Source organism: Actibacterium sp. XHP0104, assembly GCF_025751515.1.
In the GTDB taxonomy this organism is placed as follows: domain Bacteria; phylum Pseudomonadota; class Alphaproteobacteria; order Rhodobacterales; family Rhodobacteraceae; genus Actibacterium_D.
The window spans coordinates 55,130-168,979 of sequence record NZ_JAOWLE010000006.1; the positions used below are offsets into that span (position 1 = coordinate 55,130).

The 113,850-nt window shown below is 64.4% G+C and carries 106 protein-coding genes, 2 tRNA genes, 1 pseudogene and 1 riboswitch (1 of these 110 running past the window's edge); of the genes and pseudogenes, 57 read left to right on the plus strand and 52 right to left on the minus strand.

Features of this window, described 5'->3' with window-relative positions; all coding sequences use genetic code 11:
• The first annotated feature begins 353 nt into the window (after positions 1–353).
• The 8 genes from OE856_RS10780 to OE856_RS10815 all read left to right on the plus strand — a co-directional run bounded on the left by OE856_RS10780 (position 354) and on the right by OE856_RS10815 (position 11,667).
• Positions 354–809 carry a DUF2924 domain-containing protein gene (locus OE856_RS10780; protein WP_263716122.1) on the plus strand — a complete coding sequence of 152 codons (456 nt, stop codon included), beginning with the start codon at positions 354–356 and terminating at the stop codon, positions 807–809.
• Complete coding sequence (locus OE856_RS10785; RefSeq protein ID WP_263716123.1) at positions 806–2,131, plus strand: recombinase family protein; 1,326 nt, start codon at positions 806–808, stop codon at positions 2,129–2,131. Before OE856_RS10780 ends, OE856_RS10785 begins: the two co-directional genes overlap by 4 nt.
• The gene (locus OE856_RS10790; RefSeq protein ID WP_022699188.1) at positions 2,128–2,568 is read left to right on the plus strand and encodes a hypothetical protein; all 441 of its coding nucleotides are present in this window, start codon (positions 2,128–2,130) and stop codon (positions 2,566–2,568) included. The genes OE856_RS10785 and OE856_RS10790 overlap by 4 nt, the downstream gene beginning before the upstream one ends.
• 30 nt (positions 2,569–2,598) lie before the next feature.
• Positions 2,599–5,328 (plus strand): N-6 DNA methylase, encoded by a 2,730-nt coding sequence (locus tag OE856_RS10795; protein ID WP_263716124.1) that lies wholly within the window; start codon positions 2,599–2,601, stop codon positions 5,326–5,328.
• Positions 5,321–6,562, plus strand: a complete 1,242-nt coding sequence (locus OE856_RS10800; RefSeq protein ID WP_263716125.1) for a restriction endonuclease subunit S — start codon at positions 5,321–5,323, stop codon at positions 6,560–6,562. Before OE856_RS10795 ends, OE856_RS10800 begins: the two co-directional genes overlap by 8 nt.
• Positions 6,559–9,942: a type I restriction endonuclease subunit R gene (locus OE856_RS10805; RefSeq protein WP_263716126.1), complete on the plus strand. Its 3,384-nt coding sequence runs from the start codon at positions 6,559–6,561 to the stop codon at positions 9,940–9,942. Before OE856_RS10800 ends, OE856_RS10805 begins: the two co-directional genes overlap by 4 nt.
• A complete protein-coding gene (locus OE856_RS10810) occupies positions 9,939–10,652 on the plus strand; it encodes a M48 family metallopeptidase (RefSeq protein ID WP_263716127.1) in 714 nt (237 codons plus the stop codon). Before OE856_RS10805 ends, OE856_RS10810 begins: the two co-directional genes overlap by 4 nt.
• 76 nt (positions 10,653–10,728) lie before the next feature.
• Positions 10,729–11,667 (plus strand): GIY-YIG nuclease family protein, encoded by a 939-nt coding sequence (locus OE856_RS10815; RefSeq protein WP_263716128.1) that lies wholly within the window; start codon positions 10,729–10,731, stop codon positions 11,665–11,667.
• Positions 11,668–11,740: 73 nt separating this feature from the next.
• On the opposite strand, the gene OE856_RS10820 is transcribed toward OE856_RS10815, so the two are convergent.
• Both OE856_RS10820 and OE856_RS10825 read right to left on the minus strand, forming a co-directional pair.
• A protein-coding gene (locus tag OE856_RS10820; RefSeq protein WP_263716129.1) for an IS3 family transposase occupies positions 11,741–12,930 on the minus strand; the annotation gives its coding sequence in 2 pieces (ribosomal slippage) (positions 11,741–12,678 and positions 12,678–12,930; 1,191 coding nt in all).
• 297 nt (positions 12,931–13,227) lie between these two features.
• Positions 13,228–13,317 (minus strand) — tRNA-Ser (locus OE856_RS10825).
• 229 nt (positions 13,318–13,546) lie between these two features.
• On the opposite strand from OE856_RS10825, the gene OE856_RS10830 reads away from it, so the two are divergent.
• Genes OE856_RS10830 through OE856_RS10860 form a run of 7 tightly spaced genes read left to right on the plus strand, consistent with a single transcriptional unit; the run spans position 13,547 to position 20,081 of the window.
• A complete protein-coding gene (locus OE856_RS10830) occupies positions 13,547–14,584 on the plus strand; it encodes an SPOR domain-containing protein (RefSeq protein ID WP_263716130.1) in 1,038 nt (345 codons plus the stop codon).
• A 7-nt stretch (positions 14,585–14,591) separates the two neighbouring features.
• Positions 14,592–15,779 carry a D-alanyl-D-alanine carboxypeptidase family protein gene (locus tag OE856_RS10835; protein WP_263716131.1) on the plus strand — a complete coding sequence of 396 codons (1,188 nt, stop codon included), beginning with the start codon at positions 14,592–14,594 and terminating at the stop codon, positions 15,777–15,779.
• Positions 15,780–15,782: 3 nt separating this feature from the next.
• The gene (gene tmk, locus OE856_RS10840) at positions 15,783–16,409 is read left to right on the plus strand and encodes a dTMP kinase (protein WP_263716132.1); all 627 of its coding nucleotides are present in this window, start codon (positions 15,783–15,785) and stop codon (positions 16,407–16,409) included.
• Positions 16,406–17,548 (plus strand): DNA polymerase III subunit delta', encoded by a 1,143-nt coding sequence (locus OE856_RS10845; protein WP_263716133.1) that lies wholly within the window; start codon positions 16,406–16,408, stop codon positions 17,546–17,548. Before tmk ends, OE856_RS10845 begins: the two co-directional genes overlap by 4 nt.
• Complete coding sequence (locus tag OE856_RS10850) at positions 17,545–18,351, plus strand: TatD family hydrolase (protein ID WP_263716134.1); 807 nt, start codon at positions 17,545–17,547, stop codon at positions 18,349–18,351. The genes OE856_RS10845 and OE856_RS10850 overlap by 4 nt, the downstream gene beginning before the upstream one ends.
• Complete coding sequence (locus tag OE856_RS10855) at positions 18,351–19,148, plus strand: MBL fold metallo-hydrolase (RefSeq protein ID WP_263716135.1); 798 nt, start codon at positions 18,351–18,353, stop codon at positions 19,146–19,148. Before OE856_RS10850 ends, OE856_RS10855 begins: the two co-directional genes overlap by 1 nt.
• Before the next feature lie 3 nt (positions 19,149–19,151).
• On the plus strand, positions 19,152–20,081 hold the full coding sequence (locus OE856_RS10860) for an AEC family transporter (protein ID WP_263716137.1): 930 nt from the start codon (positions 19,152–19,154) through the stop codon (positions 20,079–20,081).
• A gap of 99 nt (positions 20,082–20,180) precedes the next feature.
• On the opposite strand, the pseudogene OE856_RS10865 reads toward OE856_RS10860, so the two are convergent.
• From OE856_RS10865 to OE856_RS10880, 4 genes and pseudogenes are all read right to left on the minus strand, one after another.
• Positions 20,181–21,032 (minus strand): annotated as a pseudogene (locus tag OE856_RS10865) (ABC transporter permease); the annotation flags it as partial.
• Positions 21,033–21,044: 12 nt separating this feature from the next.
• Positions 21,045–22,316 carry an ABC transporter permease gene (locus OE856_RS10870; protein WP_263716139.1) on the minus strand — a complete coding sequence of 424 codons (1,272 nt, stop codon included), beginning with the start codon at positions 22,314–22,316 and terminating at the stop codon, positions 21,045–21,047.
• Between the two features lie 66 nt (positions 22,317–22,382).
• On the minus strand, positions 22,383–23,504 hold the full coding sequence (locus OE856_RS10875) for an extracellular solute-binding protein (RefSeq protein ID WP_263716140.1): 1,122 nt from the start codon (positions 23,502–23,504) through the stop codon (positions 22,383–22,385).
• A gap of 87 nt (positions 23,505–23,591) precedes the next feature.
• A complete protein-coding gene (locus OE856_RS10880) occupies positions 23,592–24,689 on the minus strand; it encodes an ABC transporter ATP-binding protein (protein ID WP_263716141.1) in 1,098 nt (365 codons plus the stop codon).
• 271 nt (positions 24,690–24,960) lie between these two features.
• On the opposite strand from OE856_RS10880, the gene OE856_RS10885 reads away from it, so the two are divergent.
• The 5 genes from OE856_RS10885 to OE856_RS10905 are packed head-to-tail and all read left to right on the plus strand — an operon-like array spanning position 24,961 to position 28,507.
• Positions 24,961–25,554, plus strand: a complete 594-nt coding sequence (locus tag OE856_RS10885; protein WP_263716142.1) for a TetR/AcrR family transcriptional regulator — start codon at positions 24,961–24,963, stop codon at positions 25,552–25,554.
• A complete protein-coding gene (locus tag OE856_RS10890; protein ID WP_263716143.1) occupies positions 25,551–26,327 on the plus strand; it encodes an enoyl-CoA hydratase/isomerase family protein in 777 nt (258 codons plus the stop codon). Before OE856_RS10885 ends, OE856_RS10890 begins: the two co-directional genes overlap by 4 nt.
• On the plus strand, positions 26,320–27,801 hold the full coding sequence (locus OE856_RS10895; RefSeq protein WP_263716144.1) for a class I adenylate-forming enzyme family protein: 1,482 nt from the start codon (positions 26,320–26,322) through the stop codon (positions 27,799–27,801). Before OE856_RS10890 ends, OE856_RS10895 begins: the two co-directional genes overlap by 8 nt.
• Positions 27,801–28,151, plus strand: a complete 351-nt coding sequence (locus OE856_RS10900) for a MaoC family dehydratase (RefSeq protein WP_263716145.1) — start codon at positions 27,801–27,803, stop codon at positions 28,149–28,151. Before OE856_RS10895 ends, OE856_RS10900 begins: the two co-directional genes overlap by 1 nt.
• Complete coding sequence (locus OE856_RS10905) at positions 28,148–28,507, plus strand: phosphate acetyltransferase (RefSeq protein WP_263716146.1); 360 nt, start codon at positions 28,148–28,150, stop codon at positions 28,505–28,507. The genes OE856_RS10900 and OE856_RS10905 overlap by 4 nt, the downstream gene beginning before the upstream one ends.
• Here the strand turns inward: OE856_RS10905 and OE856_RS10910 are convergent.
• The 8 genes from OE856_RS10910 to OE856_RS10945 all read right to left on the minus strand — a co-directional run bounded on the left by OE856_RS10910 (position 28,504) and on the right by OE856_RS10945 (position 35,719).
• Complete coding sequence (locus OE856_RS10910) at positions 28,504–29,259, minus strand: alpha/beta fold hydrolase (protein ID WP_263716147.1); 756 nt, start codon at positions 29,257–29,259, stop codon at positions 28,504–28,506. The genes OE856_RS10905 and OE856_RS10910 overlap by 4 nt on opposite strands.
• On the minus strand, positions 29,256–30,314 hold the full coding sequence (locus tag OE856_RS10915; RefSeq protein WP_263716148.1) for a branched-chain amino acid ABC transporter permease: 1,059 nt from the start codon (positions 30,312–30,314) through the stop codon (positions 29,256–29,258). The genes OE856_RS10910 and OE856_RS10915 overlap by 4 nt, the downstream gene beginning before the upstream one ends.
• 1 nt (position 30,315) lies before the next feature.
• Positions 30,316–31,347, minus strand: coding sequence for a branched-chain amino acid ABC transporter permease (locus OE856_RS10920; protein WP_263716149.1), 1,032 nt, complete (start codon positions 31,345–31,347; stop codon positions 30,316–30,318).
• Positions 31,347–32,069 carry an ABC transporter ATP-binding protein gene (locus OE856_RS10925; RefSeq protein ID WP_263716150.1) on the minus strand — a complete coding sequence of 241 codons (723 nt, stop codon included), beginning with the start codon at positions 32,067–32,069 and terminating at the stop codon, positions 31,347–31,349. Before OE856_RS10925 ends, OE856_RS10920 begins: the two co-directional genes overlap by 1 nt.
• Positions 32,062–32,826, minus strand: coding sequence for an ABC transporter ATP-binding protein (locus OE856_RS10930; RefSeq protein WP_263716151.1), 765 nt, complete (start codon positions 32,824–32,826; stop codon positions 32,062–32,064). Before OE856_RS10930 ends, OE856_RS10925 begins: the two co-directional genes overlap by 8 nt.
• 64 nt (positions 32,827–32,890) lie before the next feature.
• Positions 32,891–34,066: a substrate-binding domain-containing protein gene (locus OE856_RS10935; protein ID WP_263716152.1), complete on the minus strand. Its 1,176-nt coding sequence runs from the start codon at positions 34,064–34,066 to the stop codon at positions 32,891–32,893.
• A 169-nt stretch (positions 34,067–34,235) separates the two neighbouring features.
• A tRNA-Leu gene (locus OE856_RS10940) sits at positions 34,236–34,322 on the minus strand.
• Between the two features lie 119 nt (positions 34,323–34,441).
• On the minus strand, positions 34,442–35,719 hold the full coding sequence (locus tag OE856_RS10945; RefSeq protein ID WP_263716153.1) for a peptidoglycan-binding protein: 1,278 nt from the start codon (positions 35,717–35,719) through the stop codon (positions 34,442–34,444).
• Between the two features lie 156 nt (positions 35,720–35,875).
• Between OE856_RS10945 and lipB the strand changes: the two genes are divergently transcribed.
• The 3 genes from lipB to OE856_RS10960 all read left to right on the plus strand — a co-directional run bounded on the left by lipB (position 35,876) and on the right by OE856_RS10960 (position 38,986).
• Positions 35,876–36,538, plus strand: a complete 663-nt coding sequence (gene lipB, locus OE856_RS10950) for a lipoyl(octanoyl) transferase LipB (protein WP_263716154.1) — start codon at positions 35,876–35,878, stop codon at positions 36,536–36,538.
• A gap of 228 nt (positions 36,539–36,766) precedes the next feature.
• Positions 36,767–38,440 (plus strand): cytochrome c oxidase subunit 1, encoded by a 1,674-nt coding sequence (locus tag OE856_RS10955; RefSeq protein ID WP_263716155.1) that lies wholly within the window; start codon positions 36,767–36,769, stop codon positions 38,438–38,440.
• A complete protein-coding gene (locus tag OE856_RS10960; protein ID WP_412174882.1) occupies positions 38,441–38,986 on the plus strand; it encodes a DUF2244 domain-containing protein in 546 nt (181 codons plus the stop codon).
• A 48-nt stretch (positions 38,987–39,034) separates the two neighbouring features.
• On the opposite strand, the gene OE856_RS10965 is transcribed toward OE856_RS10960, so the two are convergent.
• Entirely contained in the window at positions 39,035–39,493 is a 459-nt protein-coding gene (locus tag OE856_RS10965) for a GatB/YqeY domain-containing protein (protein WP_263716157.1), read from the minus strand.
• Positions 39,494–39,674: 181 nt separating this feature from the next.
• On the opposite strand from OE856_RS10965, the gene carA reads away from it, so the two are divergent.
• Both carA and OE856_RS10975 read left to right on the plus strand, forming a co-directional pair.
• The gene (gene carA, locus OE856_RS10970) at positions 39,675–40,835 is read left to right on the plus strand and encodes a glutamine-hydrolyzing carbamoyl-phosphate synthase small subunit (protein WP_263716158.1); all 1,161 of its coding nucleotides are present in this window, start codon (positions 39,675–39,677) and stop codon (positions 40,833–40,835) included.
• Positions 40,836–40,934: 99 nt separating this feature from the next.
• Positions 40,935–42,797, plus strand: coding sequence for a glycosyltransferase (locus OE856_RS10975; protein WP_263716159.1), 1,863 nt, complete (start codon positions 40,935–40,937; stop codon positions 42,795–42,797).
• Here OE856_RS10975 and OE856_RS10980 read toward each other — a convergent pair.
• On the minus strand, positions 42,794–43,447 hold the full coding sequence (locus OE856_RS10980; protein ID WP_263716160.1) for a GntR family transcriptional regulator: 654 nt from the start codon (positions 43,445–43,447) through the stop codon (positions 42,794–42,796). The genes OE856_RS10975 and OE856_RS10980 overlap by 4 nt on opposite strands.
• Positions 43,448–43,536: 89 nt before the next feature.
• On the opposite strand from OE856_RS10980, the gene OE856_RS10985 reads away from it, so the two are divergent.
• The 3 genes from OE856_RS10985 (at position 43,537) to OE856_RS10995 (ending at position 45,745) form a co-directional block, all read left to right on the plus strand.
• On the plus strand, positions 43,537–44,193 hold the full coding sequence (locus tag OE856_RS10985) for a pyrimidine 5'-nucleotidase (protein WP_263716161.1): 657 nt from the start codon (positions 43,537–43,539) through the stop codon (positions 44,191–44,193).
• An 87-nt stretch (positions 44,194–44,280) separates the two neighbouring features.
• Positions 44,281–44,484 carry a hypothetical protein gene (locus OE856_RS10990; protein ID WP_263716162.1) on the plus strand — a complete coding sequence of 68 codons (204 nt, stop codon included), beginning with the start codon at positions 44,281–44,283 and terminating at the stop codon, positions 44,482–44,484.
• Positions 44,485–44,545: 61 nt separating this feature from the next.
• Entirely contained in the window at positions 44,546–45,745 is a 1,200-nt protein-coding gene (locus tag OE856_RS10995) for a UbiH/UbiF family hydroxylase (protein ID WP_263716163.1), read from the plus strand.
• Here the strand turns inward: OE856_RS10995 and OE856_RS11000 are convergent.
• The 4 genes from OE856_RS11000 to OE856_RS11015 form a co-directional block, all read right to left on the minus strand.
• The gene (locus OE856_RS11000; protein WP_263716164.1) at positions 45,742–46,860 is read right to left on the minus strand and encodes an aminotransferase class V-fold PLP-dependent enzyme; all 1,119 of its coding nucleotides are present in this window, start codon (positions 46,858–46,860) and stop codon (positions 45,742–45,744) included. The genes OE856_RS10995 and OE856_RS11000 overlap by 4 nt on opposite strands.
• Before the next feature lie 77 nt (positions 46,861–46,937).
• Positions 46,938–47,696, minus strand: a complete 759-nt coding sequence (locus tag OE856_RS11005; RefSeq protein WP_263716166.1) for a hypothetical protein — start codon at positions 47,694–47,696, stop codon at positions 46,938–46,940.
• A gap of 25 nt (positions 47,697–47,721) precedes the next feature.
• Positions 47,722–48,180: an Lrp/AsnC family transcriptional regulator gene (locus tag OE856_RS11010; RefSeq protein ID WP_263716167.1), complete on the minus strand. Its 459-nt coding sequence runs from the start codon at positions 48,178–48,180 to the stop codon at positions 47,722–47,724.
• A complete protein-coding gene (locus OE856_RS11015; protein ID WP_263716168.1) occupies positions 48,177–48,632 on the minus strand; it encodes an Lrp/AsnC family transcriptional regulator in 456 nt (151 codons plus the stop codon). Before OE856_RS11015 ends, OE856_RS11010 begins: the two co-directional genes overlap by 4 nt.
• Before the next feature lie 130 nt (positions 48,633–48,762).
• On the opposite strand from OE856_RS11015, the gene ilvC reads away from it, so the two are divergent.
• Both ilvC and OE856_RS11025 read left to right on the plus strand, forming a co-directional pair.
• Entirely contained in the window at positions 48,763–49,785 is a 1,023-nt protein-coding gene (gene ilvC, locus OE856_RS11020; RefSeq protein ID WP_263716169.1) for a ketol-acid reductoisomerase, read from the plus strand.
• Between the two features lie 262 nt (positions 49,786–50,047).
• Complete coding sequence (locus OE856_RS11025; protein WP_263716170.1) at positions 50,048–50,695, plus strand: VPLPA-CTERM sorting domain-containing protein; 648 nt, start codon at positions 50,048–50,050, stop codon at positions 50,693–50,695.
• A 48-nt stretch (positions 50,696–50,743) separates the two neighbouring features.
• Here the strand turns inward: OE856_RS11025 and glmM are convergent, their stop codons facing one another.
• The 8 genes from glmM to OE856_RS11065 all read right to left on the minus strand — a co-directional run bounded on the left by glmM (position 50,744) and on the right by OE856_RS11065 (position 61,368).
• Positions 50,744–52,087 (minus strand): phosphoglucosamine mutase, encoded by a 1,344-nt coding sequence (gene glmM, locus OE856_RS11030; RefSeq protein WP_263716171.1) that lies wholly within the window; start codon positions 52,085–52,087, stop codon positions 50,744–50,746.
• A complete protein-coding gene (folP, locus tag OE856_RS11035; RefSeq protein ID WP_412174883.1) occupies positions 52,084–53,112 on the minus strand; it encodes a dihydropteroate synthase in 1,029 nt (342 codons plus the stop codon). The genes glmM and folP overlap by 4 nt, the downstream gene beginning before the upstream one ends.
• Positions 53,113–53,132: 20 nt before the next feature.
• On the minus strand, positions 53,133–54,062 hold the full coding sequence (locus OE856_RS11040; protein WP_263716172.1) for a dihydroneopterin aldolase: 930 nt from the start codon (positions 54,060–54,062) through the stop codon (positions 53,133–53,135).
• A gap of 65 nt (positions 54,063–54,127) precedes the next feature.
• The gene (locus tag OE856_RS11045; RefSeq protein ID WP_263716173.1) at positions 54,128–54,817 is read right to left on the minus strand and encodes a cell wall hydrolase; all 690 of its coding nucleotides are present in this window, start codon (positions 54,815–54,817) and stop codon (positions 54,128–54,130) included.
• Between the two features lie 187 nt (positions 54,818–55,004).
• Positions 55,005–57,560, minus strand: a complete 2,556-nt coding sequence (locus OE856_RS11050; RefSeq protein ID WP_263716174.1) for a pyruvate, phosphate dikinase — start codon at positions 57,558–57,560, stop codon at positions 55,005–55,007.
• Positions 57,561–57,665: 105 nt separating this feature from the next.
• A complete protein-coding gene (gene glyS / locus OE856_RS11055) occupies positions 57,666–59,921 on the minus strand; it encodes a glycine--tRNA ligase subunit beta (RefSeq protein WP_263716175.1) in 2,256 nt (751 codons plus the stop codon).
• Positions 59,921–60,451, minus strand: coding sequence for a DUF6446 family protein (locus tag OE856_RS11060; RefSeq protein WP_263716176.1), 531 nt, complete (start codon positions 60,449–60,451; stop codon positions 59,921–59,923). The genes glyS and OE856_RS11060 overlap by 1 nt, the downstream gene beginning before the upstream one ends.
• Positions 60,448–61,368: a glycine--tRNA ligase subunit alpha gene (locus OE856_RS11065; protein ID WP_263716177.1), complete on the minus strand. Its 921-nt coding sequence runs from the start codon at positions 61,366–61,368 to the stop codon at positions 60,448–60,450. Before OE856_RS11065 ends, OE856_RS11060 begins: the two co-directional genes overlap by 4 nt.
• A 157-nt stretch (positions 61,369–61,525) precedes the next feature.
• Between OE856_RS11065 and OE856_RS11070 the strand changes: the two genes are divergently transcribed.
• Positions 61,526–63,253: a serine protease gene (locus tag OE856_RS11070; protein WP_263716179.1), complete on the plus strand. Its 1,728-nt coding sequence runs from the start codon at positions 61,526–61,528 to the stop codon at positions 63,251–63,253.
• Positions 63,254–63,284: 31 nt separating this feature from the next.
• Here the strand turns inward: OE856_RS11070 and OE856_RS11075 are convergent, their stop codons facing one another.
• The 3 genes from OE856_RS11075 to metZ form a co-directional block, all read right to left on the minus strand.
• Positions 63,285–64,733 (minus strand): TrkH family potassium uptake protein, encoded by a 1,449-nt coding sequence (locus OE856_RS11075; protein ID WP_263716180.1) that lies wholly within the window; start codon positions 64,731–64,733, stop codon positions 63,285–63,287.
• Between the two features lie 40 nt (positions 64,734–64,773).
• Positions 64,774–65,862 (minus strand): GTP cyclohydrolase FolE2, encoded by a 1,089-nt coding sequence (folE2, locus tag OE856_RS11080; RefSeq protein WP_263716181.1) that lies wholly within the window; start codon positions 65,860–65,862, stop codon positions 64,774–64,776.
• Positions 65,863–65,953: 91 nt separating this feature from the next.
• The gene (gene metZ, locus OE856_RS11085) at positions 65,954–67,132 is read right to left on the minus strand and encodes an O-succinylhomoserine sulfhydrylase (protein WP_263716182.1); all 1,179 of its coding nucleotides are present in this window, start codon (positions 67,130–67,132) and stop codon (positions 65,954–65,956) included.
• 48 nt (positions 67,133–67,180) lie between these two features.
• Positions 67,181–67,258, minus strand: a riboswitch (SAM riboswitch).
• 116 nt (positions 67,259–67,374) lie between these two features.
• Here metZ and OE856_RS11090 point away from each other — a divergent pair.
• Complete coding sequence (locus OE856_RS11090) at positions 67,375–68,085, plus strand: glutathione S-transferase family protein (protein ID WP_263716183.1); 711 nt, start codon at positions 67,375–67,377, stop codon at positions 68,083–68,085.
• Here the strand turns inward: OE856_RS11090 and OE856_RS11095 are convergent.
• The 3 genes from OE856_RS11095 to ftsY are packed head-to-tail and all read right to left on the minus strand — an operon-like array spanning position 68,076 to position 70,896.
• Positions 68,076–68,681, minus strand: coding sequence for an inner membrane-spanning protein YciB (locus OE856_RS11095; protein ID WP_263716184.1), 606 nt, complete (start codon positions 68,679–68,681; stop codon positions 68,076–68,078). The genes OE856_RS11090 and OE856_RS11095 overlap by 10 nt on opposite strands.
• A gap of 11 nt (positions 68,682–68,692) precedes the next feature.
• On the minus strand, positions 68,693–69,595 hold the full coding sequence (locus tag OE856_RS11100; protein ID WP_263716185.1) for a DMT family transporter: 903 nt from the start codon (positions 69,593–69,595) through the stop codon (positions 68,693–68,695).
• Positions 69,592–70,896 carry a signal recognition particle-docking protein FtsY gene (gene ftsY, locus OE856_RS11105; protein ID WP_263716186.1) on the minus strand — a complete coding sequence of 435 codons (1,305 nt, stop codon included), beginning with the start codon at positions 70,894–70,896 and terminating at the stop codon, positions 69,592–69,594. The genes OE856_RS11100 and ftsY overlap by 4 nt, the downstream gene beginning before the upstream one ends.
• Before the next feature lie 130 nt (positions 70,897–71,026).
• On the opposite strand from ftsY, the gene OE856_RS11110 reads away from it, so the two are divergent.
• Both OE856_RS11110 and OE856_RS11115 read left to right on the plus strand, forming a co-directional pair.
• Positions 71,027–72,052 carry an alkane 1-monooxygenase gene (locus OE856_RS11110; RefSeq protein ID WP_263716187.1) on the plus strand — a complete coding sequence of 342 codons (1,026 nt, stop codon included), beginning with the start codon at positions 71,027–71,029 and terminating at the stop codon, positions 72,050–72,052.
• A complete protein-coding gene (locus OE856_RS11115; RefSeq protein WP_263716188.1) occupies positions 71,998–72,492 on the plus strand; it encodes a hypothetical protein in 495 nt (164 codons plus the stop codon). The genes OE856_RS11110 and OE856_RS11115 overlap by 55 nt, the downstream gene beginning before the upstream one ends.
• A gap of 3 nt (positions 72,493–72,495) precedes the next feature.
• Here the strand turns inward: OE856_RS11115 and xseA are convergent, their stop codons facing one another.
• Positions 72,496–73,974 carry an exodeoxyribonuclease VII large subunit gene (xseA, locus tag OE856_RS11120; RefSeq protein WP_263716189.1) on the minus strand — a complete coding sequence of 493 codons (1,479 nt, stop codon included), beginning with the start codon at positions 73,972–73,974 and terminating at the stop codon, positions 72,496–72,498.
• Between the two features lie 71 nt (positions 73,975–74,045).
• On the opposite strand from xseA, the gene purD reads away from it, so the two are divergent.
• Positions 74,046–75,308 carry a phosphoribosylamine--glycine ligase gene (gene purD, locus OE856_RS11125; RefSeq protein WP_263716190.1) on the plus strand — a complete coding sequence of 421 codons (1,263 nt, stop codon included), beginning with the start codon at positions 74,046–74,048 and terminating at the stop codon, positions 75,306–75,308.
• Positions 75,309–75,466: 158 nt separating this feature from the next.
• Here purD and OE856_RS11130 read toward each other — a convergent pair whose 3' ends face one another.
• Both OE856_RS11130 and OE856_RS11135 read right to left on the minus strand, forming a co-directional pair.
• Entirely contained in the window at positions 75,467–76,156 is a 690-nt protein-coding gene (locus tag OE856_RS11130; RefSeq protein ID WP_263716191.1) for an FG-GAP repeat domain-containing protein, read from the minus strand.
• On the minus strand, positions 76,156–76,479 hold the full coding sequence (locus OE856_RS11135) for a (2Fe-2S)-binding protein (protein ID WP_263716192.1): 324 nt from the start codon (positions 76,477–76,479) through the stop codon (positions 76,156–76,158). Before OE856_RS11135 ends, OE856_RS11130 begins: the two co-directional genes overlap by 1 nt.
• Before the next feature lie 156 nt (positions 76,480–76,635).
• On the opposite strand from OE856_RS11135, the gene OE856_RS11140 reads away from it, so the two are divergent.
• Positions 76,636–77,142 carry a peptidoglycan-binding domain-containing protein gene (locus OE856_RS11140; protein ID WP_263716194.1) on the plus strand — a complete coding sequence of 169 codons (507 nt, stop codon included), beginning with the start codon at positions 76,636–76,638 and terminating at the stop codon, positions 77,140–77,142.
• A gap of 48 nt (positions 77,143–77,190) precedes the next feature.
• Here OE856_RS11140 and OE856_RS11145 read toward each other — a convergent pair whose 3' ends face one another.
• From OE856_RS11145 to OE856_RS11175, 7 genes are all read right to left on the minus strand, one after another.
• Positions 77,191–78,693 carry a Do family serine endopeptidase gene (locus OE856_RS11145; protein WP_412174884.1) on the minus strand — a complete coding sequence of 501 codons (1,503 nt, stop codon included), beginning with the start codon at positions 78,691–78,693 and terminating at the stop codon, positions 77,191–77,193.
• Positions 78,694–78,820: 127 nt separating this feature from the next.
• On the minus strand, positions 78,821–79,015 hold the full coding sequence (locus OE856_RS11150) for a DUF2065 domain-containing protein (RefSeq protein WP_263716195.1): 195 nt from the start codon (positions 79,013–79,015) through the stop codon (positions 78,821–78,823).
• Positions 79,015–79,884, minus strand: a complete 870-nt coding sequence (hflC, locus tag OE856_RS11155) for a protease modulator HflC (protein ID WP_263716196.1) — start codon at positions 79,882–79,884, stop codon at positions 79,015–79,017. The genes OE856_RS11150 and hflC overlap by 1 nt, the downstream gene beginning before the upstream one ends.
• A 3-nt stretch (positions 79,885–79,887) precedes the next feature.
• Positions 79,888–81,024, minus strand: coding sequence for an FtsH protease activity modulator HflK (hflK, locus tag OE856_RS11160; RefSeq protein WP_263716197.1), 1,137 nt, complete (start codon positions 81,022–81,024; stop codon positions 79,888–79,890).
• A 65-nt stretch (positions 81,025–81,089) separates the two neighbouring features.
• A complete protein-coding gene (gene gor, locus OE856_RS11165; protein WP_263716198.1) occupies positions 81,090–82,448 on the minus strand; it encodes a glutathione-disulfide reductase in 1,359 nt (452 codons plus the stop codon).
• A gap of 17 nt (positions 82,449–82,465) precedes the next feature.
• Positions 82,466–83,248 carry a ribose-5-phosphate isomerase RpiA gene (gene rpiA, locus OE856_RS11170; RefSeq protein ID WP_263716199.1) on the minus strand — a complete coding sequence of 261 codons (783 nt, stop codon included), beginning with the start codon at positions 83,246–83,248 and terminating at the stop codon, positions 82,466–82,468.
• A gap of 81 nt (positions 83,249–83,329) precedes the next feature.
• The gene (locus OE856_RS11175) at positions 83,330–84,025 is read right to left on the minus strand and encodes a thiamine diphosphokinase (protein WP_412174885.1); all 696 of its coding nucleotides are present in this window, start codon (positions 84,023–84,025) and stop codon (positions 83,330–83,332) included.
• Positions 84,026–84,129: 104 nt separating this feature from the next.
• On the opposite strand from OE856_RS11175, the gene OE856_RS11180 reads away from it, so the two are divergent.
• On the plus strand, positions 84,130–86,274 hold the full coding sequence (locus OE856_RS11180; protein WP_263716200.1) for a hypothetical protein: 2,145 nt from the start codon (positions 84,130–84,132) through the stop codon (positions 86,272–86,274).
• Between the two features lie 55 nt (positions 86,275–86,329).
• Here OE856_RS11180 and OE856_RS11185 read toward each other — a convergent pair whose 3' ends face one another.
• On the minus strand, positions 86,330–86,566 hold the full coding sequence (locus OE856_RS11185) for a DUF2842 domain-containing protein (RefSeq protein WP_263716201.1): 237 nt from the start codon (positions 86,564–86,566) through the stop codon (positions 86,330–86,332).
• Positions 86,566–87,861: an adenylosuccinate synthase gene (locus OE856_RS11190; protein WP_263716202.1), complete on the minus strand. Its 1,296-nt coding sequence runs from the start codon at positions 87,859–87,861 to the stop codon at positions 86,566–86,568. Before OE856_RS11190 ends, OE856_RS11185 begins: the two co-directional genes overlap by 1 nt.
• A 138-nt stretch (positions 87,862–87,999) precedes the next feature.
• Here OE856_RS11190 and OE856_RS11195 point away from each other — a divergent pair, with 138 nt between their 5' ends.
• Entirely contained in the window at positions 88,000–88,398 is a 399-nt protein-coding gene (locus tag OE856_RS11195; RefSeq protein WP_263716203.1) for a DUF6524 family protein, read from the plus strand.
• 3 nt (positions 88,399–88,401) lie between these two features.
• On the opposite strand, the gene OE856_RS11200 is transcribed toward OE856_RS11195, so the two are convergent.
• Entirely contained in the window at positions 88,402–89,334 is a 933-nt protein-coding gene (locus OE856_RS11200) for a carbon-nitrogen hydrolase family protein (protein WP_263716204.1), read from the minus strand.
• Positions 89,335–89,481: 147 nt separating this feature from the next.
• Here OE856_RS11200 and secG point away from each other — a divergent pair, with 147 nt between their 5' ends.
• The 13 genes from secG to OE856_RS11265 all read left to right on the plus strand — a co-directional run bounded on the left by secG (position 89,482) and on the right by OE856_RS11265 (position 102,517).
• Positions 89,482–89,850 carry a preprotein translocase subunit SecG gene (secG, locus tag OE856_RS11205; protein ID WP_263716205.1) on the plus strand — a complete coding sequence of 123 codons (369 nt, stop codon included), beginning with the start codon at positions 89,482–89,484 and terminating at the stop codon, positions 89,848–89,850.
• Positions 89,851–90,221: 371 nt separating this feature from the next.
• Positions 90,222–91,865: a CTP synthase gene (locus tag OE856_RS11210; RefSeq protein WP_263716206.1), complete on the plus strand. Its 1,644-nt coding sequence runs from the start codon at positions 90,222–90,224 to the stop codon at positions 91,863–91,865.
• A 1-nt stretch (position 91,866) separates the two neighbouring features.
• Positions 91,867–92,568 (plus strand): hypothetical protein, encoded by a 702-nt coding sequence (locus OE856_RS11215; protein ID WP_263716208.1) that lies wholly within the window; start codon positions 91,867–91,869, stop codon positions 92,566–92,568.
• Between the two features lie 53 nt (positions 92,569–92,621).
• Entirely contained in the window at positions 92,622–93,065 is a 444-nt protein-coding gene (locus OE856_RS11220) for a TerB family tellurite resistance protein (RefSeq protein WP_263716240.1), read from the plus strand.
• A 126-nt stretch (positions 93,066–93,191) separates the two neighbouring features.
• The gene (locus OE856_RS11225; RefSeq protein WP_263716209.1) at positions 93,192–93,971 is read left to right on the plus strand and encodes an ABC transporter ATP-binding protein; all 780 of its coding nucleotides are present in this window, start codon (positions 93,192–93,194) and stop codon (positions 93,969–93,971) included.
• Positions 93,972–93,995: 24 nt separating this feature from the next.
• Positions 93,996–94,721: a transporter substrate-binding domain-containing protein gene (locus OE856_RS11230; protein WP_263716210.1), complete on the plus strand. Its 726-nt coding sequence runs from the start codon at positions 93,996–93,998 to the stop codon at positions 94,719–94,721.
• 44 nt (positions 94,722–94,765) lie between these two features.
• On the plus strand, positions 94,766–95,647 hold the full coding sequence (locus OE856_RS11235) for an ABC transporter permease (protein WP_263716211.1): 882 nt from the start codon (positions 94,766–94,768) through the stop codon (positions 95,645–95,647).
• Positions 95,644–96,483, plus strand: coding sequence for an ABC transporter permease (locus tag OE856_RS11240; protein ID WP_263716212.1), 840 nt, complete (start codon positions 95,644–95,646; stop codon positions 96,481–96,483). Before OE856_RS11235 ends, OE856_RS11240 begins: the two co-directional genes overlap by 4 nt.
• Positions 96,480–97,814, plus strand: a complete 1,335-nt coding sequence (locus OE856_RS11245; protein WP_263716213.1) for a glutamine synthetase family protein — start codon at positions 96,480–96,482, stop codon at positions 97,812–97,814. Before OE856_RS11240 ends, OE856_RS11245 begins: the two co-directional genes overlap by 4 nt.
• A 69-nt stretch (positions 97,815–97,883) precedes the next feature.
• Complete coding sequence (locus tag OE856_RS11250) at positions 97,884–98,576, plus strand: type 1 glutamine amidotransferase (RefSeq protein WP_263716214.1); 693 nt, start codon at positions 97,884–97,886, stop codon at positions 98,574–98,576.
• Positions 98,569–99,924 carry a glutamine synthetase family protein gene (locus OE856_RS11255; protein ID WP_263716215.1) on the plus strand — a complete coding sequence of 452 codons (1,356 nt, stop codon included), beginning with the start codon at positions 98,569–98,571 and terminating at the stop codon, positions 99,922–99,924. Before OE856_RS11250 ends, OE856_RS11255 begins: the two co-directional genes overlap by 8 nt.
• Entirely contained in the window at positions 99,921–101,222 is a 1,302-nt protein-coding gene (locus OE856_RS11260; protein WP_263716216.1) for an NAD(P)/FAD-dependent oxidoreductase, read from the plus strand. The genes OE856_RS11255 and OE856_RS11260 overlap by 4 nt, the downstream gene beginning before the upstream one ends.
• Positions 101,223–101,317: 95 nt before the next feature.
• On the plus strand, positions 101,318–102,517 hold the full coding sequence (locus OE856_RS11265; RefSeq protein WP_263716217.1) for a DegT/DnrJ/EryC1/StrS family aminotransferase: 1,200 nt from the start codon (positions 101,318–101,320) through the stop codon (positions 102,515–102,517).
• Here the strand turns inward: OE856_RS11265 and OE856_RS11270 are convergent.
• Positions 102,514–103,479: a LysR family transcriptional regulator gene (locus OE856_RS11270; RefSeq protein ID WP_263716241.1), complete on the minus strand. Its 966-nt coding sequence runs from the start codon at positions 103,477–103,479 to the stop codon at positions 102,514–102,516. The two genes, OE856_RS11265 and OE856_RS11270, sit on opposite strands and share 4 nt — an antisense overlap.
• A gap of 158 nt (positions 103,480–103,637) precedes the next feature.
• Here OE856_RS11270 and OE856_RS11275 point away from each other — a divergent pair, with 158 nt between their 5' ends.
• Positions 103,638–105,020: an aminotransferase gene (locus tag OE856_RS11275; protein WP_263716218.1), complete on the plus strand. Its 1,383-nt coding sequence runs from the start codon at positions 103,638–103,640 to the stop codon at positions 105,018–105,020.
• Positions 105,021–105,079: 59 nt separating this feature from the next.
• Here OE856_RS11275 and phaR read toward each other — a convergent pair whose 3' ends face one another.
• The 3 genes from phaR to OE856_RS11290 form a co-directional block, all read right to left on the minus strand.
• Positions 105,080–105,640 carry a polyhydroxyalkanoate synthesis repressor PhaR gene (gene phaR / locus OE856_RS11280; RefSeq protein ID WP_263716219.1) on the minus strand — a complete coding sequence of 187 codons (561 nt, stop codon included), beginning with the start codon at positions 105,638–105,640 and terminating at the stop codon, positions 105,080–105,082.
• Between the two features lie 140 nt (positions 105,641–105,780).
• Positions 105,781–106,230, minus strand: a complete 450-nt coding sequence (locus OE856_RS11285; protein WP_263716220.1) for a phasin family protein — start codon at positions 106,228–106,230, stop codon at positions 105,781–105,783.
• A 136-nt stretch (positions 106,231–106,366) separates the two neighbouring features.
• The gene (locus OE856_RS11290) at positions 106,367–108,154 is read right to left on the minus strand and encodes a PHA/PHB synthase family protein (RefSeq protein ID WP_263716221.1); all 1,788 of its coding nucleotides are present in this window, start codon (positions 108,152–108,154) and stop codon (positions 106,367–106,369) included.
• A 116-nt stretch (positions 108,155–108,270) separates the two neighbouring features.
• On the opposite strand from OE856_RS11290, the gene phaZ reads away from it, so the two are divergent.
• Positions 108,271–109,536 carry a polyhydroxyalkanoate depolymerase gene (gene phaZ, locus OE856_RS11295; RefSeq protein ID WP_263716222.1) on the plus strand — a complete coding sequence of 422 codons (1,266 nt, stop codon included), beginning with the start codon at positions 108,271–108,273 and terminating at the stop codon, positions 109,534–109,536.
• 63 nt (positions 109,537–109,599) lie between these two features.
• Here the strand turns inward: phaZ and OE856_RS11300 are convergent, their stop codons facing one another.
• Positions 109,600–110,349, minus strand: coding sequence for an alpha/beta hydrolase (locus tag OE856_RS11300; RefSeq protein ID WP_263716223.1), 750 nt, complete (start codon positions 110,347–110,349; stop codon positions 109,600–109,602).
• A gap of 94 nt (positions 110,350–110,443) precedes the next feature.
• On the opposite strand from OE856_RS11300, the gene OE856_RS11305 reads away from it, so the two are divergent.
• From OE856_RS11305 to OE856_RS11320, 4 genes are all read left to right on the plus strand, one after another.
• Positions 110,444–111,559, plus strand: coding sequence for a pyridoxal phosphate-dependent aminotransferase (locus OE856_RS11305; RefSeq protein ID WP_263716224.1), 1,116 nt, complete (start codon positions 110,444–110,446; stop codon positions 111,557–111,559).
• Positions 111,560–111,620: 61 nt separating this feature from the next.
• Positions 111,621–111,809 (plus strand): hypothetical protein, encoded by a 189-nt coding sequence (locus OE856_RS11310; protein WP_263716225.1) that lies wholly within the window; start codon positions 111,621–111,623, stop codon positions 111,807–111,809.
• 152 nt (positions 111,810–111,961) lie between these two features.
• Positions 111,962–113,728: an ABC transporter ATP-binding protein gene (locus OE856_RS11315; RefSeq protein ID WP_263716227.1), complete on the plus strand. Its 1,767-nt coding sequence runs from the start codon at positions 111,962–111,964 to the stop codon at positions 113,726–113,728.
• 81 nt (positions 113,729–113,809) lie between these two features.
• Positions 113,810–113,850 carry the 5' end (the start) of a YgfZ/GcvT domain-containing protein gene (locus OE856_RS11320; RefSeq protein ID WP_263716228.1) on the plus strand. 712 nt of this gene lie beyond the right edge of the window, so only the first 41 of its 753 coding nucleotides appear in the window; it begins with the start codon at positions 113,810–113,812; its stop codon lies beyond the right edge, outside the window.

Genomic DNA, 113,850 nt, shown 5'->3' on the forward strand with positions numbered 1-113,850 from the left:
TCAACTCGCGATTGTCGCGGACAAATCGGTGATCGGCAAGTCCCGATGTTCTCCACCTGTTCGCAACCCTGAATCCTGTAGGGAGTGATGTCCCGTCACGGCCAGTGGGGTGGCTTTTGATCGGTAAGTACCACCGATCACGGCTACCGAAACATGAAGCGCCCGAATCCGCTGCCGCCCGACCAGATGACGCCCGCAGAGCGCCGCACTGAGCTGTGCGGCCTGCTGGCGCTCGGGCTGGTTCGGTTGCGGATGCGAAAGACGGACGAAGTATCTGACGATACTGGAGAACGTTGCCTACACTATCCGCCCGACCAATGCCGTCATGCAACTCCAACTCACCGGAGAAATGCATGAACAAGCCCGATCCCATCCCCGCGCGCCTGGCCGCGCTGAAGACCACGCCAACGCCGAACCTGAAGAAACAGTGGCGCGACCTGTTCGACAGCGAGCCGCCCCCGTTCAACCGACGCTACCTCGAATCCCGGCTGGCGTACCGCATCCAGGAACTTGCCTATGGCGGGCTGAAACCGGAGACAATCCGGCGGCTGGAACGGCTGGGCGAGGAACTGGACGGCGGCGACCGATCCAAGCGCAGCATCCGCGCCGATCGCGACCGCCCCATCACAGGCACGCGCCTTCTGCGCGAGTGGCAGGGCGTCGAACAGGTCGTCACCGTCACCGCCGATGGCTTCGAGTGGCAGGGTCGGCCGTACAAGTCGTTGTCCGCCATCGCGCGGGCCATCACCGGCACGCGCTGGAACGGCTGGGTGTTCTTCGGGCTCAAGAACCACAGGGGGCGGAGATGATGAAGCCGCCGGATAAAACGAAGCTCGTCCGCAAGCTGCGCTGCGCGGTCTACACCCGGAAATCCTCCGAGGAAGGGCTGGAGCAGGAGTTCAACAGCCTCCACGCTCAGCGCGAGGCCTGCGAGGCGTTCATCGCCAGCCAGCGGTCCGAGGGCTGGGTGCTGGTCCGCGATCAGTATGACGACGGTGGCATCTCGGGCGGCACCCTGGAACGCCCCGGCCTGAAGCGGCTGCTGGAGGACATCGAGGACGGGCTCGTCGACGTGGTCGTCGTCTACAAGATCGACCGCCTCAGCCGCTCGCTGGCCGACTTCGCCAAGCTGGTCGAGGTGTTCGACCGGAACGGCGTGACGTTCGTCTCGGTGACGCAGTCCTTCAACACGACCACCTCGATGGGCCGGCTGACGCTGAACATCCTGCTCTCGTTCGCACAGTTCGAGCGCGAGGTGACGGCCGAGCGTATCCGCGACAAGGTTGCCGCCAGCCGCAAGAAGGGGATGTGGATGGGCGGCGTCCCGCCCTACGGATATCGCGCCGAGAACCGGAAGCTGGTGGTCGACGAAGAAACCGCTGCGCATGTGCGCTGGATCTTCGCCCGCTTCCTCGAGATCGGGTCCTGCACGGAACTGGCGCGGGAGGTTGGCACGCGCGGAATCCGGACGCCGCGAGGCAACCGAATCGACAAGAAATACATCTACCGGATGCTCGGCAACCGCGCCTACATCGGCGAGGCGGTCCACAAGGGCGACAGCTATCCCGGCGAGCACGACGCGATCATCGACCGCGAAGCGTGGGATCGCGTCCACGCCATCCTGCAGGAAAGCCCCCGCAAGCGCGCCGCCCGGACTCGCGCCGACACGCCCGCGCTGCTGAAGGGACTACTCTTCGGTCCCGATGGCGCCGCGTTCTCGCCGACCCATACTCGCAAGGGCGACAGGCTCTACCGCTACTACGTCAGCCAGACAGTGCTGAAGCACGGTGCCGGGTCATGCCCCGTGGGCCGCGTGCCAGCAGGGGAGATCGAGGCCGCGGTCATCGACCAACTCCGTGCCGTATTCCGCCAGCCGGAGATCGTGGCGGGGACGTGGAAAGCTGCACGCGTCCACGCCGACGACGTCTCCGAAGCCGACGCCCGCGCAGCCCTGCAGCATCTCGATCCGCTGTGGGACGAACTGTTCCCCGCCGAGCAGGCACGCATCGTGACATTGCTGGTTGAGCGCGTCGACATGCGCACAGACGGATTAAACGTCCGGCTGCGCGTCGATGGGCTGAGCGGCCTCGCGCGCGAGATGCTGTCCGGCGGGATCGGAGAAGCCGCATGACACGCGGCATGCCGATCCCCGAGACTGTCACGCTCCACATCCCGTTCCGCGTCGTGAAGCGCGGCGGGCGGAAGGAGATGCAATTGCCGGACAGCGCCGCGCAACCGCGGCGGACTGACAACACACTCGTCAAGGCACTGGCGCGCGCGTTCCGCTGGAAGCGGATGCTCGAGTCGGGTGAGTTCGCCACCATCGCCGAACTGGCTGAGCGCGAGGGGATCGCCTCCTCCTACCTGACGCGTGTCCTGCGCCTGACCCTGCTCGCACCGGACATCGTCGAAGCAACACTAGACGGCAGACACGGGCCAGCGGTGACGTTGGCGCGCGTCCTGGAGCCGTTCCCACTAGCTTGGAACGAGCAGCATGACGCGGTCGGAACGGCATCATCGCGCGACGGCAACAAGCCGGTCCTTTCCCCGCGCCGTTCAATCGGTTAGTAAAATCGGAGGGTTGGGGCCGTCAGCACAGTGCTCGATGCCCTGCACATTCATTTTATGACAGGCGCGACATTGGCAAAGCTTACACTCGAAAAACTTGAACGCCACCTGTTCGCCGCGGCTGACATCCTTCGCGGCAAGATGGATGCGTCGGAGTTCAAGGAGTATATTTTCGGCATACTATTCCTGAAACGATGTTCCGACGTGTTCGAGCAGCAGCGCGAGAGGATACTGAAAGAACAACGGGCGCTTGGTCGGTCAGAAACGGAAGCCCTGCAGCGCGCAGATCATCCGTCTTCCTACACCAAAACCTTCTTCGTTCCTCAAGTCGCCCGCTGGGATCGACTCTTGAATAACGTGCACGCCAACGTCGCCAATGAATTGAACAAGGCTCTCGAGGGTCTCGAGAACGAGAACCACAACGCCTTGAGGGGTGTGCTGGGGCACATCAATTTCGCCCGGAAGGTTGGCGAGTCGGAGATCCCGGACGAGAGGCTTCGCCGTCTCATCAGCCACTTCAACAAGTATCGCCTACTCGACGAGGACTTCGAGTTTCCCGACCTCCTCGGCGCAGCCTACGAATACCTGATCAGCGAGTTCGCGGACTCTGCCGGCAAGAAGGCGGGAGAGTTCTATACGCCGCGGGGTGTGGTGCAGCTGATGGTCCGCATCCTCGATCCGCAGGGCGGCACATCGCTCTACGATCCCACTTGCGGCAGCGGCGGCATGCTGAACCAGGGTTACGAATACGCCCTGCAGCACGACGGTCGGCGCTTGAGCCTCTATGGCCAGGAGGACAACGGCGCGGTCTGGGCCATCTGCCGGATGAACCTGCTACTCCACGGCATCCCTGACGCCGACATCCGGAACGGCGATACACTCGTTGATCCGAAGCACATCGAGGACGGCCGCCTCATGCGGTTCGACCGGGTGATCGCCAATCCGCCTTTCAGCCAGAACTACACCAAGCGCGGGATTCAGTTCGGCGACCGCTTCCGATTTGGCTGGTGTCCCACGACGGGCAAGAAGGCCGACCTGATGTTCGCCCAGCACATGTTGGCCAGCCTCAAGCAGACCGGAAAGATGGCCGTGGTCATGCCGCACGGCGTGCTGTTCCGCGGCGGCGAAGAAAAGAAGATCCGGATCGCGCTGCTCAAGGAGGACTGCATCGAGGCCGTGATCGGCCTGCCGCAGAACCTCTTCTACGGAACCGGCATCCCGGCCTGCATCCTTGTGATCCGCCACCCGGACGGGAAGCCGGACGCGCGCAAGGGCAAGGTGCTCTTCATCAACGCGGACCGCGAGTATCGCGAAGGGCGCGCGCAGAATTTCATCGACCCGGAGCACATCGAGAAGATCGTCAGCGCCTACGACGCGTTCGCTGACGTGCCCGGCTTCGCGGCGGTCATCGACAACACCGCCATCATCACGGACGAAGCCGGCAACCTGAACATCCGGCGCTATGCCGACAGCAGCCCGCCGCCCGAGCCCCACGACGTGCGCGCCCACCTCCATGGCGGCGTGCCGAAGCGGGAGATCGAGACCATCCGCCAGCATGCGCAGGCACAGGGCTTCGACGTCGATACGCCTTTCGTCAAGCGCGATGCGGACTACGCCGAGTTCGCGGATACCGTCGAGAAGCGCGCCGATATCAGGGCACTCGTCGAGTCGGATCCCGGCGTTGCGACCAGGCAGGGAGAGATGATCGCAGCGTTCGATGCCTGGTGGTCCACCGCGCGGACCGGGTTGGCCGACCTTCCCGAAAGCAAGCGCCTGATGCCGCTGCGCCGCGAGATCCTCGACAGCTTCGAGCCCGCCATGCTGCCGGTCGGCTGCCTCGACCGCTATGCGCTGATGGGCTCCATCGCGGGCTGGTGGGACGAAATCCGCTACGAGCTGCGTGTCATCGTCGAGAACGGGTTCGCCGAACTGGTCGACGGCTGGGTCGAGACGCTGCGTTCGGCGCTGGAGGATGAAGACGCTGACGACGACGAGGACAGCGATGCCAAGAAGACCGTGAAGGTCACGCTGGAGGAGCTGCTCGCCCATCCCTTCGTGCGCCATCGCATGGCGGACTACGTCACCGAACTGTCCGCCGCGCAGGCCGAGGTGGAGCGGGTCAAGGCCGAGAAGGAAGCCTGGGAAACTGGCGACGGGGTCGAGGGCGCCGAGGATTGGCTCGACGGGGCCGAGGAAGGCAGCAACCTCGCCAAGGAGCTGGAGAAGCGACGCAAGGAACTGCGCGCCGAAATGAAGGACGACGACAAGCGCCGGAAGGAGTTGGTGAAGACCACGGGCACCGGCAAGCCGTCCAAGGGCTCCATCGACTGGATGCGCGCGCAGGGCATGGATGTGCGGGAGTTCGAGGCCGAACTGGCAGAAATCGAACACCGCCTCGCGCCGCTGGTCGATGAGGCAGCGACCATTGACGCCATGCTCGCCCCCTATGAGGCGATCAAGGAAGAGCTGAAGGAGGCGCGCGCCACACTGCGGCGCCTCAAGGCGGCGTTCGTCGAGCGGCTGACGGCCGCACGGGCCGAACTGGAGGACGACGCTTGCCGCGAACTGGTGCTCGACATCGACCGCGAGCGGCTGCTCGACCGGCTCGAACGCGCCCGCGTCCGCCGCGTCGGCTCTCTGGTGGCTGACGTGGAGCGGCTTTGGGACAAGTATCGTGTCAGCCTCGCACGGATCGGGAGCCGGAGGGCAGACGCTACGACGCGGCTCGACGGCTACCTGCTGGAGCTCGGGTATGCCTAGAACCGTCGTATCCGATCTGGTCGAACCCATCACCGACAAGCAGGTCGCAGACCAAGCGAAACCCGAGGCCTACATTGGCCTTGAGCATATTCCCGAGCGGGCCATCCGCATCGAGAGGACCGGCGACACCGAAGCCATTCGCGGCATGTGTGTCCGTTTCTCCGAAGGCGACATACTATTCGGGAAACTCAGGCCGAACCTTCGCAAGAGCGTCCTGGCCCCAGTGAACGGCTTGGGCTCGACAGAGATTATTGTGCTGAGGCCCAAGCTGGGCGTTGATCCTTCATTCGCCGGTCACGTTCTGCGCTCGGAAGCCGTATTCTTTGAGGCGGAAAGAATGACCGAGGGCACCCGGATGCCCCGGACATCTTGGAAGACACTTTCAGCTATCGAGGTCTTCGCTCCATCGGACCTGCGCGCGCAGAAGCTGATCGCGGACATCCTCGATGCCATCGACGACGCGATCCTCGAAACTGACGCGGTGATCGAGAAGCTCAAGGCGGTCGGCAAAGGCATGGCGGCCGACCTGTTTTGTCTCGGCTTGGACGGCAACGGTGAACTGCGGCAGCCGTATGCGCTTAGACACACGGCGCTCGGTATGCTCCCTCTCGATTGGACCGTTGACCGCCTCGATACGATTTTTGGCGTCTTTGGCGGCAAGAGGCTGCCCTTGGGTCACACCTACGCGATGGAAGCGACGGGGTTTCGTTACCTGCGAGTAACGGACTTCTTTGGCGAAGAAAGTCGACCGCACGAACTGCCGAGCTTGGAAACCAGAACCTTCAAAGCTCTTGAGCGATACGAAATCACTGACGGCGCTCTCGCCGTCTCCATCGCTGGTTCAATCGGTCGGTTTCATCCTTTCAGAAACGACACGGATCTTCGTGTCATCCTGACGGAGAATGCCGCGCGCCTCGAACCAAAGAAGTCGATCAATCCCGACTTCTATGCCCGTTTTCTGAATTCGCTTCCGGTTCAGAAGCAGGTGGAACTTGAGATTGGTACTGGCGGAGGTGTGCCAAAGTTGGCGCTTCACCGAATCCAGGCGCTCAAGATCGTCGATGTTCCGCGGGATGAGCAGGATGAAATTTCGCGACGCCTCAACGCGCTAGAACTCGAAATCCAAGCCTACCGCCGCGAGCGCGCCAAGCTTTCGTCGCTCCGTGAGGGTCTGCGCGATGACCTCCTCACCGGCCGCAAGCCTGTGGTTGCCATTCGCGAGGCTGCGGAATGAGCCAGCAGGACCGTCTGGACGAACTGAACGTCGTCGAACGCCCTCTGCTGCGCCAGCTAGGCGTCATGGGCTGGTCCCATGTCGAGGGCGCCGATGAGGACCCGAGCACCGGCCGCAAGGACTATCACCTGCTCGGTCGCGATACCTTCCAGAAAACGCTGCTGCGCGACCGGCTCGAGGCCGCGCTGCGCCGGCTGAACCGGAACGACGACGGGTCCGAATGGCTGGACGAGCGCCGCATCAGCCAGGCGATCTCGCTGCTCGAGCGGCCGACCTCGCGGGACTTCATCGCGATCAACGAGGAGCTGCACGACAAGATCGTGCGCGGCGTCAACGTTTCGGGCCCTGACGGCGAACACGAGCGTCGCGTGCGCTTCATCGGCTTCGAGCCGGGCGACAAGAACGAGTTCGTCGCGGTCAACCAGTTCCGCGTGGACCCGCCCGGCGCTGTCGGCGACCGGGGGTTCATCGTGCCGGACGTCGTGCTGTTCGTGAACGGCCTCCCGCTGGTGGTGGTCGAGGCCAAGAGCCCGGCCGTCACCGACCCCATCGCCACCGCCATCGACCAGATGCGCCGGTACGCCAACCGCCGCGTGCCCGAAAAGAACGAGGGCGCGGAGCGGCTTTTCTGGACGAACCACCTGCTGGTCGCCACCGACTACTACGACGCCCGCGTCGGCTCGGTCACCGCCCGACCGGACGACTTCCTTCCGTGGCGCTCGGTCAAGCCGGTCGGCATCGAGCAGACGCGCGCCGCCATGGACGAGGTGTGCGGCGAGCTTGGTAAGGCGCCGGGCACGGAACTGGTGCAGCAGGAGGTGATGGCGGCGGGCCTGCTGCGGCCGCAGTACCTGCTCGATGCGCTGCGCTCCTTCACCGTCTACATGACGACGGACGACGGCGTGCGCATCAAGGTGGTGCCGCGCTATCAACAGTTCCGTTCGGTGCACATCGCGCTGCAGCGCCTGCAGGAGGGCAAGACCCGCCGTCAGGATGGCATGAGCGACCGCCGGGGCGGCATCATCTGGCACACCCAGGGCTCGGGAAAGAGCCTGACGATGGTGTTTCTGGTTCGGAAGCTGCGCACCATCGCTGCACTCCGCCGGTTCAAGGTGGTCGTGGTCACCGACCGGACCGACCTGGAGGATCAGCTGTCCAAGACGGCGAAACTGGCCGGCCAGGTCATGCGGGTCGCGCGGAATGCCGATGGCGCGAGGACGCATCTGGGCCGGCAGGAACCGGACCTCGTGTTCGTGATGATCCAGAAGCTGCAGGAGCGGAACGGCGAAGGAGACGAGCAGGAGATCGTGTTCGCGGCCGAGAACGAGGAGCAGCTCGACGCCAAGGGCGAGAACCTCCTGCCAGCCAAGACCGGCGAGCTGCGTTCCGGCAAGTTGGTCGCGAAGATCGGCGAGCGAAAGGCATTCCCCGTTCTGAACGAAAGCGAGGACGTGCTCGTTCTCATCGACGAGGCGCACCGCTCGCACACCAGTGGACTTCACCAGAACCTGCTCGACGCGTTGCCCAACGCCGCGCGCATCGGATTCACCGGGACGCCGATCGAAGAGAAGAACAAGAAGAAGACGCGGGAGATCTTCGGAGCCTACATCGACCGCTATCTCCTTCGGGACGCAGAGGCCGACGGCGCCATCGTGAAAATCCTCTACGAGGGGCGGGAGCTGAAGGCCGACGTCACGGACAAGGGCACGCTGGACGGCTTGTTCGACGCCACCTTTGCCGGAAAGTCGGCCGACGAGCGCGAGGCCATCAAGGACCGCTATGCAACGCGTGCGCGTGTCCTCAACGCGGCTGACCCGCTGAAGGCCAAAGCGATCGATGTGCTCCGGCACTACATCGTCAACATTCTCCCCAACGACCTGAAAGCGCAGCTCGTCGCCGCGAGCAGGGAGCTGGCGGTACAGTACGTCGAAGCCTTGAACGACGCCCGCGACGAGATCGTTGCCGCCATCGAGGGCGCTGCGGACATCCTGAAGGATATCGCTCCGGAGGACGCGCAGGACGCGGGAGGCGACGTGGCGTTCCTCTCCACAGCGCTGCCCTATCTCGACACGATTAAGGCTCTCGAGTTCGCGGCGGTCATATCCGTGGACCACAACGACCTGCCACATCTGAAGGCATGGGGCGGTGTTTCGGAGACGAAGCAGCGGATCGAACGCTTCAAGAAGCCGCTGTCTCAGGACGCGCTCGCAATCCTGGTGGTGAAAAGCAAGCTGCTCACCGGCTTTGACGCCAAGGTCGAACAGGCGATGTATCTCGACCGGGCCATATCGGGCGCCGAGCTGCTGCAGGCCATCGCTCGTACCAACCGGACGGCGGGGGAGGCCAAGCGCTTCGGTATCGTCGTCGACTACTACGGTGTCGGAAAGAACCTCGCGGACGCTTTGGCGATCTACGACGCGGAAGACCAAAGCGATCTGACCGGCGGCATTGGAAAGCCTGAAGACCTCTTGCCGGAGCTGCGGCAAGCGCGTGACGCAGTGGTCAAACACTTCTCCGATGTCGGGATAACCCTCGGGTCCGACCTGCAAGCCTACGTCGACGCATGCGTGGCCAAGCTGAAGGACCAGAAGTTCCGCGCTCAGTTCCTCGTTCTCGTCAAGAAACTCGTTGGCTTGTTCGATGCTCTCATGCCGCGCCCCGAGGCCCGACCATTCACACGTGACGTGAAGATTTTTGCGTTCATCGCCAAGGCTGCGGCGAACCTCTACCGGGATCGTTCGCTCGACGTTCGGGGGGTCGCCCATAAGGTTCAAGCCATGCTCGATGCCTTCATCGAGGCGCACGGTATCGACCCGAAGGTGCCTCCTATCGAGATACTAGACCCGAACTTCGCCGCCGAGGTGGCGCGGAAGCCGAGCGGTCGAGCGAAGGCGGCGGAAATGGAAAACGCCCTTCGCCACCACATTTCGATTTCCTTCGAGAGGGACCCTGCGAAGTACAAGACGCTCAGCGATCGCCTTGAGGGCATTCTCACGAGCCACCACCAAGACTGGGATGAGATTGCCCGGCAACTTCAGGCGCTGATCGACGAAGCTACCGCTCGCTCCGGTGGCGGCTTCACAGTCCACGGTCTTGAACCTCACACGGAAGCTCCGATCTTCGGAATCCTCCGCCTGCGCTATGGCAATGATGATCGAGATGCGGACTTGGCAGAGCTTTCCGCCAGGATCGTCCAGCACTTGCGAGAGGAAAGCGCTGTCTCAGGGTTCTGGGATAATCCGGTAAGCCAAGAGGAGGCCAGGCGCTGGATTTTTCAGCATCTCGATAATAGCAGCATCTTCGATTTCGGTGACTTGGACGCGATTTCGTCCGACTGCATGGGGGTAGCGAGGGCAAACCGAGCGGCATTCACGTCATGAGCGAAACGATCGAGATCGACGAGCTCGTCTTTTCAGTGAAACGAAGCACAAGTCGGAGAACGGTCGGTGTTACGGTCGAACGAGACAAATCTCTCGTTGCTCATCTCCCGCAAGAAGTAACGCTAGAAGAGGCGACAAAGCTTATAGCCTCAAAGCTATTATGGGTTCATCAAAAGCTCGCTGAGCAGGGCGAAAGTGCACGCGAGGACGTTTTTCGGGTCGCGGAGTTTGTGGATGGCGAAGGCTTCCACCTACTTGGGAAGCACTATCGCCTCAAACTCGTCGATATTCCCAAGAATGTGACCGGTGTGCCGAGCGTCAGGTTCGAGGGCGATCGGCTTTTGTTGCGGCGAGAGCAAGCTGCCTCGGGGGGCAAGCGGATTGAAGAATACTATACTAGAGCGGCACATCCCTACCTGAATGAGACCGTTCAGAGGTGGAAGAGAATCGTTGGCGCTGAGCCCGGGCGCTTCGTCCAGGTAATGGATCTTGGATACAGGTGGGGCTCATGCAGCGCAGATGGGACATTGAACTTCCACTGGCGGGTAATGCAGCTACCACCCAGGATCATCGAATATGTCGTCTTGCACGAGCTGGTGCACATCAAGGTTCCAAACCATTCAGAAAAATTCTGGAAAATGCTCGGTTCGGTCATGCCAGACTATGAAAGTCGTAAAGCTTGGCTGAAGCAAAAAGGTGGTGAGCTTTGAACACATTGGCACTAAATCATGTGTTCTTTCACGCCCTTTCTAAATTGGCTGCATAATTCAATCGTTGGTCACCTTCATGAAGCCCCGCTCGATCAACATTTTCCTTCTCGACGGCGATCCGAACGGCATTCGGGTGGCGCAGATCTCGATGTCAACGATCCAGGCCATTGCCTTTCGACGCAATCAGCTACGTCGGGTGCGGGAGGCTTTTCCCGAGATCGAACGGCCAGGCGTCTACATCCTCATCGGTGCCGATGAAGACGCGCAGGACCGGCAACTCGCATACATCGGCGAGTCCGAAGGCGTCGGCGCTCGCCTATCGTATCACAACTCGAATGAAGCCGGTCGTGATGCCAAAGGCTTCTGGACCGACACGGTCGTGCTGATCAGCAAGGACGAGAACCTGACCAAAAGCCACGCGCGTTATGTGGAAGCCTGCCTGATCCGGGGCGTCGTTAGCAATCCCCGCTGGACCCTGCCCAACACTCGCACGCCCTCCGACGACGCGGGAAAGCTACCGCTCCCCGACCGCGCGGCCATGGACGAGTTCGTAGATCAGACGAAAACGTTGGTCGGAGCCCTCGGCTGGGATCTCTTCCGAGAAGTCCGAGGTCGTGCGCCGGAGCAGGTCGCAGGGCGAGAACTGCCAAAGGCTGAAATCCATGAAAGCCCTCGGTTCTTCTTCCGAGGCGACGGCTTCGCGGCAGAGATGGAGATTGGGCCCTCCGGGGATTTCGTCGTCACAGCAGGTTCGAGGGCAAGGGTCCGGACGACGCGAACGATACCGAGGGGGACGGTCACGCTCCGGAACACCCTTGTTGAAAAGGGCGTCCTCCGCGAGGAAGGCGATTTTCTTGTCTTCACAAGCGCCTACAGCTTCACGTCTGCCTCTGCCGCGGCTGCGGCCGTCATTGGTGCGAGCGCTAATGGCCGGATCCTGTGGAAGCTCCCGGACGGGCGCAACTACGCGGACTGGGAAGCCTCTCAGGGCATATCAGACTGCGCCTCGCAGTGAGGCCGCTCAAAGGCGGTAGCAAGTTGGATTTCTGTTCCATCTCGCTGAACGCCACTGACCTGCCACTGAACCTTCATCCAGTCGCGACCGGAGCCCTTTTGGTATTTACGCCAGATGGCGTAGGTTGAGCAATCGCCCGACGCGCGGAGCTTTCCTCTCGCGCAGCGGGGCGGGCGATTGCGGTGATCAGGGTCCGTGCGTAGTCGACCGGGGTCTGATAGCCCAAAGCCGAATGCGGACGCTCGGTGTTGTAGTCGGCCGCCCAAGCCGCGATCACGACGCGCGCGTGAGCCAGGTTGCGGAACATGGTCTCGTTGAGCAGCTCATCGCGCATCCGACCGTTGAAACTCTCCACGAAACCGTTCTGCATGGGCTTTCCCGGCGCGATGTAATGCCATTCGATCCGGTGCTCGGAACACCATCGCAGGATGGCGTTACAGGTCAGTTCCGTGCCATTGTCGCTGACAATCATGCCGGGCTTGCCGCGGCGCTCGATCAGGGTCGTCAGTTCACGCGCGACACGGCGCCCTGAGATCGAGGTGTCCGGGATCGCAGTGAGGCATTCCCGGGTGACGTCGTCGACCACGTTGAGAACGCGGAAGCGCTGGCCGTTGGCAAACTGATCGTGGACGAAATCCAGCGACCAGCGCGCATTGGGACGTGCTTCGACCAGGATCGGAGCTCGTGTCCCGACAGCCTTGCGCCGGGCCTTTCGCTTGCGGACCGTGAGACCTTCCTCGCGGTAGAGCCGATAGATCCGGTTGATCCCCGAAGGCTCGCCCTCGCGGCGCAGCAGGACGAAGAGCCGCCGATAGCCGAACCGCCGGCGCTCATTGGCCAAGTCACGCAACCGACCGCGCAGCACTGTGTCCGGCGCACGCTGAGAGTGGTAGCGGATCATCGTGCGATCCGCGCTCACAATGTGGCAGGCCCGCCGTTCTGACAGGCCATGTTCGGCCCGGAGATACGCGACGGCTTCACGCTTCACGGCGGGCCCTACCACTTTTTTGAAACCAGATCCTTCATTGCAGCCAGATCCAACATCTGCTCAGCCAGAAGCTTCTTCAGCTTGGCATTCTCATCCTCGAGCGCCCTTAGCCGCTTTGCTTCCGACACCGTCATGCCACCAAACTTGGCCTTCCAGTTGTAGAAGGTGCCTTCCGACATGCCGTGCTTGCGGCACAGGTCAGCACACTTCGCGCCTGCCTCATGCTCGGCCAGGATGCCGATGATCTGCTCGTCCGTGAATCTCGTTCGCTTCATTGTCCGTCCTCAAGTTGGGTCGGACTCTAATCGACGGTGGAAGAAAAATCCCGTGGCAGGTCACCACCCACGTCGAACTGCTTAGCGGACGCTCTCAAAAAGTTCTACACTTTCAGTTACTTGCAAGAAATTCACCTTAACGGCGCAGTCATCAGGTCCGGAGAATATCGGCCCTCAGAGACCGCTTCCGGGCCTCCTGGCAGCAGGGGCAGTGCTCAGCCCCACCCGCATAACCCTCGAAAACAACGGAAAAATCCGGCCGTAGCCGGATCGGGAGAACACTTTCGCGAGGACAAGTGGCGGAGGAGGTGGGATTCGAACCCACGGTGGACTTTCACCCACGTCGGTTTTCAAGACCGGTGCATTAAACCACTCTGCCACTCCTCCGGCAGGTCAAGCGCATATCGTGGTGTTGTTGATTCTGAAAGGCGGCGCTGGCCGATTTTTGCCGCCCCAGCCCGGCGCGCACTTTCCATGCAGCAGTGGCGCGGTTATCATGCCGTCGGGCGCGCGAGCAGTAGCGCCGACAGGAAACGCGCCGGGTACTGGCGCCGCACGCGGGGCAAGACCCCTGCGGCAGGAGGGGTGAGGCATGATTAATACGGGTTTTGGGCGCATGGCTACCGCCCTGGGGATGATCCTCATGGTTGCGGGCTGCATGGAACATGGCGTTCTGTCATCAAAGAAAACCGACGGCGCGGTGGCGGAAACGTCGACCCGGCTTGTCGAGCGCGATGTTGAGGCCCCGGACGTGTTCCAGGCGACCGAAAACGGGCTGTGGGACGGGCGCCCCTCACTGGGCGGGGTCTGGGTGGCCTATCCTGGTGTCGCCAGCCCCGAGCGCGTGATCATCCGCAACGAGGAGAACGGCAAGTTCGTCATCGGCGCCCTGTTCAACCGCGAGCGTGACAATCCCGGCCCCCGGCTGATGGTGTCGTCGGACGCGGCCAGCGCGCTGGGGGTTCTGGCCGGTGCGCCGACCCGTCTGAACGTGACCGCGCTGCGCAAAGAGCAGGTACCGGTCGATCCTCCCGCGCCCGAGCCTGAAGAGGCCGCAGAAGAGATCGAAAGCGAAGAGCTGGCGCCTCTGGCCGCCGCCGCCGCCGCGATCGAGGCCGCCGAGAGCAAGGCCTCGGGACAAAAAACCGCGACCAAGCCGCTGGGGGCGATCATGCCCGCCGGCGCCAGCGCGGCCCCGCCCGCGAAACCGGCAACCGCGGCCCCTGCCCCGGTGGCGGTCGCAGCCCCCACCGTCAAGGCCGAGCCCAAGATGGCCCCTGAAAAAGTCACCGCCGAGGCCGCACCGCCGGCAGAGCCGCTGGCCGCGCCGATGGTCAAATCCGACCCCGTGCCGGCCCAGGCCAGCGCGACCGCCCCTGCCCCCGCGACCAACCAGGGCCCGGCCCCCGTGGCCGAAAAGATGGACAAACCCTTCATCCAGATCGGTATTTTCAGTGTCGAGGAAAACGCTTTCAACACCGCCACGTCGATGCGCATGGCGGGCATCCTGCCCACCGTCGACGAGGGCACCTCGCAGGGGAAACCGTTCTGGCGAGTGATTGTCGGCCCGGCTAACACTGCCGATGAACGCGATGCGCTTTTCAAGAAAATCAAAGATCTGGGCTATAACGACGCCTATTTCGTGACCAACTGAGGACGACGTGACCCATTCCCGCTCTCCGCTCCGCCCCGCCCGCCTGACCCTGGCTGCGCTGGCCGCCGTGCTGGCCGTTTCGGCCCCCGCCTTTGGCCAGTCGGGTTTCGATACCCGCGCCCGCGCCGCCTATGTTCTGGACCAGACCACCGACACGGTGCTGTTGTCCAAGAATTCCGATGTGGCGCTGCCGCCGGCGTCGATGTCCAAGCTGATGACGCTGAACATGCTGTTCGAGGCGCTGCGCGACGGGCGGGTTACGCTCGACACGCGGTTCTCGGTCTCGACCAAGGCGATGAACATGGGCGGTTCGACCATGTTTCTCAACGACCGCGACCGCCCGCGGGTCGAAGACCTGATCCAGGGCATCATCGTCCAGTCAGGCAATGACGCCTGCGTGGTGGTGGCCGAGGGCCTTGCCGGCACCGAAGAGGCCTTTGCGGCGCTGATGACCGAACGCGCGCTGGCGCTGGGGATGGAGAACTCCTCGTTCGCCAATGCCTCGGGCTGGCCGCATCCGGGGCAGCGCATGTCGATGCGTGATCTGGCTGTTCTGGCCGATCACCTGATCACCGACTTCCCCGAATATTACCATTACTTTGGCCAGTCCGAGTATGACTTTGACGGCCGCGCCCCGCAGAACCGGTTCAACCGCAACCCGCTGCTGAAGCTGGGCGTGGGCGCCGATGGCCTGAAGACTGGCCATACCGAAGAGGCCGGCTATGGCCTGGTCGGCGCCGCCATGCAGGGCAAGCGCCGGGTGATCGTGGTGATGTCGGGGCTGACCTCGGAAACCGAGCGCGCCGAAGAGGGCGAGCGGCTGATCAACTGGGCGTTTCGCCAGTTCATCCAGAAAACCGTGGTCAAGGGCGGCACCCGCCTGGCCGAGGTCGATATCTGGCTGGGCGATGACCGCCGCGTCGGGCTGGTCGTGCCCGAGGATGTGACGCTGCTGCTGCCGGCGCTGTCGACCAGCGAGGTCCAAGCCGAGCTGCGCTATGACATGCCGGTGCGCGCGCCAATTGCCGAAGGTCAAAAGCTGGGCGAGCTGACCATCGAACGCGCCGGGCTGGACAGCGTGACCGTGCCGCTGGTGGCCGAAAACGCCGTGGGCTATGGTGGCATGAAATCGCGCCTGCGCACCGCCATCGGAGCGCTGCTGGGCAAGATCGCAGCGGGGGCGCAAAGCCTCTGATCAATGGGGGGCAAGGGCCTGTTCATCACGCTTGAAGGGATCGACGGATCGGGCAAATCCACGCAGGCGCGCCTGCTGGCCGACCACCTGCGCGCGCAGGGCTATCAGGTTGTGCAGACACGCGAACCCGGCGGCGCGCCCGGCGCCGAGGATATCCGCGCGCTGGTCCTGCAAGGCGATCCCGACCGCTGGTCGCCCGAGACCGAGCTGTTGCTCTTTACCGCCGCCCGGCGCGATCATCTGGAAAAGACCATTCTGCCCGCGCTGAATGCGGGCAAGATCGTGGTCTGCGACCGGTTTGCCGACTCCACCCGTGTGTATCAGGGCGTCACCCGTGGCGATCTGCGCGACAAGGTGGACGAATTGCACCGCCTGATGATCGGGCGCGAGCCCGACCTGACGCTGATCATCGACATGGACCCCGAAACCGGGCTGGCCCGCGCCAAGGGCCGGGGCGGCGACGAGGAACGGTTCGAGGATTTCGGCCTGGACATGCAGCGCCAGATGCGCGCCGCATTCCTGGATCTGGCGGATGAGTTTCCGCGCCGCTGCCGGGTGATCGACGGCAACCGTCCGCCCGAAGAGGTGGCCGCCGAGGTGAACGCCCATGCCGAGGCCGCGCTGCTATGAGCGCGCTCTCGGACCTGCCCGAACCCGACCGCGTCGAAGGCGCGCCCCACCCGCGTGAAACCGTGCGGTTGGTCGGGCAAGAGGCTGCCGAGGCCGCCTTCCTCGAGGCCTATAATTCTGATCGCCTGCATCACGGCTGGCTGCTGACCGGGCCGCGCGGGGTGGGCAAGGCCACGCTGGCCTGGCGCATCGCGCGGTTCCTGCTGGCAACACCGCCTGCCGATGACGGCGGGCTGTTCGGCGCCCCGCCCCCGCCCAGCAGCCTGGACATCGCCCCCGAACACCCCGTTGCCCATCGTCTGGCCGCCCTGTCCGAGCCGGGCCTCTGCCTGATCCGGCGCGGTCCCAATGACAAGGGCGATGCGATCTCGAACGACATCCGGGTCGATCAGGTGCGCAAGCTGAAATCGTTCTTTGGCCTCTCGGCCAGCGATGGCGGGCGCCGGGTGGTGATCGTTGACGCCGCCGACGAGCTGAACACCAGCGCCGCCAACGCCCTGCTGAAAGAGCTGGAAGAGCCGCCCGCGCGCTGCACCATGCTGTTGATCTCGCATCAGCCCTCGCGGCTGTTGCCGACGATCCGGTCGCGCTGCCGCGAGTTGCGTCTGGGTACGATGACCGCCGACCAGATCGCCCAGGCCATGGCCGCCGCCGGGGCCGAGACGACCGACCCGCAGGCGCTGGCCGCGCTGTCGGGCGGATCGGTGGGCGAGGCGATCCGCCTGACCAACCTTGGCGGGCTGGAGCTTTACGCCGAGCTGATCGGCCTGATGGCCACCCTGCCCCGGCTGGACCGGCCGCGCGCGTTGAAACTGGCCGACAGCACCGTGGGCAAGGCGGCGCGGCCCCGGTTCGATCTGCTGCTGGCGCTGTTCGATCTGTTCCTGGCCCGTCTGGCGCGCACCGGCGTTGCCGGACCGCCCGCGCCACAGGCCGCGCCGGGCGAGGCCGAGCTGATGGCGCGGCTATGCCCCGACGCGCATGCCGCCCGCCTTTGGGCCGAGCGCGCCGCCGAACTGGGCGCCCGCGCGCGCCATGCCCGCGCGGTGAACCTTGACCCGTCCTCGCTTATCCTTGATATGGTTCTGAGAATTGATCAGACGGCGGCACAGCTGGCCGCCCGGCAGGCGCATGTATGACCCAAAAGCCCGAGATTACCGACAGCCACTGTCACCTTGATTTCCCCGATTTCGCCGACGAACTGCCCGCTGTCATCGCGCGCGCGGTCGAAGGCGGCGTGACGCGGATGGTGACGATCTGCACCAAGCTGCGACTGGTGCCGCAGGTGCGCGCCATCGCCGACGCGCATGAGCCCGTGTTCTGGGCCGCCGGCACCCACCCGATGAGCGCCGCCGAAGAGCCCATGGCCACGGTCGATGAGCTGGTCACGCTGGCCGAGCATCACAAATTCGTGGGCATCGGCGAAACCGGGCTTGATTACCACTACACCGCCGACAGCAAGGCCGTGCAGCAGGAAAGCCTGCGTGTTCATATCGAGGCCGCGCGCCGCACCGGTTTGCCGCTGATCATCCATGCCCGCGCCGCCGATGACGACATGGCCCGCATCCTGACCGAGGAATATGACGCCGGCGCCTATTCCTGCGTGATGCATTGCTTTTCGTCCTCGGCCGAGCTGGCGCAGGCGGCGCTGGATCTCGGGTTCTACCTGTCGATGTCGGGCATCGCGGCCTTCCCGAAATCGGGCGAGCTGCGCGATATCTTTGCCTCGGCGCCGGTCAGCCGGATTTTGGTGGAAACCGACGCGCCCTATCTGGCGCCGCCGCCCCATCGCGGCAAGCGGAACGAGCCGGGCTATACCCGCCACACCGCCCATGTGGGCGCGCAGCTCTTTGACATGGAATACCGCGATTTCGCGGCCCAGACGCAGGCCAATTTCGACCGTCTGTTCAAGAAGGCCGCGGCCTGGGACGGGGCGGCCTGATGGCGCGGATGCATTTCACCATACTGGGCTGCGGCTCGTCGGGTGGGGTGCCGCGCCTTGGGGGCCATTGGGGCGATTGCGACCCCGAAGATCCGCGCAATGTCCGCACCCGCTGTTCGCTGCTGGTCGAGCGCGAGGACGAGGACGGCGTGACCCGCATCCTGATCGACACCACGCCCGACATGCGCGCGCAACTGCTGCGCGCGGGGGTGGGCGAGCTGGACGCGGTGGTGTTCACCCATTCGCATGCCGACCATGTGCATGGCATCGACGACCTGCGCCAGATCGTGTTCAACATGCGCGCGCGCCTGCCGGTCTGGGCCGATGGCGCCACGCAGGACGCGCTCTATTCGCGGTTCGGCTATGCGTTCACACAGCCCGAGGGATCACCCTATCCGCCGATCCTGGACATGCACACGATCAAGGGCGATGTGGTTGTAACCGGTGCCGGTGGCACGGTGCGGCTGACACCGTTCCGGGTCAATCATGGGTCGATCGACGCGCTGGGGTTCCGGGTGGGCGACGTGGCCTATCTGCCCGACGTGGCCGAGATGTATGACGAAAGCTGGCCCAAGCTGGAGGGGCTGGATCTGCTGATCCTCGACGCGCTGCGCCGCACGCCGCACCCGACGCACCTGCATCTGGACAAGGCGCTGGACTGGATCTCGCGCCTGGCCCCCGCCCGCGCGGTGCTGACCAACATGCATATCGATCTCGACTATGCCACGGTCGAGGCCGAGACCCCCGATCACGTCACCCCCGCCTATGACGGTCTGACGCTTAGCTTCGACCTCTGACCCATGCAGGCCATGCTGGATGTCATCGCCCCGGTCTTTCTGGTCCTGGGGTTCGGATATCTGGCGACATGGCGCCGCGTCATCGGGCCTGACGCGATCGACGGGCTAATGGCCTTTACCCAGAAAATCGCCATCCCCTGCCTGCTGTTCAAGGGCATCTCGACGCTGGATCTGGGCCAGAACTATGACTGGCGCTTGCTGGTCAGTTTCTACAGCGGGGCGGTGATCGGGTTCTTTGGCGGGATGCTGGGCGCGCGGATGTTGCTGGGGCGCAGCTGGGAGGACAGCGTGGCCATCGGCTTTGGCGGGCTGTTCTCGAACGCGCTGCTGCTGGGCCTGCCGATAACCGAGCGCGCCTATGGGCCGGATGCGCTGGAGGCGAACTATACCATCATCTCGATCCACGCGCCGATCTGTTACGGGCTGGGCATCACCGCGATGGAGATCGTGCGCAACCGCGGCCAGCGCCACCGGGCGATGCTGGGCAAGGCCTTGCGGGCGATGTTTTCCAACGCGCTGGTGATCGGCATTGCACTGGGGTTCGCGGCCAATCTGACGGGGGTCACGCCCGCCGGGCCGGTGGCCGATGCGCTGAACCTGATCACCCGCGCGGCGCTGCCGGCGGCGCTGTTCGGGCTGGGCGGGGTTCTGGTGCGCTATCGCCCCGAGGGCGACGCCAAGGCGATTGCGCTGGTGCTGGGCCTGTCGATCGTGGTGCATCCGGCCATTGCCTATGGGCTGGGCCGGGCGTTCGACCTGAGCACCGAGCAGCTGCGCTCGGCGGTTCTGACGGCGGCGATGGCGCCGGGGGTGAACACCTATATCTTTGCCAACATGTATGGCGCGGCGCGGCGAGTTGCGGCCTCGGTGGTGTTGATCGGCACGGCGCTGTCGATTTTCACGATCTGGGGCTGGTTGCAGGTTCTGCCATAAGGAAACCGGCCCCGAGGGGCCGGTTGCTGGTTTTGTGTCGCGGCCCTTTGGGCCGCTCGGGTGTCTTCGGCGAAAGTATTTTCGCCAAGATGAAAGGGCTTATCCCGGCGAGAGGCCGCGCAGGCGTTCGGAGCGGCGGCGTAGCAGTTCGACCACGGTCAGGAGCCCGATCGAGATCACCACGAGGATCGTGGCCACCGCCAGGATGGTGGGGCTGATCTGTTCGCGCAGGCCGGTGAACATTTGCCAGGGCAGGGTTTTCTGGCCGGCAGAGCCGACGAACAGCACCACGACCACCTCGTCGAAGGAGGTGATGAAGGCGAAGAGCCCGCCCGAGATCACGCCGGGCAGGATTAGCGGCATCTGCACTTTGAAGAAGGTGCGCACCGGCGAGGCGCCCATATTGGCCGCGGCGCGGGTGAGGGATTTGTCGAACCCCACCAGAGTGGCCGTGACGGTGATGATGACAAAGGGGATGCCCAGCGCGGCATGGGCCAGCACGACGCCCAGGTAGGTGCCTTGCAGGCCGATGCGCGAGTAGAAGAAGTACATCCCCGCCGCCGAGATGATCAGCGGCACGATCATCGGCGAGATCAGGATGGCCATGATTGCGCGGCGGAAGGGCACGTGGCTTTGGCTGAGGCCGATGGCCGCCAGCGTGCCCAGGCTGACCGAGATGATGGTCGCCATGGGCGCGATCTTGATCGAGTTCGACATGGCCTTTTGCCAGTCGGGACTGGTCATAAGATCCTTGTAGTGCTTGAGCGAGTAACCTTCGGCCTCGAAGGCCAGCATTTCCGGGGTGAAGGTAAAGAAATCCTGGCTGCTGAAGCTGAGCGGCATGATGACCACGATCGGGGCGATCAGGAAGAAGAAGATCAGCCCGCAGATCACGCGGAAGGTATAGAACCAGACGCGCTGGCCGGTTGTGGCATAAGGGGGCAGGTCCATGTGTTTCTCCTCTTATCCCAGGCTGACGTTATCGATGCCGACGATCTTGTCGTAGATCCAGTAGAGCATCAGCACCACGATCAGCAGGATCGAGCCCAGCGCGGCCCCAAGGCCCCAGTTGCCCGAGCGCGAGATGTGGAAGGCGATCCGGTTGGAGATGAAGATACCGTCGGTGCCACCCACCAGTTCGGGGGTGATGTAGTAACCGATCGCCAAGATGAATACGAGGATCGACCCTGCGCCGATGCCGGGCACGGATTGCGGGAAATAGACCCGCCAGAAGGTTGTCCAGTTGGTGGCGCCCAGCGATTTCGACGCCCGCACGTAAGAGGGCGGGATGGTCTTCATCACCGAGTAGAGCGGCAGGATCATGAAGGGCAGCAGGATATGGGTCATGGCGACGATCGTGCCGAACTGGTTGTTAATCATCACCAGGCGGTTGGCGTCGTCCACCAGCCCGATCCAGACCAGAATGTCGTTGATCACGCCTTGTTGTTGCAGCAGCACCTTCCAGCTGGATGTGCGCACCAAGAGCGATGTCCAGAATGGCAGCAGAACAAGGATCATCAGCATGTTGGATGTGCGCAATGGCAGGCTGGCCAGCAGGAAGGCCACCGGATAGCCCAGCGCGATACAGGAAACGGTGATGACGATGCTGAGGAACATGGTTCGCTTGAACATCATCACATAGATTTTCTGGCTGTCATCGACCTGTTGCACGCCGTCGGGGCCTAGCTCCATATCGGCGGCGTTGAGGAAATAGCCAGGCGTATAGTTGGCCGAATAGGTCTGGATCACGCGCCACAGCTCGTGGCTGCCCCAGTCGTCATCGACATCCAGCAGCTTTTCCATATAGGGGCCGTCGTTGGGAACATCCCATTTCTTGACCTGACGGCCGGTCTTGCGAAACAGCGACGACACGCCGCTGGTCTGATAGTTCAGACGGATCGCGAGGGTGATGTGCTTTTTCTCGGCTTCGGCGATTTTCAGGTCTTCGGCCATGGCGGCAAAGACCGACTCGTCGGGCAGCTCGCCCGATTTGGCATCCCAGTCCTTCAGCGCAAGAACGGTGCGCGGCAGGGTGTCTGAAACGATGCTGTTCTCGACCGAGCGGAACAGCATGTCCGCGATCGGGGCGACGAAGGTCAGCAAGACAAAGATCAAGAGCGGCGCGATCAGCGCCAGGGCGCGCATCTTCTGTGCCCTGAGTGCCCGTTGCAGGCTGCGTTTCAGCGGCCTTCCGTCGGCGGCCAGAACCGGGCCGGTCTGGGTTGCGTCACTCATGCTTTGTCCCCTTTCCCTTGGGTGGCAGGGGCCGGTGTCGGCCCCTGCCCTGTTCGTTCGCGCGGCTTATTGCGCCAGCCAGGCCTGGAACTTGGTTTCCACGTCATCCTGGTTGTCGGCCCACCATTCGAGGTTGTTCACCAGGTAACGCTGGGCGTTGGCCGGGTTGGTGGGCATGTGCGGCGCCATTTCGATGCCCAGATCGGCATGGGTCGAAACCAGCGGCTGCGACGAGGCGCGGGCCGGGCCGTACGAGATGTACTTGGCCTGATCGGCCAGGCGCTGGGTGTCGGTGGCGTATTTCACGAAATCCAGCACGCGGGCCAGGCGGTCATCGGGCAGATCCTTGGGAATGATCCAGCCGTCGAAATCGAACACCTGATAGTCCCACAGCATGGCCACGGGCTGTTTCTGCTCTTCGATCACCGAGAACAGACGACCGTTATAGGTCGAGCCCATCACGACCTCGCCGTCGGCCAGAAGCTGCGGGGTTTCGGCACCGGCCGACCACCAGACAACCTGGTCCTTGATGGTGTCGAGCTTGGCCAGCGCACGTTCCACGCCGCCTTCTCCGTCGAGCACGTCATAAAGGTCGTCCTTGGCCACGCCATCGCACAGCAGCGCCCATTCGATGTTCTTCTTGGGGCGTTTCTCCAGGGCGCGCTTGCCCGGGAAGGCCTCGAGATCGAACACGTCGCACAGGTCATCGGGCGCGTTGCCGCCCCAGGCCTCGACATCGGTGCGATAGCCGAAGGTGGTCGAGAACACGATCTGCGGGATAAAGCAGTCGTTGATCAGGCTGTCGCCGAAATCATCTGCGGGGGTCGAGCCATCATCGCCCGGCGCCAGCATGGTTTCAAAGTCGATCTCCATCGCCAGGCCTTCGTCACACAGACGGGTGGCGTCGGGGCCTTCGACATCGACCAGATCCCAGGTCACATTGCCGGCCTCGTACATGGCGCGCATCTTGGCCACGGCCTCGTTCGAGCTTTCATCCCAGATCACCTCGAGCCCGTCATTCATCGCCTGGTAAGGCGCCGAATAGGCGTTGATCTGGCTTTTCTGGTATGCGCCGCCCCAGGACACGATCGTCATGCTGCCGGCCATGTTGCCATGACCAGCCGCATAGGCCGACACGGCAAGCGCCGCAAGGGCGCCACCAGACAGCATAAGGGTTTTCAGTTTCATATGTTCTTCTCCATGTTGAGCGCCCGATTTATCTTGTTCAGCCTGTGATCCTCGGGCCGGATCCGGGCCATGTTGCGCGCCCCGCGCTCAGGCGTCGAGCGCGCGGCAATCTTCCGGCAGCCAGCCGATCTCGATCGTCTCGCCGGGTGTCAGGCGGCGCTGATCGGGGGCGTTACGGGTCTTGATGACAAAGTTGTCGTTGCCGGCGACACGCAGGCGCGTGCGGAAGATGTCACCCATATAGATGAACTCCAGCACCTCGGCCTTGAGCGTATGCGCGTCGGCATGCAGGCGGTCCTTGTTGTATTCGACCCGTTCGGGGCGGATCGATACCCGCGTGCGTTCGCCCGGCTTGCTGACATTGACCGGCTTGGCGACGATGATCTCGCCTCCATCCAGCGTGACCAGCGCCTCGGTGCCCTTGATTTCCTTGATCGTGCCTTCCAGCGTGTTGTTCTCACCGATGAACTGGGCAACGAAACTGTTCTGCGGCGCCTCATACAGCTCATCCGGCGGGGCGAGCTGTTGAATGCGGCCATCGTCGAACACCGCGACATTGTCCGACATGGTCAGCGCCTCGGTCTGGTCGTGGGTCACATAGACGGTGGTGATGCCCAGTTCGTGCGCCAGGCGGGTGATCTCGAACTGCATGTGTTCGCGCAGCTGCTTGTCCAGCGCGCCCAGCGGTTCATCCATCAGCACCAGCTCGGGCTCGAACACCAGGGCACGCGCCAGGGCGATCCGCTGCTGCTGGCCGCCAGACAGCTGCGCTGGGCGACGGCCGCCGAATGCGCCCATCTGCACCATGTCCAGCGCGCGTTTGACCTTGGCGTCGCGGTCGGATTTGCCGATCTTGCGCACCTCCAGCGGGAAGGCCAGGTTCTCGGCCACGGTCATGTGCGGGAACAGCGCATAGTTCTGAAACACCATGCCGATGCCGCGCTTGTGGGGCGGAATGTTGTTGATCGGCTTTCCATCCAGCAGGATGTCGCCATGGGTGGCGGTTTCAAACCCGGCCAGCATCATCAGGCAGGTCGTCTTGCCTGACCCCGAGGGGCCGAGCATCGTCAGAAACTCGCCCTTGGCGATGGAAAGATTGAGGTCTTTGACGACAAGAGTTTCGCCGTCGTAGCTTTTCTGTACGCGGTCGAAGACCACGAATCCGTCATCGGATGCGGTGGGCACACCTATCTCCTGTTGTTTCGCGCCTCTGACGGGCGCCGTTTGTGGTCACACAATTCTTGACCAAACGGTAACATTTTTGAACCACATATCAACGTTGTATTTTTCGCAATGAAAACCTTCCGTCAAAACCGACATTTTGCTGCACATTTCCGCCATGTGCCAAATTCAGGGGTCTTGAGGGTCTGCGGCCGGCCTGTCTGGGCATCAACCCGCGCATCGGCGGGCTTGGAAACAGATTGCAAAATGAAACATGAATCATTATTCATGTGTCATGAGCACCCCAACCGCACTCCCCAAGACCAAACGTGGCGTCGAACGACGCGCGCAGATCCTCAGCGCCGCGGAAACGGTGATCGGGGAAAAGGGCTTTACCGCCGCCTCTATCGCCGACATCACCCGCGAGGCCGGAACCGCGCAGGGAACATTCTACATCTATTTCGCCAGCAAAGAGGAAATTTTTCGTGAGCTGGTTCTCGAGATGGGCCGCATCACCCGCACGATCGTCACGCGCGCGGTGTCCGAGGCCTCGGACCGGTTGCAGGCCGAGCAGGATGGCCTGCGCGCCTTTTTGCGGTTCGTCGCCAAGCGCCCGTCGCTCTATCAGATCGTCGAAGAGGCACGGTTTGTCGATCCCGACGCCTATCGCGCCTATTTCACCAGCTTTGCAAAGGCTTATGAATCCCAGCTGGCCGCCGCCGCCGCCGCGGGCGAGCTGCGCCCCGGCGATGCCGAGATCCGCGCCTGGGCGCTGATGGGCATGGCCAAGACGCTGGGCGAGCGCTTTGTGATCTGGGAGGCCGAGCCGGATATCGACCGGGTCGTGGACGAGGCCTTTGCCCTGATCCGAACGGGGCTGGAGCCATGACCGACCGGGTCGGGCTGACATTTTCCGATCTGCCCAACGGCGCGCGGCTGGCGCATATCCGGCTGACCGCACCGCGCGCCAACGCGCTGGAACCGGGGCTGCTGGCCGATCTGCACGCCGCGCTTGATCAATGCGCCGATGCGCAGGCGGTGCTGCTGTCGGGTGGGCGCAATTTCTCGACCGGTGGCGATGTGGCGGCGTTTCTGGCAGCGGCAAAACGGGGCGAGGCCCAGGCCTATGCGATGCAGGTGGTGCCGCCCTTGCAGGAACTGGTGCTGCGTCTGGTGTCGATGCCGGCGCTGGTCGCAGTGGCGGCGCGCGGCGCGATTACAGGCGGGTCGGCGGGTCTGTTATTCGCGGCCGATCTGGCCGTGGTGGCGCCCGATGTCTTTATCCAACCCTATTACGCGCGGATGGGGTTTGCCCCCGATGGCGGCTGGGCGGCGCTGTTGCCCGAGCTGATCGGCATTGCCTCCGCGCGCAGCTGGCTGAACGCCGATCAGCGGGTGATGGCCCCCGCCCTGCCCGCGACGGGTCTGGCGGCCGATCTGTCCGATACGCCCGAAGACCACGCCATCGCCCTGCTGGGCGATCTCGATATCGGCACGCGGCTGGCCGCCAAGGCGGTGATCTGGGACGCGCCCCGCCGCGCCCTTTTGGAACAGCGCCTTGCCGCCGAGACACGGGCCTTTGTCGCCCGCATCACCCGCCCGGACGTGGCCGCCCGGATGGAACGCTTTGTCCGCCCTGCCCCGAGTGCCCCCGATGTTTGACATGATCCCCGACATGGCCGCCAAGCGGGCCGAGATCTCGCCCGACGCGCTGGCCTTTCGCGATGACAACAGCGGCCGCGACTGGAGCTTTGCCCAGGTCAACGATGCCGCCGATGCGGTCGCGCATGGGCTGACACAGGCCGGGCTGGCGGCGGGCGACCGGCTGGCCATCCTGTGCCTGAACCGGGCCGAGTTCTTTATCACCCTCTTTGCCTGCCAGAAAACCGGGATCATCCTCTGCCCGCTCAACTGGCGCCAACCCGCGCCCGAGCTGATCGAAACCCTTGGCCCGGTGGGCGCGCGCGCGATCATCCATGGCGGCACCCATGCCGATCTGGCCCGGCAGGTCGCGGCCGTCTGCGGGCTGCGGGTCTTTGGCATCAACACCGATCTGGCCGGGTGGATCGCGGCGGGCGGCCCTGCCCTGCGGGCCGACATCCCGGCGACGCGGCCCTGGTATCTGCTGTTCACCTCGGGCACGACCGGCCTGCCCAAGGCGGTGATCCAGACCGCGCGCATGGCCTGGGCCAATGCGGTGAATATCGGCCAGGCCACCGGGCTGACATCAGAGGCGCGGTCGGTGAATTTCCTGCCGCTGTTTCACACCGCCGGCATCAATCTTTACACCCTGCCGGTGTTCCTGACCGGCGGGCGGTCGGTGATCCTGCCCAAGTTCGAGCCCGAGACCCTCTTGCGCCTGATTGCGGCGGGCGAGGTGAACCAGTTCTTTGGCGTGCCCGCGATCTATCAGGCCTTCAGCCTGATGCCCGAGACGCGGCAGATCGACTGGCACGCCATTCGCTGCGGCTGTGGCGGCGCGCCGCTGCCCGAGCCGCTGATCCATTTCTTTGCCGATCTGGGCGCCAAGGTTCTCAACGGGTTCGGCATGACCGAAACCGGGCCGACCGTGTTCCTGATGGACCCGGCGCGCGCGGCGGAAAAGATCGGCTCGGTCGGGCGGGCGCAGATGCTGACCGATTGCCGTCTGGCGGGCGTGCCCGACGGCCAGCCCGGCGAGGGCGAGATCCAGCTGCGCGGCCCCAATATCACACCCGGTTATTTCAACAATGACGCCGCGACCGCCAAGACCTTTACCCCCGACGGCTGGCTGGCCACGGGCGATGTGGGGCGGCGCGACGCGGACGGCTATGTCTTCATCGTTGACCGGATCAAGGATATGTTCATCTCGGGCGGGGAAAACGTCTATCCCGCCGAAGTCGAGCGTGTGCTGAACGCCCATCCCGATGTGCTCGAGGCCGCGGTGATCGGCGTGGCGGATGCCAAATGGGGCGAGGTCGGTGCGGCCTTTGTCATCGCGCGCCCCGGCGCCGCGCCCGATCCGGCCGCCCTGCGCGCCTGGTGCCGCGACCGGATCGCGCCCTACAAGGTGCCGGCCACGGTCACACTGGTCGAAGATTTTCCGCGCACCGCCTCGGGCAAGGTGCGCAAACCCGATCTGAGGGAGATGGCTTAATGGATGTGCGTGAAATCTGGACCCCGTCCCAAGATGAATTCGACGCCTTCGCGCAGGTCTCGGGCGATGACAACCCGATCCATGTCGATCCGGTGTTTTCGTCGGAAACCACCTTTGGGCGCACGGTCAGCCATGGGATGCTGATCTATACCAAATTGTGGGGCCTGATCCTACGCAGCCGCCCCGGCACGCGGCAGATCAGCCAGGAAATGATGTTCCCCAACCCCACTTTCGCGGGCGAGCCGGTCGAGCTGTCGATCTCCGGCAAGGCGCCCGGCATGCTGCATGTCTGCGCCGCGCGGGTGGCGGATGGGGCCGAATTGCTGATCGGACGGGCAGAGGTGGAATGATGGAACTGGATCAGATCGCAGAAGTGACCCGCCGCTATAGCGCCGAGGACATGGCCCTGTTTGCGGGTCTTGCCGGGATCGACGCCCCCGACAGCGTGCCCGAGCCGCTGATCGCGGCGCTGTTCTCGTATCTCTTGGGTGTGCACCTGCCCGGCCCCGGCACGAATTACCTGAAACAGGAATTGCAGTTCCGCGCCCCCGCGCCATTGGGCGTCGATCTGACGGCACAGGTGAAAATCACCCGGCTGCGGCCCGAAAAGCATCTGGTCGATCTCTGGGCCTGCTGCACCACGCCTGACGGCACCGTGCTGTGCGAGGGGCGCTCGCTGGTCAAGGCCAAGGACGTGCGCGGCTAGAGGCTGCGGGCGAAATCGCGGATCAGCGCGGCGAATTCATCGGGCTGCTCCAGATGCGGCGAATGGCCCGAGCGGGCGAATTCATGCACCCTGCCCTGCGGCGCGGTGTCGGCCAGCCAAGTGGCCGCGCTGGCGGGATAGACGCGGCTTTGGCCGCCATAGGCCGCGATATAGGGCAGGTCGATCCGGCCGATCACATCGCGGCAATCCATCATCACCATGTCCTGCCACAGGGCGCGCATATGGTCGGGGTCATGGCGCAGGATCTGCGCCTCGGCCCAGTCGCGCAGCGGCGGCTGCCCCTGAGCCGGGCGGGCGAACATCGTGGCCGAGATCGCCGCCGCCAGGCCCGGCCAGTCGCGCGCCATACGGGCAGAGCTGGCCGCGACATCCTGGGCGGTCTGCCCCAGCAGCCCATGCGGCCAGTCGGGGGTGCTGACAATGCGCGGGCTCATGTCCAGCGTGACCAGCCCGGCCAGACGGGACGTGCCGAATTGGCGGATGTAATGCCACGCCACCGCCGCCCCCATCGACCAGCCCACCAGAACGGCCTTGCCCCCCTGCCCGGCCAGCAGATCCTCGACCATCTGCGCGGCATGGGTCAGGCTGGGCGGTTCGTCGGCGGAGGCACAATGGCCGGGCATGTCGGGGGCCAGGCTGGTGAACTCGGGCGACAGCGCGGCGCGAATGTCGCCGAACACCGCGCCGCACATGGTCCAGCCATGCAGAAAGACGATCACGGGGGCCGTCACGCGCGGCGGCCCTCGCGCAGGCGGCCCACGATTCCAGTGGGAAAGAAATAGACGCTAAGGATGAACAGCACGCCCAGCCACAGCAGCCACCGGTCGGGATTCAGCAGGTCGGGGATCAGCGGCAGGCCGGTCGTGGCCTCGGACGCGGCGCCCATCAGGTTTTGCAGATAGTTCTGCGCCAGCACGAAAATCGTCGCCCCCAGCACCGCGCCATACATCGTGCCCATGCCGCCGATCACCACCATCAGCAGGATATCCAGCATGATCTCGAAGGACAGCGTGGTATCGGGCCCGACATAGCGCAGCCAGATCGCAAAGATGCTGCCCGCCAGCGCGGCAACGGCGGCCGACAGGCAGGTGGCGGCGATGCGGTAGTAGATGACGCGATAGCCGATCGCCTCGGCCCGGAAATCGTTCTCGCGGATCGCTTGCAACACCCGGCCAAAGGGCGAATTCACCACTCGCAGCAGCATCAGGAACAGCGCCAGCGAGGCAAAGAACACCAGGTAATAGTTCAAGAGCTTGCCGTTGATCTTGACGCCCAGAAATTCGCCCAGACGAAAGGCCGGGGTCAGTTCACGCGGGATGGAATAGTTCAGCCCGTCTTCGCCGCCGGTGATGCCCGACAGCTGGCTGACCAGCACCGCCACGGCCGAGGCCACCGCCAGCGTGATCATCGCGAAAAAGATCGCCCGCACCCGCAGAGAGAACAGCCCGATCACCAGCGCCAGCACCGCCGCCGCGACCGCCCCCGCGACCGTACCTACGGCCAGCGATCCCCAGCCGCGGCCCATGTTTTCCGATGCCAGCGCCACGCCATAGGCGCCAAGGCCAAAGAACATCGTATGGGCGAAACTGACGATGCCGCCATAGCCCAACAGCAGGTCATAGCTGGCCACCAGCACGATGAATATGCAGATCCGCGCCGCCGTTTCCAGCGATCGCACGCCGGGAAACAGGAACGGCGCAAAGGCCAGCGCCACCAGGATGCCCAGCAGCAGAACCGTCAAGATCACCGAGCGCGGCTTGTCGCCGGAAAGAATGTTGATCAGCATCTTATTTCGCCTTCACTACGGGCATCATGCCTTGCGGCCGCCACATCAGGACCGCGGTCATCAGCGCGATGTTCGACACCAGCGCCAGCTTGGGTTCGAGAAAGGCAATGTAGTTCTGCAAGAGTCCCACCAAGAGCGCACCGATGAACGCCCCTTCGACCGAGCCAAGGCCGCCGATGATCACCACGATGAACACCAGGATCATCATTTCCTCGCCCATGCCGGCGGTGATGACCTCTTGGTACAGGCCCCACATCACGCCGCCCAGACCGGCCAGCGCCGAGCCCGCGATGAACACGCCGATGAACACCAGCCGCAGGCGATAGCCCAGCGCCTGCACCATCTCGCCGTTCTGCACACCCGCGCGCACGATCAGGCCGATCTTGGTACGCTTGAACACCAGCCGCATCGCGACGAACAGCACCAGGCCAAAGACGACGGCCAGCAGGCGGTATTTCTCGATCGCGGCGCCTGCGAATGTGAACGCGCCCTTCAGGGTTTCGGGGCGGGTCAGGAAAATCTCGTCTGGGCCCCAGATCACGTGGATCATCTGTTCGATCACGATCAGCCCGCCGACGGTGACGAGGATCTGTTTGAGATGCGCGCCGTAGACCGGGCGCACGATGACCCGTTCAAACGCCCAGCCCAGCGCGCCGGTGATGATCATCGCGGCGATCACCGCCAGCATCACGGCGGCGACGTTCAGCGCCAGCGAGGGCGCGCCGGTCCAACTGCCCAGCACCAGCAGCACCGAGATACCGACAAAGGCACCGACCGAAATAAAGGCGCCGTGGCCGAAGTTGATGACATCCATCAGGCCAAAGACCAGCGTCAGCCCCGAGGCCATGATGAAGATCATCATGCCCATGGCCAGGCCCGACACGGTCAGGGTCAGCCAGCTGCTGGGGCTGCCGATGGCCAGAAAGCCCAGCGCCACCATGACCGGCACCAGCAACAGCGGCGCGGCCTTGCCGATCCGCTCCGACAGCGAAATCTGCGCGAAAGTGGGGGTATGATCGGGTGCGGCTGACATCAGTGCGCCTCCATGCTGAGGCCCATCAGGCGTTCCTGCAGGGCGGCGTCGTTCGCCAGCTCGGCCATCTGGCCGGTCCAGTTGATACGCCCGTCTTCCATCACGGCGACGGTATCGCCCAGCGCCTTGGCGACCGAGAAATTCTGTTCGACCAGCAGGATCGACGCGCCCTGATTTTTCAGATCGCGCAGCGCCCCCGCCATGGTCGAGATGATCGCGGGCGCAAGGCCCTTGGTCGGCTCGTCAATCAGATACAGCGCGCGGTCCTCGGCCATGGCGCGGGCGATCGACAGCATCTGTTTCTGCCCGCCCGACAGGTTGCCCGCGGCCGCGCGCCAAAAGGTTTTCAGCGGCGGAAACACCGAAAAGATCCAGTCCAGCCGGGCGCTGTCCAGCGGCCCGGATGCGGCGGCGAGGATCATGTTTTCCTCGACGGTGAGGTCGGAAAAGATGCCCATGTCCTCGGGCACGAACCCGATCCCGGCGCGGGCGCGCGCGGGGGTGGGCATGGCGGTGATGTCCTGCCCGTCAAAGGTGATGGTGCCGGCACGGGCCTGCCAATGGCCGATGATGGTGCGCAAGGTGGTGGTCTTGCCCACCCCGTTGCGGCCCAACAGCATGGTCACCCCGCCGCGCGGCACGGTCAGGTCGACCCCTTGCAGGATGTGGTATTGCGCGATGTCGGTCTGCACGCCCGACAATGTGAGGATCGGGTCAGACATCGGTCAGCTCCTTGCCCATATAGGCCTCTTGCACCACGTCCGAGGCCATCACCGTGGCCGGGTCGCCATCGGCGGCCAGCGCGCCGTTGTGCAGAACGATGATGCGGTCGGCCAGGGTGCGGATCACGTCCATCTTGTGCTCGACCAGCAGGATGGTGCGCTCGCGCTCGGCCTTCAGCTCGGCGATCAGGTCCAGCACCACGGGGGCCTCGTCGGCGCTCATCCCGGCGGTGGGTTCGTCGAACATGTAGACCATCGGATCCAGCGCGATCAGCATCGCCACCTCCAGCTTGCGCTGGTTGCCGTGGCTCAGCTCTGACACGTTCTTGTCTTTCAGATGGTCCAGCTTGACCCGTTCCAGCACGGCCATGGCCTCGGTCGTCAGCTCGGTATGCGAGGCGGCCATCGAGAACAGGCTGAAGCCCTTGTTGCGATGCGCCTGGATCACCAGCCGCACGTTTTCCAGAACGCTGAGATTGGGAAAGAGGTTGGTCAGCTGAAACGCCCGGCCCAGGCCCTTGCGGCAGCGGTCGGCCACCGAGGCGCGGGTGATGTCCTCGCCCATCAGGCGGACGCGGCCCTCGGTTGCCGGGATCTGCCCCGAGATCAGGTTGAAATAGGTCGTCTTGCCCGCACCGTTCGGCCCGACGATCGCCGTCAGTTCCCCGGCGTGAAAGGCACAGCTGACATGGTCGACGGCCACATGGCCGCCAAAGCGCACGGTCAGCCCGTCCGTTTCCAGAAGCGTCTGGGTCATGGCATCCATCCGATTAAGTACAATGCGGGCGCCCGAGAGGAGCCGGACGCCCGCGCTGATCCGCTTATTGGTTGCGGATCGGGATGTTCATCTCATCCATGCCGATTTCACGCACCAGGACCGGCACGCCGTAATCCTTGCCCTCCTGCACCTCGGTGCGGAAGTGATACATGGACTGCATGGCCTGGTGATCTTCGGGGCGGAACTTCATCTTGCCCTTGGGCGTCTCAAATTCCATCCCTTCCATTGCGGCGATCAGGGCGTCGGTGTCATCGGCGCCGCCAGCGGCCTTGATGGCCTCGACCACGGCGATGCCAGCGGCCATGCCGCCCGCAGTAAAGAAGTCTGGCGGCGAGTCGTAGCGTTTGAAATGCTCGTCCACCAGCCAGGCGTTCACCGGGTTTTGCGGGATCTCGTAATAGTAATAGGTCGCGCCTTCCATGCCGGGGAAATCCTTGTAGGCCTTGAGCGCGGCCAGGATGTTGCCCCCCGTGGCGATCTCAAGCCCAAAGCGCGACGGGTCCATCGCCTGCACCTTGCTCATCGGGTTGCCGCCGCCGGCCCAGATGATGAACAGCTTTTTCTCGCCCTCGATATCCTTCATCGCGGTAAAGATACGCTCGGCCGCGGCGGTGAAATCGGTGGTGTCGGTGGGCACGTATTCCTCATGCGCGACCTTGGCGCCGGTGGCCTCCAGCGCCTCGCGGAAAGCGGCCACGCCATCGCGACCAAAGGCATAGTCCTGCGCCAGAGTGGCGATGGTCACGCCCTCGCCGCCCAGGGCAACAGCATTCGAGATCGCATCCTGCGACGAGTTGCGCCCGGTGCGGAAGACAAAGCGGTTCCAGTTCTCGCCGGTGATCGAATCCGCCACGGCGGGTTCGACGATCAGCACGCGCTCATATTCTTCGGCCACGGGCAGCATCGCCAGCGCCACGCCCGAGCTGACCGGCCCAACGGCGATCTGCGCGTCATCGTCGCCGTAAGCCTCGGCCAGCAGCGCCTTGCCCAGGTCGGGTTTCAGCTGAGTGTCTTTCTCGATCACGACGATCTTTTCGCCGTTCACTTCCATCGTGCCGCCGGTGGCATATTCCAGCCCCATCATCAGGCCGTTGTGCGATTGCGCGGCATAGGCCTCGAACGGGCCGGTCTTGCCATAGACATGGGCGATGCGGATTTCCGCCATCGCCGGGGCGGCAAGGGCGATAATCGCCGCGCCAGCCATTAGAATCTTTTTCATCTGGGGTGTCCTCCTGCTGTCAGACGACTTTGCGCCTTGCCAATTATGAAACATGAATCACTGTTCATGTCAACGAAAGCCGTAAGGACAACCCGTGACATGACAACGTAACAGGAGCATGGCCACGGCCATGCCCACAAAGTGATCTACAAGATATTCAGGAGAGTGTTGGTGCGGTCGAGAAGACTCGAACTTCCACGGGAGTTACCCCACAGCGACCTCAACGCTGCGCGTCTACCAATTCCGCCACGACCGCACGATCTGGTGGTGCGCGGTTACATAACGGCTTGCCCCGATGATGTGAAGAGGAATTATGCGCCTTTTTCGCGCGGCTTGCAGGGGCGCGCCGGGCGCCCCTGTACCGGTATCGCGGGCCTAGTTCGCGATCGAGAATGACGGCAGCGATGCGGGTTGCGGCGCGGCAGATTGCGCGGGCCCCGCGGCGCGGCCGTTGATCTGGTAGGCGGCGTTCATGATCAGGCTGTTACGCTCGGGCTGGCCGGGGGCAAAGACCGGCGTTGCGCCATTGTCGATGGCGTCCGAGGCCGACTGATACCAGGTCAGCGCCAGGTCGGGCCGGCGGGTCGCGCCAAAGCCCTGAGCCAGGTGGTGGCCCATCAGTTCGCCATAGGGCTGTTCACCCAGCGCCGTCAGCAACAGCGCCGAGCCCAGCGCCACGTCCATGTCATCGGTGCGATAGCCCACGGACAGGCAGATCCGCGCGGTGCCGGCCAGTTGTTCCAGCGACATGCCCGAGTTCAGGATGAACCCGCCCACGCCCTGCAACACCTCAGCCTGCGGTTTCAGCGACAGCGCGGCGACATGTTCCTTCATCGCCGGACCAAAGCCCGCACATTGCTGGGCGATCTGGTCGCTGGAGAAGCCCTGAACCTGCTGGGCCAGTTCCTCGCCCCGGGCGATGGCATAGGTGCGCGCCAGGCAGAACTGTTCGTTCAGCGCAAAATTGGCGTCGGTCATCGCGGCCTGGGTGGTAAAGCCGCCATTGCTGTTGGTCAGCAGGCTGACCTTGTTGCAATGCGAGGCCAGCGAGGGCCGGCCGGACTGGGCGACGAAATTCGGCAAGGCGGGTGTTTGAGGCGCGGCCTCTTCGACAGGGGCAAAGGCCATGGTGCCCTGCTGTTGGGGCAGCGGCGTTTGCGGTGCCATCGGGGTGGTGGCCATGGTGGGCGGAATGCCTGCGGCCTCTTGCTGATAGGCCTTGAGCAGCCCGCGCGTGCCCATCTGGTTTTGCGCAACCAGCTGCGTGGTGGCCGCCCCACCCGTGATCGCGCGGTGATAGGACGACACCAGGAAGCTGCGTTCGTAATCGGTCAGGTATCCCGAGGGCGGATAGCCCATGAACACCTGATATTGCGAAATCGCCGTGCGCGAGTTGCGCCCCAGCACCCCGTCGGGCGAACCAGCCGCGAAGCCGAAGTAGTTGAGCGAGGTCTGCACCTCGGCATTCTGGGCGCGCGTGGCCGAGGGCACGTGACGTGTGGTGTAGGTCTGGCGCTTGGGCTTGTTCGATTCCTTGACGATCGCGCCGCCGATGATCCCGCCGATGATCCCGCCGGCAAGCGCGTCGCCGGCATCGGCCGCGGCGCGGCCCGCAGGCACGGACACGGCGAGACTGGCAGCTAGAATGGACATTGTAATCTGTTTGCTGAACATGGCATCACTCCCTGAAAGCCCCCGAAAGGGGGCTGGCGGAATGCCCGAAGAGCAGAGGTTCGGCATTTCGCCGTCAAAGGATCATTGTCGGACTCGGCCCCGCGGCCTGTCAAGGCAGGAATAGGAGACCCTGATATGGTCGAATGGCGCACAACGGACGGGCTGACCGATTACGATGATGCGGTCGCCTTTATGGAAGAACGCGCCGCCGCCATTGCCGAGGGCCGCGCGGACGAGCTGATCTGGCTGGTCGAGCACCCGCCGCTTTACACCGCCGGCACCTCGGCCCGGCGCGAAGACCTGACCGACCCCGACCGCTTTCCGGTCTATGACACCAAGCGCGGCGGGCAGTATACCTATCACGGCCCCGGCCAGCGCGTGGCCTATGTGATGCTGGATGTGGGCAAGCGCGGCCATGACGTGCGGCGGTTCGTGCATCAGCTTGAAAGCTGGGTGATCGCCACGCTGGACGAATTCAACATCAAGGGCGAGATCCGCGAAGGCCGTGTCGGGGTCTGGGTCACCCGCAACGACAAACCGCTGAACGCCGACGGCACCCCGCGCGAGGACAAGATCGCCGCCATCGGCATCCGGCTGCGCAAATGGGTCAGCTTTCACGGCATCTCGATCAATGTCGAACCTGATCTCGACCATTTCGGCGGCATCGTCCCCTGCGGCATCCGAGAGCATGGCGTGACCAGCCTGGTCGATCTGGGCCTGCCGGTGACGATGGCCGATCTCGACGTGGCGCTGATGGCCAGTTTCGGGCGAATCTTTACAGACGACCCCGCCGGCTAAACCCGCATCTGGCGGACATATTCACGATCCGTGTTGATTTTAGCGCCCCAACCGGTAATTTGCGCGGCGACCAGTGTCGCAAAACGGCTGTTATAATGAGGGAAATCCGTCGCGAAAGCGTAACGGAGCATTGCCCAGTCTGTCTGCGCACACTAAAAGCAGGGTCAGGGAAACTTGCGGCGAACCCCCGTGTTCGCCTGCATTAACATTAGGAACGGGAGGCAACGCATGGCCGACGCAGCCATTCATAGCCACGACGGACATGACAAGCGGGGGTTCTTTACCCGCTGGTTCATGTCGACGAATCATAAAGACATCGGGATTCTCTATCTCTTCACCGCAGGTATCGTGGGCTTCATTTCGGTCTGCTTCACGGTCTACATGCGTCTGGAGCTGATGGAGCCGGGCGTCCAGTATATGTGCCTTGAGGGCGCGCGTTTCACGGCTGCTGCCGCGGGCGAGTGTACCCCGAACGGCCACTTGTGGAACGTTCTGATCACCGGCCACGGCATCCTTATGATGTTCTTCGTGGTTATTCCGGCGCTGTTCGGCGGTTTCGGCAACTTCTTCATGCCGCTGCAGATCGGCGCACCGGACATGGCCTTCCCGCGCCTCAACAACCTGTCGTACTGGCTGTATGTGACCGGCACCACGCTGGCCGTTCTGTCGGTTCTCAGCCCCGGCGGCAACGACCAGCTGGGCTCGGGTGTTGGCTGGGTTCTGTATCCGCCGCTGTCGACCAACGAGGGCGGCTATTCGATGGATCTGGCGATCTTTGCCGTGCACGTGTCGGGCGCCAGCTCGATCCTGGGCGCGATCAACATGATCACCACCTTCCTGAACATGCGCACCCCGGGCATGACCCTGCACAAGGTTCCGCTGTTCGCCTGGTCGATCTTTGTCACCTCGTGGCTGATCCTGCTGTCGCTGCCCGTTCTGGCCGGCGCCATCACCATGCTGCTGACCGACCGTAACTTCGGCACCACCTTCTTCTCGCCTGCCGGCGGCGGTGACCCGATCCTGTACCAGCACATCCTGTGGTTCTTCGGTCACCCCGAAGTGTACATCGTGATCGTGCCCGGCTTTGGCATTGCCAGCCACGTGATCGCCACCTTCTCGCGCAAGCCCATCTTCGGCTACCTGCCGATGGTCTACGCGATGGTCGGTATCGGCGTTCTGGGCTTTGTCGTGTGGGCGCACCACATGTACACCGTCGGCATGTCGCTGACCCAGCAGTCGTACTTCATGCTGGCCACCATGGTGATCGCGGTGCCAACAGGCATCAAGATCTTCTCGTGGATCGCGACGATGTGGGGCGGCTCGGTTGAATTCAAGACGCCGATGCTGTTCGCGATGGGCTTCCTGTTCCTGTTCACCGTGGGCGGTGTGACCGGCATCGTGCTCGCGCAGGCCGGTATCGACCGCGCCTATCACGACACCTACTATGTGGTTGCGCACTTCCACTACACCATGTCGCTGGGTGCGGCCTCGTGTATCTTCGCGGGTGTCTACTACTACATCGGCAAGATGTCGGGCCGTCAGTATCCCGAGATGCTGGGCAAGCTGCACTTCTGGATGTTCTTCATCGGTGCGAACCTGACCTTCTTCCCGCAGCACTTCCTGGGCCGCCAGGGCATGCCGCGCCGTTACATCGACTATCCCGAGGCCTTCGCCAAGTGGAACGAACTGTCGAGCTATGGCGCCTTCCTGTCCTTCGCCTCGTTCGTTCTGTTCATCGGCATCGTCGCCTACACCCTGTTCGCAGGCAAGCGCGTGACCGAGAACAACTATTGGAACGAATACGCCGATACGCTGGAATGGACCGTGTCCTCGCCGCCGCCGGAGCATACGTTCGAGACGCTCCCCAAGCAGGAAGAATGGGACAAGGGCCACGCCCACTAAATGCCCTATGAATGGGAAACAGATCTGACAGGGGCCCCGGTGAATTCCGGGGCCTCTTCGCATGCAGAGGGCGCGGCGCCGCTGGCGGTGCTGCACCTGTGGCCCTACCGGTCGCTGCCCCGGCGCGGGTTCGTGATCTTTATCGGGGCCACGTTCGCCCTGCTCAGCCTGCCGCTGATCGCGGCCTTGGGCACGCCGGTGCTGTGGGGGCTGTTGCCCTTTGTGCTGGGGGCGGTGGGGCTGACCTGGTATCTGATCGAGCGGTCCTACAAGGATGGCGAGATCCTGGAAGAACTGCGCCTGTGGCCCGACCGGATCGAGCTGACCCGGCACGAGCCGCGCGGCCCGGTCAGGGAATGGCACGCCAATCCCTATTGGATCGCAGTAATCCGCCACGGCAAGGGCGCCCCGGTCGAGCACTACCTGACCCTGCGCGGCGGCCCGCGCGAGGTCGAGATCGGCGCCTTCCTGACACCCGAGGAACGGCTGGCGCTCAAGGACGAGCTGGAAATCAGGCTGGCCGCCCTGCCCCGCATCCCGACATGAAAAAGGCGCCCCAGCGGGCGCCTTTTTCGTTCAATGCTGTCGCGAGCCTTAGCCCAGGCGATCCTTTACCATCGGCCCGACGCTGCCGAAATCCATCTGGCCGGTGTATTTGGCCTTGAGTGCGGCCATCACCTTGCCCATGTCGCGGATCGAGCTGGCCCCGGCCTGCGCGATGGCGGTGTCGATGGCCTTGGCCACCTCGGCATCGTTCAGCTGCTTGGGCAGGAACTCCTCGATCACCTCGATCTCGGCGCGCTCGCGTTCGGCCAGATCAATCCGGCCACCTTCGTCATAGGCGCGGGCGCTTTCCTTGCGTTGCTTGACCATGCGGCCAAGGATTTGCAGCACATCATCGTCGGTCACCGCCGTGTCGCCGTCTTCGGCGCGCCGGGCAATATCCATATCCTTGATGGCCGCATTGATCAGCCGAAGCGTCGACAGACGGTCGGCTTCCTTGTTTTTCATCGCGTCCTTAAGGCCGGCCGCGATGCGCGTTCTCATATCCATTCCGGTTCTCTCATCCCCGTGAGTCCGAGTTTTTGAAAATACCGGGAATAGGCGCGCTGTGCAACCGCAGCAAGAAGATTCTCAACCGCCTGAAAAGTAACGGAAAGGCATTTGCCCTGCCCCCTTGACCCTGTGGCCCCCCGCGCCTAGGTTCCGGCCAATTTGAGCTTTGGAGCCCATCATGACTGCCACCGCACAGAAATCCCGCCCCACCGCCTGTCTCACTCTTGCCGATGGCACCGTATTCTACGGTCAGGGCTTCGGCGCCACGGGCGATACGGTGGCAGAGCTGTGCTTTAACACCGCGATGACCGGCTATCAGGAAATCATGACCGACCCGTCCTACGCGGGCCAGGTGGTGACCTTTACCTTCCCGCATATCGGCAACACCGGCGTGAACCCCGAGGATGACGAGACCGGCGATCCGGTCGCCGCGGGCATGGTGGTGAAATGGGACCCGACCGAGCCCAGCAACTGGCGCTCGACCGAGCGGCTGACCGACTGGCTGGCCAAGCGCGGCCGCATCGGCATCGGCGGCATCGACACCCGCCGCCTGACCCGGGCGATCCGCCAGCAGGGCGCGCCGCATGTGGCGCTGGCCCATGACCCCGAGGGCAACTTCGACATCGAGGCGCTGGTCGCCAAGGCGCGCGCGTTTTCGGGCCTTGAAGGCCTGGATCTGGCCAAGGACGTGACCTGCGCCCAAAGCTATAAATGGGATGAAATGCGCTGGGCCTGGCCCGACGGCTACACCAAGCGCAGCACGCCCGGCCGCAAGGTCGTGGCGCTGGACTTTGGCGCCAAGCGTAACATCCTGCGCTGCCTGGCCTCGGCCGGTTGCGACGTGACCGTTCTACCCGCCACCGCCTCCGCCGAAGAGGTGCTGGCCCATAACCCCGAGGGCGTGTTCCTGTCGAACGGCCCCGGCGACCCGGCGGCGACCGGTGCCTATGCCGTGCCGATGATCCGCGAAGTGCTGGACAAGACCGACCTGCCGGTTTTCGGCATCTGCCTTGGCCACCAGATGCTGGCCCTGGCCCTAGGCGCCAAGACCATCAAGATGAACCACGGCCACCACGGCGCCAACCACCCGGTCAAGGATCTGGACACGGGCAAGGTTGAGATCACCTCGATGAACCACGGCTTTACGGTCGACAGCCAGACCCTGCCCGACGGCGTCAAGGAAACCCATGTGTCGCTGTTTGATGGCTCGAACTGCGGGATCTCGATGACCGATCGGCCCGTGTTCTCGGTGCAATACCACCCCGAGGCCAGCCCCGGCCCGCAAGACAGCTATTACCTGTTCGAGCGTTTCGTGGCCGCGATGGATGCCCGCGCCTGAGGCACAAGCGCCGAAAACGCGGGTTTTCATTGTAGTTTAACCGAATTTTAACCATCGCGCGCCCAGCGTGGCATCTGACTTGCCACGCTCTGGACCGCGATGCCCGAACCGATCGCCCTTCACCACGCCTCGCACCCGCCGCGCGCCCCGCGCCGGGACAGGCGCCCTTTGGGCGCGCTGCTGGTCGAGGATGGCGCGCTGAGCGCCGACGAGCTGGAGCGCGCCCTCTTCATCCAGCGCCGCCGCGACTTGCGGCTGGGCGACGTGCTGCTGTCGCTGGGGCTGGTGACCCAAGATCAACTGACCCGCGCGCTGGCCCGGCAATATGCCGCCATGCCGGTGCCCGCGTCGCAACTGGTGCCCGACCCGCGCCTGGTCGAGGAAATGGGCGTGGTGACGTGCCTGCGCGCGGGCGCGGTGCCGCTGCGGCGGCTTGGCGGAGCGACGGTGATCGCGACCTGCCGGCCCGACCAGTTTGCCGAGCTGGCGCAGAACCTGCCGCACAGCTTTGGCCGGCCGATCATGGCCATCGCCCCCGAACGCCCACTGCATGACGCGCTGCTGACCAGCCGCGACCGGCGGCTGGTGGAAAAGGCCGAGACCCGCCTGCCCGAGCAGGACAGCTGCCGCTTTTGGTACGGGCAGCGGCCCCGCCGGGTGCTGGCGCTGGCACTGGGGCTGCTGGCCCTCGGCGCGGTGGTTGCGCCGGTGACGGTGCTGGGCGCTCTGACGCTGCTGGCGCTGTTGACGATGTTCGCGACAACGGTGCTGAAAGCGGCCTCGGCCATGGTGGCGCAGCCGTCGCAGCCCGTGCGCGGGGCCGCCACGATCGCGCGCAAGCCGGTCGTGTCGATCCTGGTGCCGCTGTTTCACGAACATGACGTGGTCGACCGGCTGATCCGCCGGCTGGGCCGCACGAGCTATCCCAAGGAACTGCTGGAAATCTGCCTGATCACCGAGGCCGGCGATGCCCAGACCCGCGCCATGCTGGACCGGGCCGACCTGCCCTATTGGATGCGCGTCATCACCGTGCCCGAGGGCGGGCTGAAAACCAAACCGCGCGCGATGAATTTCGCTCTGGATTTCTGCAAGGGCTCGATCATCGGCATCTATGACGCCGAAGATGCCCCTGACCCCGATCAGATCAGCCAGATCGTCGCCCTGTTTCATCAACGCGGCCCCGAGGTGGCCTGTTTGCAAGGCGCGCTTGATTTCTACAACAGCCGCACCAACTGGATGTCGCGCTGTTTCACGGCCGAATATGCCAGCTGGTTCCGCATGTTCCTGCCCGGCCTCGACAAGCTGGGGCTGGTGGTGCCGCTGGGTGGCACGACGCTGTTCTTTCGCCGCGCCGCGCTAGAGGAAATCGGCGCGTGGGATGCGCATAACGTCACCGAGGATGCCGATCTGGGCGTGCGGCTGGCCCGGCGCGGCTATCGCACCGAGGTGGTCGATACCGTCACCCATGAAGAGGCCAATTGCCGGGTCTGGCCCTGGGTGCGGCAGCGGTCGCGCTGGATCAAGGGGTTTGCCATCACCTGGAGCGTGCATATGCGCAACCCCGCCCAGCTGTGGCGTGACCTGGGGGCCAAGCGGTTCATTGCGTTGCAGGTTTTGCTGATCGGATCAGTGGTGCAGGCGTTGCTGGTGCCGCTGACATGGTCGTTCTGGCTGTTGGCGGCGGGTGCGGGTCATCCGCTGGATGGCGCCGTCGGCCCGCGCGAGCTAAGCGTGGTTGCCGCGCTGTTCACAACGACCGAGCTGGTGAATTTCGCCGTGGCCCTGGTGGCGCTGCGACGCGCACAAAAGGGCCGGCTGTGGCCCTGGCTGTTCACGCTGTTCCTGTATTTCCCGCTGGCGACGCTGGCCGCCTACAAGGCCCTGTTCGAGCTGGTGCTGCGCCCGTTCTACTGGGACAAGACCCAGCACGGCGTTGCGGACGATCAGGCCGATCTGGCCTAGGTTTCGTCGCCGTATCCGGCTGCGTCCAGACGCAGGCGTTCCTCGTAGGAAATCGAGATATGGGATTTCATCGACTCATAGGCAGCGGTGCCGTTGCGGTCGCGGATCGCATCGACGATGGCCTGATGCTCCTCAAGCGCGCGGGTGCTGCGCCCCTTGGCCGCCAGCGACGTCGTGGCCAGCAGCGCCATCGACCGGTGCACCAGATCAAGCTGCTGCACCAGGAAATGATTATGCGAGGCCAGATGCACCTGCTTGTGAAAGCGCCGGTTGGCGCGCGACATGGCGTTGGGGTCACCCACCAGCGCCTGATCGCCTTCGACCATCTCGGCCAGCACGCGAATTTCCTCGGGCGTGGCATGGCGCGCGGCCAGGCGGGCGGCCAGGCCCTCCAGCTCTCCGCGCACGACGTAAAGTTCGGCCAACTGGTTGTGATTGAGCGAGGCCACGATCAGGCTGCGCCCGTCGCGTGCAAGCAGGGACTGGGTTTCCAACCGCTGCAACGCCTCGCGCACCGGGGTGCGTGAGACGCCGAACCGTTCGGCCAGTTCGCTTTCGACCAGCCGGTCGCCCGGTTTATAGATCCCGACATCAATCGCATCGAGGATCAGCGCATAGGCGTCCTTATGGGCGGGTTTCAGATCTTTCATCCCTGTCTCCGGTTCAGGCCCCACAGGCTAGTCTCGCCATCGGGCACGAATCAAGGCTACCATTCGCCCAGCACTGGAATGGACGCAACGTGAAACCATCACCTAACCTCGATTTCGCACATATCAATGCCTGGGTCTTTGATCTGGACAATACGCTCTATCCGCCCGAGGCGCGGCTGTTTGATCAGATCGAACTGCGCATGACCGATTGGGTGATGCAGGAGTTGCGTGTGCCGCGCGCCGAGGCCGACCGGCTGCGGCAGGTCTATTGGGCCGAATATGGCACCACGCTGGCCGGGCTGATGGCGCTGCATGATATCGACCCGGCGCCCTATCTGACCCATGTGCATGACATTGATCTCAGCCACCTGCCCCACGCCCCCGATCTGCGTGCGGCGATCTCGGCCCTGCCGGGGCGGCGGATCGTCTATACCAACGGGTCGGCCCCCTATGCCCAGCGCGTGCTCGAGGCGCGCGGGCTGGCGGGGCTGTTCGATGCGGTTTACGGGGTCGAACATGCCGGCTTTCGCCCCAAGCCCGAGCGCGCGGCGTTCGAGGCGATCTTTGCCCGCGACGGGCTGACACCAGGTACCGCCGCGATGTTCGAGGACGACCCGCGCAACCTGGCCGCCCCTCATCAGATGGGAATGCGCACGGTGCATGTGGCCCCATCGGCCTGCCCCGCCCCGCATATCCATCATCACACCGATGATCTGGGCGGGTTTCTGGCGCGGCTGGGGGTCTAGGCGTTAATGCCGCGCTGCGGCAATATGTGACATACCAGATATATCTATATCGGGCGATACAGGGCGCATCATCAAAGGAGACGCGCCATGACCACCCTGACAGCCGACATTCCTGCAACCCCCGCCCCCCGCCGCCCCGGCCAGACCGTCATGATCTATCTGGTCACGCTGCTGGCGCTTGCGCTTTGGGGCGTCAGCTTTTTCCTGTGGGGCGTTCCGGGCCTCTATCTGCCGGCCGTGGCGTTGGTGCCGGTGATTTTCCTCCTGCTTCTGATCGTCACACGAGGGTGACGTTTTGGCCTCTGGCCCCCGCGCCCGAATGGGCCTATCTGTGGGGGCCGGAGGACATGCGATGGACCGTATCAGCACCGACATCCTGATTTCCGGCGGCGGCGTGGCCGGGCTGACCGCTGCGGCCGCCTTTGGCAGCGCCGGTTTCAACGTGATCTGCGTCGACCCTGCCCCGCCCGTCACAGATGGCGACGCCGCGGGGGCCGACATGCGCACCACCGCCTTTCTGCAACCCTCGTTGCAGGTGCTGCGCGACGCCGGCCTGTGGGATCGCCTGGCGCCCCATGCCGCCGATCTGCAAATCATGCGCATTGTGGACGCCGGCGGCGAAGTGGCCGAACCGCGCATCACCAAGGATTTCGACGCCGCCGATATTTCCGACCTGCCGTTTGGCTGGAACCTGCCCAACTGGCTGCTACGGCGCGAGATGGTCGCGCGGCTGGCCGAGCTGCCCAATGTCGAATTCCGCCCCGGCGTCGCCACCCAATCAGTGCTGACGCGCGAGGCCGAGGCACTGGTGACCCTTAGCGATGGCACGCGGGTGTCGGCGCGCCTGTTGATCGCGGCGGACGGGCGCAATTCGCCCATGCGCAACGCGGTGGGCATTGATGTCACCACCACCCGCTATGGGCAAAAGGCGCTGGCCTTTGCGGTCACGCATCCCCTGCCCCATGACAATGTCTCGACCGAGGTGCACCGCTCTGGCGGGCCGTTCACCCTGGTGCCGCTGCCCGACCGCGACGGCAAGCCCTGTTCGGCCATCGTCTGGATGGAGCACGGCCCCGAGGTTCTGCGCCTTGCCGCGCTGCCCGAGGCCGCGTTCGAACAGGAAATGAACGCGCGTTCAGCGGGTCTTTATGGCCAGCTGACCCTTGTCACCCCGCGCAGTGTCTGGCCGATCATCAGCCAGATCGCCGAGCGGTTCGACGGCGAGCGCACCGCCCTGCTTGCCGAGGCCGCTCATGTGGTGCCGCCTATCGGCGCGCAGGGGCTGAACATGTCGCTGGGCGATCTGCGGGTACTGCTGGAGCTGGCCCAGGCCGATCCGGCGAACCTGGGCAGCAAGGCCATGCTGACCGCCTATAACCGCCGCCGCTGGCCCGAGGTCAAGGCGCGCGTCACCGGCATTGACCTGCTCAACCGCGCCTCGATGATGGGCGCGCAGGGGCTGCGCGACATGCGGGCGGGGGCGCTGAACGCGCTTTATTCCGTCGCGCCCGTGCGCAAGACCTTGATGAAAGCCGGGTTGGGCGTGCGCTAAAGCACCTGATCGACGACTGCGCGCAGCCGACCCAGCGTGCCGTCGACATCATATAGCTTGTCCAGGCCGAACAACCCGATACGGAAGGTGCGGAAATCGTCGCCCTCGTCACAGGCCAGCGGCACGCCGGCCGCGATCTGCATTCCCAGCGCCGCGAATTTCGATCCGTTCTGAATATCAGGATCGTCGGTATAGCTGACGACCACGCCCGGCGCACCGAACCCGTCGGCCGCCACGGATGTCAGCCCCTTGTCGGCCATCATCACCCGCACGCCATTGCCCAGCGCCCATTGCGCCTCGCGCAGGCGCTCGAACCCATAGTCGCGGGTTTCCAGCATGGTGTCGCGGAACGCCCGCAGCGCGTCGGTGGGCATGGTGGCATGATAGGCATGGCCGCCGTTTTCATAGGCCTCCATGATCGTCAGCCATTTCTTGAGATCGATGGCAAAGCTGTCGCTGTCGGTATGGTCGATGCGGGTGCGCGCGGCCTCGGACATCATCACCAGCCCGGCCGAGGGCGAGGCAGACCAGCCCTTTTGCGGCGCCGAGATCAGGATATCGACCTTGCAGGCCTGCATATCGACCCAAACCGCGCCCGAGGCGATGCAGTCCAGCACCATCAGCGCGCCCACATCATGCGCTGCCTGAGCCATCTGGGTGATATAGTCATCGGGCAGGATCACCCCGGCCGAGGTTTCCACATGCGGGGCAAAGACGATATCGGGGCGGTCTTCGTGAATTTTCGCCACGACCTCGTCAATCGGGGCCGGGGCGAACGGAGCGTTTGGGCCATTGCCCACGCGCCGCGCCTTCATCACGGTGCTGGATGCGGTGAACCCGCCCGCCTCGAAGATCTGGCTCCAGCGATAGGAAAACCAGCCATTGCGCACGACCAGCGCGCGGCGGTCGCGGGCGAACTGGCGGGCGACGGCCTCCATCGCGTAGGTGCCGCCGCCGGGCACGATGGCGACGGAATGGGCGTTATAGACCTGTTTCAACAGGCCCGAGATGTCGCGCATCACCTGCTGAAACGCCTTCGACATGTGGTTCAGCGACCGGTCGGTGAAGACGACCGAGAATTCCTGCAAACCGCCGGGGTCGATATCGTGGGTCATGGGGGCCTCCGTTGTTTGTGACAGATGACCCGTTTCCGCGCGCCGGGGCAAGCGGTGGAACGCAAAGCGCCGTGGGGTCAGTCGGCGCCAAGCGCCCAGTCGGCATTGGCAAAGATCGCGTCGGCCACGCGCATGGCCTTGGCGGCCAGGTCTGGGTCGGTGTCGTCGGACAGGGCCGTTGCCACGATCCGGTCATAGAGCGCCTGCGAGGTGTAGAAGGCAAAGGCGGCGCTGTTGCCGCTGGCCTCCCAAAAGGCGGTGATCCAGATCGTCGGGCGGCCCTGGCACCAATCGGCCCAGAGTTTCGGGATCAGGTCGTGATCGGGCATGGCCGCGACCTGGGCAAAGAGGTCATCCAGCGGCCAGCCCGCGTTGCCGAACATGCACAGCACGTCATCCAGCGCGTTTTCGCGCCGCCGCACCTGATCGTGCAGGAACTGGCGTTGAAACCCGTCCAGCACCTGCCATTGCGCGTCGGTCCACTGGCTGCGATCCCCGGTGGGAAAGCGGCTAAGGCTGACCTCTAGCCCCGCATAAGACGGGTCTTGCCCGCAGGCCAGAACCTCTAGCACACGGGGCAGCAGATACATCCAGACCGATTTGGCCAGCGGCGGGTTGCAGGCGGCAAAGAACCAGTCCTGCACATAGGTCAGCGGCATCTCGCGGATGGGTGGGTTCAGGAAATCGGCCTCGATCTCGGGATCCATGCAGCAGTCGGTGCACACCCCGGTGGCGGGCGGCGTGGCGCAGGCAAAGGCACCATAGGCCGCGTCGATCAGGGCGGCATAGGGGCTGTCTTCGGCCAAGCGGGCGCCGATGTCAGGTTTCGCGGTCATGGATGCAGCCTAGCACCGCGCGCCCCTAGCCCAAAGGCCCGGGACGGCGTTCCTCGGACAACAGGACGTTGGCCTCGACATTGCCGACCCCCGGCAGGGTCATCACCCGGCGGCGCAGAACCCGTTCGAAATCGGCGATATCGCGGGCGGTAACCCGCAGGCGATAGTCATACATGCCCAGCACGTGCTCGACCGTCTGCACCTCGGGGATGGCGGTCACGGCGCGCTCGAAATCCTCAAGGCTGACGCGGCCCTTGGTGGCCAGCTTGACGCCCAGAAAGACGGTGACGCCGAACCCCAGCTTTTCTGAATCAAGGTCCAGCTTGCGCCCGGCAATGACGCCCGCGTCTTGCAACCGCTTGATCCGCCGCCAGGTCGCGGGCTGCGACAAGCCAAACTCGCGCCCCAGCGCGCCCGCCGATTGCGTGGCATCACGCGCCAGCGCCCGCAGCAATCCACGGTCGATATCGTCGAGGTCGATCATAGCGGCAGGCTTTCATCGGATTTGATCCGCGCCACATGCATCAGCGCCTCGATATCGGCGATATGCGGCAGGGTCAGGATGCGGGCGCGATAGATATCCTGGTAATGGGCCATGTCGCGGGCGATCACCGACAGGCGCACATCCACGCGGCCCAGGAATGTCTGGATCTCGACCACCTCGGCGATCTCGCGGGCGGCGGCGATGAAATCGTCAAAGGCGCGGGGCTGGGTTTTGTCGAGGGTCACACGCAGGCTGACCTCGACCGCATAGCCCAGCGTGGCCCAGTCGATCACCGCGCGCACCCCGCGCAGAATGCCGCCCTCGCGCAGCTTGTCCAACCGCCGCGACAGGCGTGACGGCGACAGGCCGGTGCGCTCGGCCAGTTCGGGGGTCGAGAGCGTGGGGTCCTGCTGCATCAGGCGCAGAATGCGGCGATCGAGGTCATCAAGCATGAATATTGCGATAATTGGAAAACTTACGAATGGCTAGCGCGAAAATAACCGAATATTCCCACAGATCACACTCGCATGTCGCGCGCGCGCCCCTATGATCGCCGCCAATCTTAACGAAAGGACCGCCATCATGCGCGTTTATTATGATCGCGATTGCGACATCAACCTGATCAAGGACAAGAAAGTTGCCATCCTGGGCTATGGCAGCCAGGGCCACGCCCACGCGCTGAACCTGCGTGACAGCGGCGCCAAGAACCTGGTCGTCGCCCTGCGCGAAGGCTCGAAATCGGCCAAGAAAGCCGAAGCCGAAGGCCTGAAGGTCATGGGCATCGCCGAAGCCGCCGCCTGGTGTGACGTGATCATGTTCACCATGCCCGACGAGCTGCAGGCCGAGACCTACAAGAAATACGTCCACGACAACATCAAGCCCGGCTCGGCCATCGCCTTTGCCCACGGCCTGAACGTGCATTTCGGCCTGATCGAGCCGAAAGAAGGCATCGACGTCATCATGATGGCCCCCAAGGGCCCCGGCCACACCGTGCGCGGCGAATACACCAAAGGCGGCGGCGTGCCCTGCCTGGTGGCCGTTGACACCGACGCCACCGGCAAGGCGCTGGAAATCGGCCTGTCGTATTGCTCGGCCATCGGCGGCGGCCGCTCGGGCATCATCGAGACCAACTTCCGCGAGGAATGCGAAACCGACCTGTTCGGCGAGCAGGCCGTTCTGTGCGGCGGTCTGGTTGAACTGATCCGTTGCGGCTTTGAGACCCTGGTCGAGGCCGGCTATGCCCCCGAGATGGCCTATTTCGAGTGCCTGCACGAAGTGAAGCTGATCGTCGACCTGATCTATGAAGGCGGCATCGCCAACATGGATTACTCGATCTCGAACACCGCCGAATACGGCCAGTATGTCACCGGCCCGCGGATCCTGCCCTATGAGCAGACCAAGAAGGCGATGAAAGAAGTGCTGAACGACATTCAGCAGGGCAAGTTCGTGCGTGACTTCATGCTGGAAAACGCCGTTGGCCAGCCCACGCTGAAGGCCTCGCGCCGCGCCAATGACGAGCATCTGATCGAAGAAACCGGCGCCAAGCTGCGCGGCATGATGCCGTGGATCTCGGCCGGCAAGATGGTCGACAAAGAGCGCAACTGATTTATTTCGCTTGCGGTTTTTCAAAGGGCGCCCGGTCTGGGCGCCCTTTTTTCGTGGCTGGCGCCAAAACCTCGATAATGCGCCGAGATGGAAACATTTTTCTGAATCCCCCCTCATTGCAGCCCCGGTCGAAACGAATTAACCCCCTTTTCGCCCCAAACGTTGACTCAACCTTAATGCCGGGCGATTTGCCATAAAACGGCCATCATTCGCGCTCGTCGCAATCGGCCAACTCAATAGTAGGTATCCGAAAGGACATGTTATGAAATTGCGTTATCTCGCAGCCTTCGCCCTCTCGGCGCTCACCGCCGGTCAGGCCGGTGCCGCCACGATCGGTGGCGACGTACTGTCCGCCACGAACAACGCGGTCGGAGGGACCTTCGTCCTTTTGGATGGCACTTCGACTTTCAGCGTCGGCCAGGACAACTTCAACGCGCCGCACCTCTATGCGTTCGACGAAAAGCAGAACGTGCTTCTCGGGGCTGACCTTACGCTCAACATCGGATCGAACGCACTGGCCAACACCTATGTGTCCAGCCACTACGTCTTTTACGACCCGCGCGGCAGCAGCGGCTCGCGCCAGATGGGCTATATCGATTTCGACGGCGATATCTTTGGCATCGCCACCCGAACGGGCACCCTGGGCGCCAGCGACTTTCTGGGCAGCGATACGGTGACCTACCTGTCGCACAATCTGCGCGGCCTGGAATCCAACGACAGCATCTGGATCGACGCCAACAAGGCCAACCGCCTGTGGGTCGACTGGATTGCCAGCACGCCCGGCGACTATATCCGCGTCCTGACCGCGGGCGTCCCGATTGCCGCCGTGCCGTTGCCTGCCGGCCTGCCGCTGCTGGGGGCCGCGATCGGTGCTCTGGGTCTGGCCGCACGTCGTCGCCGCAAGGCCTAAGCCCCTGCGACAGTCATGAAAAGGCGCCCTGCGGCGCCTTTTTTCGTTTCAGGTCGCGGCTGTCACGGCCTCGACCACGCCGTCGACCACCTGGGTCAGCAAAGCGTCATCCTCGCATTCGGCCATGACGCGGATCAGCGGCTCGGTGCCCGATTTGCGGATCAGCAGGCGACCCGCGCCCGACAGGCGCGCCTCGGCATCGGCGATGGCGGCCTTGACGCTGTCGGCCTCAAGCGGCGTCTGACCGGCGGCAAAGCGCACGTTCTTCAGCAGCTGCGGCACGGGATCAAACTGACGCACAAGGCGCGAGGCGGGCTGGCCGGTTTCGACCATCGCCGCCAGGAATTGCAGCCCGGCCAGCAGGCCGTCGCCGGTGGTAGCGTAATCGGTCATGACGATATGGCCCGACTGCTCGCCGCCCAGGTTGAACCCACCGGCGCGCATCCGTTCGACCACATAGCGGTCGCCGACCGCCGTGCGCTCTAGCCGCAGGCCACGGGCCTGCAGGAAGCGCTCCAGCCCCAGGTTCGACATTACCGTGGCCACCAGCGCCCCACCGTTCAGGCGGCCCTGCTCGGCCCAACGGGCGGCGGTCAGGGCCATGATCTGATCGCCATCGGCGACCTGCCCCTTTTCGTCGATGATCATCACCCGGTCGGCATCGCCATCCAGGCAGATGCCCACATCGGCGCCATGGGCCACCACGGCCGCGGCGGCGGTGTCGGTATGGGTCGATCCGCATTTCTGGTTGATATTGCGCCCATCAGGCGAGGTGCCGATCGGGATCACCTCGGCGCCCAGTTCCCACAGCACCTCGGGCGCGACGCGATGCGCGGCGCCATTGGCACAGTCGATCACGACCTTCATGCCATCCAGCCGCTTGCCGGCCGGGAAGGTCATTTTCAGACGTTCATTATAGCGGAAGCGCCCGTCGTCGATCCGACGCGCGCGGCCGATATTTTGCGCCTGCGCCAGCTCGACCCCCTCATGGGTCAGGCGCGAGATCTCTGCCTGGGCCTCATCCGACAGCTTGAAACCGTCGGGGCCAAAGAACTTGATGCCGTTGTCATGGTGCGGGTTGTGGCTGGCCGAGATCATCACCCCCACATCGGCACGCAGGCTGGTGGTCAGCATCCCCACAGCGGGCGTCGGGACCGGGCCCAGCAGGTAGACGTTCATCCCGGTCGAGGTGAACCCGGCGGTCAGCGCGTTTTCGAACATATAGCCCGACAGGCGGGTATCCTTGCCGATCACCACGCTATGGGCGGTCGAGCCGTCGCGGCGGAAATAGCGCCCCGCAGCCGCGCCAAGGCGCAACGCCATCTCGGCGGTCATCGGCCATTCGTTTGCGCGGCCACGCACCCCGTCGGTGCCGAAGAGATCGTCGCTCATACCATACCCCACACTGCTTGGCTCAGGCTCAGGGCCTGTCGGGTTTCAGCAATATCATGCACGCGCAGAAACTGAACCCCCTGCGCCGCCCCGGCCAGCGCGATGGCGACCGAGCCGGGCATGCGGTCGGCGGCATCCTGCACATTCGCGATCACGCCAATGAAACGTTTGCGGCTGGCCCCCAGCAGGATCGGGCAGCCGAGGCCATGAAACAGGCTGAGGCCGCGGATCAGGGCCAGGTTGTGGTCCAGCGTCTTGCCGAAACCGATACCGGGGTCGACCATGATTTTCGTGCGCGGGATGCCCGCCGCCTGCGCCACCGCGACCCGTTCGGCCAGCCAGTCATAGACATCCAGCAGCACATCGTCATAGCGCGGGTCGGCCTGCATCACCTCGGGCGTGCCCTGCGCATGCATCAGGCAGACCGCCGCCCCTGCCCCGGCGGCAACGCCGGGCAGGTCGGGGTCGAATGTGAACCCGGCCACGTCATTCACCAGATCGGCGCCCGCCTGCAAGGCGGCACGCGCCACGGGCGCCTTTCGGGTGTCGATCGAGATTGGCGTGCGAAACCCGCCGGCGCGGAGGGCGGCGATGACGGGGGCGGTGCGTTCGGTCTCTTGCTGGGCGGGCACTTCGGCCGCGCCAGGCCGGGTGCTTTCGCCACCGATGTCGATCATGTCGGCGCCCTGCTCGACCATCCTTAGGGCATGGGCCAGCGCGGCCTGAGGCGCGTTGAACTGGCCGCCGTCCGAGAAACTGTCAGGCGTGACGTTCAGAATGCCCATCAGGCGCGGACGATCCATCGACAGGCCGGTCACCGGCGCACGCGGGGCAGTCAGGGTCTGGCGCACATCGTCGGGCAGATCTGAGGCAGGCAGAACCCGCGACGGCGCGCCGCGCGACAGGTGTTCGACATGGGTGAACCATGTCCATCCGCCGGCCAGGGTCAGCGCACCCAGGGGTCGCACCGGGCCGGTTTGGGCAATGGGGCGGAAATAATCGGTCATGGGGAATTTGTTCGCCATCCGCGCCGTCTTGGCAAGGCTCAGAGCGCGCTGAGGGCCTGATCGATACCGATCGCCTCGACCTGAAGGCCGGCCTCGGCGGGCAGGTCGGCGCCGATCACCACCATACGGGCGGCCTCGAATTCGCGCGCGACCCACAGCGACAGCGCCACCGCGTCACGCGGGCTGACCGAGGGCGGATGCGCGGCATCAAGCACCAGCTTGGACGGCGCCCAGACGCTGATCTGGCCGTGCTTCATGGCCCAGTCGATTTCAGTGCGCGAATTGGTGACGACACAGCGCTTGTCGCGCCCCGCCAGCACCCAGGCATTCTGTTCGATGGCCAAGAGGTCGATGCGCCGCTGCGCCGGCCCCACGGCCGATTGCGGCGCGGGCAGATCGGCCGGCCCCACGCAGAGGATGATCGGCTGTTCGCCCTGCTGCAGCTTGTCCAGCCAGCGCGGCAGGTCGGGCGCCTGGATGGCGGCGTTCGACAGGAACAGCACCACCGGATGCGGCACCGGCACCTGCGCATCAAAGGTCGAGGCCTTGTCACGGCTGCGGACAATTTCCACCCCCAGCGCGCCGGGGCCGCGATCCAGCTTTTCGATCCGCACGAACACGCGCAGCGGCTGCGGCTCGGCCAGAATGCGCAGCGCGATGCGCTCGGCCAGGGTTTCCAGCAGGTTCAGCCGGTCCAGCGCCAACTCGGCCTCGATTGCCTCGGTGATGGTGTCATAGGACAGGATCTTGTCGACATCGTCGTCCAGCGGCGCGGGGTTTGGGCGCAGTTCGACCACCACGTTGAACCGCACGCGCTGGGTATGGCCGCGCTCGGTCTGGAAGGCGCCGATATTGGCATCGATGACGTAATCGCGCAGCGAGATCCGGTCGCGCGGGTCGCGGTCATCCTCCATCGCCTCGGAGCGGGCCGAGGGATGGGCAAAGGCAAGGTGGATGTCGTCGGTCAAGGCGCTCTCCAAGGCGGCAGTGGCGGCACAATCCGCGATCTGCCGCCCGGGGGCAACCCTTGGGGTCAGTTCTGGCTGACGCGGATCGGGTTGCGATAGAACAGGTGCTCGCCGATGGCGGCAGTGCGTTCGAACTTGCGCGACCAGCGCGGGCTGACGGCGCGGGTGTGATAGAAGGTGGCGCCGTTGGTCAGGTCGGGCTCGACCCCATCCAGCATGGCGCGGGCGATCTTGCCGACGCGCTCATAGGCGCGAGGTTCGTTGATGACCTCTTTGTGGCCGTCGCAGGTATAGCTGAACTGGCACTGATGCTTGCGACCGGTGCCCTGGTTCACGACAGCACAGACCGAGTCGGGAAAGCGCGAGGATTGAACTCTGTTCAGGATGACCTCGGCCACCGCGAACTGGCCCTTGACGCTTTCGCCGCGGGCCTCGAAGTACAGCGCCTCGGACAGGCATTGCCATTCGGCACCGCCCTTGGCCTTGGGCTGGGCATCAACCCAGTCATAGGTGAAATCGATTTTGCCCGAGGACTGCGAAACAGCCTTGTGGGCGGGCGGGGTCACCAGCTGTTCGAGGCGCTTGATGCCCACGGCATCCAGCGCAATACGTTCGGCACCCAGCAATGCGGTCAAGCGGTCGTCCAGCACGGCAGTCGGATCGTTCGAGGTTGATGCAGTCACATCAGCCCCAGCCGCCCCCCAAAAGGACAGCCCAGTCGCAACGCACAGCGCCAAAGCAAACCGTTTCCGCATATCAAAACCTCAGTGTGGCACGGCCTTTGCGGGCCGCCGCACCGGGGTCATAAGTCGAATCAGGATTATGCGTCTAGAAAAACATGTCCATATTCAGAACATGACTATCTGGGTTGCACAGAGCGCAAAGCTCTGAACCCACGAACACAAGGCTGAGATTTGCAGTTAAATAAGGCAAATGCAAGGCCTATTCGGCAAATTTTCGTGCCGATCCGCTAAGTGCCAGATGTGCAGCGGCCAAGCGGGCCACCGGCACCCGGAAGGGCGAGCACGACACGTAATTGAACCCAGCTTGGCGACAAAAGGCGATAGATTCGGCATTGCCGCCATGTTCGCCACAAACGGACAGCACCACATCGGGCCGCGATTCGCGCCCGCGCTCGGCCCCGATCAGCAACAGCTCGCCCACGCCGTCGGTGTCCAGCGTGTGGAACGGGTCTTCGGGAAAGACCTCTTGCTGGACATACGAGCTCATGAAGCGCCCCGCATCGTCGCGCGACAGGCCATAGGTCATTTGGGTCAGGTCGTTGGTGCCGAAAGACAGGAACGACGCGTGGGTGGCGATGTCACCGGCGCGCAGGGCGGCGCGCGGGGTTTCGACCATCACGCCCAGCTTGTAGTCAAAGTCGCGCCCGGTTTCGACGCGCACCGCCGCCGCCACGCTGTCGACGCGGGCCTTGACCAGCTCGACCTCGCGCTTGGCCGAGACCAGCGGGATCATGATCTCGGGCACCACCGGATCACCCCGGCGCGCGACCTCGGCCGCGGCCTCGAAAATCGCGCGGGCCTGCATTTCATAGATCTCGGGCACGGTGATGCCCAACCGCACGCCGCGCATCCCCAGCATCGGGTTGAACTCGCTCAGCGCCTCGACGCGGCGGGTGACATCCGACAGGGGCAGGTCAAGCGCCTCGGCCAGTTCGCGCATACCCTCGCGCGAATGGGGCAGGAATTCGTGCAGCGGCGGGTCGAACAGGCGAATGCAGACCGACTGCCCCTGCATGATCTCGAACAGGCGGATGAAATCCTCGCGCTGCATCGGCAGCAGTTGGTCCAGCGCTGCGGCCCGGTCTTCGGGCGAATTGGCAAAGATCATCTCGCGCATCACGGTCAGACGGCCGTCTTCAAAGAACATGTGCTCGGTCCGGCACAGGCCGATACCCTCGGCGCCGAATTCACGCGCGGTCTGGGCATCGGACGGCGTATCGGCATTGGCACGCACGCTGATGTCGCAGGCCTCTTCGGCCCAGCCCAGCAGAGCCTGGAACGCGTCATCCAGCGCCGGGGGCAGCATCTTGGCCTCGCCCACCAGCGCCTCGCCGGCGGTGCCGTCGACAGTGATGATATCGCCCTCGCGGAAGACCCGGCCATCGGCGGCGCGCAGGGTCTTTTCACGCCAGCGCAGGGTCATGCCCGACACGCCCACCACGCAGGGCAGCCCCAGCCCGCGCGCGATCACCGCCGCGTGACTGGTCATGCCGCCGCGTTCGGTCAGCACGGCGCTGGCGGCGTGCATGCCGCGAATGTCCTCGGGGGCGGTTTCGCGGCGCACCAGCACGCAGGGCTCGCCCCGCGCGGCGCTGGCCTGGGCTGCGGCGGATGAAAACACGATACGGCCCGTGGCCCCGCCCGGGCTGGCAGCGATGCCGCGCGCGAACACGTCGCGTGCGCCGGTCGGGTCGACCTGGCTGTGCAGCAGTTCGGTCAGGGCGCGCGGCTCGATCCGCAGCACGGCCTCTTCGCGCGGGATGATCTTTTCATTGGCCAGACCCACGGCAATACGTACCGCCGCGCGCGAGCTGCGCGGCACCCGCACGGAATCCAGGATCATCAGCTTGCCCGCCTCGATGGTGAATTCGATCTCCATCTCTTCGCGCAGGCGCTGGCGCGAGATGCGGCCCCATTCGACCAGTTCGGCAAAAACTTCGGGGCAATGTTCCTCAAGCGAACGTCCCCGGTCGTCGCGGGTGAGGTAGAACACGCCGTCGGGCTGGGCCAGCGCGGCGCGGCCCTGGCTTTGGCTGAGATAGCGCCCGGTGATCTGTTCGCGCCCGGTGACGGGGCTGACGAACTGGATCACGCCCGAGCCGCTTTCGGCGGGGCCAAGGCCCAGCGCCATCTGTTGCACCACAAGGCCCAGCCCCGCATCGGCGGGCGCGCCCTTGGCCTGGCGCAGCAGGCGGGCCGAGGTGCCCTCCCACGCGCGGGCCATCGAGCGCAGCACTTCGCTCAGCTGCTGCACCGGGTCTTGGGGAAAGGGTTCGTCGAATTCGTCTTCGTATTCATGCAGCGCCGCGCGCACGGATTCGGCCGAGATATCGTCAGATTCGAACATGTCGGGGTCAAGCCGGGCCACGTGGATGGCAAAGCCCTGGATAAAGCGCAGGTAGATCGCGTTCGCGGCCTCTTGGCCCAGACGTTTGGTCAGCTCGGCATGGCGGGCATCGTTCATGCCGATATTGAGGATCGCGCCGGGGCCGCCCCAATCGGGATCTTCCGAGCTGGGCCGTACCGAAACCAGCGGGGCCTCGCCGAATTCGGCAAGAATTCCGGCCACATCGGGCATATGGCCCGCGGCCAGGCGATGCACCATGTCAAAGGGCAGAGCCACCGTCTTGGGCACCGGCATACCCAGCCGCAGCAGGCGCTGCATGCATTTGGCCCGGCCACCGTGGCGCGCCACGGTGATGTCCGAGCTTTCGGTGATGACGGTGAAATCTTTGAATCCGGTGTGTTTCTGCACGGCAGCATTCCTTGTGTCGGGGCGCAGGATACGCCGTTGCGGACACTTGGCAAGAAAACTGTCACAAATTTGTCGGGCCGGCGCCGATTGCGCCAGCCCGGCCGGTCAGCCCTCGACCCGCGTCAGGTCGGCGACCTGCAGGCAGGTTTCGCGGATACGGTGCAAAAGGTTCAGCCGGTTGCGGCGCACGATCTCGTTGTCGGTGTTGACCTGGACGGCCTCAAAGAACGCGTCGATCGGCGCGCGCAGGGCGGCCATGGCGCCCATGGCGGTGGCGAAATCTTCGTCCTGCAAGGCGCCCGAGATCACGCCGCGCGCGGTATCCAGCGCGTCGAACAGGGCGGTTTCGCTGGCATCCTCGGCGAATTTGATGTCGGCGCCAAAGCGGTACTCGACCCCGTCCTTTTCCTCGGCCTGGGTGAGGATGTTGTTGGCCCGCTTGAAGCCCTGCAACAGGTTGTCGCCATCCTCGGTCGCCAGGAAGGCGCCCAGCGCGCGGGCGCGGTTGACCAGCAACAACAGGTCGTCATTGCCGGGCATGGCGACACAGGCGTCGATCACGTCATGGCGCAGGCCCTCATCGCGCAGGTGCACCTTGAGGCGGTCGTGGAAAAAGGCCAGCAGATCGGCGCTGACTTGCGGCAGGCTGGCGCGCAGATTGCCCAGCCAGGTGCCCTCTTCGACCTCGAATGCCTGATCCTTGTCCTTGGCCAGCTTGTCTGCCACCGCGTGGAAGGCCGCGCCAAAGACGCCGTGATCGGCGATCTCGTCAACCATCTGGGTCAGGAAATAGGCATCGCGCTCGGCCACGGTGTCGGTGTTCAGCGCAACGGTATGGGCCAGCATTTGGGTATCGATCAGCCGTTCCAGCCTGACGCGCAGATCATTGCCCAGAACGGTGCGGATGATGCCCAGCGCCGCGCGGCGCAGCGCATAGGGGTCTTTGCTGCCGGTCGGTTTCTCGTCAATCGCCCAGAACCCGGTCAGCGTATCCATCTTGTCGGCCATCGACACGGCGATCGACACCGGGTTTTGCGGCAGGTCGTCCGAGGGGCCAAGCGGCTTGTAATGCATCTCGGCGGCTTCGGCGATATCGGCGCTCAGGCCAGCCTCGGCGGCGTAATAGCGACCCATGATGCCTTGCAGTTCGGGGAACTCATAAACCATTTCCGAGGCCAGATCGGCCTTGGCGACCTCTGCGGCCTTGCGGGCCGTGGCGGCATCGGCACCGACCAGCGGGGCGATGGTTTCGGCCAGGTCGGCAATGCGGCCCACCCGCGCGCCCTGGGTGCCCAGCGCGTTGTGGAAGGTGACGTTATCGAGCTTGTCCAGCCAGGCCTGCATGCCCGCCTTGGCGATGCGCAGGTCGTTTTCCCAAAAGAACTTGGCATCCGACAGACGCGCCGACAGCACCTTTTGGTTGCCGGCCAGGATGGTCGCGCCCTGATCGGCGGTTTCGCGGTTGGCAACGGTGATGAATTTCACGATCTTGCGGGTCTTGGGGTCGCGCACCGAGAAGAACTTCTGGTGCTCGCGCATGCTGGTTTGCAACACTTCGGCGGGCAGGCCCAGAAAGGCGGCGCCGATCTCGCCCATCAGCACGACGGGCCATTCGACCAGACCCGAGACCTCGGCCAAGAGGCCACGATCTTCGACCACTTCAAGGCCCTGCGCGAATGCCATGTTGGTGGCGTCGTGCCAGATATGTTCGGCGCGCTCGGCGGCATCCAGCACCACATGCGCCTTTTTCAGCTTGGCGGCATAGTCGTCAAACGACGACACGCGGATTTCGCCCGGCGCCATGAACCGGTGGCCCTGGGTGGTGTTGCCGGCGGTGATACCGTCGATGGACAGCGGCACAACCTCGGCACCGTCCTCACGCGTCAGGATGCAGATGATCGAATGCAGCGGGCGCACCCAGCGCAGGCTGCCCGCACCCCAGCGCATGGATTTGGGCCAGGGGAAGTTGCGGATTGCGCCTTCCAGCGCCTCGGCCACGATCTCGGGCGCCTTGCGGCCCTCTTTGGTGATGGTGGCGAAATAGACCTGGCCCTTTTTGTCGTCACGCACCTCGAGCTGGTCCTTGCTCAGGCCGGTGGCGCGCAGGAACCCCTCCAGCGCCTTTTCGGGCGCGTCGGTGCGCGGGCCCTTGCGTTCCTCGCGCAGGGTCGGGCTTTCCTCGGTCAGGCCCTCGACGGTCAGGCACAGGCGGCGCGGGGTCGAGAAGGCCCCGGCCGATTGATAGGTCAGCCCGGCCTCGACCAGCGCGTCGGTCATCAGCTTTTTCAGATCCTCGGCCGCCTTGCCCTGCATGCGGGCCGGGATTTCCTCGGAAAACAGTTCAATCAGAAGATCGGGCATCAGTGGTTCTCCGGCTTGGGCGGGCAGCCCTCGGGGGCGGGTTTGCCTTCAAAGACAACCTCGCCGCAATGGTTGATCTGGTTCCAGGCCACGGCCCGGCCATCGGCGAAAACCGCGACGATACGGTCGATGCCGTAGTGCACGTTTTCCTGCCCCAGAAAGGCAATGGCGTCGCCGCTTTCCAGCGCGGCACCGATTTCGTCGGCGTCATAGCAATCGAACCAGCCCGGCGTGACCAGCGGCACGGCATCGTCGCGCATGACATAGGTCTCGGTCAGCGTGGCCAGCGCGGTGGGCATGGTGAAACAGGCGCGAAAGCGCAGCGGGCTGCTGGTGGCGTCGATGCCCTGGAAACCGGCGACGGGCACGCGCTCGGCCTGGCCGGTGGTCAGCGAGGTCAGGCGCACCTCGGCGGCGGGGGCCGTCACGGGCACCTCGTCGTAATAGGCATAGACTTGCAGGTAATACATCGCCGCGCCGGCGATCAGGGCAGTCGCAATCATCACAATGGCCAGTATCTTGCCGCTCACGCCGCGCCTCCGGCTTCGGTCTGGACAAAGGCGTCGGCACAGCGTTTGGCCAGCGCCCGCACCCGGCCGATATAGGCCTGACGTTCGGTGACCGAGATCACGCCGCGCGCGTCCAGCAGGTTGAAAAGATGGCTGGCCTTGATGCACTGATCATAGGCGGGGTGGGCCATGATGATCTTTTTGCCGGTTTTGGGATCATCGATGGGATGCGACAGGATCGCCTCGCATTCCTGTTCGGCCTCTTCGAAATGCTTGAGCAGGATGTCGGTGTTCGCCACGTCAAAGTTAAAGCGCGAATATTCGGCCTCGGTCTGGCGGAACACATCGCCATAGGTCAGCGCGATCGGCGCGTCGGGGTCGTTGAAGGGCATGTCCATCACATGATCAACGCCCAGCACATACATGGCCAGACGTTCCAGACCATAGGTCAGCTCGCCCGAGACCGGTTTGCAGTCATGGCCGCCCACCTGCTGGAAATAGGTGAACTGCGACACTTCCATGCCGTCGCACCAGACCTCCCAGCCCAGACCCCAGGCGCCCAGCGTCGGGCTTTCCCAGTCATCCTCGACAAAGCGGATATCGTGCAGGTCGGCGTCGATGCCGATGGCCTTGAGGCTGCCCAGATACAGCTCTTGCAGATCGGGCGGCGAGGGTTTGATCAGCACCTGGTACTGATAGTAATGCTGCAGGCGGTTGGGGTTCTCGCCATAGCGGCCATCGGTGGGGCGGCGCGAGGGCTGCACATAGGCCGCGGCCCAGGCGTTAGAGCCCAGCGCGCGCAGCGTGGTCGCGGGGTGGAACGTGCCGGCGCCCACCTCCATGTCATAGGGTTGCAGCACCGCACAGCCCTTGGCCGCCCAGTAATTCTGCAGCCGCAGGATGATGTCCTGGAAACTCCGGGGTTTGCTGTCGCTCATGATCTCTGGCCTGCCTGACGAAACAAGGGCTTCAATAGGCAAGGCGCGCGGCGGGGTCAACGGGCGCGCGGATTATTGGGGTGCATTGGCTGATGGCTCTGATAGGCTCTGGCCGGATTCGAGCACCACCACAGAACGAACAGGGACAAAAGACGCGATGCGCAAAGTAATTTCACTCGTAATTCTGGTTATGATCTGGGCCCTGCCCGCTGCCGCGCAAGACCGAGTCTGGTTACAGATCGAGGCGCAGCCGACGCTGCGCGAGGCCCAAGAGGCGGCGCGCGGTTATGCCGCCACTCTGGATGACGTGGCCGGGTTTCAGCTGCGCTCGGGGTGGTATGCGATTGCGCTGGGGCCCTATACGGCGGACGAGGCCCCTGCCCTGCTGCAACAGCTGCGCCGCAGCGGCCAGGTGCCGGGCGATGCCTATGTCGCCGATGGCGGCAATTTCCGTCAGCAATTCTGGCCCGCGGGCAATGCCAACATGGCCGCCGCGCAGCCCGTCGAACAACCCGCCGCCCCCGATCAGCCCAGCCTGAGCGTGCGGCCCGTCACTGACGAGACCCCCGTCGAGGCACGCCGGTCCGAGGCGCAGCTAAGCCGCGAAGAACGGATGCTGCTGCAAGAGGCGCTGAAATGGGAAGGGTTCTATAACTCGGCCATTGATGGTGCCTTCGGCCGCGGCACCCGCGCCTCGATGGCCGACTATCAGGCGGCGCGCGGCTATGAGGCCACCGGCGTGCTGACCTCCCGCCAGCGGGCCGAGCTGGTCGAGACCTATCAGGCGCAATTCGCCGCGCTGGGTCTGGCCACCGTTGACGCGCCCGAGGCCGGCATCCGCATCACCCTGCCCGCCGGCATGGTGGCGTTCTCGCGGTTCGAGCCGCCCTTCGCGCATTACGACAGCACCGGCGACAGCGGCGTGCGGGTTCTGCTGATCAGCCAGACCGGCGATCAGGACACACTGCATGCGCTTTACGACGTGATGCAGACGCTCGAGATCGTGCCGCTTGAGGGCGCGCGCGAGCGCAACCGCGAAGATTTCGTGCTGACCGGGCAGAATGACAGCCTGCAGTCCTACACCTACGCCGCGCTGAGTGACGGGATGGTCAAGGGCTTTACCCTGGTCTGGCGCCCCGAAGACGAAAAGCTGATGAGCCATGCCGCGCAGGTGATGCGCGACAGCTTTGCGCCTTATGGCGGCGCGCTTGATCCGATGCTGGGGCAAGGCTCGGCCGACCAGACGCCCGACCTGATGTCGGGCCTGGAAATCCGCCGTCCGCAGGTCACGCGCAGCGGGTTCTATGTCGATGGCGCCGGCACGGTTCTGACCACGCTGGACGGGCTGGCCCAGTGCCAGCGCATCACCATCGGCGACGACACAGAGGCGCAAATCTCGGGCAGTGACTCGACGCTGGGACTGGCTGTTTTGAAACCTGTGCAGCGCCTGGCCCCGCTGCGCCATGCCGCGTTCCAGACTGGCATTCCCCGCCTGCAATCCGAGGTGGCCGTCGCCGGCTATTCCTATGGCGATACGCTGGGCCTGCCGGTGCTGACCTACGGCACGCTGGCCGATCTGCGTGGCCTCGCGGGCGAAGAGACCGTGAACCGGCTTGAGATCGAGACCCTGCCCGGCGATACGGGCGGGCCGGTTCTGGACGTGTCGGGCGCGGTTCTGGGCCTGTTGCTGCCGCAGGGTGGCGGTGACGGCCGGGTTCTGCCGCAGGCGGTGAACTTTGCCGCGCCGGTGACGGTGATCGCCGAATTCCTGTCATCGAACGGGATCGAGATGGCCGCCTCTGACAGCACTGCGACCGCGCTGGCGCCGGTCGATCTGGCGGCGCAGGCCTCGGATATGACCGTGCTGGTGTCGTGCTGGAACTAAGCCTTGGCGCCCGCCCTCGTGGCGGGCGCGCTCAGTTGCGCCAGAAATGGACCGAGAACAGCGCGTAGACGACCAGCAATTCCAGCCGCCCCACCAGCATCGCCGCCGACAACAGCCATTTGGCCGTATCATTCAGCGTGGCAAAGTTGCCCGCCGGGCCGATCGTGTCGCCCAGGCCGGGGCCGATGTTCGCCAGCGCCGTCGCCGCGCCCGACACCGCCGTCACGAAGTCCAGCCCCGTCATCGCCAGCAGCACCGACAGCACCCCCAGCGACACGGTGAACAGCACGAAGAACGCCATGACCGAGGACAGAACCTCTTCGGTCACGGGGCGGCCGTCATAGCGCGGGGTAAAGATGCCATGGGGCGCGTAGATCCGGCGGATCTGGGTCTTGATCGACGCGAACAAGAGCTGGAACCGGAACACCTTGATCGAACAACAGGTCGATCCGGCGCAGCCGCCGATCAGCCCCAGGAAAAAGAACACCACCACCGGGAAGGCGCCCCAGAGCTGGTAATCGACCGAGGCATAGCCGGTGCCGGTCATGATCGAGGTGACATTGAACGTGGCCTCTCGGAACGCGTGTTCCAGATGGTCGTCATTGGCCAGCACACGATAAAGGGTCATCACGACGATCAGCACGGCGATCGTCCACAAAAAGGCGCGCACCTGGCTGTCGGTAAAGATCGGCCGCGTGGCCCCCGCCATCAGCTGCACGTAGCGCACGAACGGCAGGCTGGCCAGAACCATGAAGACCGCGGCCACGTATTCGGCGGGGCCCTGAAACGTGCCGAACGAGGAATCATAGGTCGAAAACCCACCGGTCGACATGGTGGTTAGCGCGTGGTTGACGGCATCGAACGGCCCCAAGCCAACAACCAGATAGGTCAGGAAACACACGATGGTCAGAGCGAGATAGGCGATCGAGATCCGCTGGGCGATCTGCGCCGCGCGGGGCAACACCTTGCCGCCGGTGTCAAAGGCCTCGGAGCGGAAGATCTGCATCCCCCCGACCTTGAGTTCGGGCAGGAACACCATGGCCACGACGATGATGCCCACGCCGCCGAACCATTGCAGCATCGAGCGCCACAGCAACAGCCCTTCGGGCAGGTGATCAAGCCCGGTGAACACGGTCGAACCGGTGGTGGTCAGGCCCGACATGGCCTCGAAGAATGCATCGACCATCCGCGCCTCGGTCGCGCCGATCATGAACGGAATGGCGCCAAAGACCGGCAGCACCAGCCACACGCCCGAGGTCAGCAGAAAGGTCTGTTGCAGGGTCAGCGTTTCCTTGACCCCGTTGGCGCAGGCCATGGCCAGCACCCCGCCGACGATCACGGTAAAGGCGGCGGATTCCAGAAAGACCGGCCACTGGCCGTTTTCCTGCCAAAGGTCCAGCCCCAGCGGCAACAGCATGGTTGCGCCCAGAGCGACTACAAGAAGGCCGATGACATATCCTACCGGGCGCAGATCAATCATGGCCGAAGGCTTGGCGATTGCCGCACGGGCTGTCAAGCCATCAGCCGCGATGGATCAGCGAGGCAAAGAGCGTCGGATCAAGGCTGAGGCTGTCGAACGTTTCGCCCTCGGACAGCACGCTGACGGCATCGTGGCTGTGCAGGCTTTCCTGGTGGCTGGCCACCACGCGGAAATCGCCGACACGCGGATCGGCGCGCAGCTGCTCGCAAAACAGCCGCACCGCATCCTCGACAAAGATCGGGTTGGCGGCGTTCAGCTCGGCAAAGGCCTGTTCGTCCTCGCGCTTGACCATGACCTGGGTTTCGGTCGGCACGGCGGCGCGGCAGAGGTCGATCAGGTCTTCGAACCACAGGCAGTCTGCGTCCTCTTTCGCGACCACCGACACCCGCGCGACCGAGCGTTGGGCATGCGGCGTCGCCAATTGCCCGCGCGTACGGCGCGCATGTTCGGATAGTTCAAGAGAACAGGGGCAGGTCGACGAGTACACATAGTCGAGATGTATGATCTTTCTGGTCACACCAGCCCGTTCAACCAGCTCTAGCGCGATGTCGTAATACTGAAAACCCGCCAGGCCCGACCGCAAAGACCGCATCATGACGGGAAACGAGAACCGCATCAGGATGCGCGCGTCCAGGCTGTCGAGGTCGCGCTTGTAATCCTCGAGCGCGGCCGAGATCACCTCGAAGCTGAAGGCGCGTTCCGAGTGTTTGTAAAAGCTGCGCATGATCCGGGACATGTTGATGCCCTTTTTCTCGGCCTCCAGGCTGACGGTGCCGGTGACCGAGGCCTCCAGCGTCAGGTCGCCATTGTCGCGGGTGCGAAAGCGGATCGGCAGACGAAAGTTCGAGATGCCCACATGCTGAATGGTGCTTTGAGCGCCTCGGATCAGGCTGGCGGGGCCGTTTTGCAGGTCGGGCAGCGAGGCCTTGTAGGCCGGGTCGACCTGGAAATCGTCCGGATAGTCGGTGCGGAGCGGCAGGCCATTATCACCCGTTCCGGGCAGGATCGCCCCGATCGCCCGCGCCAGCGCCGCAAAATCCGCATCGGTTGCGCCATCGGCCCAGCGTTTCAGCAGGGCCACGGCCTCTTCGGCCTCTTCGCGGTCGGGCGTGCGGTCATGAATATTCATCTGGCTTCCCCTTCGGGCGCGTGGACACATAATGTAAGAGCTTGGCGCGAATTTACCAATGTCTCATGTCCGATACGCGCCCGCAGGCGGATCAGATCATTTTCAGCGCCGAGGTGATGTCAGTCAGCAGGTCATCGGCATCTTCCAGCCCCACCGACAGCCGCACCAGGCCGGGCGCGATGCCCAGCAGGTCTTTCTGATCCTGCGGCAGGCGCTGGTGGGTGGTGGTCGCCGGATGGGTGATGATGCTTTTGGCGTCGCCCAGGTTGTTCGAGATCGTCACGATCTCGAGCGCGTTCAGAAAGCGGAACGCGCCGGCCTGTCCGCCTGTCACCTCAAGCGACAGAACCGTGCCGCCAGAGCCGGTCTGGGCCATGGCCAGATCGTGCTGCGGATGTGCCTTGAGGCCCGGATAGATCACCCGCGACAGCTTGGGGTGGCCTTCCAGGGCGGTCGCCAGTTTCAGCGCGCTGTCGGCCTGGGCGCGCACGCGCAGGTCCATGGTTTCCAGCCCCTTGAGCATGACCCAGGCGTTGAACGGGCTGAGCGCGCCGCCGGTATGTTTCAGGTAGGGTTCCAGTTTGCCGCGAATATAGTCGCGGCTGCCCAGCACGACGCCGCCCAGACAGCGCCCCTGCCCGTCGATATGCTTGGTGGCCGAATAAACCACCACATCGGCGCCCAGCGCGAAGGCGTTGGAAAAGACCGGCGTTGCGAACACGTTATCAACGATCACGATCGCGCCCACCGCATGGGCCAGGTCACAGACCGATTTCAGGTCGATCACCTCGAGCGTGGGGTTCGACACCGATTCAAGGAACACCGCCGCCGTGCCGGGGCGCAGCGCGGCGCGCCACTGATCCAGATCGGTGCCGTCGACCAGGGTGATCTCGACCCCGAAACGGGCCAGGATGTCTTCGAGGATATAGAGGCACGACCCAAACAGCGCCCGCGCCGCGACCACGTGATCGCCGGCCTTGACCACGCTGGTCAGCGCGCCGTTGACGGCGGCCATGCCCGATGCGGTGGCAAAGGCATCCTCGGCACCTTCCAGCGCGGCGATGCGTTCCTCGAACATGCGCACGGTCGGGTTGCCGTAACGGGCATAGATGAATTCATCCTCGCCCAGTTCGACAAACCGGGCCTCGGCCTGCTCGGCCGTGTCATAGACGAACCCTTGCGTCAGATAGATCGCCTCGGCCACCTCGCCATACTGGCTGCGGCGGATCCCGGCGTGGATCTGTTGCGTGCGTTTGCTCCACTTTGACATCGCGCGTCCCCTTTGCGCCAAATAAAAAACCCCCGACCGGTAAAGGCGGGGGCATTTTCCCTGACCTCTTTAGCGGAATGTTTTACGTGGCCCGCAATCCGGTAACAACTCGCCACATCGGCGGCATACTCCTGGCGCGACGTCACGTCAAGCTGTCGGCCATGGCGGGCTCACGCGAAGTTGCAGCGGCGCGGCTTGCGTGCGGGGGGAAAACCCTCAACTTGGTTCGGGAAGGAGCCGCCATGACACAGCCCATCGCGTTCTATTACTGGCCGACGCCCAATTGCTGGAAGATCTCGATCGCCCTGCTTGAGATGGGCCTGTCGTTTGACCTGCGCCCGGTGAATATCGGCAGGGGCGAACAACACGCGCCCGAGTATCTGGCGATTTCCCCCAATGCCAGAGTGCCCGCGATCACCGACCCCGACGGCCCCGGCGGCGCGCCGGTGTCGATCTTTGAATCGGGCGCGATCTTGCAATACCTGGCGCGCAAGACCGGGCGGTTCTACGGCTCGGACGAACGTGACCGCATCACCGTCGATCAGTGGCTGATGTGGCAGATGGGGGGGCTTGGCCCCATCGCAGGGCAATCGCATCATTTCCTGAAATACGGCCCCGAGATGGACCCGCCCATCGACATTCCCTATGCCAAGGCACGGTTCAAGACCGAGGTGTCGCGGCTATACCAGGTGCTGGACCGCAGGCTGGCCGACAACGAATTCGTGGCGGGTGATTTCATGTCGATCGCCGATTTCGCCATCTGGCCGTGGATCTTTCGCCACCCGCGCCAGCAGCAGGTGCTGTCGGACACGCCCCATGTCGAACGCTGGTATCACATGATGCACGCCCGCCCGATGGTGCAGGCCGGGCAGCAACTTGCGGCCGGGAAAGAGCTGGATATCGGCGCCGACAAAGAGGCGCAAAAGGCGCTGTTCGGCGGGTCTCAGGCCTGATCGTCGGGCTGGGCCGCGTGTTTCTGGATTACGCCGCCCTGGGTCATGAAAAAGGCAAAGATCGCAATGGGCAGGCCGAAGGTCTTGAAATTGACCCACATGTCAGTGGACATCGTGCGCCAGATCGCCTCGTTCGCGATGGCCAGCGCCACAAAGAAATACATCATCCGGCGGGTCAGAATGGTCCAGCCCTCGGGCGTTAGCGGCATGGCGCCGTCCAGCACGTAGGACAGGTAGGATTTGCCCCGCATCAGCCCCCAGCCCAGCGCGCCCGCGAACAGCGCGTAGATCATCGTGGGCTTCATCTTGAAGAAGCGTTCGTCGTTCAGCCAGACGGTCAGCCCGCCAAAGATCACCACCAGCACCGCGGTGACGATCTGCATCTTCGACACATGGCCGGTCAGTTTCCACAGCAGCCAGGTCGAGATCAGCATGACCGGGATGAACCCGGCCGTGACCATGATGAACCCGTCATATTCGGTGCCGCCGATGGTGAAGGTCTTGTCACGCAGCAGGATGTAGCCCGCGAAAAACGCGACGATCGGGCCCATTTCCAGGGCGAATTTCAGTGTCGATTTGCCTGCCGGTTTGCTCATCACGTTTTTCCTTATGCGCCCATCTCAACTATCACGGCACCGGCTGCGATCAAGGCCATCAAGGCCAATCGGCGCGGGCCGACCTTTTCTTTCAGCACGATCCAGCCAATCAGCGCGGCAAACACGGTCGATGTCTCGCGCAGCACGGCCGCCTCGCCGACCTTGTCCAGTCGGGTGGCCATCATGACCGAGCCGAAACTGGCATAGGCCACCAGCGCGCCGGCAAACCCGCGCCGCACCAGCGGCCCCAGCGCCGGGCGATGCACCATCGCGCGCAGCCTGAGTGCCGCCAATATGGGAAAGTCGAAGGCGGTGATGAAGAAAAACCAGGCCAGAAAGGTGAACGGGTCGGGCGTGGCGCGGATGCCGAACGCGTCATAGGTGGTGTAAAGCGCGACCAGCGCGCCGGTGCCTACCGCCAGCCACAGCGCGGGCACCAATGTTTCGCGCCCCACGTCGACATGGATCAGGTTATAGGCCGCCAGCCCGAAAATACCGCCCAACAGAACCGCAACGCCCAGCCACTGCACCGGCGTGAAGGTTTCGCCAAAGATCAGCCAGGCGCCGAACACTGCGAACAGCGGCCCGGTTCCGCGCACCACCGGGTAGACGACCGTGAACGCCCCCCGCGAAAACGCCAGCGCGACGCCCAGCTTATAGGCCAGGTGGATCGGGATCGTGCCCAGAAGGATCAGCCATTCAACGCCCTGCGGGTGCGGCACCACGAACAGCGCGATCGGGGCCGACAGGATCAGCAGCCAGGCGTCGATTGCGCCGCGGCTGAGCCAGGGATCATGCCGCCCCTTTTGCAGCGCCCCGAAGACCGCGTGCAGAAAGGCCGCCGACAGCGCCAGGATCAGCGCAAGCTGTCGCCCCTCATCAGTGCCCGCGATCGAGACCAGCCAGTCGCTCAACCAGCCTCAACCCCGGCCAGCGCCTTGGCGAAATCCTCGGGGTCAAAGGGGGCAAGGTCGTCGATCTGCTCGCCCACGCCGATGGCATGGATCGGCAGGCCGAACTTGTCGGCCAGCGCCACCAGCACGCCGCCCTTGGCGGTGCCGTCGAGTTTCGTCATCACCAGGCCCGACACATCGGCCAGTTTCTGGAAGGTCTCGACCTGGTTCAACGCGTTCTGCCCGGTGGTCGCATCCAGCACCAACAGGGTGTTATGCGGCGCGTCGGGGTCTTTCTTGCGGATGACGCGGACGATCTTGGCCAGTTCCTCCATCAGGTCCTGACGGTTTTGCAGACGCCCGGCGGTGTCGATCATCAGCAGGTCGGCGCCATCGGCCTGGGCCTTGGTCATCGCGTCAAAGGCCAGGCTGGCGGGGTCCGACCCTTCGGGCGCGGTCAGCACCGGCACCCCGGCGCGATCACCCCAGACCTGCAACTGTTCCACGGCGGCGGCGCGGAACGTGTCGCCCGCGGCGATCACCACGTTCTTGCCAGCGGCGCGGAACTGGCTGGCCAGCTTGCCGATCGTGGTGGTCTTGCCAGAGCCATTGACCCCCACCACCAGCACCACCTGCGGCTTGCTGGGATAAAGCGGCAGCGGGCGGGCGACCGGTTCCATGATGCGGGTGATCTCGGCGGCCAGCAGGCGCTTGATCTCGTCGACCGACAGCTTCTTGCCAAAGCGGCCCTCGGCCATGTTGGCGGTGACGCGCAGGGCGGTATCGACGCCCATATCGGCGGTGATCAGCAGCTCTTCGAGCTGTTCCAGCATGTCGTCATCCAGCACGCGGCGCTTGACGACCTGCGGGGCGGATTTGCCAAAAATGCGACCCAGAAAGCCCGGCTTGGCCGCGCCGGGGCTGACCTCGACCGTGCCGCGGCCCATATCGGGCAGCTCGACCGGGGTGTCCATCGGCATCGGGTCGGTCTCGAGCGGCAGCTCGAGGGGCATGTCGATCTCGACATCGTCGCTGCCCGGATCGGGCAGGTTTTCCGGCTCTTCCTCGGGCGCGGGTTCCGGTTCAGGCATCGGGTCCGGCATCGGCTCGGGGTCGGGCATCGGCACCGGCTCGGGCATGGGCTCGGGTTCGGGTGTGGGTTCCGGGCGCGGGGTCGGTTCCGGCGCAGGCGTCGGTTCGGGCGCGGTCGGGGTTTCGACCGCCTCTTCGACGCCGCCGTCATCGACAATGGCCTCCAGCCCCTCATCCAGTTTGGACGAGGATTTGAACAGCCGTTCCTTGAGCTTTGAAAATAGTGCCATGCGCGCCTCCGCTTAAGCGCTGATTTAATCGCAATTCCCGCCCATTGGAAGGGAGCGCGGCCAGAAACCGCGCGGGGCTGGCGCATCGTGCGGCTTTGGCCCATTCTGCCCGCAAAGCAGAGACCCGCGCATGACCACCCGCCCGATCACCTTTTTCGCCCTCGCCACGCTGGCGCCCGTGCCCCTGCTGGGGCTGGGGGCGACGTTCGGCGGGGCGTGGATCTGGGCGGCGCTGATCTACATGACACTGTTTGCCGGGCTGGCCGACCGGGTGATGGCGCGGCCCGAACCCGACGCGCCCGAGGGGGCCGAGTTTCCCGCCGCCGACCAGTTGTCGGCCCTGCTGGCGGGGCTGCATTTCGTGCTGCTGGGCGCGGGCATCTGGGCCGTGTCGGGCGCCAGCGGCCTCACGCCCGGCGCGCGTATTGTGGCGTTTTTTGCCTTTGGCCTCTTCTTTGGCCAGGTCAGCAATTCCAACGCGCATGAGCTGATCCACCGCCCCACACGCGGGCTGCACCGGCTGGGGATGTGGGTTTTCGTCTCGCTCATGTTCGGGCATCACACATCCGCGCATCCGCTGGTACATCACCGCCATGTCGGCACGCCTGCCGACCCCAACACCCCGCGCGGTGGCGAGGGGTTTTATCGCTTTTTGCCGCGCGCATGGATCGGATCGTTCCGCGCGGGCCTGCGGGCCGAGCGCGTGCTGGGGCGGCGCGGGCGCTATGCCACCTATATCGGCGGGGGGCTGGGCCTTTTGGCGCTGAGCTATCTGGCCTTTGGGCTGGCCGGGGCGCTGGCGCATCTGGCGCTGGCGGGACACGCCAGCGCGCAGCTGCTGTTGTCGGATTACGTGCAGCATTACGGGCTGTCGCGCCCCCGGCTGGAGAATGGCAAATACGCCCCCGTCACCGCCGCGCATAGCTGGAACGCGCCGCATCGGTTTTCCAGCCACCTGATGCTGAATGCGCCGCGCCATTCCGATCACCACACCCACCCCGCGCGCGCCTATCCGGCGCTGCACCTGCCCGGCCCCGACGAGGTGCCGACCCTGCCCCACAGCCTGCCGGTGATGGGGGCGATCGCGCTGGTGCCGCCGCTGTGGCGACGCATCATGAACCCGCGCGCCGCGCGCTGGCAAAACCGCGCCACCTGACGCAGCCGCCGCTGGCGCTGCGGGCCGCAACCTGTCATTGTCACGCCATGCGCCTGCCCCTGATCCTTGCCCTTTTTGCCGCGATGCCTGCACTGGCCGAGACCCCGATCTCGGCCGCCGAGTTCGATGCCTATACCCGCGGCAAGACCATGTTTTATGGCCGTGACGGCGTACCCTATGGCGCCGAGCAATACCTGCCCAACCGCCGCGTGATCTGGACCTTTCTCGACGGCGAATGCCAGGAAGGCACATGGTTCGCCGAGGGCGAGCAGATCTGTTTCGATTACGGCAATGGCTCGCCCCTGCAATGCTGGCGCTTTTTCCTGAACAATGGCGGGCTGAGCGCGCAATTCGAGGATGGCACAACGACCACGCCTCTGGTCGAGGTCGAACAGACCCCGCAACCGCTCTGGTGCCCCGGCCCCAAGGTCGGGGTCTGATCCCTAGAACAGGCTGCCCTGTTCGGGCGGCTTCTTGGGCATTGCCTTTTTCGCGGGCTTGCCGCCCACCGCAAAGCGCCCGTCGCGGAACTGGATCTCCAGCGCGGTTGCGGCCTCGGCCGCCACACGGGTGGTGATCACCTGCTCGCCCGAGCGCACCACCGCATAGCCGCGCGCCAGGGTTTCCTCGTATCCCAGGCTCATCCGCATCCGTTCCAGCGCGGCCAGACGGTCGCGCCGCTGGCCCAGATCGGCGCGGGCGACAGCGGCCAGCCGGGCCGCGACCTGATCCAGATCGCGGCGTTTCTGGGTGATGTCACGGGTCAACGCCTCGGGCCGCAGGCGGCTGATGCGGGCCTCCAGCCGGTCACGCTTGGCGGTGATGGCATTGCGCAACAGGCCGGGGCGCAGATGCGCGGCGGCCTCGGCCAGTTTTACCCGGCGACGCTGGGTGGCGGCGCGCAGGGCCGGGTCCAGCCGGTCGCCCCATTTGTCCAGCCGTTGCCGCGCGCCTTCGACCAGTTGCTCGGGCCGGGGCAGCGCCCGCGACAGATCGGCCAGCCGCTGACGGCGCAGCAACACCGCCTGCCCCATGCCGCGCGTCATCCGCGCGCCCTGGTCATCGACCCAGCCCAGCAGTTCCAGCCGCACGGGCACGGCCATCTCGGCGGCGGCGGTGGGCGTGGGCGCGCGCCGGTCGGCGGCGAAATCAATCAGCGTGGTGTCGGTTTCGTGCCCCACGGCGGAAATCAGCGGAATGTCTGACGCCGCCGCCGCGCGCACCACGATTTCCTCGTTGAAGCCCCACAGATCCTCGATCGAGCCACCGCCGCGCGCCACGATGATCAGATCGGGCCGGGGCAGTGCGCCGCCGGGCGTCAGGGCGTTGAAGCCCTCGATCGCGCGCGCCACCTCGGCGGCGCAGTTTTGCCCCTGGACGGCGACGGGCCAGACCAGAACCTTGCGCGGGAAACGGTCGCGCAGCCGGTGCAGGATGTCGCGGATCACCGCGCCCGACGGTGACGTGACCACCCCGATCACCTCTGGCAGAAACGGCAGCGGCTGTTTGCGCTCGGGCGCGAACAGGCCATCGGCGGCCAGCGCCTTCTTGCGCTTTTCCAGCATCGCCATCAGCGCGCCCTCGCCCGCCGGTTCGACATTGTCGACGATCAGCTGATAGCGCGAGCCGCCCGGAAAGGTGGTCATGCGGCCGGTAGCGATGACCTCCATCCCCTCTTCGGGCTGCACGGCCATACGCGCGACCTGACCCTTCCAACTGACGGCATTCAGAACCGCGCGGTCATCCTTGAGATCGAAATACAGATGCCCCGAGCGCGGCCGCGACACCCGCCCCACCTCGGCCCGGACACGGACATAGCCAAACTCTCCCTCGAGCACACGTTTCACCGCCCCCGAGATTTCCGAGACGGTATATTCATGCGCATTCTGGCCGGGGCCGGCGTCTTCGATCAGGTCTGACATGGCTGCTCGCTTGTCTTGTGCTGGTGCACAGCTTAGAACGCCGCAAACCGAAGGCCAAGCAGGGGCATCCCATGAATATTCTCATTCTCGGCAGCGGCGGGCGCGAACACAGCCTTGCCTGGGCGATCAAACAGAACCCGAAATGCGACCGGCTGATCGTGGCGCCGGGCAATGCCGGCATGGCCGAGATCGCCGAATGCGCGGCGCTGAACATCGAAGACGGCGGCGCGGTCGCCACATTCGCCGAGGAAAACGCCATCGATTTCGTGGTGATCGGCCCCGAGGCGCCGCTGGCCGCCGGTGTGGCCGACCGCCTGCGCGCGGCAGGGTTCCTGTGCTTTGGCCCCTCGAAAGAGGCCGCACGCCTTGAGGCCTCGAAAGGCTTTACCAAGGAAATCTGCGACGCCTGCAACGCGCCCACGGCTGGGTACGCCCGGTTCACCGAGGCGGAACCGGCCAAGGCCTATATTCGCGAACAGGGCGCGCCCATCGTGGTCAAGGCCGATGGCCTGGCCGCCGGCAAGGGCGTGATCGTGGCGATGGATCTCGACAGCGCGCTCGATGCCATCGACGACATGTTCGGCGGCGAGTTCGGCGCGGCTGGCGCCGAGGTGGTGATCGAGGAATTCATGGAGGGAGAAGAGGCCAGCTTCTTCATCCTCTCAGACGGCAAGAACATCCTGCCCGTGGGCACCGCCCAAGACCACAAGCGCGTGGGCGACGGCGATACCGGCCCCAATACCGGCGGCATGGGCGCCTATTCGCCCGCGCCGATCATGGATGCGTCGGTCACGCAAAAGGCGCTGGACGAAATCGTGCAGCCCACCGTCGATGAAATGGCCCGTCGCGGCACCCCCTATCAGGGCGTGCTTTACGCCGGCTTCATGATCAAGGACGGCCAGCCGCGCCTGGTGGAATACAACGTCCGCTTTGGCGACCCGGAATGCCAGGTGCTTATGATGCGGCTGGGCGCTCAGGCGCTTGACCTGCTGCTGGCCTGCGCCGAGGGCAAGCTGGACGAGGCCCAGGTGAACTGGGCCGATGACCATGCGATGACGGTGGTCATGGCCGCGAACGGCTATCCGGGTGCCTATCAGAAAGGCTCGGAGATCCGGGGGCTTGATGCCCTGCCCGAGGACAGCATGAACATGGTCTTCCACGCCGGCACCAAAGAGGTCGACGGCAAGATCACCGCCAATGGCGGCCGCGTTCTGAACGTCACCGCCCGCGGCACTACCCTGCAAGAGGCCCGCGATCGCGCCTATGCCATGGCCGAGGCCATCGACTGGCCCGAGGGATTCTATCGCAAGGATATCGGCTGGCGCGCGCTGTGACCTGATTGAGACCGGCCCCTTGGGCCGGTCATTCTTCTTGCCTCGCGGCCCAAGGGCCGCTCAGGTGCCTCCGGCGGGGATATTTCCCCGAAGAAGAAGCCCCTGTCTTCTTTTTCGCATAAATATCCCGGGGTCCGGGGCAGAGCCCCGGTTCCGCCCTAATCGGCCTTGCAGGCGGCGGCGTCAGGCAGGCTGCGGGTCTTCAATTCGCGGCTGCTGAGGGTGCCGTTTTGAAACCGGGTGGCAATCACGCGTGACCAGTCGGCATTGGCGGTGATGATCTCGGGGCCCTGGCCGCAATCGCGGATGCCGCCCGAGATGAAATCCTGCCCGATCCGGTGGTTGGTCAGGCCTGGTTTCTCGGCCACCAGCGTGAGGGTGCCATTCTCAAACCGCCAGACCCGCAGCAGTTTCGCCAGGTGCGGGCGGTCGATATAGGCGATCTCGATACGGCCATCGCCATCGAGATCGGCCGCGCCCAAGGGCGCAAGCCAGCGATGCGGGCGGCCGATAAAGGGGGTAGCGGCGATCAGGCCTGTTTCGCCATAGACCGCTAGGCGCGCACCCAGTGACAGGTCGGTTTCGACCGTGATGACCTCGGGCGCGCCGTCGCCGTCAAGATCGGCAAGGCGCGGGGCGAGGTCTTCGAACACGCGGGTATCGGGCAGAACGATGCGGCGTTTACCAGCCGGGGTCGTCAGTTCCAGCGCGCCCCATTCCAGCGCATCGCCCAGCACGGCGTGGTCGTAGCGGGCGGTTGGGTCGGTATAGCGGGCGTCGGTGATCTGGGCCTGCGCCGCCCCGGAGAAGAGCAGCGCCAGAGCGGCAATGACGCCCGCGCCGCGCATCAGATCTGTTTTTCGGGCAGGTTGACCACCAGCCCGTCCAGCGCGTCGGTGACCTTGATCTGGCAGGTCAGGCGCGATTTGCCCGGTTCGGGGCTCCAGGCGAATTCCAGCATGTCTTCTTCCATCGGATCGACCCCATCGAGCCGCGCGTACCAGTCCGACGGGATATAGGCGTGGCAGGTGGAACAGGCGCAGGCGCCGCCGCAGTCGGCCTCGATGCCCGGAACGCCATTGTCGCGGGCGCCTTCCATCACGGTCAGCCCGTTGGCCACGTCCACCACATGTTCGGTGCCGTTGTGCTCGATATAGGTGATCTTTGCCATCTTTACCCTCTGAACCTTCGCAGTATCGGGGGGTGACATAGTGCAGCTTGGCCGCAAAGGCCAGAGACCCCACGCATGTTTGACCACGGGGCTTTTGCCGGGGGGGCGATCTGGCTATGATCGCGGGAAAACCGGCACAGCCAGAACGAGCAGAGAATGATCCATCATCGCCCCGCCCTTGCTGGCCTTGGCCTGTGCCTGCTGGCCGCCTGCCAGGGGATCGACGCCCGGCCTGCCCTGACGGGCAACGCCCCGCTTGGTGCGCCGCTGGGCACCTGCTGGTCACGGGTCGAAACCCCCGCGGTGATCGAGACCGTGACCGAGCAGACCCTGCTGAGCCCGGCCGAGACCACACCCGAGGGGCTGGTGCTGGAGCCCGCGCGCTATCGCACCGAGACCCGGCAGCGCATCGTGCAGGATCGCAAGACCACCTGGTTCGAGACCCCCTGCCCCGCCGCCCTGACGCCAGAGCTGGTCGCCAGCCTGCAACGGGCGCTGAACGCGCGCGGCTATCATGCGCCGATCAGCGGGGTGATGGACGATGCCACGCGCCAGGCGGTGCGGCGCTATCAGGCGGTCAACGGGCTGGATAGCGCCGATCTGTCGCTGGACACGGCGCGCAAGCTGGGGCTGGTGGCCTATCCGCGCGAGGCACGTCCCTAGCGTGAAAAGGGCGCCCGAAGGCGCCCCGTTTCGTGATTTCGTGGTGGCTTACTTGTCGGCTTCGACACCCAGCGCCACAAAGCGCGGGTCGCCCTGACGGCGGATCAACAGCAGCAGCGATTTGCGCCCGGCATCGCGGGCCTCGGTCACACGGGCCTCGAAATCTTCAAGCGAGGCGATCTGCTGCTGGCCGGCCTCGGTGATGACATCACCGGCGCGCAGGCCCTTTTCATAGGCTTCGCTGACCTGGTCGACATCGGTCACGACCAGGCCGTCGATGCCGGGGGCGACATCAAGCTGGGCGCGCATCTCGTCGGTCAGGGGCGTCAGCGTCAGGCCGAGGGTCTGCATTTCCTGCGGCTCGGCGGGGGTGTCGGGCGAGGCTGCGGCAGGCACGGCGCCTTCGGCCACTTCGCGGCGGCCCAGCGTGACCTTGAGGGTCTGGGTGCCGCCGTCGCGATAGACGACCACGCGAGCGCTGCTGCCGACGGTGCTGTTGCCGACCATGCGCACCAGTTCACGCGTATCGGCCACGTCGACCCCATCAAAGGACAAGATCACATCCCCCGACTGAATGCCGGCCTCGCGGGCGGGGCCTTCGGGCACATCGGTGACCAGCGCGCCGCCGGCCTTTTCCAGACCCATGGCCTCGGCCACGTCGGCTGTGACATCCTGGATGCGCACGCCCAGCCAGCCACGGCGGGTTTCGCCGTATTCCTTAAGCTGATCGACCACGTTGGTCACAACGTTCGAGGCCATCGAGAACCCGATACCGATCGAGCCGCCATTGGGCGACAGAATGGCGGTGTTCACGCCGATCACCTGGCCATCCATGTTGAACAGCGGGCCGCCCGAGTTGCCCCGGTTGATGGCGGCATCGGTCTGGATGAAATCGTCATAGGTGCCGGTCAGGGCGCGGTTACGGGCCGAGATGATGCCGGCAGACACCGAAAAGCCCTGGCCCAGCGGGTTGCCCACGGCCATGACCCAGTCGCCCACACGGGCCACGTCGCTGTTGCCAAAGGGTACAAAGGCCAGCGGCGTGTCGCTTTCGACCTTGAGCAGCGCGATGTCGGTCTTGGGGTCGGTGCCGATCACGGTGGCGTCCAGAACGATGCCCGAGAAGAACTCGACCTTGATCTCATCGGCCTTCTCAATGACGTGGTTGTTGGTGACGATGAACCCGTCCTCGGAGATCACGAAACCTGATCCCAGCGCCTGGCTGCGGCGCTGGCGGGGGCCATTGCGTTCACCCTCGGGGTTCATGAAATCGCGAAAGAAATCCTCGAAGGGCGATCCTTCGGGCAGTTGCGGCCCCGGCCCGGTCGAGGTCGAAACCGTGGTCGAGGTGGTGATGTTGACCACCGCCGGGCTGACCTTGTCGGCCAGATCGGCGAAACTGTCGGGCGCGCCGCGGGCATGGGCCGTCATGGCCTGCGCCAGCAACAGCGCGATGGCCAGCAGCATGCCGGCAAAGGCGCGGATCGGCCAGGACCGGTCCTGATAGGCAAGAGCGTGGGAATTCAACGTCGGTTCCTCCTGTCTGCTCATTCGGCGCCTTCGGGCGGGCACTGGCCCCGGCGCATCTTCGGTTCGATAAGAAGATGGTTACCGCCCGGGTGCAATTCAAAGCCATGTCGCGCCATGTCACATGGGTGTGAAGACTTGGGTGATCTTTTCAGGCCCCAAGCCCGCGGGCAAGCCAAACCAGCGCCACACCCAGCGCAATCGCGCCAAGGCCCAGATATCGGCGGGTTTCCACCGGTATTTCCGCCAGCGCGGCCAGCAGGTCCTCGAGACGCGAAGGGGCCAGTGCGAACACCAGCCCCTCGACAACCAAGACCAGCCCGAGGGCCAGAATGATCATTCCCATCACGGGCGATCGGCCTGCTTGAGATAGTTGAAGAACTCGCTGTCAGGCGACAGGACCATCGTCGAGTTGCTGCCCTGCAATGCCCGGCTATAGGCCGTGAGCGAACGGTAGAATTCAAAGAATTCGGCGTCCGCGCCATAGGCATCGGCAAAGATCGCGTTGCGTTCGGCATCGGCTTCGCCTCGGGCGATTTCCGACTGGCGGCTGGCATCCGAGACCAGTTCGACCACGGTCCGGTCAGCCTGGGCGCGAACGCGCTGTGCGGCTTCTTCACCGCGGGCGATCTCGTCGGCGGCCTCGCGTTCACGTTCGGCCCGCATCCGGGCAAAGGTGGCGGCAAGGTTCTGCTCGGGCAGGTCGGTGCGTTTCAGGCGCACGTCGATGATGAGCAGGCCCAGATTGCTGGCCTCTGAAATTGCCGAGTTCCGGATGCGCAGCATCAGCGCGGCACGATCGGTGCTGAGGATATCGTTCGAGTTGACCGAACCCAGAACCTCGCGGGTAGCGGCGCGCAGGATACGGTCAAGACGATCCTCGGCGGACCGGATGCCGCCGGTACCAACGGCCTGGCGGAACTGTTCGACATCGGCGATACGATAGCGCGCAAAGGCGTCGACCACCAGGCGGCGGTCATCCAGCGGGGTGACCTCCAGCTCGGCAGTTTCGAGGCTGAGAATACGGTCGTCGTAATAGACGACTTCCTGGATCAGCGGGATCTTGAAGGACAGGCCCGGGTCATCCTTGACGGCCACAACACGGCCGAATTGCAGAACCAGCGCGCGCTGGGTTTCCGTCACGATAAAGATCGACGACAGCGCGGCGGCCACGATGAGTACCAGAACTGGCAGGAAGAAGGTTATCTTTTTCATGGCTCAGTTCTCCCCCGATTTTCTGAGTTCGTTGAGCGGCAGATAGGGAACAACCCCCTGCGCACCCTCACCGCCATCGAGAATGATCTTGTCGACGTCACCCAGAACAGCCTCCATCGTTTCCAGATAGAGACGCTTGCGCGTCACCTCGGGGGCCTTGCGGTATTCTTCCAGAACGGCGGTGAAACGGCTGGCCTCACCCTGAGCCTCGTTGACGACCTGGGCGCGATAGGCCTCGGCCTCTTCCAGTTTCTGCGCAGCTTCACCGCGCGCACCGGCCACAACCCGGTTGGCATAGGCGTCAGCCTGTTTTTCCAGACGGTCGCGTTCCTGCTCAGCGGCCTGCACCTCGCGGAAGCTGTCGATCACCTCGCGCGGGGGGTCGGCCTTGTCAAAGTTGACACGCACGACATTCATGCCGCTTTCATAGCTGTCCAGCGTCGTCTGGATCAGTTCCTGCAGGCGTACGGCGATGATGCCGCGGTCACGGTTGAGGATCGGCGCCAGTTCCGACTGGGCGATGATCTCGCGCATGGCCGATTCAGCCACGGCCTCGATGGTTTGCTGCGGGTCGCGCAGGTTGAACAGGAACTTTTGCAGATCGTTGATGTTCCAGACCACCTGGAAATCGATGTCGACGATGTTCTCGTCGCCGGTCAGCATCAGCCCTTCGCCGCCACCGCTACGGCCCAGGCCGATTTCAACGGTACGTTCGCGGGTGACGGCCTCGATCTGTTTGGTGACCAGCGGCCAGGGGGCAAAGTTCAGACCCGGATTGCCGGTTTGCGAGTATTTGCCCAGGAACAGTTCAACCGACTGTTCCTCGGGCTTGACGGTGTAGAAAGAGGCAAGCCCCCACAACACCACCGCGCCCAAGACGCCCAGGCCGATCGTGCCACGGGTAAAGGCCGGACCACCCGAACCGCCGCCGGGACCACGCCCGCCACGGCCACCGCCGCCACGTCCGCCCATCAGCACCTTGAGCTGCTCTTGGCCCTTTTTCACCAGTTCGTCGATTTCGGGGATCTGCGGATCGCGCCCGCCGCCGGGACCACGCCCGCCGCCAGGGCCGCCAGACGGGCCCTGCCCGTCATTGTTCGAGCCGCCGCCCCCCCAGGGGCCGCCGTTATTTCCAGCCATAGGGTCTTTTCCCTCTCGTCGCGTTCTTTATCGTTTCACTCAACTTGGTCACATCAACATGAAAATCAAGCCACACGCGTGGGTGTCTTCATCGTAACCAGCTCTTCGGACATTGTCGGGTGCACCGCAACGGTGCGATCGAAGTCTTCCTTGGTGGCGCCCATCTTGATCGCGATGGCGGCCAGTTGGATCATCTCGCCGGCATTGGGCGCGACAATATGACAGCCCAGAACCTTGCGGGTTTCGCGGCTGACGATCAGTTTCATCAGCACGCGGTCCTCGCGCCCGGCGAACAGGGTCTGCATCGGGCGGAACGCGGCCGAGTAAACCTCGATCGGCTCGCGCTCGCGGGCCTCTTCCTCGGTCAGGCCGACGGTGCCCAGCTCGGGCTGGGTAAAGACGGCGCTGGCGACCAGGTCGTGATCGGGCTTGGTGGGGCGGCCGTGAAAGACGGTTTCGACAAAGGCCGCGCCTTCGCGGATCGCGACAGGCGTCAGGTTGATGCGGTCGGTCACATCGCCCACGGCATAGATCGAGGGCACCGAGGTCTGGCTATAGTCATCCACGACCACCTCGCCCTTGCGGCCCAGCTTGACGCCGGCCTCGGCCAGGCCCAGCCCGTCTGTATTAGGGTTGCGACCGGTGGCATACATCACAACGTCATAGGTATCGTCATGGCCGGTGGTGGATTTCACCGCGATGCCGTCCGGGGTTTTCTTCATCGACACGACATCGGTGCCGACATGCAGGTTGACGCCGCCGCTGGTCATCTGGTCGGCCACATGGCCGCGCGCCTCGTCGTCAAAGCCGCGCAGCACCTGCGCGCCGCGATAGAATTGCGTCACATCGACGCCCAGCCCGTTCATGATGCAGGCGAATTCACAGGCGATGAACCCGCCGCCCACGATCAGCATCTTTTTCGGCAGCGCGTCCAGCAGGAACATCTCGTTCGAGGTCACGGCCAGATCAGAGCCGGGGAATTCCGGCACGAAGGGCCGCCCGCCGGTGGCCACAAGGATATGCTTGGCGGTAAAGACCTGGCCGTTGGCCAGCTCGACCGTATGGGCGTCTTTCACAACGGCGCGGGTATGAAAAATTTCAACCCCGGCATTGCCCAGGTTGCGGGTATAGATGCCCTCGAGCCGGGTCAGTTCGGCATGCAGGTTGGTCTTGAAGCGCGACCAGTCGAACGCGCCGCTGGTCACGTCCCAGCCATAGGCGCGGGCGTCTTCGAACGCGGGCGTATAGCCCGAGGCGAACACCATCAGCTTTTTCGGCACGCAGCCCCGGATCACGCAGGTGCCGCCCATGCGGTATTCTTCGGCCAGCGCCACCTTGGCGCCCGCTTCGCTAGAGGCAAGGCGCGCGGCGCGCACCCCGCCCGAGCCGCCGCCGATCACGAACAGGTCGTAGTCAAAACTCATGAAACAAGAGGCCCCTTTCAGAGGTCAGCAAACAGGTTTTCGTTGTCCAGAAAGTCGATCCTGTCTTCTTCGACAGTGCCCTCGTTGATATCGCGGACCTCGACCTTTCCGTCGCCGTGGCCAATGACCACCACATCGCAGATATCAATGAACAGCCCGTTTTCAACCACGCCGGGGATCTGATTGACCACCAGCGCCAGCTGGCGGGCGTTTCCGATGCGTTTGAGATGCATATCGACGATGAAATTGCCCTCGTCGGTGACGAAAGGCGCATCGCCGTTCATGCGCAGCGTGGTATCGCGGCCCATGACATCAAGGTTGATCAGGGTTTCCTCGATCAGCGCCTTGGTGGTCTGCCAGCCAAAGGGAATGACCTCGACCGGCAGAGGGAAGGCGCCCAGTTGGCCCACCTCTTTGGCGGCGTCCGCGATCACGATCATCTGGTCACTGGCGGTGGCCACGATCTTTTCCTGCAACAGCGCACCGCCGCCGCCCTTGATCAGGTTCAGGTCGGCGTCGAATTCGTCGGCCCCGTCGATGGTGACATCCAGCCATTTGGCTTCGTCCAGGGTGATGACCTCGATGCCCACCTGGCGGGCCAGTTCGGCGGTGCGGGTCGATGTCGGCACGCCGCGGATCTTGAGACCATCGTCGCGCACCATCTCGCCCAAGCAGCGCACCAGCCATGCGGCGGTCGAGCCGGTTCCCAGCCCCACGCGCATCCCGCTTTCAACGAAATTTGCGGCCCGTTTGGCGGCCGCGAACTTGGCCTTGTCGATGGGGGAAAGCTCTCCGGTCATGGCATGTCTCCTGTGTCACCCGCAGACCTTATAAGAGATGTGCCGGGGCGCTGCGAGGGGCAATTACGCTGCAAGGCCCGATCAGACCAGCGCCGCCACGGCCGCGCCCAACCCAGCGCGATCCAGCAGCACGATCATGCCGGGCGCGTCGAACCCCAGCGTGACCGGCCCGCCCTGGGCCTGGTTCGAGGTGCCGACCCGCCCGCCGGGGGTGAATTCGATACCGTCGATCGGCCAATACAGCCCGGTACTGCGCCCGGTGATCGGAGCCATCGGAAACAGCGAAACCCGCGCGTCCCTGGGCAGATCAAGGGTCAGTTGCGGCGGCGCCAGGAACACCACGTCGCTGTCGGATATCAAAATGCAGCGCCGATCGGAATGGCGGTGCAGTACGTTCAGCGCGGCCAGCATGTGATCGGCACGCGGCCCCAGCATACCCAGCCCCAGCACCAGCGGCGCGTCGATATTGCGCAGGGCCTTGTCGAAATCGGTGCTGTCCTGTTCGGGGATGTGGTGCAGGCGCCCGGGCGCGATGGCCGCCCTTGTCTGCGGCGAAATTGAATCCATATCCCCTATGACGGCCTTGGGCACATGACCCAGCGCCAGCGCCCGGTCGGCCCCGCCATCAGCGGCAACCAGACAGGGCGCAAGACTCAGCGCCTCGGCCAGATCGGTGCCCCGGCACGCGCCCCCGCCCAAAAGCGTCACGGCGCCCTTTGATTGAAAGATATGGCTCATATAGCCGGAAATACTGCGAAAATCGGTGAATGACCACATTCCTGACATGATTAATCCCCCCAAATTTCCCAGTTCTGTTGAATTTGAAGAAACGGCCTGTGGTAAACAGGTCGATGCAGGCTTCGGAAGAGAGTGAGACGCACATGGTCGGAACGAACAAAATCCTGACGGTGTCCTATGGCACCTTCTCGTGCACGCTTGAGGGATTTGACGATTCTTTCGGCACCATGAAGGCGATCGCCGAATATTTCCGCGATCTCGCGGCCGATGACCGCTATTTCGGGGCCGAACCGCCGACCCCCGACGCCGAGATGCTGCAACGCATCGCCCAGCGCGAGATCCGCCAGCGGGTCGAGGCCTATGTCGGGAATGAGGGCGTGCATCTGCGGGCCGATCAACAGGGCGCGCTGCCGGCCCAGGCGCCTGCGCCGCAACCGGCCCCCGCCCCGCAACAAGCCGCCCCCGCGCCGCAACCTGCACCTCAGCCCGCCCCGGCCCCCGTTCAAGCCGCGCCCGAACCTGCACAAGGCGATGACCTGGGCTCTGTCGCGGCCAAGCTGGCCCGCATCCGTGCCGTTGTCGACACCACGCGCAGCGCCCCCGCGGCCCAGCCCACGCCGGTTGCCGAAGCCGCACCCGTTCTCGAAGAGCAGCCCGCCGAGGAACCGGTGGTTGCCGAAGAAGAGATCGCTGCCGAGCCCGAAGTCGAGATCGACGTCGAGGACACGCCCGTCGAGATGACCGAAGAGGTCTCTGACGAGGACGAGGACGACGAGATCGAAGAGGACGCCGCCGAACTGGCCGAGCCCGAGATCGAAGAGATCGAAGAGGACGAGCAAGAGGTCGCTCTTGAGCAGGAGATCGAAGAAGAGACCCCTGCCGAGGACGAGCTGACCGTCGAAGCCGAGGCCGAGGATGACCTCGAAGAGGACGAACCGGTCGCCGAAGAGATGGAAGAGCCGATCGAGGCTGCGGCCATTCTTGACGAGATCGAGGACGAGGACGAGCTGGATGACAGCGCCTTTCTTAACGCGCTGTCGAACTCGCTGGCCGCCACGGGCGATGACAGCGACGATGACGACGATGACTTTGACGACGACATGGAGTTCGACGGCGAAGACGAAATCGACGCCCCCGCCGAAGAGATCGCACCCGCCCCGCAGCCGGTGGCCGCGCGCGAGGTCGACGAAGACGACGAGGACGAGGACGACTACCAGCCGCGCGCGCCCCGCGACGCCAACCAGCTGGACGAAATGCGCCGCCGTCGCCGCGAGCGCCTGCGCGCCGAGGCCCGCGCCCTGCGCGAGATGGACGACGATAATGACGACCGGCAAGAGGCCGCCGTGCGCGCCCGCGCCCGGGTTCTGAAAGTCGGCCAAGACGATCTGGACGCGCTGCGCCACGAGCTGACCAGCGCCCCGGCCGACGAAGCTTATGACGACGATTTCGACGCCGAAGAGGCCGAGATCCTTGAGGATATCCCGCCGCATCTGCTGAGCGACACCGACGAGGCCGACCTGATGGCCGAGCTGGACGAGCTGGAGCAGGATACCCGCAGCGCGCCGAAAAAACCCAAGGGTGCCCTGGCGCGCCTGCGTTCGGTCGGTCTGAACAGCGACGACGCGTCGGTGTCGCGGCTGGTGAACGAAGTGAATACCAAGATGGACGGCGCCGAGAGCCGCCGCCGCCTGTCGGCCATCGCCCATCTCAAGGCCGCCGTGGCCGCTACGATGAGCGACCGCGCGGGCAAGACCCAGGCCGACCGCAAGGCCGAGGACGAGGCCGAGCGCAGCCCCTATCGCGATGACCTGGCCAAGGTCGTGCGCCCCTCGGCGCGCAAGCCCGAGACCGCGTCGCCGAAGATGCCGCCGCTGATGCTGGTGTCGGAACAGCGTATCGACACCCCGCGCGCCGGTGCCAAGATGGCTCATGCCAGCCGTGGCAACCTGGCGCTGCGCGCGATCGAGGATGACGAGCCGGGCGCCGGCAACATCTTTTCCGACGATGACAGCTTTGCCGATTTCGCCGACCGCCACGGCGCCCGCAGCCTGACGCAACTGCTTGAGGCCGCCGCCGTCTATTGCGTGGCGATCGAGGGGCAGCCCAGCTTTACCCGCCCGCAGGTGATGGAGATCGTCGCCGAGGCCATGCCCGAGGAACCCAGCCGCGAGGATTGCCTGCGCGCCTTTGGGGCGCTGTTGCGCGACAACAAGATCACCAAGATCAAACGCGGCCAGTTCACGGTTTCTAAATCGTCGCGCTATATGCCCGAGGGCTATGACGATTGACCCTTCGGGGACGCGTGATCAGTAAGGGAAACGGCAGGCCACTGGCCTGCCGTTTTCATTTGTCCGTCTGGTCGGGGGCGGCGTCGGGGTCAGCCTGGCCCACCCCGCGAAAGATCACCTTGAAGGGCAGCACCCAAATTACGCCCAGCCCCACGTAAACCGCCAGCTCAAGCAAGAACGGCGGGCGATCGAACATGCCGATCACCGTGACCGCCGCGATGATATACAGCGGCATCCACACCAGCAGCACGATCAGCGCCACACGGCGGCGGGCTTTGTAGCTCAGCGCCATCAGTCAGCGAACGGATCGGTGACAAGGATGGTGTCGTCGCGCTCGGGGCTGGTCGACAGCAATGCCACCGGGCATTCGATCAGCTCTTCGACGCGGCGGACATATTTCACCGCGTTGGCGGGCAGATCGGCCCAGCTGCGCGCGCCTTCGGTCGATTCCGACCAGCCGGGCATTTCCTCGTAGATCGGGGTGCAGCGCGCCTGCTGATCCGCGGCGGTGGGCAGGTAATCCAGCCGCTCGCCGTCCAGGTCATAGGCAACACAGATTTTCAAGGTTTCGAACCCGTCCAGCACGTCCAGCTTGGTCAGCGAGATACCGTTGATGCCGTTGATGGCACAGGTCTGGCGCACCAGCGCGGCGTCGAACCAGCCGCAGCGGCGCTTGCGCCCGGTGGTGGTGCCGAATTCATGGCCGCGCTCGCCCAGGCGCTGACCGTCATGGTCGAACAGCTCGGTCGGGAACGGGCCTTCGCCCACGCGGGTGGTATAGGCCTTGACGATGCCCAGCACGAAATCGATCGAGTTGGGGCCGATACCCACGCCGGTGGCGGCCTGTCCGGCGATCACGTTCGACGAGGTGACGAACGGATAGGTGCCGAAATCGATATCCAGCAGCGAGCCCTGCGCGCCCTCGAACAGGATGCGTTTGCCGGCCTTGCGCTTTTCGTTCAGCACTTTCCACACCGGGGCGGCATAGGGCAGGAGTTGCGGGCCGATTTCTTTCAGCTGGGCGATCAGCGCGTCGCGGTCGACGGGCTCGATGCCCAGACCCTTGCGCAGCGGATCATGGTGTTGCAGGGCGCGATCGACGCGGGCGATCAGGGTCGCCTCGTCGGCCAGATCGGCCACGCGGATGGCGCGGCGGCCAACCTTGTCTTCATAGCAGGGGCCGATGCCGCGACCGGTGGTGCCGATCTTGGTGCCCTTGCTGGCGGCCTCTTCGCGGGCGCGGTCCAATTCGCCATGGATGGGCAGGATCAGCGGGGTGTTCTCGGCGATCATCAGGGTTTCGGGGGTGATCTCGACGCCCTGAGCGCGGATTTTCTCGATCTCGCCCATCAGGTGCCAGGGGTCCAGCACCACGCCGTTGCCGATCACCGACAGCTTGCCGCCGCGCACCACGCCCGAGGGCAGCGCGTGCAGCTTGTAGACCTTTCCGTCGATCACCAGCGTATGGCCGGCGTTGTGACCGCCCTGAAAGCGCGCGATCACGTCGGCGCGCTCTGACAGCCAGTCCACGATCTTGCCTTTTCCTTCGTCACCCCATTGGGCGCCGACGACGACAACATTGGCCATAGTAGATCCTTGCGATAGAGGCAAACCGGGCACCGTATAGACCCCCACAGCCCCGCGCGCAAACGGGATTTTTTCTTGGTGCCGGGCTGGACAGAGGCGCGCGCTTGCGCCACGACAGGAAAAAACCCGGAGTCACAGATGGCAGGCCTTATTCTGCGCTGGGCATTTGCGTTTGTATTGCTGAGTGCCACGTTCAACCCCACGCAATGGAATTACGTCCAATGGGCGCGCGGCGCCTATCACGACAGGCTGTCGCTGACGGTGCTGGTGGGGCTGATTCTGCTGGTGTGCTACATCATCTATCTACGGGCGACGCTGCGCTCGATCGGGGCGTTCGGCATGTTGCTGGTCGGCGCGGTGGTGGCCGCGCTGATCTGGGTGCTGATCGACCTGGGCCTGCTCTCGCTGGACCGGCCGACGCTGAACACCTGGCTGGGGATCTTTGCCCTGTCGGTGGTTCTGGGCATCGGCCTGGGATGGAGCCTGGTGCGCAGGCGCCTGTCGGGCCAGGTCGATATCGACGATGTCGAGGAATGACCCCTAGTCGAACCTGACCGGCGGCAGCGGGCGGCGATCGACGCTGAATTCAAACAGATCGGGCCGCGAGTAATGCCCGGCCACATCCAGCGACCGGCGGGCGCGGCGGGCGGCCTCGATGTCGATATCGGCATAGAGGATGGATTTCTCGCGCCGGTGCGGCCCGGCAACGATGCCGCCCATCGGGCGCACCACCACCGCATCGCCGTCATTGACCCATTCGTCATCCTTGAACAGCGTGTCGCGTTCGGGAAAGTCGGCGGGCACATCGCTGCCCTGCATCGCGGTCGCCGTACCGATCACCCAACAGCCGCCCTCCTTGGCGATGTGCTGCATGGTGGCGATCCAGCTGTCGCCTGCATCCCATGTGGGGGCGACGAATATCTCGATATCCTGGGCATAAAGGGCATAGCGCGACAGGGGCATGTAGTTTTCCCAGCAGATCAACCCGCCAAGACGGCCCAGCGGCGTGTCGACCACCCGCAGCCCCGAGGCATCGCCCATGCCCCAGACCATGCGTTCGGGGTTGGTGGGCATCAGCTTGCGGTGCCGGTTCAGGATCGCGCCATCGGGGCCGATCACGACGATGGTGTTGAACAGGGTGGTGCCGCTGAACTGGCCGTCGCGCTCATTCAGCCCCATCACCACGGTCACACCGGCGCGGGCCACGGCCTTGCAGAACGGATCAAGGTCGCCCGCCGCCAGATCGACCGAGTTCTCGCGCAGCCGGGCGTGCAATTCGCCCGACAGGGCCATGTCGCCGCCCGGTCGCAGACGCCACACCCATGTCGGATAGCCCGGCAGGTAGGCCTCTGGATAGACCACCAGCTGCGCGCCGGCGCTGGCCGCCTCTTGCAGCGACGTGATTGCCGCCTCGATTGATGCTGCACGGTTCAAAAGAACCGGCGGGCGTTGAACGACTGCGATCTTGGTCATGGTTTTGTCCCCCTGCCCCAGACTAGCAGGAACCGCACCTTTTGTCGCCCGTCGCACTTGACCACCCTGATCATGCATCCGAGGGGTTGCGACCGGGCGCACTTGCGCCTAGATAGACCCGTCAAACAACGCCGGACCCGTGCGCCCATGGAAAACGTCATTCTTATCGTCCACCTGATCCTCGCCCTGTGCCTGATCGGAATCGTGCTGCTGCAACGCTCCGAGGGCGGTGGCCTTGGCATGGGTGGCGGCGGTGGCGGCGTGATGTCCAGCCGCTCGACCGCGACCGCACTGGGCAAGCTGACCTGGCTGTTCGCGATCGCCTTCATCATCACCTCGATCGGCCTGACCGTCATCGCGGCCGATAAATCGTCGGACAGCTCGGTTCTTGACCGTCTTGGCGACCGCGCCGAAGATGCCGCCGAGGATGCCCCGGCCGCGCCGGGTACCGGCCTGCTGCCGCAGCTGCCCGCGGCCGACCCGAACGCGCCGCTGACGCCGCCGCGCGCCGAGTAAGGCACCAACGATCCAATTGCATTCACGCCGCCCCCGGGGGCGGCGTTTTCATTTGCACCCCACCGGCGCGGGGAATCGCGATGCCGCCCCGCCCCGGCAGTGGCGCGGGTAAAAAAAATCACGAAAAAAATCTTTGCGCGCACCGCCCCGCCCGCCCCTGGTGCAGCCCCAAAACGGCGTTCATTCCCCAAAAAACAGCGCCTTGCCGCCCTGACCACGCATTGCGGGGCCGATCTGGCGGCCCACAACATATCGGGCCTCAAGCCTTGTGAGACCGGGCATATTCCGGTAACAGTCGAGTCCCGTGGGTGGCCTGATTGAGCGGAACAGGCCCGCAACAATAACATGAATTCCACGGGGGCTTTCTCGGCATGGCGCGGTATATTTTCATCACCGGTGGCGTTGTTTCTTCGCTAGGCAAGGGTCTTGCCTCGGCGGCGCTGGGGGCGCTCTTGCAGGCCCGCGGCTATTCGGTGCGTCTGCGCAAGCTTGACCCCTATCTGAACGTCGATCCCGGCACGATGTCGCCCTTTGAGCATGGCGAGGTTTTCGTCACCGATGACGGCGCCGAAACCGACCTGGACCTGGGCCATTACGAACGTTTCACCGGCGTGCCGGCACGCATGACGGATTCGGTGTCGTCGGGCCGCATCTATTCCAACGTTCTGGAGAAAGAGCGCCGGGGCGATTACCTGGGCAAGACCATCCAGGTGGTTCCCCATGTCACCAATGAAATCAAAGAGTTCCTTGCCATCGGCGATGACGAGGTCGATTTCATGCTGTGCGAGATCGGCGGCACGGTCGGCGATATCGAAGGCCTGCCGTTCTTTGAGGCGATCCGCCAGTTCAGCCATGACAAACCGCGCGGCCAGTGCATTTTCATGCACCTGACGCTGCTGCCCTATCTGGCGGCCTCGGGCGAGCTGAAGACGAAACCGACGCAGCACTCGGTCAAGGAATTGCAATCGATCGGCATCGCGCCCGATATCCTGGTGTGCCGCTCGGAACAGCCCATCCCCGAGAAAGAGCGCGCCAAGATCGCGCTGTTCTGCAACGTGCGCAAAGAGGCTGTGGTTGCGGCCTATGACCTGAAATCCATCTACGAGGCGCCGCTGGCCTATCATCGCGAAGGGCTGGATCAGGCGGTTCTGGATGCGTTCGAAATCTCGCCCGCGCCCAAGCCCGACCTTAGCGTCTGGGAGGATGTGAACGACCGCATTCACAACACCGATGGCGATGTGAAAGTCGCGATCGTCGGCAAATACGTCCAGTTGGAAGACGCCTACAAGTCGATCAAAGAGGCGCTGACCCATGGCGGCATGGCCAACCGGGTCAAGGTCAATGTCGAATGGGTGGATGCCGAGGTCTTCGATCACGAAGACCCCGCGCCCTATCTCGAAGGGTTCCACGCGATCCTGGTGCCCGGCGGCTTTGGCGAGCGCGGCACCGAGGGCAAGATCAAGGCCGCGCAATTCGCGCGCGAGCGCAAGATCCCCTATTTGGGCATCTGCCTGGGCATGCAGATGGCGGTGATCGAGGCGGCGCGCAACGTCGCCGGCGTGGGCGACGCGGGTTCCGAGGAATTCGACCACGAGGCCGGCGGCAAGCGTTTCACGCCCGTGGTCTATCACCTCAAGGAATGGGTGCAGGGCAACCGCACCGTGGCGCGCAAGGTCGATGACGACAAGGGCGGCACGATGCGCCTGGGCGCCTATTCGGCGGCGCTGAAAGAGGGTTCAAAAGTCGCGCAGGTCTATGGCGGCTGCGACATCGAGGAGCGCCATCGCCACCGCTACGAGGTCGATATCAAATATCGTGACCAGCTTGAGGCCAAGGGCCTGATCTTTTCCGGCATGTCGCCCGATGGCCGCCTGCCCGAGATCGTCGAATGGGCCGATCACCCGTGGTTCATCGGCGTGCAGTTCCATCCCGAACTGAAATCGAAACCCTTCCAGCCGCATCCGCTGTTCGCCGATTTCGTGCGCGCGGCGCTGGAAACCTCGCGGCTGGTCTAGGATGCGGTGCGCGGCGGCCCTGATCTGGATCGCCGCCGCCCTGCCCGCCTGCGCGCAGGACATCCAGCCCCTGCCCTATGATCTGGTCGAACAGACCACCCAGGGCCGCGAAGATTTCCAGACCCTGCCCGACAAGCCCTATCCCGGCTACAACCTTGACCGGGGCTATGCCTTCAATGGCGGGCTGATCGGCCAGCATTTCGCCGGCCAGACGGTTGAGACGCTGGTTTTGAACGGTGATCAATTTGACGCGCCGGGGACGGACGCGCCCATCGGGCCGCTGCGGGTCGAGATGGGGCCGCCGGGGCAGACACTGTCGATCTCGCTGCATCGGGTGTTCGGGTCGAACGCGCTGTATCCGCTGGGGCCATTGGCCCAGCCCACACCCGAGGGCCGCGGCGAGGGTATGATCGCGATCGGGTTCGACCGCGATATCTGCCGGTTCGGGATCAAGGTCCATACCGAATACCTCGACGCGCTGGGCAGCAATGCCGCGCATCAGGGCGAGGTCGAGTTCCGCTTTTACGCCCGCGACGGCGCGATGCTGGCGGCGATCACCGCCCGGCTGCCGGGCGGGGTGTCCGACCTGGGGTTCGGAATGGATGGCGCGGGCGCAATAGCCGGCGTCACGATCGCGAACCGCGACAAGGGCGGGATATCGTTGGATGACATGCGCTTTGGCTGCCCGCAGTTGCTGGGATGACAGGCGCGCGATTGGGCATTGGCCCGGCGCGCGGGTCGCCCTATATCTGGGTCATGTTTGCAGATTTCCTGTCCCGCCTGATCCAGCCCGCCCCTGCCCGCCTGCCCGACACCGATGCGCGTCTGGCGCTTGGGGCGTTGTTGGTGCGCGTGGCACGCTCGGATGGCGACTATGCCCCGCAAGAGGCCCAGCGCATCGACCGCATCCTGACCGCGCGCTACGGCCTGTCGCCGTTCGAGGCCACCGCCCTGCGGGCAGATGCCGAACAACTGGAATCCGAGGCCCCCGACACGGTGCGCTTTACCCGCGCGATCAAGGATGCCGTGCCCTACGAGGACCGCGAGGCCGTGGTCGAGGCCCTGTGGGAGGTGGTTCTGGCCGATGGCGTGCGCGACCACGAAGAGGACGCGCTGTTGCGGCTGGTGGCCAATCTCTTGGGCGTGAACGACCGCGATTCCAACATCGCCCGCCAACGGGTCGAGGCCCGGCGCGGCTGATTACGCCGCAAAGTGTCGTGTTCGGTCGCGCGGGGGGCATAACCACGCGTCATTTGTCGTGAAACCGTTGCAATCCGCCACGAATTGCGCCCTATTTTACCGAACGCTCAAAAATCACGGCCCACATTGTCTGATCAACAGTTACCTGTCATCGAGATCCGCAACCTTCACAAAAGCTATGGCGCACTGGAGGTCATCAAAGGCGTCGATATCGCGGCGCATAAGGGCGACGTGGTATCGCTGATCGGCTCGTCAGGGTCGGGAAAATCGACCATCCTGCGCTGCGCCAACCTCTTGGAAAACAGCCAGAGCGGCGACATCCTGTTCGAGGGCGAGCCGGTGCACTGGAAGGGCAAGGGCCATGCCCGCGTGCCCGCCGACCGCAAGCAGGTCACGCGCATCCGCACCAACCTGTCGATGGTGTTCCAACAGTTCAACCTGTGGGCCCATATGACCATTCTGGAAAACGTGATGGAGGCCCCCGTGACCGTGCTGCGCCGCGACCGCGCCGAGGTCGAGGCCGCCGCGCGCGAATACCTGGCCAAGGTCGGTATCGGCGACAAATGCGATGTCTACCCGGCCCAGCTGTCGGGCGGCCAGCAACAGCGTGCCGCCATCGCCCGCGCCCTGTGCATGGAGCCGCGGGCGCTGCTGTTCGACGAACCCACCTCGGCGCTGGACCCCGAGCTGGAACAAGAGGTCGTCAAGGTCATCAAGGCGCTGGCCGAGGAAGGCCGCACCATGCTGATCGTGACCCATGACATGCGCCTGGCCGCCGACGTGTCGAACCACGTGGTGTTCCTGCATGAGGGCCGGATCGAAGACCAGGGTCCGCCCGAAAACATCTTTACCAATCCATCCTCAGAACGGCTGCAGCAGTTTTTGCGTGCGACCATGCCGTCTTGATCAACAACCGGGAGAAAGAAACCGATGAGAAACCTTCTTCTTGCCTCTGCCGTCATGGCCCTGACCGCAGGTGCCGCCCTTGCCGACGGTACTGTGCGCATGGGCACCGAGGGCGCCTATCCTCCGTATAACTTCATCAACGATGCCGGCGAGGTCGACGGGTTCGAGCGCGAGCTGGGCGACGAGCTGTGTAAACGCGCCGAGCTGACCTGCGAATGGGTCACCAACGAATGGGATTCGATCATCCCCAACCTGGTGTCGGGCAACTATGACACTATCATCGCCGGCATGAGCATCACCGCCGAGCGTGACGCGGTGATCGACTTTACCCAGGCCTATTTCCCGCCCGATCCGTCGGTCTATGTGGCGCTGTCGGCCGATGTCGACGTGAGCTCGGCCGTTGTGGCCGCGCAGGCCGGCACCATCCAGGCCAGCCATGTGGCCGCCTCGGGTGCCGCGCTGGTTGAATTCGCCACCCCCGACGAAACCCTGGCCGCCGTCCGCAATGGCGAGGCCGACGCGGTGCTGGCCGACAAGGGCTTTTTGGTTCCGTTCGTCGATGAATCGAACGGCGAGCTGGTGATCGTTTCGGATGACGTGATGCTGGGCGACGGCATCGGTGTCGGCGTGCGCGAATCTGATGCCGAGCTGAAGGCCAAGTTCGATACGGCCATCGCTTCGATGAAAGAAGACGGCACGCTGAACACCATGATCGCGAAATGGTTCGATGGCATGCAGGCCGGCTATTGATGTGAAAGAGGCGTGGGGCCAAGCGGCCCCGCGCGACCCCCTGAATGTTTTCCTTTTGCACCGATCCTTCTGCACTTGATGGCCTGGACTGGCTTGCCTGCTATCTGACCAATGGCAAGCACATGGCGTTCTGGGCCTCGTTCGGGACGGTGATCCTGTTGCTGCTCATCACCGCGCCGGTGGCGCTGGCCTTTGGCTTTGCCGGGGCGATCGCGGCGCGGTCGCATGTGCTGCCGCTGCGGCTGATCGGGCGGACCTATACCGCCATGGTGCGCGGCGTGCCCGATATCGTGTTCTTTCTGTTCGCCCCGATCGCGATGGACCAGGGGTTCGAATGGCTGCGCCACAAGGCGAAATGCCCCGACTGGGACGCGCCCATTCGTCAGGGCAATGATTTCGTGGTCTGCGCCGAGGCCAAGCTGCCGTTGTCGGCTAGCCCGCAATGGGTGCATGAAACCTATGGGTTCACGCTGGCCGTTATCGCCTTTGCAGTCGTGTTCGGCGCATTCGCGGCCAATGTTCTGTTCGGTGCAATGCGCGCCGTGCCCCATGCCCAGATCGAAACCGCCGGCGCCTATGGCATGAGCGAGCGTCAGGCCTTTTGGCGCATCCTGGTGCCGCAGATGTGGATCTATGCCCTGCCGGGGCTGTCGAACCTGTGGATGATCCTGGTCAAGGCCACGCCGCTGCTGTTCCTGCTGGGGGTCGAGGATATCGTCTATTGGGCCAAGGAACTGGGCGGGGCCAAGACATCGCTCTTTGCCTATCCGCACCCGGACTGGCGGCTTTACTATTTCCTGGGGCTGCTGGTGTTCTATCTGGGGCTGACCAAGGTCAGCGAGGTCATCCTGGCCCGGCTGACCCGCCGCCTGTCGCATGGGCAGGCCACCGTCGCGGGCGAAGCGCAACGAAAGGCCGCCGCATGAGCTGTCTTCAGACCATCCAGGATTACGCGCTGCGCTCGGTCGGGATCGGAGAGCGGCTCTTGCCGAAATCCGACATCACCCTGTGCGAACAGGTGACGCTGATCGGGTCGGGGCTGATCTGGAACATCTATTTCGGCGCGCTGGCGCTGTTGTTCGGGTTCTTCCTGGCCACCGGCCTGGCGCTGGCCCGCAACGCGCGCAACCCGTTGCTGCGCAAACCGGCCGACTGGTTCATCTTTGTCTTTCGCGGCTCGCCGCTGTTCATCCAGTTCTTCCTGGCCTACGAGGCCTTCGTGCTGCTGCCGCGCGCCGGGTTTGATCTGAACCTGGGCTTTGTCGAGATCACCCTGGCCACCAGCTGGCTGACCAAGGCCTGGGCCGGGGCGCTGATCGTGCTGTTTCTCAACACCGCCGCCTACTCGGGCGAGATCTTTCACGGCGCGCTGCGCTCGATCCCCAAGGGCGATGTCGAGGCCGCCGACGCCTATGGGCTGCACGGGTTCAGCCGGTTCCGCCGGGTGATCTGGCCGACCATGCTGCGGCTGGCCTGGCCCGCTTACACAAACGAGGCGATCTTTCTGTTCCACGCCACGACACTGGTCTATTTCTCGGGCTTCCCGGCCTGGCGGCAAAAGGGCGACGCGCTGTATTACGCCAGCTATTTCGCCGACAAGACCTTTAACCCGTTTATCCCCTACCCGATCGTTGCGGGCTATTTCATTCTGGTGACACTTGTGATCATCCTGATCTTCGGGGCGATCAACCGGCACCTGAACCGGCATCTGCCCCAGACTGCACGGCCCAAGATGAAATTCCGTCTACAGGTGATCCGATGAGCGACTGGCTAATGGCCCATCCCGAGGTGCGCACGATCCGCGTTGCGGCCTGCGACCTGAACGGCCAGCCCCGCGGCAAGCGCATTCCCACCCGCTTTGCCGGCAAAATCGAAAAAGAGGGCACGCGCTTTCCCTATTCGGTGATGAACCTCGACATCTGGGGCGAAGATATCGACGACAGCCCGCTGGTGTTCGATTCCGGCGATCCCGACGGGGTGCTCTTGCCGACCGAGCGTGGCTTTGTTCCCATGCCCTGGCTCGAGGCGCCGACCGCGCTGTTGCCGCTGTGGATGTATCACGAGGATGGCCGCCCCTTTGACGGCGATCCGCGCCATGCGCTGGCGCAGGTGGTTCAGCGGTTCGGTGATCACGGCCTGACGCCGGTGGTCGCGACCGAGCTCGAATTCTACCTGATCGACGACAGCGGCACGCGGCTGCGGGTGCCTCCGTCACCGCAGTCGGGCAAGCGGCGGCCGGGGGCCGATACGCTGGCGCTGCGGGCGCTGGATGCGTTTGATGCGTTCTTTACCGATCTCTACGAGGCCTGCGAGGCCATGGACATCCCCGCCGACACCGCGATTTCCGAGGCCGGGATCGGCCAGTTCGAGATCAACCTGATGCATCAGCCCGATGCGCTCAAGGCGGCGGACGACACCTGGATGTTCAAGATGCTGGTGCGCGGGATGGCCCGCAGACACGGCTTTGCCGCCAGTTTCATGGCCAAACCCTATGAGGATTACGCCGGCAACGGGATGCACACGCATTTCTCGCTGCTGGACGAGGATGGCAACAACATCTTTGCCGATGGCACGGCGCGCGGGTCCGACCAGTTGCTGCACGCCATTGCGGGCTGTCTGGATGCCATTCCCGGCACCGCGCTGCTGTTCGCGCCGCATGGCAATTCCTATGACCGGCTGGTGCCCGACGCCCATGCGCCCACGGGCATCTGCTGGGCCTATGAGAACCGCACCGCCGCCGTGCGCGTGCCCGGCGGCCCCGCCTCGGCCCGCCGGATCGAGCACCGCGTCGCCGGCGGCGATGTGAATCCCTATCTGATGCTGGCCGGCATCCTGGGCGCCGCGCTGATCGGGATCGAAGATGCCATGACCCCGCCCGAGCCGATCCGCGGCAATGCCTACGAGATGGACCTGCCGCAGATGCCCTCGACCTGGGCTGACGCGATCGAGGCGTTCGAGACCAACGAGCACATGCGCCGCATCCTGCCCGCCGGGATGATCCGCAACATGGTCGCGACCAAACGGCAAGAGCTGTATTACTACAACGAGCTGACCGCCGCGCAGAAGGTCGAGCTTTATCTCGACACGGTCTGACCTGACGGCGCCCTTGCAGGGCGCGCGGCGCTTGTCTACCGTCTGATCATCCTTTGCTGCGAGCATTCCATGCTGATTGGCATCCTTCAGACCGGCCACGCCCCCGACCAGTTGCGGGGCAAGCTGGGCGACTATTCCGACATGTTCCGCCGACTGTTGGCGGATCGCGGGCTGGAATTCACCGATTACGATGTCGAGGGGATGGAAATTCCCGGCGATATCCATGCCGCCGACGGCTGGCTGATCACCGGGTCGCGCCACGGCGCCTATGAAGACCACGATTTCATCCCCCCACTCGAGGATTTCATCCGCCGCGCCATCGCAGCGCATGTGCCGATGGTGGGGATCTGTTTCGGCCATCAGATCATCGCCCAGGCCCTGGGCGGCACGGTCGAAAAGTTTCGCGGGGGCTGGTCGGTCGGAGCCAACGATTATGACCTGGCCGGGCGCAAGGTCACGCTGAACGCCTGGCACCAGGATCAGGTCACCGCCCTGCCCGACGGCGCGTCGGTGATCGGCAGCAGCGATTTCTGCCCCTACGCGGCGCTGATTTACGGCGATGATGCCCTGTCGGTGCAGCCGCATCCGGAATTCGATGCAAAGATGATCGACGGGCTGGCCCGGTTCCGTGCGCCCGGCGTGGTGCCGCAACCCTTGCTGGACCGGGCACAAGACCGCCTTGCCGCGCCGACCGACAGCGCGCTGTTGGGCGACATGATCGCAGAATTTTTTCTCAAACCACGAAAGACCAAACATGGCTGACTGGACCGACACCCTGCCCGAAGCGGCAAAGGCCTATCTCGAAGGCCGCCGTCTGGACGAGGTCGAATGTATCGTGGCGGACATGGCCGGTGTGGCGCGCGGTAAGGCGATGCCCGCCAGCAAGTTCGGCAAACAGACGCATTTCTACCTGCCCAACTCGATTTTCCTGCAAACCATCACCGGCGACTGGGCCAGCCTCGAGGGCGAGGCCTTTACCGAGCCCGACATGGTGCTGACCCCCGATCTCAGCACCGCCACCGCCGCGCCCTGGACGGCGGACTGGACGCTGCAGGTGATCCACGACATCAACGACCAGCAGGGCAACCCGGTGCCGGTGGCGCCGCGCAACGTGCTGAAACGGGTGGTCAAGCTGTTCAACGATCGCGGCTGGGCGCCGATCGTCGCCCCCGAGATGGAATTCTTTCTGGTTGCCCGCAACACCGACCCGGCCAAGCCGGTCGAGCCGCCCATGGGCCGCTCTGGTCGGCGTGCAGCGGCGAAACAGGCCTATTCGATGTCGGCGGTCGATGAATACGGCCAGGTCATCGACGACATCTATGATTTCGCCGAGGCGCAAGGGTTCGAGATCGACGGCATCCTGCAAGAGGGCGGCGCCGGCCAGGTCGAGATGAACCTGCGCCACGGCGATCCGGTCAAGCTGGCGGACGAGATCTTTTTCTTCAAGCGGCTGATCCGCGAGGCGGCGCTGCGGCACAATTGTTATGCCACGTTCATGGCCAAGCCCATTCAGGACGAACCCGGCAGCGCCATGCATATCCACCATTCGGTGGTCGATATCGCGACGGGCGACAACATCTTCTCGCTGCCCGATGGCGGCGAGAGCCCGGCGTTTATGCATTTCATCGCCGGGATGCAGACGCATATGCCCTCGGCCATCGCGTTGCTGGCGCCCTATGTGAACAGCTATCGCCGCTATGTCCGCGACTTTGCCGCGCCGATCAACCTGGAATGGGGCCGCGACAACCGCACCACGGGCCTGCGCGTGCCTATCTCCGACGCGACCGGGCGGCGGGTGGAAAACCGCATCGCGGGCATGGATTGCAACCCCTACCTGGGCATCGCGGCCTCGCTGGCCTGCGGCTATCTGGGCCTGATCGAAGAGAAATTCCCGCGCGAGGAATTCCGCGGCGACGCCTATGACAGCGACGAGGACATCCCCCGAAACGTGGCCGAGGCGCTGGACCTGTTCGAAACCGACACCGCCCTGCGCGAGGTTCTGGGCGAAGAGTTCTGCAAGGTCTACACCGCTGTGAAAGAGCTGGAATACAAGGAATTCCTGCAAGTCATCAGCCCCTGGGAACGCGAGCATCTGCTGCTGAACGTATGAACCTGCTTTACGCCAATGACCGGCCCGGCGAATACCCTGCCAGCTGGTATGCCGCCACGGCCACCCCGCCCGGCCCCTATGCGCCGCTGCGGGGCGAGACACGTGCCGATGTCTGCGTGGTGGGTGGCGGTTACACCGGGCTGTCGGCGGCACTGCACCTGGCGCAGGCGGGGGTGCGCGTGGTGCTGGTCGAAGCCCAGCGCGTGGGCTTTGGTGCATCGGGCCGTAATGGCGGACAGATCGGCAGCGGCCAGCGGCTGGAGCAGGACGCGCTCGAACGCATGTTGGGCCGCTCGGACGCCCGCGCGCTGTGGGATCTGGCCGAGGATGGCAAGGCGCTGATCCATGCGCTGTGTGACGCGCATGGCATCGACGCGGGTTATCGCCCCGGCGTGGTTCACGCCGACTGGCACGCGCGCGACGTGCCCCATGCCCATGCCTATGCCGACAAGCTGCGCCGCGACTATGGCTATGACCAGATCGAGCCGCTGAACCGCGATCAGATCCGCGCGCTGGTGGGCAGCGCGGCCTATCAGGGCGGTACGGTCGACTGGGGCGCGGGGCATCTGCACCCGCTGCGGCTGGCCTTTGGTCTGGCGCGGGCGGCGGCGGATGCAGGCGTGGTGATCCACGAACAAAGCCCGGTGCATCACATCCAGCATGGGCAAACGGCGGTCGTGCAGACCGACAAGGGCCGTGTGCTGGCCGATCATGTGATCTTGGCCACCAATGGCTATGGCACCGGGCTGGACCGCAAGGTCGCGGCGCGGGTGATGCCGATCAACAACTTCATCGCCGCCACCGCCCCCCTGCCCGACCCGTCGGCCATTCTGGCGCGGGATGTGGCGGTGGCTGACAGCAAGTTCGTGATCAACTATTTCCGCCTGTCCGAGGACGGGCGCCTGCTGTTCGGCGGCGGTGAAAGCTATGGCTACCGCTTTCCGGTCGACATCGCCGCCACGGTGCGCAAGCCGATGGCAGAGGTCTTTCCGCAACTGGCCGATGTGGTGATCGACCATGCCTGGGGCGGCACGCTGGCGATCACGATGAACCGCCTGCCGCATGTGGCGCGGGTGGCGCCGAATGTGCTGTCGGCAGGCGGCTATTCGGGCCATGGGGTCGCGCTGGCCGTGTTAGCGGGCAAGCTGATGGCCGGGGCGACACAGGGCCAGAATGACGGGTTCGACCTGATGGCGCGCCTGCCGATCCAGCGCTTTCCGGGCGGCACGGCATTGCGCAGCCCACTGTTGGTGCTGGCCATGAGCTGGTTCGCGATGCGCGACCGGCTGGGCCTGTGACACCACGCCACAAAACCGTCACGAAAAAGGATTTGGCGCGGGGGGTGTTCTCACTTACACTTTTTCTGAAACTATAATTCAAAAAAGGTGCAGGCATGTCGAGCGCTCCCAACGTCTATGACGCGGAACCCATTCCCGAGGCCGCCCGGTCCGAAATCGACCGGCTGCTGCAATCGGGCGACCTGTTCCGCTATACCGCGCCGCAGGATGCGCCCGTCGCGCTGCTCGAGGCCGAGTTCGCCGAGTTGATGGGGTCGCGCTTTGCGCTTGCGGTATCGTCGTGCTCGCAGGCGCTGTTCCTTGCGCTCAAGACGCTGCAATTGCCGCGCGGGGCCAAGGTGCTGGTGCCGGCGTTCACATTCGCCGCGGTGCCCTCGGCCATCGTGCATGCCGATTGCCAGCCGGTGCTGGTCGAGGTCGGTGACAACTACCGTGTCGACATGGGTGATTTCGAGGCCAAGCTGACCGCTGACGTGGGCGCGATATTGATCAGCCACATGCGCGGCCACACCTCGGACATGGATGCGATCATGGCGCTGGCCGATCAGCGCGGCGTGCCGGTGATCGAAGATGCCGCCCATTCGCTGGGCACGATGTGGCAGGGCAAGAAGATCGGCACGCTGGGCCGGATCGGCTGTTTCTCGTTCCAGTCCTACAAGATGATCAATGCCGGCGAAGGCGGCATCCTGGTCACCGATGACGCCGATATCATCGCGCAGGCGATCATCATGTCGGGCGCCTATGAACATAACTGGAAAAAGCACCCGGTGGTGCATGACCGCTTTGCCCATTGGCAGAACAAGCTGCCGCTTTACAACACCCGGATGCAGAACCTGTCAGCGGCGGTGATCCGGCCGCAGCTGGCCGAGCTGGCGCGGCGGGTGCGCGACGGGCTGGCCAATCATGACTATGTCGCCGGGTTGTTGAATGGCTCGCCCTGGCTGGACGTGCCTGCGCCGCTGCTGCCCGAAACGCGGGCGCCGGATTCGATTCAGTTCAACCTGGTGGGGCTGGACAGCGACGAGCAGGCCGTGGCCTTTCAAGAGGCCGCCATGGCGCGCGGGGTCAGTGTGCAGGTGTTCGGCCTGAGCGAGAACAACGCCCGCGCCTTTTGGAACTGGCAGTTCATTCCGGGCGAAATGCCCGACCTGCCGCAAACCCGCGCGATGCTGATGCGGGCCTGCGATGTGCGCCTGCCCGCGCGGCTGACACGGCCCGATCTGGATTACATCGCCACCGCGCTGATTGATGCGGTGGCCGATGTGATGGCCGAACCGCGCGCCTACGGCACCTAAAGCACTGCCAGACCGCCAGCCAGCCATGGCATCCGCGCCGTGGCGGGCGCGACGACGATATCCTCGATCAATGGGCGCAGCCGTGTCGCCACGCGGAACGGCATGTCCTGCAACACGCCCTTGCGCGCCGTCAGGGTGATGGTGCGCGACAGCGGCGCAAAGGGCAGCGGGATGATCTCGACCTGATCATGAAAACGCGGGCCGCGCAGATAGCCCAGCGGGGTCATGATCGTCCAGCCGGCGCCACCGGCGACCATGGCCAGAATGGCGTGATAGCTATCCAGCTCGAACCGGTGAGCCAGGGTCAGGTTCTGCCGCGCCAGATGCGCGGCGATCTGGCGGCCCATGAAATGGCGCTGGGTATACTGGATCAGCGGCAGCGCCTTGAGCTGGGTCAGCGGGTCGCAGCCCTGCGTCAGCGCCCCCTTGGGCACGGCGGCGACAAAGGGTTCGCGCAGCACCGGGTGGGCCTCGGCCCAGTCGGGCGTGGGGCCGGTTTCGGCGGCCACGACCATGTCCAGCGCGCGCGCCTCGAGCTGGGCGTTCAGGTGGTGACTGGCCCCGGTTTCCAGCAGGAAATGGCAGGTGCGCATCTCGTCGGCCATGCCCGACAGCAGGCGCGGCGTGACGTCGGCGTCGAAATCCTCGATCATGCCCAGCCGAAGATCGGTCAGCGCGGTCAGGTCGCGGGCGGCGACCTCTTCGCGGGCGGCCTGGGCCTCGGCCAGGATCAGATGGGCGCGGCGACGAAAGATCTGCCCCGCCGGGGTCAGGCTGACCGGGCGGGTGGTGCGATCAAGCAGCGGCGCGCCCAGCGCGGCCTCGAGCCCCGAGAGTTGCTGGCTGATCGCCGAGGGGCTGCTGCCCAAGCTGCGTGCCGCCGCCGAGACCGACCCTTGGGCCGCTGTCGCGACAAAGGCCTCGATGCCCTGCAATGTGATGCGGCCGCCGCCCTGCGCCATCTTGAACCCGTCCGAATGTCCGATGCGCCCGCAGCCTAGGGCCAAAGCCACGCCCGTGCCAGCCCTTTACGCCCGGTCACGAAACACGGGCGATTGCGCGGCGCGCGGCGCGGCGCTAGCGTGGTCAAAACAGCCGCTTTTCCAAAAGGATCCGCGCCATGACCAATGACCAACCCAACAGCTGGGAAGCCCGCGCCGACGCCACCGCCTTTTACGGATTCACCGACCTGCCTTCGGTGCATGAACGCGGCGCGGTGGTGCTGACCCATGGCGACGGGCCTTACGTGGTCGACGTGAACGGGCGGCGCTATCTGGATGCCAATTCGGGCCTGTGGAACATGGTCGCCGGGTTCAGCCACAAGGGCATGGCCGCCGCCGCCAAGGCCCAGTATGACCGCTTTCCCGGCTATCACGCCTTCTTTGGACGGATGTCGGATCAGACCGTGATGCTTAGCGAAAAGCTGGTGGAAATGTCGCCGTTCGAGCGTGGCAAGGTGTTCTACACCAACTCGGGCTCCGAGGCGAATGACACCATGGTCAAGATGCTGTGGTTCCTGTCGGATGCCGAAGGCAAGCCCAAGCGCCGCAAGTTCATCAGCCGGGTGAACGCCTATCACGGGGTGACGGTGGCGTCGGCCTCGTTGACGGGCAAGCCCTATAACAGCGTGTTCGGCCTGCCCCTGCCCGGCTTTTTGCACCTCACCTGTCCGCATTACTGGCGCGAGGGAAAGCCGGGCGAAACCGAAGAACAGTTCACCCGCCGCATGGCCAAGGAACTGGAAGACATGATCGAGCGCGAAGGCGCCGACACGATCGCCGGGTTCTTTGCCGAGCCGGTGATGGGCGCCGGCGGGGTGATCCCGCCGTCGAAGGGCTATTTCCAGGCGATCACCCCGATCCTGCGCAAGCACGGCATTCCGCTGATCGCCGACGAGGTGATCTGTGGCTTTGGCCGCACGGGGGGAATGTGGGGCTGCGAGACCTACGATTTCATGCCCGACGCGATCATCAGCTCAAAGAACCTGACCGCCGGCTATTTCCCGATGGGCGCGGTGATCCTGGGGCCCGATCTGGCCGACCGGTTACAGGCCGCCGTCGAGGAAATCGAAGAGTTTCCGCATGGCTTTACCGCCTCGGGCCACCCGGTGGGCAGCGCCATCGCGCTAAAGGCCATCGACCTGATCGTGAATGGCGATGACGAAAGCGGCCCGCTGATCGAGAACGTGCGTGCCATGACGCCCAAGTTCGAGGCCGGCCTGGCCCGCCTGGCCGAGCACAAGCATATCGGCGAATGGCGCGGCAAGGGTCTGATGGGCGCGCTGGAGGCGGTAAAGGACAAGGACAGCAAGACGCCCTGGGACGGGTCGCTGTCGGTCAGCGAGCGCATCGCCAACACCTGCACCGATCACGGGCTGATCTGCCGGCCGCTGGGCCAGTCGATCGTGCTGTGCCCGCCCTTCATCATCAACGATGCCCAGATGGACGAGATGTTCGACAAGCTGGAAAAGGCGCTGAACAGCGTGTTTGCAGAGTTGACCTGACATAAAAAAGGCCGCGCGGATGATCCGTGCGGCCCCTTTCGAATTATCGGCACTGCCCGTTATTCGCCAAGCTTCGACAGTTTGGATTGAAGCTCAGCCAGCTGCTTTTTTATGGCGTCAAGATCACCCTCATCGGCTTCTTCGGCTTCCATCTCGATACCGCTCGAGGCGCCGGGCCAACCCTTGGTCATCGCCTTGAGGAACGCCTGCTGCTGTTTTTGCAGGGCCTCCATGTCAAAGCCGGGCATCGGCTGCATGGTGTTGGGCATGCCCAGGTTTTCCATCCACTTGGTCTGGCTTTCGCGGAACATGTCAAAGCTCATGGCCAGAAACTGCGGCACGGCGCTTTGGGCCTGGGTGGTGTAGCTGCGAACCAGATCGGTCAGCACATTCACCGGCAGCATGCTCTCGCCGCGGCTTTCATGCTCGGCCACGATTTGCAGCAGATACTGGCGCGTCAGGTCGTCACCGCTTTTCAGGTCGACGATCTGGATCTCGCGACCGTCACGAACGAACGACGCGATGTCCTCGAGGGTCACGTAATCGCTGGTTTCGGTGTTATACAGCCGGCGGCTGGCGTAACGCTTGATCAGCAGCGGCTTCTTCTCTTCATCGGTCATATGGACCCCTCCCCGACAGGTCGTATGTTGCAGCGCAGAGAACTTTATGCGCTGTTGCAGCAAAAAGAAAGGGCGGGCTTAAAAAAGCCCACCCTTGCGTTCACATCGACAGGGAGGAGGGGTCGATGTAAATCCGTGCCTTACTTCGCAGCAGCGGTCGCTTTTTTAGCGGCAGCGGTCGCTTCGTCGGCAGCTTTTTTGACAGCGGCGGTGGCTTCAACCTGGAAGTCTTTGCCAGCGGCCAGCATCAGTTCGACGGTTTCCATCTGAACTTTCTTGGCGATTTCAGCGTAGGCGGCCATGTTTTCGGCAGCAGCTTCAGCCGAAGCCGAGGCGAAATCGGTCAGGGCTTTGGTGTAATCGGCCGGCTCGTCTTTGACGGCGGTCAGGTTACCCAGTTTGCCCAGGGTGTCTTTGGTCCATTTCGACGACAGGTCGTTCGATTTTTCGGCGGCTTCCAGAACAACTTTGGCCAGCTTTTCGTTCAGAGCGGCCTGGTTTTTGAAGGCGTCCTGAGCGGCGGTGGTGTCAATCGGGAAGTTGGCCAGCATGTCCTGAACCATCTTGGTGAAGTCTTGAGCTTTAGCCATGGTATCTCTCCAAATCTCTATCGGGTGGGGGCCCGTTTGTTGCGCTTGCAGAAACTATATACGTGCTGCGGCGCAGCATTTCAAGAGAAAAATGCTGCGCCGCAGAATAACTAGTTTTTGCTTACTTTACAAAGGCTTACTTGGGGAGAACGTAGGTTCCCGGGGCTTTGCACAGCGGCGGATGATCAGAATCACCGGGGTCGCGGGCCGGAATCATCTTGCCGGACTTCTTCTTCAGCCAGGAATCCCAGCGCGGCCACCAAGAGCCCTCGTTGAACTTGGCCTCTTTCAGCCAGGTCTCGTGATCCTCCATCGGGCCGGTATTGGTATAGTGGCCATACTTGTTCTTCGAGGGCGGGTTCACGATGCCAGCGATGTGGCCCGATTCAGACAGGACAAAGGTCTTGTCCTTGCTGCCCATCTGCTTGACGCCGTCAAAGCTGGACGACCACAGCGCGATATGGTCGGTCTCGCAGGCCACGGCGAACATGGGCACCTTGATGTCCTTGAGCGTCGGGGTCTCGTCCATGATGCGGAAGGTGCCACCGGCAAAGCGGTTGTTCTGGCACAGCTCGCGCAGATACTCGACCACCATACGGGCCGGCAGGTTGGTGCCGTCGCCGTTCCAGTAGAGAAGGTCAAAGGCCGGCGGGGCCTCGCCCATCATGTAGCTGCGGATCGCCGGGCGATAGACCAGGTCATTGGCGCGCAGGAAGCTGAAGGTGCGGGTCATGAAAGAGGCGGCCAGCATGCCCGATTCGGCCACTTCGCCCTCGATGCCCTCGATGAAGTCGTCCTCGAGATAAACACCCACCTCGCCCGGCTCGGTGAAATCGGTAAGCGTGGTGAACAGCGTGGCCGAGTTGACCGGGTTCTCGCGGCCGCTGCGTTCAAGCAGGGCCAGCGTCAGCGACAGGGTGGTGCCGGCGATGCAATAACCGACAGTGTTGATCTTATCGACCTTGCAGATCTGTTTGACCTGCTCCATCGCGGTCAGATAGCCCTCTTGGATATAGGTATCCATGCCGACATCGGCATAGGTCGGGTCGGGGTTCACCCAGCTGACCACGAATACCGTATAGCCCTGATCAATCGTCCACTTGATCAGCGAGTTCTGGGGCTTCATGTCCATGATGTAGAATTTGTTGATCCAGGGGGGGAAGATCAACAGAGGGGTTTCATAGACCTGTTCGGTGGTGGGCTTGTACTGGATCAGCTCGAACATGCGGTTGCGGAACACGACCTCGCCCTCGCTGGCGCCGATATTCTCGCCAACCCTAAAGGCGTTCTTGTCCGACAACGTGACCAACAGCTCTCCTTTGTTGGTCTCGAGATCATGCACCAGGTTTTCAAGCCCCTTCACCAGCGACTCACCGTCGGTTTCAACGGCGCGGGCCAGGGCCTCGGGGTTGGTGCCCAGGAAGTTGGCCGGCGACATCATGTCGACGATCTGGCGGGTAAAGTAGTCGACCCGGCGGCGATCCTTTTCGTCCAGCCCGTCCAGATTCTCGACCGCCTTATGCACGGCCTCGGAATTCATCAGGTACTGCTGCTTGACGAAGTTGAAATACGGATGCGTCTGCCACATCTCGTGCGAAAAGCGCGGGTCTTTGGGGGTCTCATCCGCCGGGGCGCTCAGCGACCCTTGCGACAGGGCCTCTTGGGCCGCGATGAAATGCTTGAGCGTTTTGCCCCAATAGGCCACCTGTTGCTCGAAAATCTTCGACGGGTGGTTGACCAGTTCATTCATATAGCCGGACGCGGCCTTCATCATCAGCTCATGCCCCGGCGCCTGAATCGACGGATCCATCGAACGCTTGCCCGACATGGCGGCGACCAACCGTTCGGTCAATTCCTCTACCTTGGCCAGGTTCTCGTTGAGACGTTCCAAATTCTCACCCGTAGTTGCATCTTTAGTTGTCATAAGCGAAAATCCCCCCTATGTTTTCGCAGCCGCAGAAACTCGGCCGCCGAGCGACATTTTGCCGCCGCTGGCACACACACTATAACCGCGCTTTTGCCAATGCAAAGGAGTGACGCATGAAAAACATCGCCACATACGACCTAATGGAAAGCTTCCGAAACACGAATCAGTGGCTCGGCGCTTCCGCTCTGGCAATGGCGTCCTATCCGTTCACCGGGATGGCCCCGAATCCATTCTTTAAATTGCTTGCCGCTTGGGGCGAAGTGACCGAGCGCAGCTTTGCCCGCATGGTCGCCAAACCCGACTGGAACATCTACACCGTCGTCGGTGACGATGGCCGCGACCACGTGGTCAGCATCGAACCCGTGATCAAGCGCCCCTTTGGCGACCTGATTCATTTCCGCGTGCATGGCCGCGCCCCGATGAAGCGCAAGATCATGCTGGTCGCGCCGATGTCGGGCCACTATGCCACGCTGCTGCGCTCGACCGTGGCCTCGCTGCTGCCCGATGCAGATATCTATGTCACCGATTGGCATAACGCGCGCGACATCCCCGTGTCCGAAGGTAAATTCGATATCGAAGATTACACGCTGTATCTTGTCGATTTCATGAAATACCTCGGCCCCGACGTGAATATCATCGCCGTGTGCCAGCCTGCGCCGCTGACCCTGGCCGCCACAGCCTATCTGGCCGGCGAAGAGCCCGAGGCCCAACCCCGCACCCTGACCCTGATCGGTGGCCCGATCGACCCCGACGCCGCCCCGACCGACGTGACCGATTTCGGCAGCCGCATCACCATGGGGCAGCTCGAACAGCTGGCCATCCAGCGCGTCGGCTTCAAATATGCCGGTGTGGGCCGTCTGGTCTATCCGGGCCTGCTGCAGCTGGCCTCATTCATGTCGATGAACATCGACCGCCACTCGGAAGCCTTCCGCGAGCAGATCCTGCGCGTGTCCAAGGGCGAGGCGGGCGACCATGACAAGCACAACCGTTTCTACGACGAATACCTGGCCGTCATGGACATGACCGCCGAGTTCTACCTGTCGACCGTCGAGCGCATCTTCAAGAAGCTCGAGATCGCGCAGAACAAATTCGTCGTGGCCGGCAAGAAAGTCGATCTGGGCGCCATCACCAGCGTTGCGGTGAAAACCGTCGAAGGCTCGGAAGACGACATCTCGGCCCCTGGCCAGTGCGTCGCCGCCCTGGACATGCTGACCGGCCTGCCCGCGGACAAGAAGGCCAGCCACCTGGAAGAAGGCGCCGGCCATTACGGCATCTTCGCCGGCAAGAGCTGGCGCGACAACATTCGCCCGCTGGTGCTGGACTTCATCGACAGCAATGCCAGCGAAGCCACCAAGGTCGCGCATCTGAAAACCGTCTGATACGGGATCTCAGAAAAAAATCAGGGGCGGTGCACCATCGGTGCCCGCCCCTTTTCGTTGCGCTCAGATCCGGGCGATGACCTTTTCCACGGTCTTTTCGATCAGCATCAGGCAGTCGGGGGTCGAAAATCTGTGGTCGGCGCCTTTGACCAGCGTCAGGCGGATATCGTCGCCCTGGGCATGATCCAACAGGCGCAGCGCGACCGACTGCTCCACATCGGCATCGGCGGTGCCCTGCAACAGCCGCACCGGAAACGGCAGGTGCAGCCGGTCGCGCAGCACCAGGTTGTTGCGGCCGTCCTCGATCAGGCGGCGGGTGATCGTGTAGGGGCTGTCATAGTCCGACGGCAGTTTGATGCGCCCGGCATCCATCAGCTCGGCCCGCTCAGCGGCGTCGAACCCGGCCCACATGCTGTCTTCGGTGAAATCGGGCGCGGCGGCGATGCCGACCAGCCCGGCCACCTTGTGCGGCATGGCGCGCGCCACCAACAGGGCGATCCAGCCGCCCATGGACGACCCCACCAGCACCTGCGGCCCATCGGTCAGTGTTGTGATCGCCGCCATCGCATCCGCCGCCCAGTCGCCGATGCAACCATCGGTAAAGGCTTCGGAGGATTCGCCGTGGCCGGAATAGTCGAACCGCAGAAAGGCGCGCCCCGTGCGCCGCGCCCAGTCTTCCATATGGATGGCCTTTGTGCCCTGCATGTCGGACATGAAGCCGCCCAGAAACACCACCCCCGGCCCGGCACCGGGGGTCTGGTGATAGGCGATGCGGCGGCCTTGGGGGGTGTCCAGGAATGCGGGGTCGGTCATGGGGTCTCCTTGCGGTTTTGGGCAGGTTAACGGCTGAGCCCCAAGCCGCAAGAGCGCGCTTGCCGGGGCGCGGAATTTCGGCTTTGCTCGGCCCATGACCGGACCCAGATTTACCGACCTCGCCGCCAGCCTGCCCGCCACGGTGCCCTTCGTGGGGCCCGAAACCCATGAGCGCCAGACCGGCCAGCCCTTCCGCACCCGGCTGGGCGCCAATGAAAGCGTATTCGGCCCCTCGCCCCGCGCGATTCAGGCCATGTGCCAGGCCGCCAGCGAGGTGTGGAAATACGGCGACGCGCAAAGCTGGGACCTGCGCCATGCGCTGGCCGCGCATCTGGCTGTGGGGATGGAGAACCTTGTGATCGGCGGCGGCATCGACGGGCTGCTCAGCAGCCTGGTGCGGCTGACCGTGGCACCGGGCGATGCGGTGGTGACCTCGGCCGGGGCCTATCCAACCTTCAACTATCATGTCACCGGCTTTGGCGGGGTGCTGCACACGGTGCCGTTCGCGGATGACCGCGAAGACCCCGAGGCGCTGATCGCGCTGGCCCGCGAGGTGCGGCCCAAGCTGATCTATATCGCCAACCCCGACAACCCGATGGGCACCTGGCACGATGCCGCGCGGATGCAGGCGATGATCGACGCCGTGCCCGAGGGCAGCCTGCTGGTGCTGGACGAGGCCTATATCGAATTCGCGCCCGAGGGCACCGCCCCCGCCATCGACCCCGATGATCCGCGCGTGATCCGCCTGCGCACCTTTTCCAAGGCCTATGGCATGGCCGGCGCGCGGGTGGGCTATGCGATCGGGCAGGCCGGGCTGATCGCCGCATTTGACAGGGTGCGCGACCATTTCGGCCTGTCGCGCATCAGCCAGATCGGCGCGCTGGCGGCCTTGCAGGATCAGGCCTGGCTGGCCCATGTGCAGGCCGAGGTGGCCCGCGCGCGCGACAGCCTGACCGAGATCGCGGCCCGAAACGGGCTGACCGCCCTGCCCTCGGCCACCAACTTCGTCACCATCGATTGCGGCCATGACGGCGCGTTTGCCCGCGCGGTGCGCGACGCGCTGGTCGCGCGGGGCGTGTTCGTGCGGATGCCCTTTGCCCCTCCGGGCGATCGCTGTATCCGCGTTTCGGCAGGAACCCCCGGAGACCTGGCAGTTTTCGGCGAAGAATTGCCCAAAGCGCTGGAAGAGGCGCGGCTTTCCACATTGTGAACGGTGCCCCTGCGCCGATCTGGTAAACTGGGCGCACAGTATTTTTGTGTGCAGGTATATCATGTATGACCACCCTATTTCCTCGGCTCCGAATTACACCCGCCCTGCCCTTGTCATGGCGCTGGTGAACCTGATTTCATTGTTTTTCGTCGTATGGGCCCTGTTCGGTTTCGGCCACGCGCTGATCTTGGGCGTTGTGCTGAACCTGATCCTCGACAACTGGGGGGCACGGCGCGCACGGCGCGATTGATCCGGGCAATGCTTGTCACGGCAGGCCGTTCCGGGGTAGACCGCGCTAGGAACGTCAACACAGGCCCACCGGATGCAGATGACCCCCCGCTTTGCGCAAACTGACCTGCGCGGCACAGCTGACCGGCACGCCCTTGCCACGGGTGCAGCCTGATGGCGGACGGAAATTCCATTCAAGGTGACAGCAAGGCCGTCGCCCGCTGGATCTGGCGCGGCTACATGCGCCATCACCTGCCGATCACGTTTGCCGCGCTGCTGCTGATGGCGCTCGAGGGCAGCATGATGGGCGCGCTCAGCTATATGGTCGGGCCGATGTTCGACGAGCTGTTCGAGGCCAAGAACCGCGCCGCCCTGCCCTGGATCGGCGGGGCGTTTTTCGGCATCTTCGCCATCCGCGCCTTTGCCGCCTTTGGTCACAAGGTGATCATGGCGCGCGTCGGCGAGCGGATGATGGCGGCGTTGCAGCACGATATCGTCAAGCACATGCTGACGCTGGACATGGCCTGGTTTCATGTCACGCCGCCGGGCAACCTGATTGAACGCGTGCGCGGCGACACAACGGTTTTGTCGAACCTGTGGAACACCCTGCTGGCGATTGGCGCACGCGACACGATTGCGACCATCTCTTTGTTCGTGGTGGCGATGCGGGCCGACTGGGTCTGGACGCTGATCGCGATTGCCGGTTTTCCGCTGCTGGTGGTGCCGGTGGCGCGGCTGCATCGGCTGGTGCGCGCCAAGGCGCGGCAGGTGCGGGCAGCGGCGGCCGATATCTCGACCCAGCTTGACGAGATCTTTCACGGGGTTTCGACCATCCGGCTGAACCGGATCGAAAACCGCGAGACCGACCGGCTGCGCCATGTGATCAGCGGCTATACCGAGGCCAGCGTCAAGGCCACCGCCCGCCGCGCCGCCATTCCGGCGTTGACCGATCTGGTGGCCGGGCTGGGCTTTCTGGGCGTCGTCACCTATGGCGGGTTGCAGATCATGGACGGCACCAAGAGCGTCGGCGAATTCATGAGCTTCTTTACCGCCATCGCCATGCTGATCGAACCGCTGCGCCGGATCGGCAACGTGCTGGGCGTGTGGCAGACCGCGCTGGCCAGCCTCGAGCGCCTGCATGACGTCTTCGACATGCAGCCCACCATCACCAGCCCGGCCCGGCCCGCAACGCTGTCCGTGCCCGCCCGGCAGGCCGATATCGTGCTGGATGACGTGCACCTGTCTTATGGCGACACGGCGATCCTGAACGGGCTGAGCTTTACCGCCCGCGCCGGGCAGATGACCGCGCTGGTGGGGCCGTCGGGGGCGGGCAAGACCACCGTTTTCAACCTGCTGGCCCGGCTTGTCGAACCTCAAAGCGGGCGGATCACCCTGGGCGGCACCGATATCAATCAGCTGGCGCTGACCGATCTGCGCGACCAGTTCTCGTTCGTGTCGCAAGAGGCGATGCTGTTCGATGAAACCCTACGCGACAACATCCTGCTGGGCCGCACCGATATCAGCGACGACCGCCTGCAAGAGGTGCTGGAAGCCGCGCATATCGCCGACTTCCTGTCCGGGCTTGAGGCGGGCCTCGACAGCCGCGCCGGCCCGCGGGGCAGCAAGCTGTCGGGCGGCCAGCGCCAGCGCGTCGCCATCGCCCGCGCCCTGCTGCGCGACTCGCCGATCCTGCTGTTGGACGAGGCCACCAGCGCGCTAGACGCCAAGTCCGAGCGCGTGGTGCAAGAGGCGCTGGAGCGCCTGTCCAAGGGCCGCACAACGCTGGTGATCGCGCACCGGCTGGCCACGGTGCGCGATGCCGATAACATCGTCGTCATGGATCGCGGCCGGGTCGCCGAACAGGGCAGCCATTCCGACCTGCTGGCGCGCGGCGGCATTTATGCCGGGCTGTACCAGCTGCAATTCAGCAATCAGGACTAGGCAAGAAATTACGCCCCGCCCCTTGCCCTGCCCGGATTGGGGGCGCAGTTTATTCTCACATCACCAGTTTCAGGATCCGCAATGACCGGCGAGGCCACCACCGACCGTACTGTTCTGACGCT

Coding starts and splice junctions, on each gene's coding strand:
- OE856_RS10780 (WP_263716122.1), top strand. CDS start 354: ATGAACAAGCCCGATCCCATCCCCGCGCGCCTGGCCGCGCTGAAGACC.
- OE856_RS10785 (WP_263716123.1), top strand. CDS start 806: ATGATGAAGCCGCCGGATAAAACGAAGCTCGTCCGCAAGCTGCGCTGC.
- OE856_RS10790 (WP_022699188.1), top strand. CDS start 2,128: ATGACACGCGGCATGCCGATCCCCGAGACTGTCACGCTCCACATCCCG.
- OE856_RS10800 (WP_263716125.1), top strand. CDS start 5,321: ATGCCTAGAACCGTCGTATCCGATCTGGTCGAACCCATCACCGACAAG.
- OE856_RS10805 (WP_263716126.1), top strand. CDS start 6,559: ATGAGCCAGCAGGACCGTCTGGACGAACTGAACGTCGTCGAACGCCCT.
- OE856_RS10810 (WP_263716127.1), top strand. CDS start 9,939: ATGAGCGAAACGATCGAGATCGACGAGCTCGTCTTTTCAGTGAAACGA.
- OE856_RS10815 (WP_263716128.1), top strand. CDS start 10,729: ATGAAGCCCCGCTCGATCAACATTTTCCTTCTCGACGGCGATCCGAAC.
- OE856_RS10830 (WP_263716130.1), top strand. CDS start 13,547: ATGGCTACCGCCCTGGGGATGATCCTCATGGTTGCGGGCTGCATGGAA.
- tmk (WP_263716132.1), top strand. CDS start 15,783: ATGGGGGGCAAGGGCCTGTTCATCACGCTTGAAGGGATCGACGGATCG.
- OE856_RS10845 (WP_263716133.1), top strand. CDS start 16,406: ATGAGCGCGCTCTCGGACCTGCCCGAACCCGACCGCGTCGAAGGCGCG.
- OE856_RS10850 (WP_263716134.1), top strand. CDS start 17,545: ATGACCCAAAAGCCCGAGATTACCGACAGCCACTGTCACCTTGATTTC.
- OE856_RS10855 (WP_263716135.1), top strand. CDS start 18,351: ATGGCGCGGATGCATTTCACCATACTGGGCTGCGGCTCGTCGGGTGGG.
- OE856_RS10860 (WP_263716137.1), top strand. CDS start 19,152: ATGCAGGCCATGCTGGATGTCATCGCCCCGGTCTTTCTGGTCCTGGGG.
- OE856_RS10870 (WP_263716139.1), bottom strand. CDS start 22,316: ATGAGTGACGCAACCCAGACCGGCCCGGTTCTGGCCGCCGACGGAAGG.
- OE856_RS10875 (WP_263716140.1), bottom strand. CDS start 23,504: ATGAAACTGAAAACCCTTATGCTGTCTGGTGGCGCCCTTGCGGCGCTT.
- OE856_RS10885 (WP_263716142.1), top strand. CDS start 24,961: ATGAGCACCCCAACCGCACTCCCCAAGACCAAACGTGGCGTCGAACGA.
- OE856_RS10890 (WP_263716143.1), top strand. CDS start 25,551: ATGACCGACCGGGTCGGGCTGACATTTTCCGATCTGCCCAACGGCGCG.
- OE856_RS10895 (WP_263716144.1), top strand. CDS start 26,320: ATGTTTGACATGATCCCCGACATGGCCGCCAAGCGGGCCGAGATCTCG.
- OE856_RS10900 (WP_263716145.1), top strand. CDS start 27,801: ATGGATGTGCGTGAAATCTGGACCCCGTCCCAAGATGAATTCGACGCC.
- OE856_RS10905 (WP_263716146.1), top strand. CDS start 28,148: ATGATGGAACTGGATCAGATCGCAGAAGTGACCCGCCGCTATAGCGCC.
- OE856_RS10915 (WP_263716148.1), bottom strand. CDS start 30,314: ATGCTGATCAACATTCTTTCCGGCGACAAGCCGCGCTCGGTGATCTTG.
- OE856_RS10920 (WP_263716149.1), bottom strand. CDS start 31,347: ATGTCAGCCGCACCCGATCATACCCCCACTTTCGCGCAGATTTCGCTG.
- OE856_RS10925 (WP_263716150.1), bottom strand. CDS start 32,069: ATGTCTGACCCGATCCTCACATTGTCGGGCGTGCAGACCGACATCGCG.
- OE856_RS10930 (WP_263716151.1), bottom strand. CDS start 32,826: ATGACCCAGACGCTTCTGGAAACGGACGGGCTGACCGTGCGCTTTGGC.
- OE856_RS10935 (WP_263716152.1), bottom strand. CDS start 34,066: ATGAAAAAGATTCTAATGGCTGGCGCGGCGATTATCGCCCTTGCCGCC.
- OE856_RS10945 (WP_263716153.1), bottom strand. CDS start 35,719: ATGTCCATTCTAGCTGCCAGTCTCGCCGTGTCCGTGCCTGCGGGCCGC.
- lipB (WP_263716154.1), top strand. CDS start 35,876: ATGGTCGAATGGCGCACAACGGACGGGCTGACCGATTACGATGATGCG.
- OE856_RS10955 (WP_263716155.1), top strand. CDS start 36,767: ATGGCCGACGCAGCCATTCATAGCCACGACGGACATGACAAGCGGGGG.
- OE856_RS10960 (WP_412174882.1), top strand. CDS start 38,441: ATGCCCTATGAATGGGAAACAGATCTGACAGGGGCCCCGGTGAATTCC.
- OE856_RS10965 (WP_263716157.1), bottom strand. CDS start 39,493: ATGGATATGAGAACGCGCATCGCGGCCGGCCTTAAGGACGCGATGAAA.
- carA (WP_263716158.1), top strand. CDS start 39,675: ATGACTGCCACCGCACAGAAATCCCGCCCCACCGCCTGTCTCACTCTT.
- OE856_RS10975 (WP_263716159.1), top strand. CDS start 40,935: ATGCCCGAACCGATCGCCCTTCACCACGCCTCGCACCCGCCGCGCGCC.
- OE856_RS10980 (WP_263716160.1), bottom strand. CDS start 43,447: ATGAAAGATCTGAAACCCGCCCATAAGGACGCCTATGCGCTGATCCTC.
- OE856_RS10990 (WP_263716162.1), top strand. CDS start 44,281: ATGACCACCCTGACAGCCGACATTCCTGCAACCCCCGCCCCCCGCCGC.
- OE856_RS10995 (WP_263716163.1), top strand. CDS start 44,546: ATGGACCGTATCAGCACCGACATCCTGATTTCCGGCGGCGGCGTGGCC.
- OE856_RS11000 (WP_263716164.1), bottom strand. CDS start 46,860: ATGACCCACGATATCGACCCCGGCGGTTTGCAGGAATTCTCGGTCGTC.
- OE856_RS11005 (WP_263716166.1), bottom strand. CDS start 47,696: ATGACCGCGAAACCTGACATCGGCGCCCGCTTGGCCGAAGACAGCCCC.
- OE856_RS11010 (WP_263716167.1), bottom strand. CDS start 48,180: ATGATCGACCTCGACGATATCGACCGTGGATTGCTGCGGGCGCTGGCG.
- OE856_RS11015 (WP_263716168.1), bottom strand. CDS start 48,632: ATGCTTGATGACCTCGATCGCCGCATTCTGCGCCTGATGCAGCAGGAC.
- ilvC (WP_263716169.1), top strand. CDS start 48,763: ATGCGCGTTTATTATGATCGCGATTGCGACATCAACCTGATCAAGGAC.
- OE856_RS11025 (WP_263716170.1), top strand. CDS start 50,048: ATGAAATTGCGTTATCTCGCAGCCTTCGCCCTCTCGGCGCTCACCGCC.
- glmM (WP_263716171.1), bottom strand. CDS start 52,087: ATGAGCGACGATCTCTTCGGCACCGACGGGGTGCGTGGCCGCGCAAAC.
- folP (WP_412174883.1), bottom strand. CDS start 53,112: ATGGCGAACAAATTCCCCATGACCGATTATTTCCGCCCCATTGCCCAA.
- OE856_RS11045 (WP_263716173.1), bottom strand. CDS start 54,817: ATGCGGAAACGGTTTGCTTTGGCGCTGTGCGTTGCGACTGGGCTGTCC.
- glyS (WP_263716175.1), bottom strand. CDS start 59,921: ATGCCCGATCTTCTGATTGAACTGTTTTCCGAGGAAATCCCGGCCCGC.
- OE856_RS11065 (WP_263716177.1), bottom strand. CDS start 61,368: ATGAGCGACAGCAAACCCCGGAGTTTCCAGGACATCATCCTGCGGCTG.
- OE856_RS11070 (WP_263716179.1), top strand. CDS start 61,526: ATGCGCAAAGTAATTTCACTCGTAATTCTGGTTATGATCTGGGCCCTG.
- OE856_RS11075 (WP_263716180.1), bottom strand. CDS start 64,733: ATGATTGATCTGCGCCCGGTAGGATATGTCATCGGCCTTCTTGTAGTC.
- folE2 (WP_263716181.1), bottom strand. CDS start 65,862: ATGAATATTCATGACCGCACGCCCGACCGCGAAGAGGCCGAAGAGGCC.
- metZ (WP_263716182.1), bottom strand. CDS start 67,132: ATGTCAAAGTGGAGCAAACGCACGCAACAGATCCACGCCGGGATCCGC.
- OE856_RS11090 (WP_263716183.1), top strand. CDS start 67,375: ATGACACAGCCCATCGCGTTCTATTACTGGCCGACGCCCAATTGCTGG.
- OE856_RS11095 (WP_263716184.1), bottom strand. CDS start 68,681: ATGAGCAAACCGGCAGGCAAATCGACACTGAAATTCGCCCTGGAAATG.
- ftsY (WP_263716186.1), bottom strand. CDS start 70,896: ATGGCACTATTTTCAAAGCTCAAGGAACGGCTGTTCAAATCCTCGTCC.
- OE856_RS11110 (WP_263716187.1), top strand. CDS start 71,027: ATGACCACCCGCCCGATCACCTTTTTCGCCCTCGCCACGCTGGCGCCC.
- xseA (WP_263716189.1), bottom strand. CDS start 73,974: ATGTCAGACCTGATCGAAGACGCCGGCCCCGGCCAGAATGCGCATGAA.
- purD (WP_263716190.1), top strand. CDS start 74,046: ATGAATATTCTCATTCTCGGCAGCGGCGGGCGCGAACACAGCCTTGCC.
- OE856_RS11130 (WP_263716191.1), bottom strand. CDS start 76,156: ATGCGCGGCGCGGGCGTCATTGCCGCTCTGGCGCTGCTCTTCTCCGGG.
- OE856_RS11135 (WP_263716192.1), bottom strand. CDS start 76,479: ATGGCAAAGATCACCTATATCGAGCACAACGGCACCGAACATGTGGTG.
- OE856_RS11140 (WP_263716194.1), top strand. CDS start 76,636: ATGATCCATCATCGCCCCGCCCTTGCTGGCCTTGGCCTGTGCCTGCTG.
- OE856_RS11145 (WP_412174884.1), bottom strand. CDS start 78,693: ATGAGCAGACAGGAGGAACCGACGTTGAATTCCCACGCTCTTGCCTAT.
- OE856_RS11150 (WP_263716195.1), bottom strand. CDS start 79,015: ATGGGAATGATCATTCTGGCCCTCGGGCTGGTCTTGGTTGTCGAGGGG.
- hflC (WP_263716196.1), bottom strand. CDS start 79,884: ATGAAAAAGATAACCTTCTTCCTGCCAGTTCTGGTACTCATCGTGGCC.
- hflK (WP_263716197.1), bottom strand. CDS start 81,024: ATGGCTGGAAATAACGGCGGCCCCTGGGGGGGCGGCGGCTCGAACAAT.
- gor (WP_263716198.1), bottom strand. CDS start 82,448: ATGAGTTTTGACTACGACCTGTTCGTGATCGGCGGCGGCTCGGGCGGG.
- rpiA (WP_263716199.1), bottom strand. CDS start 83,248: ATGACCGGAGAGCTTTCCCCCATCGACAAGGCCAAGTTCGCGGCCGCC.
- OE856_RS11175 (WP_412174885.1), bottom strand. CDS start 84,025: ATGTGGTCATTCACCGATTTTCGCAGTATTTCCGGCTATATGAGCCAT.
- OE856_RS11180 (WP_263716200.1), top strand. CDS start 84,130: ATGGTCGGAACGAACAAAATCCTGACGGTGTCCTATGGCACCTTCTCG.
- OE856_RS11185 (WP_263716201.1), bottom strand. CDS start 86,566: ATGGCGCTGAGCTACAAAGCCCGCCGCCGTGTGGCGCTGATCGTGCTG.
- OE856_RS11190 (WP_263716202.1), bottom strand. CDS start 87,861: ATGGCCAATGTTGTCGTCGTCGGCGCCCAATGGGGTGACGAAGGAAAA.
- OE856_RS11195 (WP_263716203.1), top strand. CDS start 88,000: ATGGCAGGCCTTATTCTGCGCTGGGCATTTGCGTTTGTATTGCTGAGT.
- OE856_RS11200 (WP_263716204.1), bottom strand. CDS start 89,334: ATGACCAAGATCGCAGTCGTTCAACGCCCGCCGGTTCTTTTGAACCGT.
- secG (WP_263716205.1), top strand. CDS start 89,482: ATGGAAAACGTCATTCTTATCGTCCACCTGATCCTCGCCCTGTGCCTG.
- OE856_RS11210 (WP_263716206.1), top strand. CDS start 90,222: ATGGCGCGGTATATTTTCATCACCGGTGGCGTTGTTTCTTCGCTAGGC.
- OE856_RS11215 (WP_263716208.1), top strand. CDS start 91,867: ATGCGGTGCGCGGCGGCCCTGATCTGGATCGCCGCCGCCCTGCCCGCC.
- OE856_RS11220 (WP_263716240.1), top strand. CDS start 92,622: ATGTTTGCAGATTTCCTGTCCCGCCTGATCCAGCCCGCCCCTGCCCGC.
- OE856_RS11230 (WP_263716210.1), top strand. CDS start 93,996: ATGAGAAACCTTCTTCTTGCCTCTGCCGTCATGGCCCTGACCGCAGGT.
- OE856_RS11235 (WP_263716211.1), top strand. CDS start 94,766: ATGTTTTCCTTTTGCACCGATCCTTCTGCACTTGATGGCCTGGACTGG.
- OE856_RS11240 (WP_263716212.1), top strand. CDS start 95,644: ATGAGCTGTCTTCAGACCATCCAGGATTACGCGCTGCGCTCGGTCGGG.
- OE856_RS11245 (WP_263716213.1), top strand. CDS start 96,480: ATGAGCGACTGGCTAATGGCCCATCCCGAGGTGCGCACGATCCGCGTT.
- OE856_RS11250 (WP_263716214.1), top strand. CDS start 97,884: ATGCTGATTGGCATCCTTCAGACCGGCCACGCCCCCGACCAGTTGCGG.
- OE856_RS11255 (WP_263716215.1), top strand. CDS start 98,569: ATGGCTGACTGGACCGACACCCTGCCCGAAGCGGCAAAGGCCTATCTC.
- OE856_RS11260 (WP_263716216.1), top strand. CDS start 99,921: ATGAACCTGCTTTACGCCAATGACCGGCCCGGCGAATACCCTGCCAGC.
- OE856_RS11265 (WP_263716217.1), top strand. CDS start 101,318: ATGTCGAGCGCTCCCAACGTCTATGACGCGGAACCCATTCCCGAGGCC.
- OE856_RS11270 (WP_263716241.1), bottom strand. CDS start 103,479: ATGGCGCAGGGCGGCGGCCGCATCACATTGCAGGGCATCGAGGCCTTT.
- OE856_RS11275 (WP_263716218.1), top strand. CDS start 103,638: ATGACCAATGACCAACCCAACAGCTGGGAAGCCCGCGCCGACGCCACC.
- phaR (WP_263716219.1), bottom strand. CDS start 105,640: ATGACCGATGAAGAGAAGAAGCCGCTGCTGATCAAGCGTTACGCCAGC.
- OE856_RS11285 (WP_263716220.1), bottom strand. CDS start 106,230: ATGGCTAAAGCTCAAGACTTCACCAAGATGGTTCAGGACATGCTGGCC.
- OE856_RS11290 (WP_263716221.1), bottom strand. CDS start 108,154: ATGACAACTAAAGATGCAACTACGGGTGAGAATTTGGAACGTCTCAAC.
- phaZ (WP_263716222.1), top strand. CDS start 108,271: ATGAAAAACATCGCCACATACGACCTAATGGAAAGCTTCCGAAACACG.
- OE856_RS11300 (WP_263716223.1), bottom strand. CDS start 110,349: ATGACCGACCCCGCATTCCTGGACACCCCCCAAGGCCGCCGCATCGCC.
- OE856_RS11305 (WP_263716224.1), top strand. CDS start 110,444: ATGACCGGACCCAGATTTACCGACCTCGCCGCCAGCCTGCCCGCCACG.
- OE856_RS11310 (WP_263716225.1), top strand. CDS start 111,621: ATGTATGACCACCCTATTTCCTCGGCTCCGAATTACACCCGCCCTGCC.
- OE856_RS11315 (WP_263716227.1), top strand. CDS start 111,962: ATGGCGGACGGAAATTCCATTCAAGGTGACAGCAAGGCCGTCGCCCGC.